Raw genomic sequence first — 113262 nt, forward strand, 5'->3', positions numbered from 1 at the left:
CATGCCTTGAATACCCGGGATCGTGGTTGTGTCGTGTGTGGCGCTCCACCGGTCATGTGCGATGCGCACCACCTCATCTCGTGGATCGACGGCGGCATCACAGCCGTCAGCAACCTCGTCCTGCTCTGCCGTGTCCACCATGTCGACCTGCACGCCGGCAAGTGGGTCGTCACCATCACCAACGGCCAGGTCCGCGTCGCTAAACCAACATGGGCTGAGCCGCCGTCGCGCCGACGTCGACTACCTGCAGGGTCCTCACCCGAGTCGTCATTCGCCGCCGCGCCTGCCGATGCTGCGGCCTGTGCATCTGGCGCCAATGAGTTCCGCACAGGCGGTTTCGGCACCGATCAGCTCAGCACCGATCAGCTCAGGACGGGTCAGTCCAGCATGCATCAGTCCAGCGTGAATCAGCCTGGCGTGGATGAGCGTGGAGTGAATGGATTGGCTGCGGCTGAGTTCGGCGGGAGCGGGTGGGTCCGGACTGGGAGCGGCGAGAGTCGTGAAGTCGAAGGCTCGTTGCTGGCGGCAACGGATCTTCGTGCGGCCACCCGCGCTGTCTGGGGAGAAGACTCGTCGCCCGAACCGTCCAGTCGCCCCACGCGGTTGAGCGAGGGGGGTGACTTCGATCCATGGGGTGAGGCGGATCAGGGGCCTGCATCGCCGCCGTGCGCGCCCCGGTGACCCGACGCTGGGGACGCCGCAGCCTGCCTGCCAAAGACCGGCCTGCGGGCGAACGCCCTAGGTAGGAAGCGAGCAGGCGGGTTGGGCGTGGTGCGCGCTGGCTGCCAATTGCGTCACCGTCAACGTGACAGTCGGCCTTCCGCTCCTCCCGCTGCTCGTCACCCCACTGCTCGACGGTGTGCGATGCCGCTCGGGCCTTGGTAATCGGGCTGCTGGGCGGGGTGGGGTCTGCCAGGATTGGGGGTGGGTAAGCGACGGTATGTGGCGCGTGGTGTGCCTGGCGGGTACCGGATTTGGGACAACAAGGTCAAGCGCTGGTGGGGGAATCAGTATGACTTCTGTCCGGACGCCCTCTTGGCCGAGCTCAACTCCACGAAGGATCCCGACCGACTCACCAGCCTTCAGAACGACCAGCGGTCCCAGAGGCGCTAGCGGTTGCGTGGGGTGGTGCAGGTCAACTCGCGAAGGTGACGGCAGTGGCCGGGTGGGTGATGTCGGGTTGGTCGCCGAGGGACCAGGCGGCGACGCGGGAGACCGTGTGGGCGGGGATCGAGTCGCTCACGCCGGGTACGGCGGGAACGCCATACGTGCCGTGGGCGTCGTGAGGGAGGACTACGCGGTAGCCGCGAGCGAGCGCCGTACGGGCGGTGGCGTGGACGCACATCTCGGACATGACGCCGGCGATGGCGAGTGAGCGGACGCCGGCGGCGATCAGGACCTCGCCGAGTGGGGTGGCGTCGAAGCCGTCGTCGCGGGGTTTGCGGATCACGTGTTCGCGCGGACCGGGCTTGACCGGGAGGTAGAGCTCCCAGCCAGGTCCGCCGACCTCGTCGTCAGCTCCAGGTGGGCCGTCGTTCTGCAGGTGTACGACGACAGCGCCGGCTGCCCGCGCGCGGTCGAGGAGGTCGGTTGCGCGGTCGAGTAGTCGCTCAGCACCCGGTACGGCGTCGCTCCCGGACACGAAGGCGGTCTGCAGATCCACGAGGATCAGCGCGTCGACAGGGCGCGGGTGGTCGGCGGGGGAGGTGCTGACAGGGCTGGGCGCCGGGAGGTCCGCGGTGGGCGCGGGGCCAGGGCGGTCTGTGGTGCGCGGGTCGGGCATGGGGCCATCTTTGCGGGTGGGGAGCGGGGGCTCCAGGGAGTTTCTGTCGTTGCGGCATGGGATGCTGGGGGTGTGGCTGCTCGTAGGGGTTCTGCGCCGAAGTTGGGCGATGTGCTGCTGGTGACCGGGTCCGAGGGATTTCTGGCGGATCGGGCGGTGCGGTCGGCGATCGCGGCGGTGCGGAAGGAGAGCGCCGAGGTTGAGACGACGGAGCTTGACGCGTCGCTGCTGGATGTCGGCGAGTTCGCTGAGCTGACCGGGCCTTCGCTGTTCGCGACCGAGCGGGTGCTGGTGTTGCGCGCCCTGGAGAACCTGTCGGCCGAGATGGCTCCGCGCGTGATCGAGTACGCCGGTGCGCCGGCTGAGGACGTGCTGGTCGTGCTCGTGCATTCGGGCGGGCAGAAGGGCAAGGGCGTTCTCGACAAGCTGCGGAAGGCGTCGGTCACCGAGGTGGTGGCGACGGCACCGAAGGCGTGGGAGCTGCCGCAGTTCGTGTCCGGGGAGATCCGGCTGCACGGCGGGAGCATCGACGAGCGGGCCGCGACGGCGTTGGTGGACGCGGTCGGGCATGATCTGCGGGCGCTGGCCGGGGCCTGTGCGCAGTTGGTGTCGGACTCCGAGGGGCAGGCCGTGACCGCCGAGTTGATCGGGCGGTACTTCGGTGGCCGGGCGGAGGTCACGAGTTTCGCCGTCGCGGACGCGGCGATCCAGGGGCGGACCGAGCCGGCGCTGGAGCAGTTGCGGTGGGCGCTGGACTGCGGAGTGGCCGCGGTGCTCGTGACGAGCGCGATGGCGGGCGGGCTGCGCGGGCTGGCGAAGTTCTCGAGCGCGCCGAGCGGGATGCGCGAAGCGGACCTGGCCCGGGAGGTCGGCGTACCGCCGTGGAAGTTGAAGTCGCTCCGGCAGCAGTCCCGGGGCTGGACACCGGGTGGGCTGGCGACCGCGATCAAGGCGGTGGCGCAGGCCGATGCCGACGTGAAGGGTGCCTCCGGCGATGCCGGCTACGCCCTGGAGCGGATGGTCATCACGGTCAGCCGCGCCCACGGCCGCCGCTGACGAGCCAGCGAGCGACTCACAACCAGCGAACGACCGGGCAGCGCTCAACCGAACGACCGGGCAGCGCTCAACCGGGCAGCGCTCAACCGAACGACCGGGCAGCGTCTAACCGGGCAGCGTCTAACCGTGAGAGGGCACGCAAAAACGATCGGCCGGTCCGGAAGACTGGCCGATCGTCAGGCGCGAATCAGAGCGAGGCGGCCTTCTTGAAGATGGCCGACTTGCGGTTGGCAGCCTGGTTGGCGTGGATGACGCCCTTGCTGGCAGCCTTGTCGAGCAGCCGACCGGCGACCTGAGCGGTCTCGGACGCCTTGGCGGTGTCGCCGGCCTCAGCGGCCTCCCGGAAGCGGCGCACGGCCGTCTTGAGGGTCGACTTCACCGACTTGTTGCGAAGTCGCGCAGCCTCGTTCTGACGGTTGCGCTTGATCTGGGACTTGATGTTCGCCACGTGAGCAGAGCCTCGATCAGGAGTATGCGGTCAATACAGGAAAGGTGTCGCGCGTACGGCTGTGTAGCACCCGTGAGTGCGCGAAGAGCCAGATTACCAACAAGCCCGCCCGGTCACCAAACCGGCCGCTGTCGCGACTACGTTGGGTGGTCAGTCATGCGCGACGATCGGAGCAGCTGTGCCCAGTGATTTCGCTTTGAAGGCCATGAACACGGTTCACCGTGCTGTTCTCAAGCTCAGTGCGGGCAAGGCTGGCTGGCGGGCGTCGGACATGCCGGTGCTGGAGCTCACGACGATCGGGCGCAGGTCCGGTGAACCGCGGTCCGTGATGCTGACTTCGCCGTACCAGGAAGGCTCGACGCTTGTCGTCGTGGCCTCCCGCGGCGGTGACGACAAGCACCCGGCGTGGTTCCTCAACCTCCGCGACAACCCGGCGGTGGAGGTCAGCTACCAGGGCGGGCCCGCGCAGTCCATGCACGCCAGGGCCGCCACTGCGTCGGAGCGGGAGCGGCTGTGGCCACTGGTCGTCGCCGACCACAAGAACTACGCCGGCTATCAGACCAAGACGACGCGCGAGATCCCGCTCGTGCTGCTGGAAGCCACGGACTAGCGCTCGGCGGCTGCCTTCAGGCGGTCGAGGGTGATCCGCATGTTGCGCCGGTTGATGTCGGCGCGGTCGCCGAAGACGGCCTTCATCGGTGTCGCGACGAGGACCGGGCGGCGGTCGGTCCAGGACTCGGCGACCGTGCAGCCGTCCGCGGTGGGCGTGAACTCGTAGGACCACAGCGCCACCTGGAGCGGGCCGAAGAAGATCTCGAAAGTGAACCGGCGGCCCGGATCGGCCTCGACGACCCGGCCCTGGGTCAGCCAGCGGGCCGTACCGACCCGGTTGCGGCCGATGAAACGAGCGCCGACGGCCGGTCCCGGCGTACCGGAATTCCACGTCACGCCGGTACATTCCGGGCTCCACTCGCCCATCCGGGGTAGATCGCTCACCAATGTATATAAGGCGTCAGCGGGCGCTGCGACCGTGATGGTCTCGGTCAGATCCGGCATCGGGTTTTCCCTTGCGGTGCGATGACATGGTCGTGGCGAGCGTGACACCGCTCCGGGTACGACGGCATACTCGGGGCCCCGTGACGCTGCTCACCACCAGCGCCGGATCAACAGCGAGCCCTCACCGTCCTGGAGGACCCCTTGTCCCGCCGTACCCCGATCATTCTGGTCAGCGCGCTCGCCGCGTCGCTGGCCGGGCTGCCGCTGGTTCATGCCCAGGCAGCCGAGACCCCGGCCCTGCCGGACCCGCTGGTCAAGGAGTCGGTCACCGGCTCGTACGTCGTCCAGCTCGACGACGCCCCTGTGGCCGAGTACGACGGTGACATCGCCGGTCTGCCCGCCACTCGCGTCGCGGCCGGCGGCAAGCTGGTCACGACCGCCGCACCCGTCACGAGCTACGTCCAGCACCTGACGCGTGAGCGCGACCAGGTCCTCAACGCCGTACCGGACGCCAAGAAGCTGTACGACTACAACTACACGTACTCCGGCTTCTCCGCGGAGATGTCGTACAACGACGCCGTGAAGCTGGCGAAGTCGTCCGGCGTGAAGAGCGTCGAGCCGAGCGAGCTGCAGCACCAGGACACCGTCGACACCCCGCGCTACCTCGGTCTGTCCGGTAAGGGTGGCGCGTGGGACCAGGTCGGTGGCGTCGACAAGGCCGGCGACGGCGTGATCATCGGCGTCATCGACGGTGGTTTCGTCCCGGAGCGGCCGAGCTTCGCGCCGATCAAGACCACGAAGGCGTCGGACGCGCTGATCGCGAAGAAGTGGAAGGGCACCTGCCAGGCCGGGGAGGAGGCCCCGCTCGTCACCTGCAACAACAAGGTGATCGGTGCGCGGTACTTCAACAAGGGCATCGGTACCCGCCCGATCCCGGAGGAGTTCACGTCGCCGCGCGACTACGGCGGCCACGGCACGCACACGGCCAGCACCGCCGGCGGTAACTACGGCGTCGAGATGTCCGTGATGGGCCGCGACTACGGCAAGGGTTCCGGGATGGCGCCGCACGCCCGGCTCGCGATCTACAAGGCGCTCTGGGCGGTCGACGCGACCGGTGGCGGTTCCGGCACCGACGCGGACATCATCGCGGCGATCGACACCGCGGTCGCCGATGGCGTGGACGTGATCAACTACTCGATCTCCGGCTCCGGTTCGACGTACGTGAACGCGACCGGTCTGGCCTTCCTGCGCGCCGCGAAGGCGGGCGTGTTCGTCTCCGTCAGCGCCGGTAACACCGGCCCGGGTGCGGCCACGGTCGGCAAGACCTATCCGTGGGTGACGACCGTTGCCAACGGCACCCATGACCGCGACATCCAGACCACTGTCACGCTTGGCGACGGCAGCAAGTACACCGGCGCCGGTATCGGCGCGGGCGTGGCGAGCTCCCCGGTGATCCTGGCCAAGGACGCCGGCCTCGCCGGTGCGAACCCGACCAACCTGGTGCTCTGCCAGGCCGGCACGCTCGACCCGGCCAAGGTGACCGGCAAGATCGTGGTCTGTGACCGTGGCGTCAACGCGCGCGTCGACAAGAGCGCCCAGGTGAAGGCGGCCGGCGGTGTCGGCATGATCCTGCTGAACATCGCTCCCGGCACGCTGGACTCCGACCTGCACACGGTCCCGACCGTCCACCTGGACGACAAGGCCACCCCGGCGGTCAAGGCCTACGTCAGCGGTACGGCGAACCCGACCGCGACGATCAGCGCTGGTACGCCGGTCAAGGTCAACGCACCGAAGGTCGCAGCCTCCTCCAGCCGTGGTCCGTCCCCGGCCGGTAACGGCGACCTGCTCAAGCCGGACATGATGGCGCCGGGCACCAACGTGCTGGCCGCGACAACCGCGTTCAGCGCGAACGGTGGCGAGTACGCCTTTATGAGCGGTACGTCGATGTCGACCCCGCACGTCTCCGGTATCGCGGCCGTCCTGAAGAGCAAGCACCCGGACTGGTCGCCGATGGCGATCAAGTCCGCGCTCGCGACCACGGCCACCGACAAGGACACCGTTGGCGAGCCGATCAAGAACGACTCCGGTACGCCGGCCACCCCGTTCGGGTACGGCGCCGGCATGGTCCAGCCGAAGAAGGCGATGGACCCGGGCCTGGTCTACGACTCGACCTACACCGACTGGGCCAAGTTCGTCTGTGGCTCCGGTGAGGTGGCCGCCACGCACGAGCTGTGCGCGGGCGGCAAGATCGACCCGAGCGACCTGAACTACCCGACCATCGCGGTCGGCGACCTGGCCGGTAAGCAGACCATCACGCGCACCGTGAAGAGCGTCAGCAAGCTGCCCGAGGTCTACTTCCCGAAGGTCGAGGGCGCGACCGGGCTCAAGGTGACGGTGTCGCCGAAGCTCCTGATCATGCTCCCGGGCAAGAGTGCGACGTACAAGGTCACTATCGAGAACGCGGGCGCGCCGCTGGAGCAGTACTCGTTCGGCACGCTGACGTGGAAGTCTGGCCAAACAAATAGATACGGCCATAGCGTCTCGAGCACGTTGGCGGTCAAGCCGCTGACGGTGAAGGCGCCGGTGCAGGTCAAGGGCACTGGCGTGAGCGGTTCGGTGCAGGTGCCGATCACGGCCGGCTACACCGGCACGCTGCAGTCGACCTCGGTCGGCCTGACCGCGGCCACGGTCTCCGAGGCGGTCATCAAGAAGGCCGGCGGCGTCTCGTTCCCGACCACCAACCCGCAGCCGAACGACCACGTCGCCAAGATCACGGTGAACATCCCGGCCGGCACGAAGTACGCCCGGTTCTCGACGTTCGACGCGGACTATCCGGCAGCCACGGACGTCGACCTCTACGTCTACAAGTCCGGTACGACGGCTGTGCTCGCGAACTCCGGTGGTGGTTCCGCTGAGGAGGAGGCGAACCTGGTTGCTCCGGCGGCCGGCTCGTACGACGTGTACATCGACTTCTTCGCCGGAGCCGACAACCAGACCGTGAAGCTCAACCAGTGGGCGCTCACCACGGCCGAGACCAACCTGACGGTCACCCCGGCCTCCCAGGCGGTCACCACCGCGGCCCAGGCCACGGTCACGGCCACCTGGACCGGCCTGACAGCTGGAACCCGCTACCTGGGCCAGCTCAACTTCACCGATGGCGGAGCAGGCTCCGGCTCCACGGTGCTGCGTGTAGACAGCTAGAACAAACAAACGAAGGGCGGTCCCACCATCACGGTGGGACCGCCCTTTTCGTAGATTCAGCCGCGCACGATGCTCAGCTGGTTGGGGTACTTCTCCGTCCGAAGCAGCGTGCACTTACCGGTGGTGACATCGCACCGATACATCCGCACGGGTCCGAACCCCCGGGCCTGTTTCCCCATCGTGGTGACCAGTGCGTGCGTCGCGTCCTCGAACGCGCCGGGCGGCAAGGTCTCCATCGGGTCCGGTAGGTCGAGCTTGGTGGTCCTGCCGCTCGCGATGTCGACGGCCAGGTTGCCGGAGAGGTAGATCATGGTGCGGCCATCGGTCGAGAGCATCGGCTGGGAGCCCATCTTGCCGCGCTCGCAGTACTTCCGCAGGACGTCGAAGTTGGTGCCGCGGAACACCCCGGCTTCCAGGCAGCCGTTGCCGCCTGCTCCGGCCGCGACCACGTCGCCTGTCGTGGCGATGGTTCCGCCAACGAAGCCGGGCATGGACACCAGCTGGAACTGCTTGTCCCCGGGTTGAGCCGCGAACAACTCGTACTTGCCGGAGATGTCCGAGAAGGTGAAGATCCCACGGCTGCTCCAGCCGCCCAGGACGGAGACCTTCCGTGGCAGCGGGATACTGCCGACCTCGGATCCGGAGGCGAGGTCGATGATCGCGACCCGTCCCTGCTCGTCACCCCGGAACTTGTCGACGACCATCGCCACCTGCCGGCGGTCCGGCGACAGGGTCGGCGCGGAGCTCAGATCCGGGCCCAGGAAACGAGTGGTTCCGTCCGGCCGCAGGATCACGACCCGGAGGCCTTTGTCGGTGAAGCTCTCGCCGAGCCAGCCGCCGTCGACCCGGGCGCGGATCGTGACGTTCTTCGGGATCCGGACCTTCTGGGCTCCGTCGTACAGGGTGGACGTCTCGTCGCCGAGGACGTCGCCGTAGCGGCTGTCCTTGACGACCTCCACCTCGGTGAAGATGTACGGGAGCTTCGGCGCGGCGTGAGCGGCTGGGGTCGCGGCGGGGGTGGGTTTGTCGTCGGCGTTCGTGAGGAGGGTGGCGGTGACAGCCAGTACGGCGACCACTGCGGCGGCGGCTCCGAGGGCCGGCCAGAGGGGGCGGCGGCGGGTGGTTTCGGCGAGGAGGCCGGGGCCCTGCTCGTTGGCGGGGATGGAGCCGGCTTTGGTGTCGAGGTAGTCGCGGAGGCGCTCTTCGGTGTTGTTCATCGGAGTTCCTTCAAGCGGTCGGTCAGCGTCGCGAGGCCGCGGGTGGCGCTCGAGCGGGCGCTGGACTCGCCGATGCCCAGAAGTTGGGCGATCTCGGCGAACGGGAGATCGAGGTAGAAGCGGAGCACCAGAACCTCGCGAGTCCGGGTGGGCAGGGCCTGCAGTGCCCGTTGCACCTGGAGACGCTCTTCGCCGAGTACGACGTCACTCTCGGCGGAGGCGTTGGGGGCCTGGTGGGGTGGGATGTAGAGGCGCGCGACCCGGCGGCGGCGCAGGACCGAGCGACTACGGTTCAGTACCGCGGTGCGCAGGTAGCCGAGCGCTGCCCCCGGCTCTTTGAGCGGCCAGTGCCGATACAGGTTGGTGAAAGCCTCCTGTACGACGTCCTCTGCCGCCTGCCGGTCGTCCATCACCAGCACGGCCAGGCGCAGAAGCCCCGCCCAGTGCTGCTGATAGAGCGCCGACACGGCGCTCTGCGCCTCGTCACGCATCAGCGCCCTCCGGGGGCCGCTGAGACTCACCATTTGATTCGTCACACCCCCACAGACGCCCGTCGCCCGAAAACGCTGCTACCCGAGCCGCTCCCGCACCCAATCCAGGTGGACGAGCGCCTGCTCCCGCTGCCACGCCCGGATGGTCGGCAGACCCGGCGGGGCCTCCTGGGCCGCTCCCCACCACTGGCCGCCGGCGATGGCGGCCAGGAACCCGGTGATCGCGGGGTCGTCCGGTAGCGCGGGCAACCGGACCGGACTGTCCCGCATGTCGGCCTGCAGGATCACAGTGTCGGTCCAGCGAGGGCCAAGGCCCGGGTGCGCCCAGTCGATGAAGACCACTCGGTCGTCGGTCAGGATGATGTTGTCGGCACGCAGGTCGTAGTGGGCCAGCGCCTTGCCGTCGGCCATTACCCGCAGGGTGTCGTGGGCCATCGCCGCGAGCTCCTCGACCCGTCCCTCCAGCCAGTCGGGTACGGCGAGTCCGTCCGTCAGCACCTGGTCCCAGCGGCTCAGGAACTCACGGCTCCGGACGGCGACCACAGGTGCCTCCGGCCACGGCGACGGGTCCAATGCCTCAGTCAGCTCGGCCAGAGCGTCCAGGACGCGGTCCACCTCGGGCTGCACCCAGGGATGGGACGGGAGCCAGCCGGAGATGTCCTCGAAGAGCAGTCCGACCCAGTCGCCGTCGTCGTACACGTCGAGCAGGCGTGGCGCCGACGCGAGCGGGCCGATGGCCTCAACGGCCACGATCTCCTGCCGGAACAACGACGGCGTCTTGGGATTGAGCGCCGTACCGACGGTCTTGACGAAGGCGCGGCGGCCGGAGGCGGTGACGAGGCGGGCGGCGACGCCGGGGGAGAAGCCGCCCTGCTGGGTGGTGGCAGAGACCACGGTGGATCCGAGCGCACGGGAGACCCAGGCCCGCACCGCGGCGGGCACCTTTTCGAACGGTAAGCGGACTCCCGCAGCGTGTGCCATGGGTCACCACGGTAGGGGCCACGGGTCCCGGCTGCGGCCATTTTTCAAATCCGCTGGCTCCGCATGGGATGATTGACCAGTTGTGCAGGTAGCACCACCCGAGACGAACTGGATCCCCTCCGTGCCCGCTGGCTCCACGAATGTGCCGCAGCCGGGTCGTACCGACCCGACGCTGATCCGGAACTTCTGCATCATCGCCCACATCGACCACGGCAAGTCCACGCTGGCCGACCGGATGCTGCAGATCACCGGCGTGGTCGACGGCCGCGCGATGCGGGCCCAGTACCTGGACCGGATGGACATCGAGCGTGAGCGTGGCATCACGATCAAGTCGCAGGCGGTCCGGCTCCCGTTCGCCCCGAAACCGGACACTCCGGGTGGCCTGCTGGCTCCGGACGGTACGACGTACATCCTGAACATGATCGACACCCCCGGTCACGTCGACTTCACCTATGAGGTGTCGCGGTCGCTGGAGGCGTGTGAGGGTGCCGTGCTGCTGGTCGACGCGGCGCAGGGCATCGAGGCGCAGACGCTGGCCAACCTGTACCTCGCGCTGAACGCCGACCTGAACATCATCCCGGTGCTGAACAAGATCGACCTGCCGGGCGCGATGCCGGAGAAGTACGCGGCCGAGCTGGCGCACATCATCGGCTGCCGGCCCGACGAGGTCCTGCGAGTCTCGGCGAAGACCGGCGTCGGTGTCGAGGAGCTGCTGAGCGAGATCGTCGCGCAGGTCGAGCCGCCGAAGGGCGTCAAGGACGCGCCGCCGCGGGCCTTGATCTTCGACTCGGTCTACGACACCTACCGCGGCGTGGTCACCTACGTCCGGGTGGTCGACGGCGAGCTGACCCACCGCGACAAGATCAAGATGATGTCGTCCGGTGCGGTGCACGAGATGCTCGAGGTCGGTGTCATCTCACCCGAGCCGGTCAAGTCGGGCAGCATCAGCGTCGGCGAGGTCGGCTACCTGATCACCGGGGTGAAGGACGTTCGCCAGTCCCGCGTCGGTGACACCGTCACGGCCGCCATCCGCGGCGCGACCGAGGCGCTCGGCGGCTACAAGCACCCGCAGCCGATGGTGTACTCCGGGCTGTTCCCGATCGACGGTGACGACTACCCGACGCTGCGTGACGCCCTCGAGCGGCTGCAGCTCAACGATGCGGCGTTGAGCTACGAGCCGGAGAGTTCGGGCGCGCTCGGCTTCGGGTTCCGCTGCGGCTTCCTCGGCCTGCTGCACATGGAGATCGTCCGGGAGCGGCTCGAGCGCGAGTTCGACCTGGACCTGATCTCGACCGCGCCGAACGTCGTCTACCGGGTCGACATGGAGGACGGCAAAGAGCACATCGTCACCAACCCGAGCGAGTTCCCCGAAGGCAAGATCGGCGACATCTTCGAGCCGATGGTGCGGGCGACGATCCTGAGCCCGAAGGACTTCATCGGCACGATCATGGACCTGTGCCAGACCAAGCGGGGCAGCCTGCTCGGGATGGAGTACCTGTCGGAGGACCGCGTCGAGCTGCGCTACACGCTGCCGCTGGCCGAGATCATCTTCGACTTCTTCGACCAGCTGAAGTCGAAGACCAAGGGCTATGCGTCGCTGGACTACGAGCCGACCGGCGAGCAGGCGGCCAACCTGGTCAAGGTCGACATCCTGCTGCAGGGCGAGACGGTGGACGCGTTCTCGGCGATCGTGCACCGCGACAACGCCTACGCGTACGGCGTCTCGCTGGCCGGCAAGCTCAAGGAGCTGATCCCGCGGCAGCAGTTCGAGGTGCCGATCCAGGCCGCGATCGGGTCCCGGATCATCGCCCGCGAGTCGATCCGAGCGATCCGCAAGGACGTCCTCGCGAAGTGCTACGGCGGCGACATCACCCGGAAGCGCAAGCTGCTCGAGAAGCAGAAGGAGGGCAAGAAGCGGATGAAGATGGTGGGCCGGGTCGAGGTCCCGCAGGAAGCCTTCATCGCAGCCCTCAAGACGAACGAGCCGGCGGAGAAGGCCAAGAAGTAGGTGCCCGCTATCGACATTCCGGCCGGTCTGCAGGTCGTTGCCTCGCGTGGGCAGGACTGGGCGGACTGGCTGGATCGGTTGCCGCGGTTGACCCGCGACCTGCTCGACGAGTGGGGACTGCGGGTCGACGGCGCGTCGGCGCACGGCGAGTGCGCGCTGGTTGTTCCGGTCCGCACCGGCGACGGACAGAGCGCCGTACTGAAGGTTCAGTTCCCGCATTGGGAAGCTGAGACCGAGCATCTCGCGCTGCGCGACTGGGCTGGGAACGGTGCGGTCCAGCTGCTGCGGGCGGATCCGCGGCGGTTCGCCTTGCTGCTGGAGCGGTTGGAGCCGCGCGACCTCACCTCGCTGCCGGTTCTCGATGCGTGCGAGCTCGTCGGTACGACGTACCAGCGGCTGCACGTGGTCGCCGGACCGCAGTACCGGACGTTGTCGGGGGAGCTGAAGCGCTGGCTGGAGCGGTTCCGCCAACTGCCCGCGTCGGCTCCGGTCCCCCACCGGTACGTCGAGCAGGCGATCTCACTGTCCGAGGATTTCGTCTCGGACCCGGCCACCGACGGTCGCTTGATCCACACCGACCTGCACTACGAGAACGTGCTGGCCGCCACCCGGGAGCCTTGGCTGGTGATCGACCCCAAGCCGCTGTCCGGTGACCCGCACTTCGAGGTCGCACCGCTGGTCTGGAACCGCTGGGAAGAGATCACCGGCGACCTCCGCTTCGCCGTACAGCAGCGCTTCTACACCGCGGTCGACGCGGCCGGCTTCGACGAGGAGCGCGCCCGCAACTGGGTGATCGTCCGCCAGATGCTCAACGTCCTCTGGGCCCTGGAGAGCGCAACCTCCGACGAGACCCTCCCGCAGGACTGGGTGACCCGCAACATCGCCATCGTGAAAGCCATCCAGGACTGAGTCCTGTGAGGTGGCGCACGGTTCCTTCAAGTTAGTAGTAACCACCTACTAGCTTGAAAGCATGTCGCCGATGAGGGCCTCGCGGGCTCTGGCCCCGGTGGTGGTGTGCATCAGCCTTGTGGTTGCGGTCGGGGGAAGCCTCGGCTCGCCGCTGATCACTGCGGTCGCCACCCAGTACGGCGTATCGCTGGCGGCCGCGCAGTGGACATTGACGATCTCCTTGCTGGCTGGTGCGGTGGCAACGCCGGTGCTGGGGCGACTCGGCTCCGGGCCGCGGCGGCGCGGCGTCGTACTGGTGACTCTTGGCGTCGTGCTGACGGGCAGTGTGCTGACGGTGCTTCCGCTGCCGTTCGCGTTCCTGCTGGCCGGTCGCGCCGCTCAGGGGGCCGGGCTGGGGCTGACTGCGCTGATGATGGCGACCGCTCGTGATCATCTCGATGAGCAGCACGCCGCGCGCACGATCGCCACGCTCTCGATCGCGTCGACCGTCGGTGTCGGAGTCGGCTATCCATTGTCCGGCCTCCTCGCCGATCTGGGTGGTATCCGGGCCGCCTTCGCTCTCGGCCTTGTTCTCACCGCGGCCGCCCTCGTTGCAGCCGTGATCGTCCTTCCGCCAGCACCGCCACGAACTGCCAGCCGCGTCGATATCCCCGGCGTACTCCTGCTCACGGTGGCGCTGATCGCGCTGCTCCTCGTCATCAGCCAGACTGCGCTCTGGCACGATCACACCGCGCTCGCCGTGGCGATCCTGGTGTTCTCGCTGGTCATGTTCGCCGTGTGGACGATCGTCGAACTGCGCACCGACAAACCACTGGTCGACGTACGGCTCCTGCGGCATCCCGCCATCGCCGTCGCCAACCTGGTGATGCTGACCGGTGGCGTCGGCATGTATCTCCTGCTCAGCCTGATCAACCGCTATGTCCAGACGCCGGCCGCCGCCGGTTACGGCTTCGGGCTGAACACCTTCCAGGCCGGACTCGTGCTGGTCCCGTTCTCGGTCCTTGGGTTCGCCGCCGGGCGGGTGATGCCCCACCTGCGGAGCCGCTTCGGCGCGCGATCGTTGCTCGCGGCAAGCACCGCGGTCGTCCTCGCGGCCTTCGTACTCTTCGCGCTCGCCCGCGGTCACCTCGTCGAGCCGGTACTCGCGATGAGCATCCTCGGTATCGGCGTCGGCTCGTTCTCCGCCGCGATGCCGGCCGTCATCCTGGCCGCGACCCCGGCGGCCGAGACCGCGAGCGCGATGGGCGTCAACCAGGTCGTCCGCAGCGTCGGCTTCTCGATGGGCAGTGCGCTCGGCGGGCTCATCCTCGCTGCCCACACCACCGCCGTCTTCCCCAGCGAAGGCGGGTACGGCGCTGCCGCCTGGACCGGGGCGGTCACCACGACGATAACCCTGATCATCGTCGCCGTGCTGTACCCGAAGCGCACCTAAAGCACTGGTCCCAGCCCGGCGATCGGAGGAGGATGCGGGTATGCGCGTGCTGACGGTGAATGTGGTCGAGGAACTGATCCCGGGTCCGAAAGAGATGGGGCTGACCGCGATCGACAAGCGTCCACAGGCCGGTCGGGTGCCGGTCGGCGTACTCGGGCTTGCGGGCGACCAGGTGTGCGACACGAAGAACCACGGCGGCCCGGATCAGGCGCTCTACGCGTACGCCGAGGAGGACGCGGCGTGGTGGGCCGGAGAGCTGGATCGCGACATTCCCACCGGTCTGTTCGGGGAGAACCTGCGGACCGAGGGTCTCGACGTGAACGGCGCTCTGCTCGGTGAGGTCTGGCGGATCGGTGCTGAGGTCGAGGTCATGGTGCGCTCACCACGAGTCCCGTGCATCACCTTCCAGCACCGGATGGAGATCCCGCGCTGGGTCAAGCGCTTCCACGCCGAAGGCCGCCCGGGCGCCTACCTGAAGGTCCTGAAGACCGGCACCATCGCCGCCGGCGACCGGATCGAGATCCTCAGCCGTCCGGACCACGAGGTGACCGTGGCCGACATGTTCGCCGGCCAGGACTCCGCCAAGATGCAGCGCATGCTCGCCACCGACGTCGACCTGGTGGACGAGATCCGCAGCATCGCCCACCGCATCGCCGCCCGCCCCTAACGTCCGAAGGTCCGGAGACGGGCTCTCCGGTTCTTCGGACGTTAGGGGGATGGTGTGGTTAACGTCCGAAAGGCCGGAGACGGGCCCTCCGGTCCTTCGGACGTTAGCGCGACGGCCGGGGTCAGGAGGTGGTGAGGTTGTCTACGTTGGGGCCGCCGTTGGCGGTGGTGGCGACGGCTTTGATCTTGTTGCTTCCGGCAACCAGGTTGACGGTGAGGGTTTTGGTTTGCCAGGTGGTCCAGTCGCCGGTTCCGGCGAACGCGAGTCCGGGGGAGACCGTCGTACCGTTGACTGACACGTCCATCGGCCGGTTCGCCGTCGTACCGTTGGCGTAGCGCAGTTCGATCGTGGCCGGGCCGGCTGTAGCCGCGTTGACTGTCCACTCGACTGCACTGCCGACCGCGTTGTCGTAGTTCACGAAACCGCGTCCGGTGAAGCCCTCGTGGTTCGACTCGACCACACCGGCGGTGATAGTCGCGTCCTCGGCCTCATAGGTGACAGGCTGCGGGTCCGTGGGACCGCCGCCGTTGCCCGGGATGGTCTGCGTGGCCGTGTTCCACCCGGTGATCCGCACCGATGGCGAGGCACCCTTCAGGTCCGCAGTCCGGTACGTCGCCCGCAGTACCGTCGTCTCGCCCGGCCACAGCGATACCGCGTTGTCGTTCCACTGAACCGGCAGCACCGGCTTGCCACCAGCCACCACATGCGCGTCGAGGTAGAACGCTGGAGTCTTCGCGGAGGAGGTGTTCTTCAGCGTGACCGTGGTGATGGTGTTCTCGCCAGAGGTCGTCGTCGAGGCGTTGGCCGAGACCGGCGCCTGGGTCAGAGTCGACAGACCCTTCAAATCGGCGTAGCTGGTCGTCGGCGTGTAGTACCAGTCGGTGCTGTTCCAGTCGAGGGTGTCCGCCTTGGTGGACAGCCAGTAGACGTTCCGGCTCACCTCGGTACCCGACGAGTTCGTCAGCACGAGCTTCGCCAGGTACGTCGTCGACAGGCCGCTCACCGCCGGGATCGTCAACGCCGTCGCCTTGCCACCGTCACCGGGAACTGTCACGGCCGCCGACTGGGAGAACTTCTCGGTCCCGTCGATGTTGTAGAGCTTGACCGATGCCGTCAGCCCCGACGCGGCCGCATGGTTTTGGTTGATGACGGCAACGGACTTCGTGTCGTAGGAGTACTGGATGTGCAGCGGCTCGTTCGCCTTCTTGGCGCCGTAGTACGCGCCGTTCTGATCGAGATAGGCGTCGAAGAGCTGCCAGTGCAGGGATGTCCAGCCACTGTTGAGCATCCAGTAGATCAACCCGGTCGACGGATTCGACGAGTCGGTGAAGTTGCGGTTGTGCGACTCGAACTCGGCGCGCACATTCTCGTACGCCGCGAGCTGCGCCTTCTTCACGTAGTCGTTCAGGTCCACCGGAGCGCCGTACCGGCCGGTGATCGCATTGCCGAACAGCTTCAGGTTGCCGAACGTCGACGACTCGGAGCGGTGGTACTGGTTGGCCGCAGGGTTCTTCCAGAGCACGTCGAGCTCGGCCGGGGTCAGCATCCGGTTCAGGGTGTCGAGAGTCGGGATGTCAGGTCCGGCCGACGTCTCGGAGTTGAAGCTCCACGCGCCGCCGGAGTCGCTGTGCGCCTTGTCGTACCAGTAGTTCGGCGGGATCCAGTCGTACGGCCCGTTCATCTTCATGCCGGACGTGCCGAGCTGCGGGGACGACTTCGCCGAGGCCGCCGAAATGATGGGAGTCTGCCAGTCGGCCGCGGTCAACGCGTCGAGGTAGCCCTTCTCCTTGTCCGCGGTCGGCGCGAAGTCACTGCCGATCAGGAAGGTGAAGACACTCGGATGGTTGCGCAGCCGCTCCGCCTCGCCGGTCATCGACCGCTTGGCGACCTCCTTGTCCTCCGCGCTCCACGAAGTGCTTTCCCACTTGTCGCAGCATTCCCAACCGGGCATGGTCAGGACGCCGAGCTGGTCGGCCAGATCGAAGAACTCGTCGTTCTCGATGTGCCCTTCCAGGCGAACCGTGTTGAGGCCCAGATCCTTGACATACTTGAGCTTGTCGGCCGCAGCGGTCGCATCCCATCGCAGGAACAGGTCCGGCGAATAGCCGCCACCCTTGACCAGGAACGGCCGCCCGTTGATCGAGTACGCTCGGCCGCCGCTGCTGTTCAGTGGCGCCTTCACATCCCGTACGCCGAACTTGGCCGTCGTACTGTCGGACGCCGTACCGCCGATCGACGCGGTCAGATCGATCGCATAGAGCGGTTGCCCGCCCATCCCGGCCGGCCACCAGACGTTCGGGTTGTCCAACCCGATGGTGGCGAACGTGACGGTCTTCTTCTCCTTGGCAGCCAGCGAAACAGACTGACTGACCGGTACGCCGGCCACCGTGCCGCTGACCGTGGTCGTGACAGCGGCCGCGGAGTCGTTGCGGACGTCAACCTTCGGCGTCAGGTCCACGTGGTTGAGGGACGGAACCGTCAGCTTGGTGACGACGTGCGCGCCGCGTAAGGCGACGGCACCACTTCGTCGTACCAGGACGTCCCGGACGATGCCCATGTTCTGGTCCGGCGGGGTCTGCGCCCAGTCGATCCAGCCCATCGTGAGGTCGCGCTTCGGGTCGTTCGGGTAGACCTTGAGCGCGATCGTGTTGCTGCCGGCATGCACCTGCGAGGTGATGTCGAGATCGTTGCGGGTGTAGGCGCCGACGACCTGGTTCTTGTCGGCGACGCGGACACCGTTCACCCAGACGTCGGCGCGGGACAGCACGCCGCTGAAGTCGAGGTAGGTGCGCTGACCGGTGTCGGCGAGCTGCAGCTCCGAGCGGTACCACCACGGGACGGTGAACTGGGCCTTGTCGACGTTCTTCATGTTCGTCGAGAAGAACGGATCCGGGTACTTGTTGTTCTGCAGGAGGCCGGCGTACACGGTCGACCGGGACGAGACCGGCAGCCAGCCCGAGGTCGGGAAGCCGGGTTTGGTGACGGCGGAGTCGTCGGAGACCTGCGCGGAGGTCTGTAACAGGAAGCCAGGGATGGGACTGACCGAGGCAGCAGCCGCAGCGACACTGGTGGTCGGTGGAACAAGGCATCCGACGACCAGTGCACCTGCGAGCAACCAGCGGAGAGGAGATTTCATGGGCGATCCTCTGCACGAATGGTTAGGAAGGTTTCCTAACTATAGGCGCACCGCTACGGCTCCCGATAGCCCAGCGCAGCGGAGATCTTGCGGGCCGCCTCGGTCGCCGCGGGGGCCATCAGCGCCACCTGAGCGATCGATTGTTCCAGGGACAACGTGGAAATGCTGACCGCGGCGATCGCCAGCGCGGTGTGGTCGTGGATGACGGCGGCCACGCAGCGAATGCCCGGCTCGTTCTCTTCGTCGTCCAGCGCGTAGCCGCGAGCGCGGACCTGAGCCAGATCGGCCTTCAGGCCGGCGGCAGTGGTGTGAGTCAGGGGAGTGCGCGCGGGCAGGCCGGTCCGGGTGATGTGCGCGTCGAGCGCGTCGTCGTCCTTCTCGGCCAGCAGCGCCTTGCCGATCCCCGTGCAGTGCAGCCAGAACGCTTTGCCGACCCGGGACGGCATCCGGTACGGCTTGGGGCCGTCCAGGCGGGCGACGTAGATCGCCTCGTCGCCGTTGAGCAGGCCGACGTGCACAGTGCAGCGCGTCTGAGCGACCAGGTCCGCGAGCACTGGGCGGGCGACGGTGGCCAGGTCGACATTCGTCAGGGCATGTCCGGCGAGCCGAAGTGCCTTCGGGCCTGGGTGGTACGAACCGTCGTCGGCCTGCGCGACGAACTCGTGCTCCACCAGCGACGCCATGATCCGGTGCACGGTCGACTTGGCCAGACCGGTCGCGTTCACCACGTCGGTGAACCGCGAGTGTTCCAGCACGGCGTCCAACACCATCAGCGTCTTGTCGATGGCCGAGGGCGAACTCATGTCGGACATCCTGCCACTCCTTATCTCGCCAGCCAGCCACCGTCGACCGCGAGGATATGGCCGTTGATGTAGTCCGCCGCCGCGGAGGCCAGGAAGACCGCCGCACCGACGAGGTCATCCGGCCGCCCCCAGCGACCGGCCGGGATGCGGGACCGGATCGCGGTCTCGCGTTCCGGATCGGCCCGCAGGTCGGTGGTGTTGTCGGTACTGATGTACCCCGGGGCGATCGCGTTCACCTGAACGCCGGCCGCCCCCCACTCGTTGGCCAGCGCCCGGGTCAGTCCCGCGACCGCGTGCTTGCTGGCAGTGTAGGCCGGAACCGTGATCCCGCCCTGGAAGCTCAGCAGGGACGCGATCGTGACGATCTTCCCGGCCCCCCGCTCGATCATCGCGGCCCCGATCGGCCGGGTCACCGCCCAGGTCGAGTTGAGGTTCACATCGAGCACGTGCCGCCAGTCCGCCGTACTGGTCCGTGCTGCCGGGCTGCGGCGGATCGTGCCGGCGTTGTTGACCAGGATGTCGATCCGCCGGGTCTTGGCCAGCTCGATCGCGGCGGCCTCGACGGCGTCCGGATCGGCGAAGTCGGCGGTCACGATGGTCGCCTCGCCACCGCCGTTCTGCTTGATCGCCTCCAGCGTGTCCTCGAGTGCGGCGTCGCGGGCGAACAGGATCAGCTCAGCGCCGGCCGCGGCGTACCCGGCCGCGATGGCTGCGCCGATACCGCGCCGGGCGCCCGTGACGAGCGCCGTACGGCCTTTGAGGCTGAACGCCCCTGCTGTCACCGGAGGTCCCGGACGTCGACACCGTCCATGTCACCGAAGGCCTGGTTCTCGCCCGCCATCGCCCAGACGAAGCTGTACGACGACGTGCCGACGCCGGAGTGGATCGACCAGCTCGGGGAGATGATCGCCTGGCGGTCGGCCACGAGCAGGTGCCGGGTCTCCTCGGGCTCACCCAGCAGATGCACGATCCGCTCGGTCTCCGGAAGGCCGAAGTACAAATAGCACTCGGTACGACGGTCATGGGTGTGCGCGGGCATGGTGTTCCAGGTGCTGCCGGCGTGCAGCGTGGTCACGCCGAGCACGACCTGGCAGCTGCGGACGCCGTCGGCGTGGATGTACTGGTCGATGGTCCGGCGGTTCGCGGTCTGCTGGTCGCCGAGCTCGAGCCGGTTGCCCTCGCCGGGGTTGACCAGCGTCGTCGGGAACTCGGTGTGCGCGGCGGCGGAGAAGATGTAGAACGCCGACTCGGGGCCCTCGAAGACCACCTCGCGGGTGCCGCGGCCGACGTACAGGCAGGCACCGGTGGCGAGCTCGTACTTGGTGCCGTCGGCGGTGATCGTGCCCGGGCCGCCGACGTTGACGATGCCGGCCTCGCGGCGCTCGAGGAAGTACTCGCTGCGCAGCTCGGGCCACGTGCCGAGCGTCAGCGGGCCGCTCGCGGGCACGGCGCCGGCCAGCACGATCCGGTCGTGGTGGGTGAGCACCGCGGTGACCGTGTCCGGCGTGAAGAGGTCGTCGACCAGGTACTGCGCGCGCAGGCCGGCGGTGTCGAGTCCGGGCACCTGGGCGGGGTGGGTGGCGTGGCGGATCTGGAGTGGCGACTGTGCATTCACGGAACTAGGTTCTATCTCACAGAACCTCCTGTCAAACCCCTGCTGGGCTCTGTTGCGGCGTGGAACTCGGGCCGATTTTGTTCCGGGTTCCGTCTCTTGACACGGTGTTCTGTTCGATGGAACCTTCCAGTCACTCGCCCGTTGTCCCCTGGGAGGACCCATGACCGCTCTGGACTGGACAGTCCTGGTCGGCTATTTCGTGTTGATGGTGGTGATCGGTCTCTGGTCCCGCTCCAAGATCAAAACGGTCGTCGACTACTTCACGACCGGAGGCCGGATTCCCTGGTGGCTGTCCGGCATCTCGCATCACATGTCGGGCTACAGCGCGGTCATGTTCGTCGCGTTCGCCGCCGTCGCCTACAACTACGGCATCACCGTCTACGTCTGGTGGGCCGTGTCGATCGGTGTCGGTGTCGGCATCGGTGCCTTCATCTTCGCCGCCCGCTGGAACCGGCTGCGGGCCAAGCACGGGGTCGTCTCGCCGCTGGAGTACCTGGCCCGGCGCTACAACCTGCCGACCCAGCAGGCGCTCGCCTACTCCGGTGCCGCGCTGAAGGTCGTCGACATCGCGTCCAAGTGGGTCGCGATCTCCATCCTGCTGAACGGATTCACCGGCGTACCGATGCGGTGGGGCATCCTGCTCACCGGCGTGGTCACGATGGCGTACGCGACGCTGGGCGGTCTGTGGGCCGACGTGCTCACCGACTTCGGCCAGTTCATCATCCAGGCCGCCGCCGGGATCGCGATGTTCGTCGGCGTGCTCGCCCATCTGGACGGCATCCCGACGCTGTGGAAGATGTGGGACCAGCTGCCCGCGGGACATGGTTCCGCGCTGAACGGGCCCTACACGCCGATCTTCCTGATCGCGTTCCTGTTCATCAAAACCTTCGAGTACAACGGCGGCATGTGGAACCTGGCCCAGCGCTACATGGCTGCGCCGTCCGGCTCCGCGGCGAAGAAGTCGGCGCTGCTGTCGTCCGCCCTCTGGCTGGTCTGGCCGCTCGTCCTGTTCATCCCGATGTGCGCCGCGCCGCTGCTGGTGCACCCGGGCAAGGCCGAGCAGTCGTACGTCGCGCTGTCGCAGCTGCTGCTGCCGAGCGGACTGATCGGGCTCGTGCTGGCCGGCTTCTTCTCGCACACGATGGCGATGGTCGCCTCCGACGCGAACGCGATCTCCTCCGTCATCACCCGCGACCTCGCCCCGGTCCTGGTGAAGAAGGTCCGCGAGATGACCGACGAGGCCGCGCTGAAGATGGCCCGGATCACCACGTTCGGCTTCGTCACGGTGAGCATGATCATCGCGATCGCCACCAACGGGCAGGGCGTCGTACTGAAGATCGTGGTCGACCTGGTGGCCGCCACCATGGGCCCGATCGCCATCCCGCTGATGCTCGGCCTGCTGCCGTGGTTCCGGCGCAGCGGTCCGCGGGCCGCACTCGTCTCCTGGGCGGTCGGTCTGATCACCTGGGCGATCGTGAAATACGGTATCGGCTCCACCGACACCACCCTGGTCGTCGCGTTGCCGTTGGCAACGTCTCTGGTCATCTACGTGGGCCTCGGCCTGCTGCTGCCGGAGCGCAAGGACGACGTCGACAACCTGCTCGACTCCCTCAACTCCGACGACGATCCCGCGGAGGTCGCCGCCCGGCGCACCCCCGCTCTCAGCTGACAACCTTTGGAGAACCTCCTATGCCCAACATCACCGTCGAGCTCCTGTCCGGCCGCACCCTCGACCAGCGCCGCGAGTTCGTCGCCGCCGTCACTGACTCCGCGATCTCGATCCTCGGCGCCAAGCGCGAAGCCGTCCGGATCGTCTTCCAGGAGATCGAGAAGTCCGACGTCGCCAACGGCGGAGTCCTCGTCTCCGACAGCTGACCCCTTCCCTACGCCGCCCCGGCCACCAGTGGTGGCCTGAGACACCAAACAATGGCCGGAGACCTGTTGCCATAGGTCTCCGGCCATTAGTTCCTGCCTCAAGCCACCACTGATGGCGCGGGCCGGGCTAGTGGTGAGTGAAGGCTGCCGCGAGTGACTGGTGGGCGACAGTGGCGAGTTGGTCGGGTGTGAGGCCGACCTCGGTCAGCGCGGTGCGGTGCTCCTGGGAGAGCCGCACGTTGCTGACCCGCGGGTTGTCGGTGTTCAGCGAGACCGGAACACCGGCATTCAGGAGCTGGTGGATCTGGTGGTCGGCAAAGCTGGGCGCCGCGCCGGTCTGGGTGTTGCTGGTGAGCGAGACCTCCAGCGTGACGCCGTGCTCGGCCAGCCAGTCCATCAGGCGTGGATCCTCGGCCGCCCGCACGCCGTGGCCGATGCGTTCGGCGCCGAGCTGGCGTACGGCGTCCCAGACGCTCTCCGGCCCGGCGGCCTCACCCGCGTGGATCGTGACATGCAAACCGGCATCGCGCGCCTTCTGGAAGGCATCGGTGAACAACTGCGCCGGGAAGTTGGCCTCGTCACCGGCCAGATCGACAGCGCAGAAGGTGTCCCGCCGCGACAGCAAGGTGCTCATCTGCCGCTCGGCCGAGTCGGCCCCGAGATGGCGTACGACGATCCCGATCAACCCGACCGGCAATCCACGCCGCTGCGAACGCTCGTGCACGGCGTCGGAGACCGCATCGATCACAGCCTCGGCGGCGAGACCGGTCTCGTGCGCGATGATGCCCGGGCAGTACCGCAGTTCGAGGTAGTCGAGCCCGTCGTCGTACGCATCGTCGACGGCCTCACCGGCCGCCCGGCTCCAGTCGTCCAGCCCGGTCAGTACGCCGATCGCCAGATCGACCTTGTCGAGATACTGCAGGAGGCCGGACTGCGAGCGATCCGCGACCAACGCCGTACGGGGAGTTGTCCGGCCGGCAAGCTCGTGTCCCGTCCGGGCGGCGATGCCGAGAACCGTGCTGGTCCGGATGGAGCCTTCCAGGTGGCGGTGCAGGTCGACGAGTGGCAGCTCAGTAGTCATGACAGCTCCAGTGTTGCAGCGAAGGTTGCGGCGATCTCACGGTCCAGCACTTCCGGCACAGCTTGTACGCCGGCCGTCGCGCGTCCCGCCGCGACCAGGGCGAGCGACCGTGCTTGCAGCGTCAGACCGAGATCCATCGCCTCGATCGGGTTGCCACCGGCGCTGACGAGATTGATCATCCGCGTCTTCGCCAGCACGATGAGGCGCCGGCCATCCGGTTGGACGTAGGTGTCGTGATGAGCGGTCTGCCGAGCCGACCCCGGTACGTCGACCTGCCGGGCGGGCGCGCCGAGACGCTGGAGGTCGAGCTCCCACGGATAGTGGCCGACCCCGGAGATCACCGCATTGTCGGGGAGCGCGGCGATGCCTTCGTCGCTGACGACATCGGGGTGCCCGGTCGCCAGGAACAGCAGATCCGTGTCCGCGAGCAGGTCGTCAAGCTGTCCGATCTGGTGCCCGTCCAGTGCGGCCTCGAGCCGACGGTACGGATCGAGGTCGGCGACTCGCACTCGCGCGCCCAGTTGCCGCAGCGTCTGGGCCACGCCGCGGCCGCAAGGCCCGTACCCGGCCACCGTCGCGCGGGAGCCGGGCACCATCCGGTTGGTCGCGTTCATGAAGCCCTGTACGACGGACTGACCGACGCCCCAGCGGTTCTCGACGAGCAGCTTGAGGTAGCTGTCGTTGATGACGATCACGGGGAACGGCGGCTGGTCCTCGCGTTGCCGCAGGAGACGGGCGCCGGTCGTCGTCTCCTCGGTGCCGCCCAGGAAGTTCGGTGGCACGCCGTGGTCGAGCAGCTTGCGGATGAGGTCCGCGCCGTTGTCCAGTACGACGTGGGGGTTGCCGGCCAGGACGTCATCGACCCGAGGAGCCTCGTCGTCGGCAGCCGCATGGACCTGGACACCAAGGCCGGTGAGCCAGTCGGCGACGTCCTGGCGCGTCGTACCGGGTGATCCGGTCAGCCACACTTCGGCCCCCGCCTCGATCAGGAGGGCACACAGTACGGCGGTCTTGGGCTCGATGTGCAGGCAGATCGCGACGCGCAATCCCTTGAGCGGTGTCAGATCGGTGTTGAGTAGCAGGGGCATGTTCTGAGCAGCCCACCGGATATCGGCATGGGTGAACCGGGAGAGGTCGTGCATGAATGATCCTTCGCAGCGAAAGGCGTGGGTGACGGTCGGCTCGGCTGGAAACAGCCTGGAGGCCTACTGGTACAGGTCGCTGCGGTACGAGTGGTCGCCGAAGATCACCGCGGCACGCGCGGGTCGGCTGTTCACACTCGTCACCCACAAAGCCTAACCCAGCCGCACCGAAGGGTGGATATCCGGCCGGGCCAGGCACGCGGCGCATTAGGCTGTTTTCATGCGAGTAGGAGTGTTTGGAGCGACAGGGCAGGTCGGCGGGGTCATGCGGCAGTTGCTGATCGAGCGCAACTTCCCGGTCGACGAGATTCGGTACTTCGCGTCGGCGCGGTCGGCCGGCAATCAGCTGCCGTTCGGTGATCGCGAGGTGACGGTCGAGGACTCGGCGACTGCCGACTTCGCGGGGCTGGAGCTGGCGCTGTTCTCGAACGGGAAGACGGCGTCCAAGGAGTTCGCGCCGCGGGTGGCCGCGGCCGGGGCTGTCGTGGTGGACAACTCGTCCGCCTGGCGGATGGACCCGGAGGTGCCGCTGGTCGTCTCCGAGGTGAACCCGGAGGACCTCGATCACCTGCCGAAGGGGATCGTCGCCAACCCGAACTGCACCACGATGGCCGCGATGCCGGTGCTGAAGCCGCTGCACGCGGCGGCCGGGCTTTCGCGCCTGGTGGTGTCGACGTACCAAGCTGTGTCCGGTTCTGGTGGAGTCGGCGTGAGCGAGCTCGAGGACCAGACGCGAGCGCTCGCTGAGGTCGGTGGACGGCTGGCGCTGGGGACCGAGGGCATCACGCTGCCCGAGCCGAAGGTGTACGCCGGTCCGATCGCGTTCAACGTGCTCCCGCTGGCCGGGTCGATTGTTGCCGATGGCACCGGTGAGACCGACGAGGAGCAGAAGCTCCGCAACGAGAGCCGGAAGATCCTGCACCTGCCGAACCTCCCGGTCGCCGGGACGTGTGTCCGGGTGCCCGTCTTCACCGGTCACTCGCTGAGCATCCACGCCGAGTTCGAGCGGCCGATCACACCGGCCGAGGCAGTCGAGCTGCTCGGGGCCGCGCCTGGCGTCGTACTGGCTGATCTGCCGACGCCGTTGCTCGCCGCCGGTCAGGATCCTTCGTACGTCGGCCGCATCCGTCAGGATCAGTCGGTTCCGGACGGACGCGGCCTCGTGCTCTTCGTGTCGAACGACAACCTCCGCAAGGGCGCGGCACTCAACGCCGTACAGATCGCGGAGCTCCTGGCCACCCGCTGATCCCACCCGGTACGGCGGGGTGGTTGCTCGCCGATCCGACTGCGGCCGGAGAGGTGGGCCTTGGGTTGCTCGCCGATCCGTCTGCGGCCGGGGATGTGGGTTTGTGGTTGCTCGCCGCTGCGGCCGATTTACAGTGGCGGGTGGCTGGCGTGGGCGCGTGGCTGAGGGGGATGGCTCGGTCGGCGACCACGGTGGCCGTTGTTTGGGCTTCCGGGTTGTGGTTGGGGTCCAAGATCTGCGCCGAGTAGACGGTTCGGTCGCCATTTGGACAGAACGTTCCACCGAACGGACGGGGCGGCCGGCCGCGGGCGGGTTCCGCGTTGCGGGTGAGTTTTTCGGGTCCAGGTGCCGAAAAAGTCACCGATAACGAGCAAGCCGGACCCCAGAGCGGGGTCGGTCGCGTTAGTTGGTGAGTTTTAGGGACTGGGTGACGAAAATCCACCAATTAGCGAGGGTTGTCAGGCGCGGCCGTACCCCAAGCACCCCGGGCCCCCGCCATCTGATGGGTTAACCCATGAGCTTGTGGGTTCTGCACCCGCATGAGAGTGCAGAACCCACAACCTGCCTGGGTAACCCATCAGATGGGCCGCGTACTTAGGCCCAAAGCGTGGCACAGTCGATGCCCGGTCTTCGCGCTCGCTGAACCGTCCGATTTGGCTGGCTAGGTAGTCGCGTTGGGGGTTAAGCACTCTGAACCACGGTGCTTAACCCCTAAATTCGGTGCCTAGCCAGCGAGATTGGGTTAGCAGCGGCGGTAGTCCTTGGTGTAGATGCCGTTGGTGGCTTGCAGGGTGTGGTCGTAGCAGCCGGTGGGGCCTAGGGATTGGTAGCGGACGGTTTGGGTGCCGGTGGCGTGGCGCTGGTCGCGGGGGACGTTGTAGATCCAGGACGCGCGGCCGTCGTAGGTCTCGTTCGTGAGGCCGTGCGTGGTGCGGATGGTGTCGTGGATCTTCAGGTCCGTGACGACGTCGTACGCGCCCGGGATGGTTGCGTTGGGCAAGAAGGTGAGTACGCCGGTCTTGCCGTAGTCGAGATCGGTGAGCTCGACCTTGCCGCCGCTGGTGACGATGGAGGTGTCGCGCCAGTTGGCGTCGAGGCTGTCGTTGGTCTCGCCTTCGGTCCAGGTGTGCTTGCCGTCGTTGCGCAGCGTGCGCTGGACTGTCGTGCGGACGCGGCCTGCCGATGTGTCGACATAGCCACTGATCTTCAACGTACGTGACGCTTTGGTCGAGACCGAGCCGGTGGACACCTGGTCGGACTTGGTCAGCGGGGCGACGGCGTACGAGGTGAGGGCGCCGTGGGTCTGCGCGCGGTGCGGGTCCGTCCAGACGTGCAGGTTCGGGACGGTGAACCAACCGCTTTGACCAGCCGGTACGCCGTTGACGTGGACGCGGAACTCGTGTGGCTTGCCGTCAGTGAGCAGCCCGGCGAACGGCGTCAGGTCGTAGGTCAACGGCTTGATGTCGAAGGCGCGCGGCGCGGGGGAGGGGCGCCAGGAGTATGGGTTCGACCAACCGCCGGTGTAGATGTACGGGTAGGGCAGCGCGATCCCGGCCGGCTTGCCGTCGATCGAGACATCCACCTCCCGGTACGGCGATCCGTCCGGGCAGGAGTATCCCGTCTCGGCCGGGGCGGAGGTGTCCCAGAACTCCTCGCAACCACCACCTGAGCCGGTCACGTAGACCTCGCCGAGGAGACGGGTCGTGTTCCGCGGGAGCGTCGCCGTACCGATGAGGTCGGATTCCTCGCGGCGCTGATCCTGCAGAGGCAGTACGACGTTCGCCGTCTTGGCCGCGGGGACGCGGCGACTCGTCGTATAGAAGTCCAGGGTGACCGTGATGTCCAGGACGCCGGTATAGGTGTCGTTGACCACGTTGCCGAGCTCCATCACGACCGGCTGCGGCTTGGCGAGCAGCGGGGCGTAGGAGGTGACGTCCTTCTCGACGTCCCAGGCGATGCCGTCGGCGCTCGGCTCCGGGGTCGAGGTCCGGAAGACGCCGACGCCGCCGAGTGTGATGTGGCCGAGGCGGTCGTACTGGACGCCCTTCACCTCGCCGTGCATCCGCAGCACGACCTTCGACCACGGACCCTGGCAGGCGGCCGGGGGCGTGTAGGTCGAGGTGTACGGGTCGAAGTTGCGGAAGCCGTTCCGGACGATCTGCACCTCACAGTGCTGGGTGTCCGGTACGGCGACCGCCGGGGCGGGCGTCCGGGGATCGTCGTAGTCGGAGCCGAACTCCGACGGGGGCGGGGCCGCCGCGGCCGGCAGCAGTTGGCCGAGCAGCAGGGCGGAGAGTGAGAGAAGGGCCACAGGCCGTATGCGCATGTTGCGGAAACGTAATCGAGAAGGTCGAGGTGGGCAAGCGAGTGCCATGGTCTCCGGCCGAACCTTGCATTACTGTCCAGTTCACTTGACCCCCGTTGGAGGCCATCGGATGAACGCCGTGCTCAGCAACCGCAAGTCCACCATGGCCCAGATGTTCCTGGACCGGGTCGCGGCGACGCCGCAGCGGGAGGCCTTCCGATACCCGGCCGGGGACGGCTGGACCTCCGTCACCTGGGCGGAGACCGACGCCCTGGTACGCCGTCGTGCCGCGAGCCTGATCGCGCTCGGTGTCGAGCCCGAGCAGCGGATCGCCATCGCCGCCAGCACCCGGATCGAGTGGGTCGACTGCTTCCTCGCGGCCGTCCTGGCCGCGGCCGCGACGACCACGATCTACCCGACCACGATGGCCGCCGATGTCGCGTACATCGTCGCGGACGCCGACGTACAGGTGATTTTTGCCGAGGACGCCGGTCAGGTCGACAAGCTGCGGGCGCACAAGTCCGAGCTGCCGTCGCTGCGCAAGATCGTCCTGATGGACGGTACGCCGGCTGCTGAGGACGGCGACTGGGTGATCTCGCTGGCCGACTTCGACGCGCTCGGCTCTGCTGAGCTGGACGCGGTCGACGATCGGATCGCGCAGGTGAAGCCGGAGCACCTCTGCACGCTGATCTACACGTCCGGTACGACGGGCCGCCCGAAGGGGGTGCGCCTGCCGCACTCCGTGTGGACGTACGAGGGCGCCGCGGTCGAGGAGACCGGCGTACTGAGTGCTGATGATCTGCAGTTCTTGTGGCTGCCGCTCTCGCACGTGTTCGGGCAGGTCCTGGTGGCCGTCCAGCTGCAGATCGGGTTCGCGACCGCGATCGACGGGCGGATCGACAAGATCGTGGAGAACGCCGCGATCGTCCAGCCGACGTTCATGGCCGCCGCGCCGCGCATCTTCGAGAAGGCGCACTCCCGGATCAAGACGATGATCGCCGACGAGGGCGGTGTGAAGGCCAAGCTCTTCGACTGGGCCTTCGGCGTCGGTTCGCGCGCCTCCCGGCTGCGCCAGCAGGGGACCGAGCCGACCGGTGTGCTCGCGGCTCAGCTCGCCGTCGCCGACAAGCTCGTGCTCTCGAAGATCCGCGCCCGCTTCGGCGGCCGTATCCGCTTCTTCGTCTCCGGCTCGGCAGCCCTCGACAAGCAGCTCGCGGAGTGGTTCCACGCCGCCGGTCTGCTGATCCTTGAGGGCTACGGCCTGTCCGAGACCGCGGCGGGTTCGTCGTTGAACCGGCCCACCGCCTACCGCCTCGGCAGCGTCGGCCCCGCCTTCACCGGGACCGAGATCAAGATCGCCGAGGACGGCGAGATCCTGATCAAGGGCGACGGCGTGATGAGCGGCTACCACAACCTGCCCGAACAGACCGCCGAGGTGATGACCGCCGACGGCTGGTTCCACACCGGCGACATCGGTCACTTCGAGGACGGCTTCCTCTACATCACCGACCGCAAGAAGGACCTCTTCAAAACGTCCGGCGGCAAGTACGTCGCCCCGCAGGTGATCGAAGGCCGCTTCAAGACCCTCTGCCCGTACGCGAGCCAGTTCGTTGTCCACGGCAACAAGCGCAACTTCGTCTCGGCGCTGATCACCCTGGACCCCGATGCGATCCAGAGCTGGGCCGCCGCCAACGGCCTGGCCGGCAAGCCCTACGCCGAGATCGTCACCTCCGACGCCGCCCAGGCGATGGTGCAGGGCTACGTCGACGAACTCAACGCGGGCCTGAACCGCTGGGAAACCATCAAGAAGTTCACCATCCTCGACCGTGACCTCACCGTCGAGTCCGGCGAGATGACCCCCAGCCTCAAGCTCAAGCGCAAGTACGTCGAAACCCAGTACGCCGACGTCCTGGACGACATGTACAAGTAGTCCTCACGGCTCGTCGATGTAGCGGCGTTCTTCGGTGACCGCAGTGGTGCGCGCCGCGCGCGGACGGCGGCTGAGCAGGAACATGGTGAGGACCAGGCCGAGCGCGCCGGCGCCCATCAGGATGTAGCCGACCATCGTGAGATCGACACCGCTGATGTGGTCGGCGACGGCGAACGAGAAGATCGCGCCGACCGCGAGCAAGAACACTGATACGCCGATACCCATGATGGCCTCCTGCCATGAACCCCGAGGTTATGGACAGGACTGCAGTACCCCACAGGCGCTCGGCGTTAAACGGCGATCAGTCGTCCAAGGGCGGGAGGGCTACGCGGATCACGATCAGGCCGAAGAGGATCAGCGTGAGGGCGTGGACGACTGTGCACCAGAGGCAGATGGCGTTGATGCGGAAGAGCTCAGCCCAGATCAGGTAGCAGACCATCACGACGCCCACGGCGACGCCGGCCAGTCGCAGGCGGCCCGGCCAGGGGGAGGCAGTGCGCCACAGAGGTGGCAACGACAGCGCGAGCATGCCGAGGAAGAAGAGTAGACCGAGCAGTGCCACCGGTACGCCGAACAGTTTCGAGTACTGCGATGAGGTCACCTTGAAGCAGTTGACCACGCCGGTTTCGGGGCAGGCGAGCGTCGTACCGGCCGTGAAGTGTTCGTAGGTCAGGTAAGCCGAGACGAGGACGCCGGCGGCTGAGACGGCCAGAGTGAGCCAGGGGATCACGCCCAGGGACGATCCCCGGGCGGTCGTCGTGCTCAACTCAGGCCTTTCCGAGCTTGCCGGCGGCGGTCTTCACTGCGTCGGTCGAGCAGACGGCGGCCGGCTGGTTGTTGGTGATGCCGCAGATGGCCGCGGTGTAGACGTTCGCGGAGGCGTCGACCGCCTTGGCGATCGGGCTCGAGGGGTCCTTGAGGGCTTCGGCGATCTCGGCCTGGGTCTTGCCGGCCAGGATCTCCGGGCTGTACGTCGCACCGGAGCCGACGAACTTGCCGCCCAGATCGATGAACGGGATCGAGCCACCGCTCTTCACGTACGGCGGGGCGTTGTAGGTCTGGAACGTCTTCTGGTCGTCGGCGCTCGGGGTGTCGAGCGGCTTGTACTGCCCGTCGGCGCCCTTCTCGTTGGTCGTCGTCTCGAGACCGGTGAAGGACAGCCACTGGCTCGTGTACTTCGCGCCGTGGAACGACAGCGTCGGGGTGTTCGGAAACACGTCCTCGGACGCGGAGTGCGTCGTACCGAGGTTGCTGAAGGTTCCGAACCTCGACAGCGCGACCGACACCGGCCAGCGCTCGGCGGCGCAGTACGGGCAGAACTCGGCGCCGATGTAGAGCACCTTCGGCTTGCCGTCGGCGGTCAGCGCGGGCGCGGTGATGGCGGAGGGAGCAGCCTGTACGTCGTTGCTGCCGACCTTCGCGAACGTCTCCGCCGGGATCGAGCTGAGCGCGGTGACGATCTGCGCGTCCGCGGTGCCGGACGGCCCGGTCGCTGTCTTGTCACCGCCGCCGCCGGTGACCTTGATGAGCACCAGCCCGCCGACGACCACCACGACGGCCACGACCGCGCCCACCGCGATCAGCAGCCGCTTGCGCCGCTCTGCCCGCTGCTGCTGCGCCCGCAACGCCGCCACTCGCTCACGCGCCTGAGCCTTCTGCTCGACCCGCCTGCTCATCCCGTATCTCCCTGCCTGGTCACCAAGTACAGAATCCCCCAAGAGCACAACTGCCGATGGTGGCCCGAAGTTCCACGTTGAGGGCAGAAATCGCGTCCTTGATCTCTCAGCAATTTGCGGACAGCAACGATGTGCCGTCTTCGGCCTGGTCCGAAGGGACGTTTCCACGACGCTCGAATACTGCCGGCGAGGCCCCCGCGGCGACCTACGGTCAGGCGTATGGCGGGCGCTGTGAGCTATCGAGACGTGTTCCGGGTACCGGAATTCCGCGCAATGTGGCTGGCCGAGCTGCAGTCGGTCGCGGGTGATCAGCTGGCGCGGGTCGCGCTGTCGGTGCTGGTCTTCGCCGACACCGGCTCGGCCGCGCTGACCGGACTGACCTACGCGCTGACGTTCGTGCCGTCCCTGCTCGGCGGCCTGTTCCTCACCAGCCTGGCGGACCGCTTCCCGCGCCGCGACCTGATCATGTGGATCGACGGCCTGCGCGGTTGCCTGATCCTGCTGGTCGCCATCCCGGCGATGCCGTTCTGGTCGTTGTGCGTGCTGGTCGGCATCGTCTCCCTGCTCCAACCGGTCTTCAAGTCGGCTCAGGTCGCGCTGCTCCCCGACGTACTCGGCGAGGAACGCTTCAGCACCGGGATGGCGATCCGCAGCATCACCATCCAGTCCGCCCAGATGGCCGGCTTCGCCGGTGGCGGTCTGCTGATCGCGATCTTCAACCCGTACGTCGTGCTCGTCCTCGACGCCCTCACGTTCTTCGGCTCCGCGATCCTGATTCGCGCCCGCCTCGCTCCTCGCCCGGCCGCTGACCGGGCTGCCGCTGGTGCGCCCGGCGTACGTCGTACCGGGCAGAGTGCTTGGGGGTTGTTGTTCGCCGACCCGGGTATGCGCGCTCTCACGCTGATGCTCTGGCTGATGGCGCTCGTCGCCGTCTACGAAGGCATGGCCGCCCCGTACGCCGCTCTGTTCGGCGGAGGGTCGGTCGCAGTGGGCCTCATCCTCGCCGCCGATCCGTTGGGCAGCGTGATCGGTGCGTTCCTGTTCAGCAAGTTTGTGCCCGAGGATCGTCGGCCCGGGCTTCTCGGCCCGCTCTCGATCGCGGCCGCAGCACCCGTCGCTGTCTGCCTCCTCCGTCCCAACCTCGTCATCTCCATCCTGCTCTTCGTCATCGCCGGCGCCTTCGGAACCATCGTCGTCATGCAAACCACCACCTCCATGACGCTTCGCCTCCCCGACGCCCGTCGCGGCCAAGCCATCGGCGTGTCCAACTCCGGCCTCACCACCGCCACCGGCGTCAGCCCCCTCTTCGCCGGCCTCCTCGCCGACAGAACCAACGCCGCCACTGCCATCGGCTGGTTCGGCGTCGCAGGCACTGCCGCCGCTCTCTTGCTGGCCCTCGTCTGGTTCCGCGCCAACCGCTCGGCCCCCGTTCACACGCCGTGATGTTCCGCGGGTGTTCAAGCGTTGGTCCCCAGGCCACAGCAGACTGAGCCGGTTGCCGTTGCCGTCTTCGTGAGGAGCACTGGGATGAACCGGTTGGGTCGGATCGCGGTTGTCGCTGTGAGCGTGTTGGGGCTGACGGCGGGGAGTGCTTGGGGCGCTCCGGTGGCTTGGCCCGGTGGGTCGAGCGTGGCCACCGCTGACGGCAGCAACGTGTTCGGGGAGAACCTCAGCGGGCTGTCGTTTCAGAGCGCGAGTGTGGTCTGGGCGGTCAAGAACGGCCCGGGCAAGGCCTACCGCTTGGTTCCGGACGGAGCTGGTTGGAAGCCGGATCCTTCTGCTGGGAAGACGTTGCGGTACGCGGACGGCAAGGGCGATCCGGACGCCGAAGGCGTGGTCGCGTCGCCGGACGGGATCGTGGTGGCGACCGAGCGGGACAACAGCGACAACGACAACAGCCTGCTGAAGGTGCTGCGGTACGACGGGACCTCGTCCGCGTCGACGCTCACCGCGACCAGGGAGTGGAACCTCACCAGCGACCTGCCCGACGTCGATTCCAACAGCGGGCTCGAGGGCATCTCGTGGGTGCCGGACAGCTTCCTCACCGCGCACGGATTCCGCGACGAACACACCGGTACGACGTACAACCCGGCCACGTATGCGGGTCACGGCACCGGCCTGTACTTCGTCGGCCTCGAGGACAACGGCGCGATCTACGCCTACGCCCTGAACCAGTCGTCGAGCAGTTACACCCGCGTCGCGACCATCACGAGCGGCTTCTCCGAGGTGATGGACCTCGAGTTCGACGCCGCCACCGGCCGCCTCTGGGCTGCCTGTGACGACGGCTGCTCAGGCCGTACGACAACCCTTGAGATCAACACCGCCGGCAAGTTCGCCCCCACCGCGACCTACAACCGCCCCTCCGGCATGGCCAACCTCAACAACGAAGGCTTCGCCATCTCACCCACCTGCACCTCCGGCACCAAAACGGTCCTCTGGTCCGACGACAGCAACACCAGCAACCACGCCCTCCGCCGTGGCACCCTGCCATGTAGTAGCTAGTCGGAACGCGGGCGCCGGGCAGGGCGTCGTACGGGAATGCGGAGATGGCTGTGAGCGTCGGCGTGGTGGCCGCGGTTGATGTGGTCTGGGTATTGGGACTCTTCGCGGTACGGCGGAGAGTTCGGCCGCGGCTGTTGCTGACCTCGGGGCTCGGGTGGCTGGTTGGGCTGGTGATCTCCACTACTGGCATGCCGGCGGGGCGGGCGGTGCCCGTCGGGCTGCTGGTGGGGACGATGGTGGCGTTGTTGTGGTCGTTGGCTACTCGATCGGGCGTGACGTTCACCTGGGAACCGGACAAGGTCTACAACCAGGACGACGGCCCCAAGCCGCGGCTGGAGACCGTCGTACTGGTGGCGACTGCTTTGTTCGGGGTGGTGGCGATTGTGCTGCTCGCCACTACCCACTAGGCCGGGGTGAGGGCGGCGGCGTGTTTGCCGGTGGTGAGGGACTGGCCTTGGTCGATCATCTGGGCGGCCAGGCGGTCTACGGCGTCGGAGAAGGCTTCGGAGTTGTCGGGGTCCCATTCGGCCAGGCGGGTGAGCATCCAGGTGCGGAAGGCGCCGACGAAGCGCTGGAACATCTCCAGGCCGGCCGGGGTGAAGCGGTACTGGCCGAGGGTCTCGGAGAGGTAGCCGGCGGCAACTAGCTGGGTGGCCAGGGGCTCGATGACGCCGGGCGGCATCTTGAGGTCGGCGGTCATGGCGGCGAGGGTGGCGGAGCCGGTTTCGCGGCCGCCGCGGAAGACGCGCATGATCAGCCAGGCCTGGGCGGCGTTGAGCGGCAGGCCGGACTCGGCGAGGACCTCGGGGGCGGGGTTGCGCTTGTGGTGCTGGACGACGAGGGCGGCGAGCTTCTGGAGTTCGTGCTCGGAGTCGAAGGACGAAGGGGCGGCGAAGTTCTCGCCGACGTCGCGGGCTGCCATCCGGGCGGTGTCGCGGAGCGGGACCTGCTTGAGCAGGAGCGCGGTGATGAAGCCGAGGACGGCGACCGGGACCGCCCAGAGGAACACGACGTGCAGCGAGTCGGCGTAGGCCGCGGTGATGAAGGACCGGGCGGTCTGAGGCAGGTTGCGCACACCCTCGACCGTTGCGGCCAGGCGCGGGTCGATCTGAGCGCTCTGTACGGCGGGAGCGAGCTTCTCCGGGAGCTGGTGTGCGTAGATCGAGCCGAAGACGGCGACCCCGAAGGAACTGCCCATCGTGCGGAGGAAGCTGACGCCGGAGGTGGCGACGCCGAGGTCGGAGTAGTCGACCGTGCTCTGGACGACCACCGTCGGCACCGGCATGCAGAGGCCGACGCCGACCCCGAGAACCACCATGAAGCCGGCGATCTCGACGTACGAGGTGCTGTTGGTGAGCAGCGACAGCAGGAAGAGTCCGGCGCCGATCAGGACGGTGCCGATGATCGGGAAGATCCGGTAGCGGCCGGTCTTGCTGATGATCTGGCCGACGAAGATCGACGCGACCAGCAGACCACCGACCAACGGCAGCATCTGTAGCCCGGACTCGGTGGCTGAGGCGCCGCGCACGAACTGCAGGTACGTCGGCAGATACGTCACCCCACCGAGCATCGCGAACCCGATGATGAAGCTCATGATCGAGCAGACCGTGAACACGCCGGACCGGAACAATCGCAACGGCAGCAGTGGTTCGGCGGCTCGGCGTTCGGCCAGGATGAACAACCCGAGCGCGAGCACGGAGCCCACGATCATCGCGATGATGACGGTCGAACCCCACGCGTACTCGTTGCCGCCCCACGTGGTCACGAGCGTCAGACCGGTCGCGGCGGCACCGATGAACAGGATGCCCAGATAGTCGATCTTCGGACTCGTTGGTGCTTTCACCGACGGAAGGGTGATCGAGGCAACGATCAGTACGACGATGCCGAGCGGGATGTTCACGTAGAACGCCCAGCGCCAGCTCAGGTGGTCGACGAACAGCCCGCCGAGCAGCGGCCCGGCGACGGTGGAGACGCCGAAGACCGAGCCCATCACGCCCTGATACTTACCGCGCTCGCTCAGCGGTACGACGTCCGCGATCACCGCCATCGCGGTCACCATCAGGCCGCCGGCACCGAGGCCCTGGATCGCGCGGGAGCCGACCAGCCACAGCATCGAGTCGGCCATCCCGCACAGCGCCGAACCGCCGAGGAACAGCACGACGCTGAGCAGGAACATCGGTTTGCGTCCGTACAGGTCGCCGAACTTGCCGATCAGCGCGGTCATGATCGTCTCGGCCAGCAGGTACGACGTGACCACCCAGGACAGGTGGTTCGCGCCACCCAGGTCGCTGACGATGGTCGGCAGCGCGGTCGCCACGATCGTCTGATCGAGGGCCGCGAGCAACATTCCGAGCATGATCGCGACCACTACCGCGTTCCGGGTGCCACGTCCTACCGGCTGAGCCTCGGTCTCCATGAGCCGAATGTAACGGGTTCCGCACTCTCCGCAACCACAGAATCGCGGCGATCACATGAAGAAAGGTTTCGCGGACCTGCGCCACTCACCAAGTGCCCCGGACTGTGGATTCCGGGTGCCGGCTGAGCGTGGCGGGGTGGGCGCGGCGGAGGTTGGTGAGTGGGGGCGGTCCGCTCTCCGGCGGTCCGTAGACTGGGCGGGTGCCGTCAACGTTGCCTGAGGGGGAGGTTGCGCCCCAGGATGGGTCGCTGCCGGATGCCGCCGTCCGCGAAGCGGCCGGTCGTCCGTTGGGGTTCTACCTGCATGTGCCGTTCTGTGCATCCCGCTGCGGGTATTGCGACTTCAACACCTACACCGCCAAGGAGCTCGGCGGCGGTGGCTCGCAGGCGTCGTACGCGGAGACTGCTGTTGGTGAGGTCCGGCTCGCGCGGACTGTACTGAAGGACCTCGACCGGCCGGTCGAGACGGTGTTCTTCGGAGGCGGTACGCCGACGTTGCTGCCGGCCGCTGATCTCGGGGCGATGCTGAAGGCGGTTCGCGACGAGTTCGGTCTCGCGGTCGGTGCGGAGGTCAGTACCGAGGCGAATCCCGAGTCGGTCGATCCGGCGTACCTGGAGGCGTTGCTCAAGGCTGGGTTCACGCGAGTGAGCTTCGGAATGCAGAGCGCGTCGTCGCACGTGCTGAAGATTCTCGATCGCCAGCACACACCTGGTCGCGCGCTGCAGGCCGTGAAGGAAGCGACCGCGGCCGGCTTCGAGCATGTGAACCTGGATCTGATTTACGGTACGCCGGGGGAGTCGCTCGAGGATTGGCGTACGTCGCTCGAGTCGGCGCTGTCGGCGGATCCGGACCACGTCAGTGCCTACGCGCTGATCGTCGAGGACGGTACGCAGCTGGCCCGTCGGGTTCGTCGCGGCGAACTGCCGATGCCGGACGACGACGACCTGGCCGACAAGTACGTGCTCGCCGATGACCTGCTCAGCCAAGCCGGCCTGAACTGGTACGAGGTCTCCAACTGGGCCCGCACCGAAGACGCCCACTGCCGCCACAACGAGCTCTACTGGCGCGGCGACACCTGGTGGGGCATCGGCCCCGGCGCCCACAGCCACGTCGGCGGCGTCCGCTGGTGGAACGTCAAGCACCCCACCGCGTACGCCGAACGCCTGACCGCCGGCCACAGCCCAGCCCACGCCCGCGAACTCCTCGACCCCGAAACCCGCCGCATCGAACGAGTCCTCCTGGAAGTCCGCCTTCGCGCGGGCCTCCCACTGGACGTCCTCGACACCCCCGGCCGAGCCGCCGTCGACCAAGTCGTCGCCAACGGGTTGGTGACCCTGGCCGACAACCGCCTCACCCTCACCAACCGCGGCCGCCTCCTAGCCGACGCCGTAGTCCGCGACCTCCTCCCCTAACCACCTGTCGCGGGTGCGCTGATCCGGTAGTGCGTAATAACCTGTTCGAGGACCCGGCAGCTTGTTCAAGCCCCCGCTTTGTGGTCATGTCCTCTCTCCTCCGTCTCGCTCGTCTGCGGCCGGCCCCGTACGGCGTTTGGTTGCTCGCCGCTGCGGCCGATTTACAGTGACGGGTGGCTGGCGCCCGGCGCGTGGCTGAGGGGGATGGATCCGTCGGCGACCGAGGTTGAGGTTGCCTGAGCTTCCGGGCTTCGGTTGCGGTCGGTAACAACGAGGCCTGAAAAGTGACCCACCGTGGCAGACGCTCTCGCACAGGCCCCCGGCCCCCTCCGCATCTCGTGGGTTCACCCATCAGGTTGTGGGTTTTGTACCCGCATGAGAGTGCAGAACCCACAACCTCATGGGGTAACCCACCAGATGGCGAGGGACCGGGGGTGCTGGGGGTGCTGCCGGGTCTGTTGACCCGCGTTGATTGGTGGATTTTCGTCACCGGGTCCCCAAAACTCACCAACTAGCGCGATCAATCCCGCGGTTCGGGTCTGCCTGCTCGTTATCCGTCACTTTTTCGGCGCCTGGCGCCGAAAAGTTACCGACTAGCGCACCTCCCGCCCCCCGAACTCACTGAGTGGAACATTCTTCGCAACTAGCGACCTGAAGTTTCCACTCAGCGCAGATCTTGGACCTCAGCCACAACCCGGAAGCCCAAACAACGCTCACTGTGGTCACCGACCGAACCATCCCCCTCAGCCACGCGCCCACGCCAGCCACCCGTCTCTGTAAATCGGCCGCAGCGGCGAGCAACCACAAGCCCACGCCCCCGGCCGCAGTCGGAATGGCGAGCAACCACCCCGCTCCGCACCCCGTTACTCGGCGCGGATCTTGGGCCTCGGCCACAGCCCGGAAGCTCAGGCAACGGGAACGCGGTCGCCGGCCGAACCATCCCCCTCAGCCCGCGCCCACGCCAGTCACCCGCCACTGTAAATCGGCCGCAGCGGCGAGCAACCACAAACCCACATTCCCGGCCGCAGACGGAATGGCGAGCAACCACCCCGTCGTACCGGCCGGCCGCGCCCGAGCACACCTTTGTGGATAGCCAGGGCCACGGAGCGGCCCTAGGTATCCACAAAGGGGGCGGGTGGTTAACCGGCGTGTGCGGAAGTGATTGGTTGTTGGGTGTTGACGACTGTTGTGTGCAGCTGATGGAGTGGGAAGCGCTTGCCCACGCCTGAGGAGTTGCCGATGCCGCCCATTAGTCGACGACTGGTACTGCAGACGAGTTTGGCCGCCGGAGCGCTGGTCGCCGCCTCCGGTTCAGCCCCCTCCCGAGCTGTCGCGGTTGATGAGTTTGCGGCGCTCCGCAGTCGGTGGGTGGAGCTTGCGACTGGGGGTGCGATCAATGCGGCGGATCCCGCGTACGCCGATGCGCTCGCCAATCTGACGCGCCTAGCTCAAGGCTTCCTCGACACCCTCAGCGCGGATCCGAACCGGACCGCGTTGTGGGCCGACCTGCCGCTCAGCCCGGATTCCGGCAACTTCTCGATCAGCTACACGCGTCTCAAGGCGATCGCCCTCGCCCGCGCGACTCGCGGCACTACGCTCACCAGTGACCCGGGTGCGGCGCTCGCGAGTGCGCTCGACTTCCTCAATCAGCGTTCGTTCAACGAGACCTTGCCCGAGACCGGCAACTGGTGGTTCTGGGAGATCGGGGCGCCGCGCGCGCTGCTCGACACCTGCATCCTCGCGTACGACGCTCTGTCCGCCGACCAGCGTTTGTCGTACCTGAAGGCCGTCGACCACTTCGTCCCCGACCCGAATCGCCGGACCCTCTATCCGACGGTCCGCGAGACCGGCGCGAATCGGGTCGATAAGGCCCTCATTGTTGCCCTCCGCGGCATTGCCGGCGACAACGCTGCCAGCATCGCAAAAGCCCGGGATGCGCTGAGTGATGTCGCCGAGAATGGCAAGAACAGCGTGTTCACCTACGTCACCAGCGGTGACGGTTTCTATCGCGACGGCTCGTTCGTCCAGCACGGCAATCTCGCGTACGTCGGTACCTACGGCAACGTCGCGCTCGCTGGTGTCGCCAATCTGTTCTCGCTGCTCGGCGGCTCGACGTGGGAGATCACCGACCCGAAGCGCACGGTGATTCTCGATGCGGTCGAGGCGAGTTACGCGCCGTTCATGGTGAAGGGCCTGATGATGGACGCCGTCTCCGGCCGCGCGATCTCCCGCGAGAAGGGTGGCGACCACCGCAACGGTCACGCGACCACGTCGGCCGTGCTGCTCCTCGCCAGCGGCGTCGCGGAGCCGTACGCGTCGACGTACAAGGCCTTCGCCAAGGGCTGGATCAACAACGATTACTTGCCGGAAGCATCGATTCCGGAGATCTCCCGTGCGAAGGCGATCGCTGACGTCAAGCCGGCACCGACCAAGCCCCAGCACTTCCAGTTCCCCAACCAGGATCGGGTCGTACATCGCCGCCCTGGCTGGACTTTCTCCCTCGCGCTGTCATCGAAGCGGATGGCCCGCTACGAGTCCGGCAACGGCGAGAACCTCCGCGGCTGGTACGTCGGCGACGGCATGACCTACCTCTACAACGACGACCAAGCGCAGTTCTTCGACGCCTTCTGGCCGACCGTCGACGCGCAACGCCTGCCCGGTACGACGGTCAGCACCAAACCGCGTGAGCCGCTCGGCAGTGGACCCGGCACCGGCACGGTCGCCGCGTACGCCGATTGGGTCGGCGGAGCGTCGTACCAGGACACGCTAGGTGCCGTCGGCATGCATTTGATCAACCACGACAAATCCTTGCAGGCAAGGAAGTCCTGGTTCTGCCTGTCCGACGCGGTAGTTGCCCTGGGCGCCGGAATCACCGGCACCGACGGCTACCCGGTCGAGACCGTCGTCGAGAACCGCATGAGCACCGCCCAGCTGCTCATCAACGGCCGAACGATCAACGGCCGGACAGTAACCAACCACCTGTACGACGCCCCGCGCTGGGCGCACCTGAACGGAGTCGGCGGCTACCTGTTCCCGGAGGGCGGTCAACTCCGGGTGTATCAAGAGGACCGCACCGGCTCGTGGTCCGAGATCAATGTCGGGAACGACACCGGCGGATCAACAACGCCGCACACGCGCCACTACCAATCCCTCGTCGTCGAGCACGGTCTCGAGACCGGTGACTACGCCTACATCCTGCTGCCGGGGGCCAATGCCTGGCAGACCGCCCTGCGCGCGCTTCACCCCGGAATCACCGTCCTCGCGAACACCGCCACCGTCCAAGCCATCCGATCGGTCCGGGACCGCGTGACGATGGCGAACTTCTGGGGCCCTGGATCGGTCGACGGCATCACGGTGGACGGCCCGGCTTCGGTGGTCGTGGGACCGACCACGATCGCGGTCTCCGATCCCAGCCGTACGGCGACCACGGTCCGGCTGACGATCGAGCGCCGTACCGGGGTGCCGTTGGTGCTCGATGTCGCGGTCGGCGGAACCCGCGGCGCGACCCAGACCTTCGAGCGAACCTGGTAACTGGCTGTGAATGATGTAAAGATTCAGCACACGGTAATCGGCGTGGTTCGCAGCGTGACAACGATGCCTCATATGTACTGACCTGAACTCGCCGGTATCTCAGCGTAACTATCAAAGCCTTGACAGCACTGGTGAAAACGCTCGAAACTCAGCTCACTTTCGCGATCCGAGAGCGCTCTCAACTCCGTCCAGTTCCAGGGAGCCATTCCATGCGGCGCAGATACCGTGCCGGCCACCGCCCCAAACAAGCACTGCGCCCTACCGCACTACTTCTGGCCTGCGCCCTGACGCTGCTGACTGCCGCGTGCGGCGGGCCGAGCAACGCCGGCGACGCGCCGAAGATCGAGCTGACCATCGCGACCTTCAACGAGTTCGGCTACTCCGACCTGTACGACGAGTACATGGCCGAGCACCCGAACATCCGGATCGTCGAGCGGCATGCCGAAACGGTCGACGCGCACATCAAGAACCTCGACGCGAACCTGGCCAGCGGGTCCGGGATGGCCGATATCGAGGCGATGGAGATCGGCTGGATCTACAAGTACCTGGCGCGCGGGGACCAGTTCGTGGACCTGCGGGACTTCGGCGCGAACGACCTGAAGGACCGCTGGCTGGACTGGAAGGTGGCCGGTGCGACCACGCAGGACGGCCGGATCATCGGCTACGGCACGGATATCGGCCCGGAGGCGATCTGCTACCGCCGCGATCTGTTCGCCAAGGCGGGGCTGCCGACCGACCGCACCGAGGTCGCCAAGCTCTTCACGGACTGGAAGTCGTACTTCGAGACCGGCCGCAGGTTCAAGGCGAAGGTGCCGGGCTCGGCCTGGTACGACTCCGCGGTGCTGACCTGGGAGGCGATGCGGAACCAGCTGATCCAGGCCTACTACTCCAACCAGGACCGCTTCCTCGCCAGTGAGAACAAGGAACTGAAGACCACCTGGGACCAGGTGGTGCAAGGCAGTGCGGACGGACTCTCCGCGCGGCTGCCGGCCTGGAGTGAGCAGTGGAACAAGGCGTTCCGCGGCGACGCGTTCGCGACGATGGCGTGCCCGGGCTGGCTGCTCGGCGTCATCCAGAGCAACGCGGGTACCTACGGCAAGGGCAAGTGGGATGTCGCGGACGTGTTCCCCGACGGCGGCGGCAACTGGGGCGGGTCGTACCTGACCGTGCCCAAGCAGTCGCAGCAGCAGGCGGAGGCGGCCCGGCTGGCCGCTTGGCTCACCGCGCCGGAGCAGCAGGTCAAGGTGTTCAAGAAGGTCGGCTCGTTCCCGTCGACCCTGGACGCGTACGACGACCCGCAGGTGAAGTCGGAGGTTAATGCCTACTTCAACAACGCGCCGGTCGGGCAGATCTTCGTCAACCGGGCGCGGGCGGTGATCCTCAAGCAGCACAAGGGTCCGCGCGAGGGCGAGATCAACCAGGTCTTCAGCGCCGAGCTGGCCAAGGTCGACGAGGGCAAGCAATCCTCGCTCAAGGGCTGGAACAAAGCGCTGAACGATGCCGAAAAGGCCGCGAACACCAGATCGAGTGGTTAATGCGGCTCCCACACGCGCTCTAACGCCAGAAAATAACCCCGGAAAGTAATACGGTGTGAACACACACCAACCAAGCCGGGGAGGACCGATGGACGACTCGGGTTCTCCCACGCTCGAGCAGGTCGCAGCGCTGGCGGGAGTATCGCGGGCGACCGTGTCGCGCGTGGTGAACGGATCGCCCAAGGTGCTGCCGGAGACGGTGGCCCTGGTCGAGCGCGCGATCGGCCAGCTCGGCTACGTGCCGAACCGGGCCGCCCGCGCGCTGGTGACCCGGCGCACGGACTCGGTGGCGATCGTCGTACCGGAGCCGGACAGCCGGGTGTTCTCCGATCCCTTCTTCGCCGGGATGCTGCGGGGCGTGAGCCGGACGCTGGCGCCGACGTCGTCGCAGCTCGTGTTGCTGCTCGAACCGGCCGAGGGCGATGACCAGCGGCTGCTGCGGTACCTGCGCGGCGGTCACGTCGACGGCGCGATGGTGATCAGCCACCACGGACGTGACAACGTCCTGCAGGAGCTGGCGCAACTGCCGCTGCCGATCGTGTTCAGCGCGCGGCCGCTCGGCGTCGACGTACCGGTGGCGAGTGTGGACGTGGACAACGTGGCGGGCGCACGGGCCGCGGTCGAGCACCTGCTGAGCATCGGCCGTCGCAACGTCGGCACGGTCGCCGGACCGATCGACATGACGGCCGGCCTGGACCGGCTCACCGGCTACCAGAGCGTGATGGCCGAAGCGGGCCTTCCGGAGGCCGTTGCCTTCGGCGACTTCACCGCCGACGGTGGTGAGCTGGCCGCGATCGAGCTGCTCGACAAGCACCCCGATCTCGACGGGATCTTCGTCGCGAACGACCTGATGGCGACCGCTGTACTGCGGGTGCTGTCCGAGCGCGGCCGTCGAGTGCCGGCCGATGTCGCGATCGTCGGTTTCGACGACTCGGTGATGGCGACCACGACGACCCCGAAGCTCACCACGGTCCGTCAGCCCGTCGAGCTCCTCGGGGCCCGGCTCGCCGAGATGCTGCTGGCCAAGATCGGTGGCGCCGATCTGCACAGCCCCGAGGTCTACGGCACCGAGCTGATCATCCGCGAATCCACCTGACGCCTACGGCGGATCGTTCTGGAACTGGAACTGCACCCGGACCGAGTCGTTCAGCGGTACGACGACGGTCGTGTTGGAGGCGGTCCAGTTCTGCGGGACCAGGAAGAGCCGGTTCTCGCCGACCACGAGCAGCCGCAGTCCGCGATAGCGGTAGTTGAACGTCTGCCCGGTACCGGGCCGGAGCGCGGTCTCCTCCAGGCCGGGAGACCGCAGGGCGAGCTTCTCTTTGGTGTCCAGGATGACGACCGGGAAGCGATCCAGGTGCCGCGCGTCGGACTTGGCCAGCCCGCGACCGGAGTACTGCGCTGTGGTCGCGGTCGCCCAGAACGCACTGGTCACCGTGACGACCGCGAGCAGGACGATCAGCACGCGCGGTGGACTGGGCGCTCCGTCGGTCCGACTCCGGAGATAGGTGACGTAGGCAAGCGCTGCGGCCGACAGCCCGATCACGATCGGTACGACGAGGGCGTAGTACGGCATCTGGCCGAGGAATGGATAGGCGATCAGTCCAAGGACTCCGATCAGCAGTACGACGACGGTCACCCGACTGGATCGCCGTACGGCGGCTGCTGTCGGGTGGATCGCGTTGTGGACGAGCAGCCCTGCGACCGCGAGAAGCGTCATCACCAGCAACGGGACGAGCAGGGGCTGCGGACTGCGCATCACGTAGTCCTGCGTACTCAGGCCGATCGTGTCGACGTCGATGCCGAAGTACTCGTACTGCGAGCGCGCGGAGACGTACCCGAAGTAGAACAGCAGCGTGCTGATCAGCGTCACCGGCGTGACGATGCCGGCGGCGAAGCTCAGCCAGCGCTCGGCCTGCGACCGCTCGTCCGCCACCGGTCAACCACCGGTCGGCGTTTCGCTTGTGCTGGTGAGTTCGCCGGGCACGAAGGCGACCGAGCTGCCCACCTTCTCCGCAGCACCCTTGAGGGTTTGGCAGTCGTCCTCGGACGCACAGGTCACCACGGCTGCGACGACCACCTTGACGGGGTCGCTGCCCGCGGCGACCTGGCGCGCGCCGACGTAACACGAGTCGCGCGAGTCCTTGGTCCACTGCACCTCGGGACAGGACCGGCCCTCGCAGATCCCCTGGTCGAGCTGGAAGATGCCGTCTGGTTCGAGGTGTACGGCGCCGAGCGTGACCGTTGTCCCTTCAGCGAGGTCGACGCCGGTCAACGAGACGGACGCGCATTGCTCAACACCGGCGTCATCGGCATTGCCGCCGGCGGGCGCGGTGGCCAGCTCGAAACCGGGTTTGCGCTGCTCCGGCTGGCTGCTCTCCGCGTCGGTCGGCTCCGGCGCCGGCTCATCGGTCGACGTGGTTGTCACGCTGCCGTCGGGCGGCGTCGTACCGGCGTCTCCGGGCGAACTGCCGCCCGACGACTGACCGCCGCACCCCACGGCCACCATCACGATCGCTGCTACTAGTGTTGCCATCGCTGTGCGCATAACGGCCACCCCCAGAACTCAGGATGCGCCCCTGGCCAAGGGCGGACAAGCCTTCGCCGATGCACCTAGGGGCAAGCTTTCGTTCACTCTCCGCTGTTGCATAAGTCTGTTTCTGTGACCATGGTGGTAGTTGTGAGGCAAGTGAGGCTAGGGGAGACCTGTGAGTGAACATGAGATCCGGATCGCGCTGGTTCTCAATGGTGGGGTGAGTCTGGCCGTCTGGATGGGCGGTGTGACGCACGAGCTGGATCTGATCCGGCGTTCGTCGGGGTCGGCGTCGGCGCCCGGTCCGCAGCCGTACGACGCGGTGCTGGCCGACCGCTGGCGGGAGTTGTGCCAGCGGGGCGGTGAACGGCGCCGGGTGGTCGTCGACGTGATCGCCGGGACGAGCGCCGGTGGGCTGAACGGGTCCTTGCTGGCGACCGCGATCTCGAATGGGTCGACGCTGGATCCCGGCGGTTCGGACGGGCCGTGGTTGCGGCAGAAGTGGGTCGGGCTGGGATCGCTCGAGGTGGGCAAGCTGGTGCCGTCGGCCGGGGAGAAGTCGACCTCCGTGCTGGACGGCAACTACTTCCTGGAGGAGCTGGAGAACCTGATCAAGGGCGTCGCGGATGCCGGCGAGACGGCGGCCGAGGAGCCGGTCACGCTGTTCGTCACCGCGTCCGGGCTCGGCGTCCAGCAGTTCGAGGCGCGGGATGCGGCCGGCCAGCGCTTCGTCGTACCGGATCATCGGTATCTGTTCGCGTTCACGAGTGAGAACGCGGCCAAGTACGACGGCATTGATCGATCGTTCGCGGTCAAGGACACCAACGGGTTGAAGGACACCAAGCTGCTGGCGCGGGCCGCGCGGGCGAGTGCGTCGTTCCCGGCCGCGTTCGGGCCGGTGCTGGAGACGCCGAAGCTCGCTTCGTCACCGCCACGGCTGCAGCCGACGCACGCCGACTCCGGTGCCTGGCTGGTCGATGGTGGCGTGCTCGACAACGCGCCGTTCGGGCCGGTGCTCGACGTGGTCGCGCGGCGCCCGGTCGCCGGACGAGCGAGCAGATACGTCCTGTACGTCGTACCGTCGGCCGGGATCGGGAGTGCGTCGACGGCGTTGCCCGAGGCGAAGGAGCCGAGCTGGCGGGTGGCGGCGTTGTCGGCCGTGCAGTTCCCGCGCGAGGTGGACTTCCGCTCCGACGTCGAGCAGCTCGAGCGGTTGCTGCTGGAGGCCGACGCGTCCTGGTCGGACACCCAGCGGCTCTTCGATCGTTGCATGGAGCAACCAGATGAGCGGGGGCGGCTGAAGGCCGCGGCGAAGGCTTTGCAACCGACGTACTCGCGAGGTCGCGCGGCCGGGGGAGTCTGGGAGGCCGTGACGATCGCGAGCCACGACCAGTCGACCGTGCTGGATGCGGCGACCGCGTTGTCCGAGGCGGAGATCGACGAGATCCTCGCGACCAAGCACCCGTGGGTGCCGGACCCGGACGGTTCGACCGCGCCGCTGCTGAACGACGCCGACGGTCATCCGCGCTGGCAGTGGGGGACCGGCTCGGCCGAGCGGGTGATCCGGTTGATCCTGCGTTCGCTGCGGAGCCGGATCGACGTGGCGCCGAAGAAGGCACGACCCGAGCTCGAGCGGCGGTTGAAGGCAACCAGCGACTGTCTGCTCAAGGCGCAGGCCATCCGGGACGCGTTGAACGAGCAGCTCACTCTGGCGGATCTCGACCTTCGCCCGGCCGGTGGCGCCGAGGCGGTCGCGGTCGGCCTGACCGACATCTTCGAGGACCTGCAGATTCAGCTGGCACTGGGTTCGGCCTTCGCCGACGTGATCTCGGTGATCGGCTGGGAGCTCGTCGAGACCGCGCTCGAGGTGGAGATCGTCTCGCGCTGTACGTCGTCCCGGACGCCGCAGCAGCGGAGTGCGCCGTTCCAGTTCCTGCGACTCGGGCCGGACATTGCCTTGACGCTGCTGGATGATCTGCCGGCCGGGTCGATCGCTGATGATCTGAAGGACCGGATCCTCTACGGGAGTCAGGTCGGGCACTTCGGCGCGTTCGGTGCGGCGGACTGGCGGCGGTGGGACTGGCTGATGGGGCGCCTGCACTGCGTGGCGCACCTGGGCGCGATGCTCGGCGCGGATGCGGACTGGATCCGCGAGACGCAGCGGCAGATCCTGCAGGCCGAGGGCTGGACGCCGCAGGCGGTCGCGGACCGGATTCAGCGGCTGGCCGAGGACTTTCCGGCCGACGCCGGGCTCGGCGCGCTCACGACGATGCGCGACGAACTGAACCAGTCGACCGAGGGACGCGCGACGACCAAGGGTCTCGCCGACCGGATGGTCGACGTCTCCAGTGGCCTCGGACCTCAGGTGGGCAACGCGGTCAAGGCGATGGCCGGGCGCAAGCAGCAACCGGCTTCGTGGCTGTTGCGGACCGCGCGCTGGTTCACCGAGCCCGCTCGGCAGACGGTGTGGGGTCGCGTCGTGCGTGGGGTCAACCTGACCCCGGCGCACCGGCCGCTGCTCTTCGAACCATGGATGCCTGTGGTCACGATCGGTGTCGGTGTTGCCCTGCTAATCGTGGCTGCGCAGATCAGCGCAGGCGCGGTTGTGCTCGCCGTACTGTCCGGGGTGCTGCTGGCTTCGGGCGTGCTGCTCGGCGCCCTGACCTTCTATGTACGGCGAGCGCGCCGGCTGATGCGTGCCTGGATCGAGAAGCGAATGCCCGAACTCAGTCCAGCGTCACGAAATCGATGAGCTCCTCGACCCGGCCGAGCAGGCTCGGGTCGAGGTCGGCGAAGCTGTTCACCTTGGACAGGATGTGCTTCCAGGCCGCGGCGACGTCGGCCTGGTCGGTGGCCGGCCAGCCGAAGGTCTGCAGCACGCCCTTCTTCCAGTCCTGGCCGTGCGGGATCCGCGGCCAGGCCTTGATCCCGACCGAGGACGGCTTGATCGCTTCCCACACGTCGATGAACGGGTGCCCGACGACCTTCACGTACCGGTTGTCGATCTGCGCGGCGATCTTGGACTCCTTGGAGCCCTCGACCAGGTGGTCGACCAGGACGCCGAGCCGTCGGCCGGCACCGGGCTGGAACCGGTTCACGATCCCCGGCAGATCGTCGATCCCGCCGAGGTACTCGACGACGACACCCTCGATCCGCAGGTCGTCGCCCCAGACCTTCTCGACCAGTTCGGCGTCGTGCCGGCCCTCGACGTAGATCCGGCTCGCCCGGGCCACCTTCGCCCGGACATTGTCGACGGCGACCGACCCGGACGCCGTACGGGTCCTCTTGGCTGGAGCGGCCTTCTTCGGTGCGACCAGGCTGACCGGCTTGCCGTCCACCCAGAAGCCAGGACCCATCGGGTACGTGCGGATCTTGCCGTGCCGGTCCTCGAGATCGACCACGCCGTGCTCCCAGCGCACGATCGCCCCGACGAACCCGGACGAGGGTTCCTCGACGACCATGCCCTTCGCGATCTCGACCTCGACGGTCCGCCCGTTCTTGGGCTTGCGCCAGTCCCCACTCAGTACGTCGTTCCCATACCGATCAGCCACCCGCCAACCGTACCCGGCAGTGATTTAGCGTCCGAAAGACACGCGGGCCAGGTACGACGTTCCTTCGGACGCTAGCGACGAGTCAGCCGGTACTGCGATGAGCGTCCGAAAACTCGCCGACCACGTACTGCGTTCCTTCGGACGCTAGCGGCGAGTCAGGCGGTGATGGGTTCGCGGGAGGGGGTCAGGCGGGTGAGGAGGAGGAAGGCGATGAAGCCGGCGATCAGGCCGACGAGCCAGGAGTAGTCGTACAAGGGCTTGAGGAAGGGGATGAGGCCGTCGGCGGGGAAGGGGCCGGCGCCGGGGTTCGAGTAGGCGCCGCCGACCGCGAGGATCGCGCCGAACAGGGTTGCGACCACGGCGCGCCAGTTCCAGCCGGATGCGTACCAGTAGCGGCCGGACGACTTGTAGAGGTCGGGCAGGGTGAGCGCCGTCCGGTCGATGAACCAGTAGCCCGCGATCAGCACGCCCGCGACCGAGGCGAGCACGCCGCCGTAGAAGGACAGCCAGACGAAGATGTAGATCGACGGGTCGGAGATCAGCCGCCAGGGCTGGATCACGATGCCGATCACGCCGGTGAGCAGACCGGCGGTGCGGAAGTTCAGCCAGCGCGGAAGGGCGTTCGCGAAGTCGTACGACGGACTGACCACGTTGGCCGCCACGTTGCACGACATCGTCGCGAGGATCGCCATGATCAGGCCGACCGTGACGACCACCGGGTTCTCGAAGCGGCGGGTGAGCTCGACCGGGTCCCAGATCGCCGAACCGTAGACGATGACTGTGCCCGAAGTGGTGATGATCGAGACCAGCGCGATGAACGACATCGTCGTCGGCAGGCCGATGATCTGGCCGATCACCTGCTGGCGCTGGCCTTTGCCGAACCGGGTGAAGTCCGGCATGTTCAGGCTGAGCGTCGCCCAGAACGCGATCATGCCCATCAGCGACGGCGCGAAGATCTTCCAGAAGTCCGCGTCCCAGCCGAGCTTCGAGGGCTGCGACAGGATCGGGCCGAACCCGCCGGCCTTGACCAGGATCGCGATCATCAACGCCAGGAAGGCGACCGTGACCAGCGGCGCCGCCCAGTTCTCGAACCGCCGCAGCCCCTCGATCCCGCGCCAGATCAGCACCATCTGCAGCGCCCAGAAGAACGCGAAGCTGAGCCACATCGTCCACGGATGACCGGCGACCGCGGACGCGTCGGTCCAGCCCTTGCCGAACAGCTCACCGACGATCACGTAGATCGCCTGACCGCCGATCCAGGTCTGGATGCCGAACCAGCCACAGGCGATGAACGCCCGCAGCAGGGCCGGGAAGTTCGCCCCGCGAACGCCGTAGAAGGCGCGCGCGAAGACCGGGAACGGGATGCCGTACTTGGTGCCGGCATGACTGTTCAGCAACAGCGGGACGAGCACGATCAGGTTCCCCAGCGTGATCGTGAGAAAGGCTTGCAGCCAGTTCATCCCGAGCGCCACCAGCCCCGCGGCCAGCAGGTAGCTCGGGATGTTGTGCGCCATCCCCATCCACAGGGCGGCGTAGTTGTACGTCGTCCAGTTCCGCTCCGGCAGCCTGGTCGGGGCGAGCTCCGCGTTCCCGTACCGGCTGTTCGCGATCGCGTCCGGATCGGTCAGTTCGACCCGGCCGTCCGGGTGCGTCGTCTGCTCAGTCGTGATGGCCATGGATCAAGTTGCGCCCTTCACCGAACCGCTGTCAACGAGTAACTACTACTACTTCACCAAGCGAAGCGCGAACGGGTACTTGTAGGGCAGGCCCTTGCTGGCGGCAATGGTCGCGAGGATGGCGAAGACGAGCGCGGCGGCCCAGATCACGAAGAACGTGACGAAGCCGATCAGCACGACCATCAGGATCGACGAGACGACGTACCCGATCGTGACGGTGATCTGGAAGTTCAGCGACTCGACGGAGTGCGCGCGCACCATCGGCGACTTCTCGCCCTGGACAAGCAGCACGATCAGCGGGGCGATGAAGCCCAGCACGATGGTGCCGATGTGGGCCAGCAGCGACCAGGTGCGCTCGTCCCGCGGGCTCAACGCCTGCGGCTGGCCCGGCTGGAAGGCCGGCTGCTGCTGGTACGGCGGGACGTTGCCGTCCTGCGGCGGGCCGGCATTGTCAGGTTCGGTGTTCTGCGGTTCGGTCATCCCAGCACGGTAGGGGAATCAGGTGGAGCGATGGTCACGTTGTGGCCCCGATCGTGCACCTGTGCACGTTGGGGCAGTCAGCTCGGCCCGAGCAGCGGGATGGTCGGCCGCCGCGGCGGACCGAGGACGGCGTACGCGCGCTTGATCGCGTCCTGCAGCCCGGCCGGATCCCACGGCCAGCCGTCGGTGTGCTCGAGTGCCTTCTCCAGCGACGTCCCCGCGTGGTGCAGGTCGGAGATCGTGTTGGCGACCTGCCCGATCTCGTCCCGCTGCGCGGTGGCGAACGCCGCGTCGACGACCGCACCATGACCCGGTACGACGATCGCGCCCTTCGGCATCGTCCCGATGATCCGTTCCAGCGTGTCCGGCCATTCGAGTGGGAACGAGTCGTCGCCGTACTGCGGAGGCTGTGACTCCTCGACCAGATCACCCAGGAAGAACACGTTCACATCCGGTACGACGACCACCGCGTCGCCGTCGGTGTGCGCGTTCCCCAGGTACAGCAACTCGACCCGACGGTCCCCGAGGTCGATCACCTTCGCCACCGAGAACGTCTCGGCAGTCAGTTCAGCCGACGCCACCGTGTTCTCATGCGCGTACGCCGTCGCCTCCGTGAACACGCTGTTCCCGTTGACGTGGTCGAAGTGCGCGTGCGTGTTGACCACCCACCGCACCGGCAGGTCGGTCACCTCACGAATGTGCCCGAGCAGTTCCTGGGCTTCTTCGGTCGTCGCCCGGGTGTCGATCACCAACGCACCCTCGGACCCGACGACCAGTCCGACGTTCAGGTCCCACTCGTCGTACCGCCGTACCCAGCACCTGTCGCCAACCTCGGTCCACCCAGTCACGGCCACGACCCTACTAGGGGTTGATGGGCGGTTCGGTGACGCCTAAGGTCGTTGCGAATCTTCCGGTGACAATCGCGAAACTTTCGAAGGCGGTTTCTTGTGACGACACGACGCGCGCTGGTGGTGCGGGGTGGCTGGGACGGGCATGTGCCGGTCGAGGCGACCGAGTTGTTCATCCCGTACCTGAAGGAGAACGGGTACGACGTGACCACGTCGGAGAGCACCGAGAGCTACCTGGAGCTGGACGGGGTGGACCTGGTGCTGCAGTGCGTGTCGATGGGGGAGACGAAGCCGGAGCACATCAAGAGCCTGGCCGACGCGATCCGCGGCGGGACCGGGTTCGCGGGCTGGCACGGCGGGATCGTCGACTCGTTCCGGGACAACACCGACTACAGCTTCATCACCGGTGGTCAGTTCATCTCGCATCCGCACAACTTCACCGACTACCGCGTCGAGGTGGTCGCGGAGCACCCGATCGTCGAGGGCATCACGCACTTCGACGTGCACACCGAGCAGTACTACCTGCACGTGGACCCGACCAACAACGTGCTCGCGACCACCACCCTGGCCTCGCACCCGGACTTCCCCTGGATCGAGGGCGCCGTGATGCCGGCGGTCTGGACGCGCACGTGGGGTGAGGGGCGCGTGTTCGTCTGCACGGTCGGCCACAAGCTCGACGACTTCGACGTACCTGAGGTGCGCACGATCATCGAGCGGGGGCTGCTGTGGGCGAGCAAGTGACCCGCGTCGGCATTGTCGGTACCGGCGTCATCTCCGGCACCTACCTGGATCACCTGGCCAAGCTCCCCGGGGTAGAGGTGGTCGCAGTCGCCGACCTGGACCTCAGCCGCGCCCAAGCCGTCGCTACCGACAGCATCCGCGCCCTCTCGCCAGACGAGCTGTACGCGGCCGACGACGTCGACATCGTCCTCAACCTCACCATCCCCGCAGCCCACGCCGCCGTACACCAGGCTGCCCTGGCAGCAGGCAAGCACGTGTACGGCGAGAAGCCGCTGGCCATGGATCGTGCCGAAGCCGAGCCGCTCCTCAAGTACGCCGCTGCGAACGACCTCCGCATCGGCTGCGCACCGGACACCGTTCTCGGCACCGGAACCCAGACCGCACGCGCGGTGATCGACCGGGGCGACATCGGCACGCCGCATGCTGCGACTGCCTTCATGGTGACGCCCGGCCACGAGCTATGGCACCCAGCGCCCGAGTTCTACTACCAGCCCGGTGGCGGCCCGGTTCTCGACATGGGCCCGTACTACGTGACCAGCCTGGTGACCCTGCTAGGTCCGGTACGACGGGTTACCGCGCGCGCCGGCAAGTCCAAGCAGGAGCGGATGATCCACACCGGTCCCCGGGCCGGGACGGTCTTCCCGGTCGAGGTGCCGACGCACCTCACCGGCGTACTGGAGCACGAGTCCGGTGCGCTGACCACCGTGCTGATGTCCTTCGACGTGTGGGCCGGGCGGCTGCCGCGGATCGAGGTGCATGGCACTGACGGCAGCCTGTCCGTCCCAGACCCGAACGGGTTCGATGGGCCGGTTGAGCTCGTCACTGCGGCGCAGCGCGAGTGGACCGAAGTGCCAACAGCTGGCGGGTACGCCGGAGCGGGCCGGGGTGTCGGTGTGGCCGACATGGCAAGGGCTTTGCGCAACGGCGAACCACACCGGGCGAACGGCGAGCTGGCGTACCACGTGCTCGACGTACTGGAGTCTTTTATCGACTCTGCCGTGCAGGATCAGCCCCTCGATGTGACGAGTACAGTGACGCGCCCCGCAGCCGTTCCATTGGGAGCGACGCCTGACACCGCCTAGACTGGCACTCTGACTATTTGAGTGCCAAGAGTCTTGAGAGGGTGGTGCGCGTGCTGGACGAGCGCAAGCTGGATGTGCTCCGCGCCATCGTCGAGGACTACGTGGCGACCCATGAGCCGGTCGGCTCGAAGACACTGGTCGACCGGCACAACCTCGGGGTCTCCCCCGCCACCGTGCGCAACGACATGGCGGCGCTGGAGGAGGAGGGGTACATCACCCAGCCCCACACCAGCGCCGGCCGGATCCCGACCGACGCCGGGTACCGGCTCTTCGTCGACAAGCTGAGCACGGTCAAGACGCTGTCCGCGGCCGAGAAGAAGGCGATCACTTCCTTCCTCGGCGGTGCGGTCGACTTGGACGATGTCGTACGGCGAACTGTCCGTTTGCTCGCGCAGATCACCCGCCAGGTCGCGATCGTGCAGTACCCGTCCCTGAACCGGTCGAGCGTCCGGCACATCGAGGTCGTCACGATGACCCCGCGCCGGCTGCTGCTCGTGCTGATCACCAGCAACGGCCGGGTCGAGCAGCGGATCGTCGAGCTGCCGCGCGATGTCGAGGACCAGTTGGTCGCCGACCTGCGCTCGCGGCTGAACACGGCGCTGGTCGGCCAGCGGCTGACCGACGCGACCACCACGCTGGCCACGGTCGCCGACGCCTTCGCGCCGGCCGACCGACCGCTCGTGGCCGCGATCGTCACCACCCTGCTCGAGGCCTTCACCGACGAGATGGGTGAGCAGCGGATCGCGGTTGGCGGTGCTGCCAACCTGACCCGGTACGGCGACGACTTCGAGCGGAACGTGAAGCCGGTGCTGGAGGCGCTGGAGGAGCACGTCATCCTGCTCAAGCTGCTCGGTGAGGCGACCCACCCGCAGACCCTGACCGTCCGCATCGGTCACGAGAACCCGTACGAGGAGCTGGCCACCACCTCGGTGGTCGCGACCGGCTACGGGTCGAAGTCGGAGGCGCTGGCCACCCTCGGCATCGTCGGCCCGACCCACATGGACTACCCCAGCACGATGGGCGCCGTACGGGCCGTCGCGCGCTACGTCAGCCAGATCCTGGCCGACTCCTGATGATCAACTCGACAAACCCCTGGTCTGGAGTATGAGCACCGATTACTACGCCGTCCTGGGCGTCAGCCGTGACGCTTCAGCGGACGAGATCAAGAAGGCGTACCGCAAACTGGCGCGCCAGTACCACCCGGACGTGAACGACTCCGAGGACGCGCACCACAAGTTCCAGGAGATCGGCCGCGCCTTCCAGGTGCTCAGCGACCCGCAGAAGCGGCAGATGCACGATCTCGGCGGCGATCCGTTCGCGTCCGCCGGGGGCGGTGGCGCCGGTGGGTTCGGCGGCCAGGCGTTCACGTTCACCGACATCATGGACGCGTTCTTCGGCCAGACCGGCGGGGCCACCCGCGGGCCACGGCCGCGGACGCGCCGTGGTCAGGACGCGTTGATCCCGCTGCGGATCGACCTCGCCGAGGCGGCCTTCGGGACGACCCGCGAGCTGAAGGTCGACACCGCCGTACTGTGCCCGACCTGTTCGGGTTCCGGCGCGGCCGCCGGCTCCGAGCCGGTCACCTGCGAGATCTGCCACGGCCGTGGTGAGGTCACCCACACGCAGCGTTCGTTCCTCGGCGAGGTGCGCACGATGCGCCCCTGCCCGAACTGTCGCGGCTTCGGGACGACCATCCCGAACCCGTGTGTCGAGTGCGCCGGTGACGGCCGCGTCCGCTCCCGTCGTACCGTCACCGTCAAGATCCCCGGCGGCGTCGACTCCGGCACCCGGGTGCAGCTGTCCGGTCAGGGCGAGGTCGGCCCCGGCGGCGGCCCGGCCGGTGACCTGTACGTCGAGATCGAGGTCGAGCAGCACGAGGTCTTCACCCGCAACGGCGACGACCTGCACTGCACGGTCACGCTGCCGATGACGGCGGCCGCACTCGGTACGACGATCGACCTACCGACGCTGGAGGGCGAGACCACCCCGCTGGAGATCCGCCCCGGCACGCAGTCCGGTACGGCGATGACGCTGACCGCGCGTGGTGTGCCGCGACTGCGGCACGCGGGTCGTGGTGACCTGATCGTCCAGATCATCGTCGAGACGCCGACCAAACTCGACGAGAGCCAGATCGACCTGCTTCGGCAGCTCGCGGTGGCGCGTGACGAGGAACGTCCGCAGGGTCAGATCCAGGCCGCCCACAAGGGCGTCTTCGGCCGGCTCCGCGACGCCTTCGGCCAGCACTAACGATGGGTGTCGCGGTCTTCTTCGCCGCCGAGCTCGACGGCGAAGAACTGACGCTGGACGGCGCGGAAGGGCGGCACGCCGCCGTCGTACGGCGGATCGGTCCGGGCGAGCGCATCCGGCTGACCGACGGACGGGGTTCGTGGGCCGAAGGGCCAGTGGTCACCGCCTCGAAGTCCGGGCTGACCGTGACTGTCGATCAGCGGGGGAGCGACCCGGCCAGTACGGCGCGACTGATCGTCGTACAGGCGTTGCCAAAGGGCGAGCGGGCTGAGCTGGCCGTCGAGATGCTGACCGAGGTCGGCGCCGACGTGATCGTGCCGTGGAACGCGGAGCGGAGCCAGTTCCGCAGCAACCCGGAGCGGTCCGCGAAGACGCTCGCCAAGTGGCAGGCCTGGGCATTCGAGGCCAGCAAGCAGTCGCGTCGCTCGTGGTTCGCCGAGGTGGCTCCGATCGCCACCACAACGGAGATCGCGAAGCTCCTCCAGGACGCGGCTCTCCCGGTAGTCCTTCATGAAGAAGCCACCGTGCCACTCGCCGGTCTGGAGGTTCCGGCCACCGGCGACATCGTGATCGTCATCGGCCCGGAAGGCGGGATGGCGCCCGCCGAGCTCGCCGCCTTCGCCGTCGAACCGGTCCGCCTCGGCAACACCGTCCTCCGCACCTCAACCGCCGGCGTAGCCGCCGCCTCGGCTCTGCTCGCCCGCTCCCGCTGGAGTTAGCGAACGACCTCAACGGTCTTGGTGTCCATGTCGCTGATGCTGCCGTCGGCGGCCGAGGTCAGGTATGCCTCGATCTGCCAGAGGCCGGGTGCGAGCTTGAGCTGGAAGGTGAACTCCGAGAACTTCTGGCCCTCGGTGGTGTTCACGACGCTCTTGCGCATGTCGCCGGTCTTCACGTTGGTGGCGAGGTAGTTCACGGTCGCCTCGGACGCTGCGGCCATTCCCTGGACGGTCACCGGGCTGGTGGCCACGGATCGATCGGTTGGCGACTCGATCGAGACCAGGGCCTCGACATCAACCGCCTGGGCGCGGCCGAGCGGCGTACTGGTGTCGATCGAGCCGAACAGCTTGGCACCGACCTTGCCCCGCTGGGTGACCTGGACCGGCTGGGTGCTGTCCTCGAGCGCGCCCTGCACGGTGTAGACCAGCTGCTGCGCCGCGATCTCGGCGATCGAGGCGTCGACCTCCCCCTCCGGGAACTGCTTGAAGTCGACCGTCACCACTCCGTCTGCCCGGGTCACCGAGCTCACGACGGCGCCCTTCCAGACCGAGTAGTAGTCGGGATCATCCGGCTGCCTCCGCGTCATGATCTGGACCGCCTGAAAGGCCGGCCGGCCGGACACCTTCGTCCAGGTCCGGTAGAGCCGCGTGGTGGACCTGGCCTGCGGAGTGGGTTTCTTGGCGCTGGTCTTGAGCGGTACCGCGTCCCCGAGCCAGTAGATGGGCACGGCCTTGCTGGCGACCATCGGCTCGGGCTCGCCGGGCTGGACCGTCGGCGCCTGCTTCGGCGGCAGGGTCGATGCCTTCGTCGGGTCGTTGCGGGGGGTCTCCGGCGAGCTGGTCGGCGCACCGCTGGCGGAGGCTGTGGTGCCCTGTCCGGCGACGGCGTCACCGTCGTTCGCGGTGTTCAGGTTGCCGTTGAAGACGGTGAACGCGCCGACCGCGGCCGCCGTACCGATGGCGGCCAGCCCGGCGCCGACGACCCAGGGCCGGCGGGTAACAGGACGTCGTACGGCGTGGGCGCGGGTGAGGATCTCCGGCAGGGCATCGGTCGGCTCGATCCGGTTCGCCTCGTTGGCCAGCGACCGGCGCATCAGCTCGTCGAACGGGTCATCGTTGTTCATAGGTTCTGCTCCAGCACCTGGCGCAGCGACTTGGTCGCTCGCGCGGCATGGCTCTTGACCGATCCCCGGCTGATGCCCATCGTGTCGGCGATCTCGGCCTCCGACAGGTCACCGTAGTACCGAAGCACCATCACAGTGCGTTGTTTCTCCGGGAGCGTCCGCATCGCCTCGATGACCCGGTCGGTCTCGGCCGTCCGCAGCGCGGCCTGCTCCGCACTGGGCTCGTCCGGCAGGCTGCGCGGCATGTGCTTGTCGACGACCACCAGGTGGCGCTGGCGGGAGCGGGTGCGGTTCACCACGGCGGTGCGCAGGTACGCGAGTGCCTTGTGGGGGTCGCGCAGCCGGTGCCAGCGGCCGTGCATCGCGACGAACGCGTCCTGCACGATCTCCTCCGCCGATCCGGTGTCACGCAGCAGCAAGGCGGCGAGGCGCACCAACGACGTGTAATGCGCCGTGTAGACAGCCGTCAGCGCCTCGTCGGCATTCCACGAGGACTCATGTGTCACGCACTCTTCGTACACCACCGCAGGTTGTGCCACACAACAGAGACGCGAAGGCCTCGTCCCAGGTTGACAACAGGGCTCGATGAACTGCACCGATGGCACTCTCTGTGCATGAAGCAGCACGGAGACGGTCACTGGTGCGGTCACCGGGACATCACGTACGCCGCTGTCGCCCGCCTCTACGACCGGACGGGCCGGGACGGTCTGAGTCGCCAGGAGTACTCCGAGCAGCTCGACAAGGCGCAGGCCTATCAGGACCGCCCACTGGGTGCGGGCGTGATCAAGAACTTCGGCGGTACCGGAAAACCCTTCGTGTACGCCGGAATCGGGCCGACCGGGCACTCGGCGTACGCGAATCCTGACGCTCAGCGAGCACACTTCATGGCCGACCCGTACCGACGTGGTGCCGACAACCTGCAGTCGAACACCGAGTACCTGTTCGATGAGCTGAGCGCAGCCCACGTGGCCGAGTCGCCGCGTGAGGAGATGCATCACCTCGGTGCAGCCGTGCACGCGCTGCAGGACAGCTACTCGGGCGCCCACGCCTGGCGAGAGCTCTCCGTGTACGACGGGGATCCCACCGCGCGGGTGCAGTCGTTGCACGTGTTCACACCGGGTCATGTGGTCGGGCTGGACAAGGAGCGCAACACGCACGCCGACGAGTTCGACTCACCGCCGGCCAGATCCGGGTCCACATTGGCCGCGATCGAGGCGACGTACCGGATGTTGCAGGCCTATGAGGTGAACCGCGACAAGCCGCCACAGGAGGCCGAGTTGGCACGGCGGGAGGCCCTCGGTGACCTGGTCCGGCCGGGGGAGAACGTCACCGTGAACCTGCATCCCACGCCGGAGTGGACCGCCGAGCGAGGCCAGCGGCTGGCGCTCGAGCAGGCGGGTCCGGGTGTCCAGCAGTCGGGTGAACTGGGCCAGTTACGGGGTGTGCTCGCGGCTCAGACCGCCCCCGGCGTGGGGGCTCTGCGGACGACCGAGCGAGCCGCGCGGGGCGTGTCCCGGGAAATTGGCAGTGAGGGTGTCCGCCGGGACGGCTAGCATGGACAGGTCAGCTTCCCTTTTCTCGAGTTACACAGTTCAGGAGGAAGAGCCTGTCCAGGCCACGCAGTATCGAACCGGGGGCCCGCGCAGACGGCGCAGCCGCCACCACTCCGCAGACGTCGCACAAGATCGTCGTGCCGAACAGCATCGACATGGTGGCCCTGCTCGGAGCCCGGGACGAGTTCCTCCGCATCATCGAGAAGGAGTTCGCCGCCGACATCCTGGTCCGCGGCAACGAGATCACGCTGACCGGTGAACCCGCCGAGCTGGCACTGGCCGAGCGGCTGCTGGACGAGCTGGTCGTGGTGATCCGGACCGGGCACGGCCTGACCGCCGACTCGGTCGAGCGGAGCATCGCGATGGTCAAGCAGGCCACCGGCGAGAGCCCGGCCGACGTCCTGACCCAGAACATCCTGTCCAGCCGCGGCCGCACCATCCGGCCGAAGACGCTGAACCAGAAGCGCTACGTCGACGCCATCGACAAGAACACGATCGTGTTCGGGATCGGCCCGGCCGGTACCGGCAAGACCTACCTGGCGGTGGCCAAGGCGGTCCAGGCGCTGCAGGCCAAGGAGGTCAGCCGGATCATCCTGACCCGGCCGGCCGTCGAGGCCGGTGAGCGGCTCGGCTTCCTGCCCGGCACGCTGTCGGAGAAGATCGACCCGTACCTGCGCCCGCTGTACGACGCCCTGCACGACATGCTCGACCCGGAGTCCATCCCGCGGCTGCTGACCGCCGGCACGATCGAGATCGCGCCGCTGGCCTACATGCGCGGAAGGACCCTTAACGACGCGTACATCATCCTGGACGAGGCGCAGAACACCTCGCCGGAGCAGATGAAGATGTTCCTCACCCGGCTCGGTTTCGGCTCCAAGATGGTCGTCACCGGTGACGTCACCCAGGTCGACCTGCCGACCGGGACGAACTCGGGACTGCGGGTCGTCCAGGACATCCTCGAGGGTGTCCAGGACCTGGAGTTCTGCCGGCTCACCGCGCACGACGTGGTCCGGCACAAGCTGGTCGGCCGGATCGTGTCGGCGTACGAGAACTACGAAGGACAACGGGGCGCTGAGCACCAAAGATGAACGTTGAAGTGAACAACGAGTCCGGCGTCGAGATCGACGGTGGCGGACTGATGCGGCTGAGCCGGTTCGTGATGTCGTCGCTACGGCTGCACCCCGAGTGCGAGCTGTCGATCAAGCTGGTCGACGAGGACACGATGGCCAGGTACCACGTCGAGTTCCTGGACCTTCCGGGGCCGACCGACGTGATGTCCTGGCCGATGGACGAGCTGCGGCCCGGTTCGGACGGCGGTGACGACGCCGAGCTGCCCCTGGGGCATCTCGGCGACATCGCGCTGTGCCCGACCGTGGCCGCCGCCCAGGGCGCCAAGGCCGGGCACGGCACGTGGGCCGAGCTGGAGCTGCTGACGGTGCACGGCATCCTGCACCTGCTCGGGTACGACCACGCCGAACCGGCCGAGAAGGCCGAGATGTGGGACATCCAGGGCCGGCTGCTGGAAGCCTGGCGCGCACCGGGAAACAGGTTAGAAGGCGTCTGACGTGAACTCTGACGGCCTAGTCCTCCTGGTCGTTGCTGCGGTGCTCGTGCTGCTCGCCGGTCTGTTCGCCGGCGTCGAGGCTGCGCTGTCGGCGTACTCGAAGGTGCGGGCGAACGAACAGGTCGAGCTGGGCAACCTGCGGGCGGTCCGGCTGCGCGACCTGCTGTCGGACGCGCCGCGCTACCTGAACTCGCTGCTGCTGCTCCGGCTCAGCTGCGAGATCACCGCGATCGTGCTCGTCACCCAGGCGCTGTCGGAGGTCTTCCAGGTCACCTGGGAGCACATCCTGATCACCGCCGTGGTGATGGTGCTGATCTCGTACGTGATCATCGGCGTCGCGCCGCGGACGCTCGGCCGGCAGCACTCGGACCGGTTCGCGATCGCCGCGGCCGGGCCGGTGATGGCGTTGACGCGCATCCTCGGACCGCTGCCGAAGCTGCTGATCCTGATCGGCAACGCGCTCACCCCGGGCAAGGGATTCGCGGCCGGCCCGTTCGCGACCGAGGCCGAGCTGCGCGCGCTGGTCGACTACGCGGAGAAGTCCGCCGTGATCGAGTCCGGCGAGCGGCAGATGATCCACTCGGTCTTCGAGCTCGGCGACACCATCGTCCGCGAGGTGATGGTGCCGCGGACCGACATGGTCTACATCGAGAAGCACAAGAAGCTCCGCCAGCTCATCTCGCTGGCGCTGCGCTCGGGCTACTCGCGGATCCCGGTGATCGGCGAGTCCCTGGACGACATCCTCGGGGTGGTTTACCTCAAGGACGTGATGCGCCGCGTCTACGACAACGCCTCGGCCGAGTCGACCGAGCGGGTCGAGTCGGTGATGCGTCCGTGTATGTACGTCCCGGACTCCAAGCCGGTCGACGAGCTGCTGCGCGAGATGCAGGCCGCCCGGATCCATCTGGCGATCGTCGTCGACGAGTACGGCGGAACCGCGGGCCTGGCCGCGATCGAGGACATCCTCGAGGAGATCGTCGGCGAGATCACCGACGAGTACGACGAGGATCCGGACTCGGTGCAGGAGCTGTCCGACGGCGCCTTCCGGGTCTCCAGCCGGTACCCGATCGACGAGCTCGGCGAACTGTTCGGTGTCCCGCTGGACGACGACGACGTCGACACCGTCGGCGGTCTGATGGCCAAGCTGCTCGGCAAGGTGCCGATCCCCGGCGCCGAGGTCGAGATCGCCGGGCTGTCTCTCACTGCGGAGCGGCCGTCCGGCCGCCGCAACCAGGTCGGTACTGTGCTCGTGCGCCGCGAGGAACCCGTCGCCGGCCGCACCGACCAGAACCACCAGCACGCCTAGGAGCACCCACTTGTCAGATCTCTCGGCGGAGGACGCCAAACTCGTCACGCTCGCACGCGCGGCCCGGGCCCGGACCCGCGCAGCCGAGGGTGCCGCCGTGCGTGATTCCGACGGCCGCACCTACTCGGCGTGCACGGTCGCGCTCGACACCGTCGAGTTGACGGCGTTGCAGCTCGCCGTCGCGATGGCGCTGGCCTCCGGCGTGAAGGGCCTCGAAGCGGCCGCTGTCGTCACCGAGGCGGATACTGCTGACATCAACGTCGTCCGTCACTTCGCCGGCGCCGCCATCCCGGTCGTTCTGGCCGACGCCTCCGGAGAGGTCCGCAATGTCATCAACACCTGAGCCCCCCACGAAGGGCCGGGGCAAGCCGGCACCGGCTCCCGCTCCTACCCCTTCGCCCACTGGGTTCAAGTCGGGCTTCGCGTGTTTCGTCGGGCGGCCCAACGCGGGCAAGTCCACGCTGACCAACGCGCTCGTCGGCCAGAAGATCGTGATCACCTCGTCGAAGCCGCAGACCACGCGGCACGCCGTACGGGGAATCGTGCACCGGCCGGACGCGCAGCTGATCCTGGTCGACACCCCGGGGCTGCACAAGCCGCGCACGCTGCTCGGCCAGCGGCTGAACGACCTGGTGAAGAGCACCTGGGCCGAGGTCGACGTGATCGGCATCTGCCTGCCGGCCAGCGACAAGATCGGCCCTGGTGACCGCTTCCTGGTCGCCGAGGCGGCGAAGGTCGCGAAGACGCCGAAGGTCGCGCTCGCCACCAAGGCCGACCTGGTCGAGCCCGAGCGGATGCTCGAGCACCTGACCGAGATCCAGGAGCTGGGCGAGGCGTCCGGGATCGAGTGGGCCGCGATCATCCCGGTCTCGGCGACCTCCGGCTTCCAGGTCGACCTGGTCACCAGCGAGCTGATCCAGTTGCTGCCCGACGGGTTCCCGCTCTACCCGGACGGCGACATCACCGATGAGCCCGAGGAGACCCTGGTCGCGGAGCTGATCCGCGAGGCCGCGCTGGAGGGTGTCCGCGACGAGTTGCCGCACTCGATCGCCGTCACCATCGACGAGATGGGCCTGCGCGAGGACCGTCCCGAGGACAAGCCGCTGCTCGACATCTACGCGAACATCTTCCTCGAGCGCGACAGCCAGAAGGGCATCGTGATCGGCCACAAGGGCGCCCGCCTGCGTGAGGTCGGCGCCGAGGCCCGCCGCCAGATCGAGGCCCTGCTCGGTACGCCGGTCTACCTCGACCTGCACGTGAAGATCGCCAAGAACTGGCAGACCGACGCCAAGCACCTGCGCAAACTGGGGTTCTAGATCATGAGCACGCCCGAGCTGCGGAATCCGACGTACGACGCCCTCACCGGCCCGCACGCGGTCTTCGCGGAGTCCCGCGGGAACGCCCGCCGGTATCAGCCGGAGGTCGCACCCTTCCTCGGCCTGCCGGCAGACCCGACCGATCAGGACTGGGCGGATCTCGCCGCCCTGCTCGGCCCGGGCTCCGGCGGCGCGATCATGGCTCCGGACCAGCCGTTGCCGGAGCCGTTCAAGCTGGACAAGCAGTTCGACCTGGTCCAGTTCGTGGCTCCGGACGACCTGGCCGCTCCTGACGACGAAGCGGTCGCGCTGACCGCGGACGACGTACCGGAGATGATCGCCCTGGTCGCGCTGACCGACCCCGGCCCGTTCCGGTCCCGCACGATCGAGCTCGGCCCGTACCTCGGCATTCGCCGCGACGACGAGCTGATCGCGATGGCCGGCGTCCGGCAGACACTCCCGGCGTACGCCGAGATCAGTGCGGTCTGCACGCACCCCGACCACCGCGGTCAGGGCCTCGCGCGCCGCTTGATCCGTGCGGTCGCGGCAGAGATCACCGCGACCGGCCGGACTCCGTTCCTGCACACGGGCGGCACGAACGTCACCGCCCAGCGCCTCTACACCGCGATGGGCTTCACCATCAGCAACCGCATGAAGGTCACCGTCGTCGAGGTCGTCTGACCGCCAAAACTCACAGCGTCCGAAAACACGCCGACCACGCACTGCGTCTCTTCGGACGTTAGCTCCTCGAGACCCCCGCCCGACCCGTCTGCTCGGCTGGATGACTGGCCGCGTGTCGGGGTGTGCACCCCTTGTGGTGGGCGTGAACAAGCTATGAGGTGTCCGCACTCACCATTTCTTGTTCAAGCCCTCGGTGGTTGGCGTGGCTCGGCCGCCTGGCGGCGGTCGACTGGAACCTTCGGGCGCGCCAAGTAGATGGCTGAGGGGGATGGTGCGGTCGGTGACCAGGCTGGGCGTTGCCTGGGCTTCCGGGCTGTGGCTGAGGTGCGTGATGCTCGGGAGTCTTGCGTTAGTCGGTAACTTTTCGGGTCCAGGTGACGAAAAAGTACCGGCTAACGTCATGGACAGTGTGGGCAAGTTGAACGGGCAATCAGCCCACAGCAACAGCCCACACATCCGTTGTAAATAAGGGCTTTTCGGCTCGAAAACTGTCGGTGGGCGTGGCTATGCTTTCGGGTATGGAGATCTTGGCGATGGCGCCGGTGTGGTCGCAGAGTGGCAGCGAACTGCTGACCAACCTCGACAACCTGTACGCCGCCAAATCCCTCATCGACACCTACATCCTGCAAACCACCCGACGACTGGACGAGATGAGCACCGCCCAAGAACTCGGCGCCCGCGACACCGTCGAGTTGGTGGCGCAGCGATACCGGCTCAACCCCGCCGACGTCCGCAAAGACCTCAAGGTTTCTGGCGCCCTCGGCAAGTACCCGGCCGTCAAACCGCCCAGCCACCCTGCCTTCAATCGGCCGCAGACAAGCTCAACCACAGCGAACGTCTCCGGCCGAGGCCGGGTCGGTGGGGGTGAAGTGGGTGGTGGTTGGAGCTCCAGTGGTTAGAGCTTTTTCTGGAAGTCCAGGAAGCGGGCGACGACCGTGTAGTTGAGCTGTTCGTTGATGCCGATCATGTGGTTGTTGGACTCGGCGTTCCAGGTGTCGACGCGGGTGAGCTGCGGCTCCTCCTCGCGCAGCCACAGCAGCATGCCGGCCTTGAGCAGCGCGCCGAGGCGGTGACCACGGTGGTCCCGGGAGACCGCGGTGTCGTGCTGCCAACCCTGCTCCGGACGCTCACGCTCGACCGCGATCACGGTGTGACCGGCCAGTGCGCCGGTCTCCTTCTGTCGCGCGACCAGACGGTAGGTCGTGTTTTCGCATTTCGCCTGCGCTTCCTCGTACGCGCGCAGCCGCTCGGGGCTGAAGACGTCGTCCTCGATCTCGAGGTCATCGGTCGGCGCATCGTTGATCGACGCGACGACGGCGATCATGCCGTCGACCATCTCGTCGGGCAGCGGGCCCTTGATCCGGAGGAGTTCGTACTCGGCCGACTTGGCGACAGCGCCGTCGTACAGGCTCTGCACGAGCGACCAGTCGAGGCCCGCGATGTCCTGCTTGCGGTTCACCTCGATGGCCTTCTGCTGGTAGCCGTGCTCGATGGCGTGGGCGAGATCCTGCGGGGTGTCGAAGGTGTTCAGGCCCATCATCGTCCGGCCGGCGCCGACAGCCTCGGCCTCGGCGAACGCGGCGAGCTCGGCCCAGACGTTCCCGTCGCGATGGTCGGGATGGACCCAGATGTCGAACCACACCTGATCGGTGTTCTCGTACTTCGGGAAGTGCAGGCCGACGCTACCCACCAGCGTGCCGTCGGCATCGTGCGCCAGGTACTCCAGGCCGGGGTTCAGATCCCAGCCGTAGCGCAGCGCGTTCGCCAGCCCCTTGGGCGTCCCCACCACCAGGTCAGGGCAGTCCAGTTTCGCGGCCGCGGTCTTCAGCGCGACGGCGGCGGCTACGCCGGCCTCGTCGTCGGGCGACAGTCTCGTGATGTCCACACCCACAGACTGACTCCCTGGACCACTTCCCGCGAATCATTTATTGACCCGGGGTGTTGGGGCGGGGAAGGAATCAGTACCGAAGTAGTTCTTCGGAGAATTTCCAGAGCCGGCGGGCATTGTCGGGGTCGATCGCGTACGGCAGGACGCCGAAGGTGCCCGGGGTCAGTGCCAGTACGTCGGTGTCCGGCTCCGCGCCGCTGTGCACAGTAGCGATCTCGACGTCCTCGCAGTAAAGGCCGCCCAAGCCGTCGAGCTGGGGACTGGTCGCACACCAGACTTGTGTCGCGGCGCCCTGCTCGGGTGTCTTCAGGCCACGACTGGGGTCGATGATCGGCTGGAAGTCGTCGTCCAGGAAGCCGCCCCGCCGCAGCACCTCGCGGTCGGCGTTCTGCGCCAGGTTGGTGATGATGCTGCCCGGATGGACGGCGAAGGCCCGGATGCCGTTGTCCTGCTCGCGATTGTCGAGCTCGACCGCGAACAGCACGTTCGCGGTCTTCGACTGCCCGTACGCCGAATAGGGCGCGTACTCGCGATTCTCGAAGTTCGGGTCGTCGAACACGACCGGACTGTAGCGATGGCCGCGCGACGACACCGCGACGACCCGCGCTCCCTGTGCCGCCCGCAGCGCGGGCAACAGCCGGGTGGTGAGCTGGAAGTGGCCCAGGTGATTGGTGGCGAACTGCGACTCGAAGCCGCGCCCGTCGCGCGCCAGCGGCGTGCCCATGATCCCGGCACTGTTCACCAGGAGATGGAGTGCGCGTCCGGTGGCGAGGAAACGATCCGCGAAGCCGTCGATGCTGACGGGATCGAGGAGGTCCAGTTCCGCCACGACGACGCCGTCGATGCCCGCGAGCTGCTTGCTCGCCCGAGCCGTGTCGCGAGCCGGGACGATCACCTCCGCACCGGCCGCGCGGAAGACCCGAACCGTCTCCAGGCCGAGTCCCGAGTAGCCGCCGGTGACGATCGCGGTCTTGCCGGTGAGGTCGATCCCGGCCATCACCTCGGCGGCGGTCGAGTACGCGGTGAAGCCGGATCCGATGGGTTGCTGTGTGCTCATACGTCGACCGTAGATCCGCTCCGGCGTACGCTGAATAACTGTGAGTCCCGAAAGCATGCTCGATCGTACGGATGTGCTCGCCGAGGTGCTGACCCTGACCGAGGCGACGTGTCACGTCTCCCGGAGCTTCGTAGCGGACGGGGAGTGGGCCCTGCGGTACCCGGCGACCGAGCGGCTCAAGTTCTCCGCGGTGGTCGAGGGGACCTGCTGGATCGACTTCGACCACCTCGATCAGCGGATCGAGCTACAGCCCGGCGACGTGGTGATGTTCGACGGGCGGCATCCGTTCGTGAAGGGCAACTCGGACGACGTGCCGATCGGAGACGCGGTCGCCGCGTTCGGTGCCACGGACGGGTCGATCGCCCGATTCGGTACCGGAGTTGGCCCGCGAGTGCGCGGAGTCGGCGGCCACGTCTCGGTCAACCGGATCGGCGAGGAGTTGCTGTTCCGCGCGTTGCCGCCGATGATCCACCTCCGCGGTGACGACGACAGGTCCGCCGTACTGCGATGGTTGCTGGAACGGCTCGACCGCGAATCGGCCGGCGGTGAGCCGGGTGCGGGGTTGGCCGCCGACAAGCTCGCCCATCTGTTGTTCGTCGAGGCGCTGCGAGCCTGTCTGGACGAGGCGACCACGCTTCCGGTTGGTTGGCTGCGAGCGACCGCCGACGAGCACATCGCGCCGGTGCTGCGGTTGATGCATGACGAGCCGGGGCGGGCCTGGCAGCTCGAGGAGTTGGCGAAGGCTGCCGCGATGTCGCGGACGACGTTCGCCGAGCGGTTCCGCGCCGTGGCCGGCGTACCGCCATTGACCTATCTGCTCAACTGGCGAATGCGGCTGGCCGAGCGAGCGTTGCGCGACGAGGACGTTTCGCTCTCCGCCCTCGCGCACTCGCTCGGCTACACCTCTGACAGTGCCTTCAGTACGGCGTTCAAACGCGTGAACGGCCTCGCGCCGAAGCGCTACCGGGAGGCGTCACGCCGGTGAGGGCATGCCGTAGGCGTGCTCGACGGTCATCGAGAAGAGCAGCCGCTTGTCCCGGACCATCACGGTGCGGTACTCGTCCCAGTCCGGGTGCTCGCCCGAACCCTTGCGGTAGTAGTCGACCAGCGCATCCACCGTCGCGTCGTTCGGGTCGGCGGCGACCGGGGTCAACTCTGCCTTGCCTTCCAGGACGATGTAGGCGCGACCGCCGTTCTCGTTGATGTAGACGCTGGCGCGCGGGTCGCGGCGCAGGTTCTTCGTCTTGGCGCGGTCGTCGGTCAGCGAGATGCGGACGTGCTCGCCGTCGTACACATAGGTGATGTTCGACAGTTGCGGCCGCCCGTCGCGCTTGAGCGTGACGAGAACGCCGAGGCCGGTACTGCCGATCCGTTCGAGGAGGGAGGTCATGCCGAGAAGCCTAGTTATTCAAGTGCCCTTGAAGGCAACAGACACTGTGGGTTGGCTGAAGATCGGTCCCGCAGCCTGGTCCTGAGCCGCCCCGGTCGAAACCATCGGGGACATGACCGAGATCAGCGAGCAGGCCGTCGTACGACGGCTGAACGAGCGCCTGGGGTTCGGGCCGCCGCCGGGGGAGCCGGCCGTGGGTTTCGACGAGACGGTACGGCGGTTGCTCGGGCCGGCCACGGATGCCGCGGCCGCCGCGATCGTGCCGCCGACGGGGCTGACCCCACCACCGCCGACCGGGACCAAAGCAGACAAAGCAGACAAGGCGGCGAAGAAGGCCGAGCGGCGGGCTCGGACGGCGCAGGAGCGGAAACTGACCGTCTGGTGGCTGGACCGGATGGTGGCGAGCCGGACGGCCTCCGAGCGGCTGACGTGGTTCTGGCACGGGCACTTCGCGACGAGCAACCAGAAGGTCCGCAACGCGGCCTGGATGCTCGCCCAGAACCAGACCCAACGCCGGTACGCCGCGACCGGGTTCGGTGATCTGGCCGCCGCGATGATCGTGGACAGCGCGACGATCCGCTGGCTCGACGGGCAGAAGAACCGCCAGGGTTCGCCGAACGAGAACCTGGCGCGCGAGTTCCTGGAGCTGTTCACGCTCGGCATCGGCCACTACGAGGAGAAGGACGTGGCCGAGGGCGCTCGCTGCCTGACCGGCTGGGTGCTCGGCAAGGACGGCAAAGCCGCAACGTTCAAACGGCAACGGTTCGACTCGGGCAGCAAGACCGTGCTCGGCAGGACGGGCAACTTCGACGCCAAGATGTACGCCGGACTCGCGGTGGCCCGGCCGGAGTCGGCACCGTTCGTGATCGGGCGGCTGTGGTTCCGGCTGGTGTCGACCACGCCGCCGGATGCGGCGACGATGGCCCGGCTGGAAACGGCGTACGGGCCTGGACGGAACGTGAAGTCGTTGCTGACGGCAATGGTTGCGGAAGCGGCGTTCCGGGACCCGGCAGCGGCTCTGGTGAAGCAGCCGGTGGAGTGGGCGGTCGGCTTGATGCGCGCGTTGCGGATCACGCCGGGCAAGCTCGCCGAGAAGGAGCAGACCAAACTGCTGGCCGGTCTGCGCGGAATGGGGCAGCTGCCGTTCCGGCCGCCGAGTGTCGGCGGTTGGCCGTCCGGTGCGAGCTGGCTGACTACATCGGCCGGTCTCACCCGGCTGCAGCTTGCGCAGCACCTGGCCGCGTACGCCGAGCTGAACGCGATCGGATCCGCGGACGACGTCGCCGAGCTGCTCGGCGTCGACGGCTGGTCGGCGCGGACCAAGGCCGCGCTCGCCGCGGTGAAGCAGCCGGCGCAACTGGTGGCGATCGCTGCCTGTGCCCCCGAGTACGTCGTGAGCGGATGAGTGGAGGACCGATGGACAACGTGACCAGAAGGCGCTTCCTGACGCTGAGCGGTGTGACCGCCGCGGGTGCCTTGGCGGCCGGTGCGACTCAGGTGCACTGGTCCGACCTGCTCGCCGCCGCCGTCAACGACCCGCTGCCGAGCGATGAGTCCGTGCTCGTGGTGATCACCTTGTACGGCGGCAACGACGGCCTGAACACCGTGGTCCCAGCCGCGGACCCGGCGTACCAGAACGCCCGGCCGGACCTGGCCTACCAGCCGAACGAAGTGCTCGACCTCGGCGAAGGGCTCGGGCTGAACCCCGGGCTGAAGGGTCTGAAGGGGTTGTGGGACGACAAGCAACTCGCGATCGTCCGCGGGGTCGGCTATCCGCAGCCGGACCGCAGTCACTTCCGGTCGATGGCGATCTGGCAGACGGCCTCCCCGAAGTCGCCGATCCCGACCGGCTGGCTCGGTCGCTGGCTGGACGCGACCGGCGCCGACCCGCTGCGCGCGGTCTCCGTCGAGCCGACCTTGCCACCACTGCTCGCCGGTGCGAGCACCGCCGCGGCCTCGTTGCCGTTGCGCGGGCTGGCGCTGCCGAAGGGTGCGATCGGTACGGCGTACGCCGCGCTCGGGAAGCCGAGTCCGGGGGAGGGGCTGTGGCAGGCGAAGGCGGCCAAGGCTGTGCTGGATCTCCAGGAGGCAACTCGCGTGCTGGGAACTGCCGTGAAGATGGGGCATGACGAGACAGCTGGCGACGAGGACGAGCAGCGCACTCAGGGCGCGTCGGCTGGTGGGGCTTCGCAGCTTGGGGCGCAGCTGGAACTGATCGCCGGGCTGATCGAGGCCGGCGTACCGACTCGGGCTTACTCGGCGTCGCTCGGTGGGTTCGACACGCATGCGGACGAGCGCGGTACTCAGCAGCGGTTGCTGAGCGAGTTGGACACGGCGTTGACGCCGTTCGCGCAGCGGCTGGCCAAGACCGATCGGGGCAAGAACGTGGTGGTGCTCGTCTACTCGGAGTTCGGCCGGCGGGTGCAGGCGAACGGCAGCGACGGGACCGACCACGGTACGGCGGGTCCGGTGCTTGTCCTGGGCAACAAAGTGGCGGGTGGGTTCCATGGTGAACAGCCGAGTCTGACCGATCTGTCCAACGGTGACTTGAAGGCGACCACCGACTTCCGGGATGTCTACGCGAGTGTCCTGCAGCATGTGCTCGGCACCGACCCCGGGAAGATCCTCGACGGGCACACGACCACGATCGACGGACTGCTGCGTGCGTGAGTGCGAGGATGGCTGAATGGCGGCGCGGGTGCTGGTGGTCGAGGACGCGGAACCGATCCGGACCGCGGTCGGCATCGCGCTGACCGAGGCCGGGCACGAGGTCCGGACGCGCGCCGACGGGGATGGGCTGGAGCGAGAGCTGGCCGGGTTCCGGCCCGACCTCGTTCTGCTGGACGTGATGCTGCCCGGGCGGGACGGTTTTGCGCTGCTGAGCGTGACACGCGAGACGTCGAACGCCGGCGTGATCCTGCTGACCGCCCGCGACGGCGTGGAGGATCGGCTGCACGGCCTGCGTACGGGCGCCGACGACTATGTGGTCAAGCCCTTCGTGCTGGCCGAGTTGATCGCCCGCGTCGAGGCGGTACTGCGCCGGATGGGGCGACTGCGGACGGTGCTCGAGGTCGGTGACCTGGTGATCGATGTCGAGGCCGGGGTCGCGACGCGCGCTGGCGAAGTGGTCGAGCTGACCGCGACGGAGTACAAGCTGTTGCTGTTCCTGGCCGGTCGCAGTGGCAAGGTGGTGGGGAAGACGCAACTGCTGACTGCAGTCTGGGGGTACGACGACTATGCGCCGAACCTGGTCGAGGTCAACATCAGCGCGCTCCGCCGCAAGCTCGGTGCGGGGTTGCTGCACACCGTGCGCGGATCGGGATACGTGCTGAAACCGGAGGAGTCGTGAGGCGGTTCCGCGGGGCGTCACTGCGGATGCGCGTGACGCTGACGGCGATCGCCGTACTGCTCGTGGTGTTGCCGGTGACCGGGCTGGTGGTGAAGGCGGTCTTCGACGCGCAGGCGGAGCGCAGCCTGGACTCGCTGCTCTCGGGCCGGGCGCAGTTGGCTCAGCAGCTCGCCCGCCAGAACGTTGCTCCAGGCAACCTTGTACGGCGGATCGACGCGGATGGGGTCCGGGTCACGCTGATCCTGCGGAACGGTCAGCAGTTCGGCGCGCCACCGATCGAGGCAAGCGGCACCGTCCGCCAGGTGAAAGCCACCTTGCAAGCCGGTCAACGCACTCGCGACGCAACCCTGCTGCTCACCGCCGACACCGCTCTGCTCGCCGACGCGGGTGCCCGCCTCCGCACTGTTCTACTGCTCTCCGGCGCAGCCGCGGTCCTGATCACCGCGCTGGCCCTGATCGCCCTGATGCGCTTGGCGTTGAAGCCACTGGACAACATGACCACGCTCGCCCGGTCCATCGTCGCCGGCCGCCGTGGTGACCGCCTCCATCTTGAACGCGCCAACACCGAACTCGGCCGCACCGCCGCGGCGTTCGACGAGATGCTCGATGCCCTCGAAGGCGCCGAACACACCGCCCACCGCTCCGAAGACCGGATGCGCGAGTTCGTCGCCGACGCGGCCCACGAACTCCGCACCCCGATCACCGGCATCCAGACCGCGGCCGAAACCCTGATCCACCTAGGCCCCGAAGCAGCGCCTGACCGCCGCGAGGAATTAGAACTCCTCCTCGTCCGCGAATCCCACCGAGCCGGTCGCCTGGTGGCCGACCTCCTCGAGCTGAGCCGCCTCGACGCCGGCCTCCAACTCCACTTGGCTCCGATTGATCTCCACGAACTCGCGAAGACCGAAGCAGCCAACTCGCGGCTGCGTGCGCCTGGGCTCGCGATCACCTTGACTGCCGCCCAGACAGGGCGAGTGATGGGGGACGCCGAGCGGTTGGCGCAGGTGCTGGCCGGGTTGCTGGACAACGCCCGGCAGGCCGGAGCGCGGCGGGCGAACATCGTCGTACGGGCTGACGGGTTCGTGGTCGAGGACGACGGGCCAGGGGTGCCGCCGGAGCAGCGGGAGCGGATCTTCCAGCGGCTCGTGCACGGGCCGCACAGCAAGGGCGCCGGACTCGGGCTGGCGATCGCCCGTGGGGTGGCGCGGGCGCACAGAGGTGATCTCATCGTTGGCGACCGGCCGGGCGGGCAGCGGGGAGCGTCGTTCCAGCTGCGGCTACCGACCTGAGTCGTCACGCTGCGTGTCTCGCCGAGTGAGACCCCCGGTTCGACGGGTCAAGCGGGTTGTGCATAGACTCGTCGTCACTATGCGGCACCAGCTTCTCCTCCTTCGCTGCCGCGGCGAGGCCTGATCAGGCCGGTTCCCTCGCCGCGGGGTTTCGTCGTACGCCGGTCGGCCCGCGTACCCGCACATCTCTTCGAGGAGAACCTCTCGTGGCACCGCAGAATCAGCCTCAGCCTGTACAGCAGCCTTCCGGCATGCCGATCCACCGCTACTCCGCGTTTCCGCCGATCGACCTGCCGGACCGCACCTGGCCGGGCAAGTCCGTCGCGAAGACCCCGCGCTGGCTGTCCACCGACCTCCGCGACGGCAACCAGGCGCTGGTCGAGCCGATGTCGCCGGCCCGCAAGCGGCGGATGTTCGACCTGCTGGTGAAGATGGGCTACAAGGAGATCGAGGTCGGTTTCCCGAGCGCCAGCCAGTACGACTTCGACTTCGTCCGCAGCCTGATCGAGGGCGACGCCATCCCCGGGGACGTGACGATCTCCGTCCTGACCCAGGCCCGCGAGGAGCTCATCGAGCGGACCGTGCAGTCGCTGCAGGGCTCGCCGAAGGCGACCATCCACCTCTACAACGCGACCGCGCCGCTGTTCCGCCGGGTCGTGTTCAACGTGGACAAGGCCGAGTGCCTGAACATCGCCGTCCGCGGTACCGAGATCGTGATGAAGTACGCCGACGACATCCTCGGCGACTGCCAGTTCGGCTACCAGTACAGCCCGGAGATCTTCACCGGCACCGAGCTCGAGTTCGCGCTCGAGGTCTGCGAGGCGGTCAGCGATGTCTGGCAGCCCGCCGAGGGCCGCGAGATCATCCTGAACCTGCCGGCCACCGTCGAGATGTCCACGCCGAACGTCTACGCCGACCAGATCGAGTGGTTCGGCCGGAACCTGACCCGGCGTGAGCACTCCGCGATCAGCCTGCACCCGCACAACGACCGCGGTACGGCGGTCGCCGCGACCGAACTGGCTCTGATGGCCGGTGCGGACCGGGTCGAGGGCTGCCTGTTCGGCCACGGTGAGCGGACCGGCAACGTCGACCTGGTGACGCTGGGGATGAACCTGTTCAGCCAGGGCATCGACCCGCAGATCGACTTCGCCGACATCGACGAGATCCGCCGTACGGTCGAGTACTGCACCCAGATGCGCGTCCCCGAGCGGCAGCCGTACGCCGGTGACCTCGTCTACACCGCCTTCTCCGGATCGCACCAGGACGCGATCAAGAAGGGCCTGGAGGCGCTGGAGAAGCAGGCCGCCGCCGAAGGTGTTCCGGTCAGCAACGTGCACTGGGAAGCGCCTTACCTGCCGATCGACCCGAAGGATGTCGGCCGCTCGTACGAGGCCGTCATCCGGGTGAACTCGCAGTCCGGCAAGGGCGGCATCGCCTACATGATGAAGGCCGAGCACCGGCTCGACCTGCCGCGCCGGCTGCAGATCGAGTTCAGCCGCGTGGTCCAGCAGCACACCGACGCCGAGGGCGGCGAGGTCGGCCCGCAGCAGCTGTGGGACATCTTCGCGGCCGAGTACCTGGCGCCGGGCAAGCTGTCGCTGCTGACGGTCAACTCGTCGTCCGGCGAGGCCGTGAACGACCAGCTCCGTGTTCAGGTCTATTCCAATGGTGTCCCGCACGAGCTGACCGGTGAGGGCAACGGCCCGGTCTCCGCGTTCGTCGATGCGATCAAGCCGCTGAAGTACGACGTACGGGTGCTGGACTACCACGAGCACGCGCTCTCGGCCGGTGGCGACGCCCTGGCCGCGGCGTACGTCGAGTGCGAGGTCGGCGACGACGTCTTCTGGGGCGTCGGTCGCGACGCCAACATTCTCACTGCCTCGCTCAAGGCGGTCGTCTCCGCGATCAACCGCGCGACCCGCTGAACTACCAAACGGCGCCCGCTCTCCGAAAGGGGTTGCGGGCGTCGTTTGCGTTGCGGTGCCCAGTGATCCAGCACACACCGTGGCAGGATCAGTGCGCAGGGCAATCGTCTGCTCACGATTCGGTGTCTCTGATTTCCGAACCTCTGAAACCGTTGACTTGATGCCTGCGGCTGCGCAAACTAGCGCCACTGTGCGCAGATCAATGCAAGAGATCGTGCATTAGAGCCGTTCAACTTTCAGGCAAGCTCGTCGGCGGTCCTCGATGGAGGTGAGCAGTGAGCGGTGCGGTCGAGACACCTGCCCCCCAGCTGATCGAAGGGCCGGTGGACGAACCGAAGCCCTCGGCGGCGCGGCGCTTCTTCAGCGCCTGGCTGGTCCGCAGGCTGGCCAAGGCGATCCTGACGATCTTCCTGGTCTCCACCCTGACGTTCTTCCTGGTTCGGCTGCTGCCGGGCAACCCGGTCGACACGTACATCCAGACGCAGATCGCGCAGACCGGCATCTCGTACGCCGACGCGGCCGCGCAGGCGCAGAACCTGTTCTCGCTGGACCCGAACGAGCCGCTGATCCTGCAGTACCTGACCTACATGGGCAATCTGCTCCAGGGTGACTTCGGTACGTCGCTGCTCTCGCCCGGTACGACGGTCGCCCAGGTGATCAAGACCTACCTGCCGTGGACGCTGTTCTCGGTCGGTATCGCACAGATCCTCAGCTTCGTGCTCGGCATCATCGCCGGCATGATCATGGCCTACCGCCGGGAGAGCTGGATCGACCATCTGCTCACCTCGATCGGCTCGCTGCTGCACGCGATCCCGAACTACATCGTGGCGATCCTGATCGTGGTCTTCCTCGGTGTGAAACTGCAGGTCTTCAACCTGACCGAGGCGCGCGGCTCCTATACCCCTGGCGTCACACCGTCGTTCAGTTTCAGCTTCCTGAACGACATCCTGTACCACGCGACGCTGCCGATCCTGGCCTATCTCCTCACCACGGTTGGCTCCTGGGCGCTGGTGATGAAGTCGTCCACGGTCGAGACCTTGGGCGAGGACTACGTCACCGTCGCCCGCGCCCGCGGCCTGACCGACAACCGGATCCGCGCCGGGTACGTCGGCCGCAACGCGGTCCTGCCGCTGTTCAGCCAGCTCGCGGTATCACTCGGCTTCGTGGTCGGCGGCTCGATCTTCGTGGAGAAGATCTTCGGCTACCAGGGCATCGGCTTCAGCCTCTACAACGCCGTCTCGGGTCGCGACTACCCGGTCCTGCAAGGCATCTTCCTGGTCGTCACGATCTCCGTGGTGGTGGCCAACCTGCTCGCCGATGTCCTCTACAGCCGGCTGGATCCGCGGATCCGGGTCGGCGGGAAGGCCAAGGGGTAAGCGCGTGGCCACCGAGACTGTGACCAGCGGCGCCGTCGCCGCGATCGGTACGACGGGGGTCTCCCGGTTCGCCGGGATCCTGCGGTCGTTGCGCCGCAGCCCGGCCGGGTTCATCGGCTTCATCATCGTGGCGCTGCTGGTGCTGATCACCGCGATCGGGCCGATCTTCACCCCGACGCTCGAGCCGAACATCAAGGAGATCCTGCTGCCCTTCGGGTCGCCCGGGCATCTGCTCGGTACCGACAACGAAGGCAAGGACGTCCTGATCCAGATGATCGACGGCGGCCGGTCCGTCATCTTCATCGGGTTCGTCGCCGCCGCGATCTCGACCGCGCTGGCGATCGCGCTCGGGTCCCTGGCCGCCTACCTCGGCGGCTGGGTCGACTCCGCGGTCGTCACGGCAGCTGACGTCGTACTGACTGTGCCGCAGATCGTGCTGCTCGCTGTCCTGGGTGCGCTCTTCAAGCTCGACTCGCCGTTGCTGCTGGCGCTGCTGGTCGGTGGGTTGTCCTGGCCGGTGCTGACCCGGGCGGTGCGTTCGCAGGTGCTGTCGCTCAAGGAACGCGAGTTCGTCGAAGCAGCTCGGTTGCTCGACCTCGGCACCGCCCGCGTCGTGTTCGTCGAGATCCTGCCGAACATGGCCAGCTTCATCTTGATGAACTTCATGATCGGTGTCACGAACGCGATCTACTCGCTCGTCGGCCTCTACCTGCTCGGCCTCGCGCCGCTGACCGGCTCGAACTGGGGGATCATGCTGAACCGGGCCTGGATCGCCGGCGCGATCTTCAACGACGCCAGTCTCGGGTTCATCCTCAGTCCGGTGGTCGCGATCACGCTGCTCCTGCTCGGTCTGGTGATGATGACCAGGTCGCTCGAGGAGATCCTCAACCCACGGCTCCGGGACCGGTGATCGCATGACTGTTCCTGTGACAAGTGCTCGCGCGGTCCGTGGCGGCAGTGGCAAGCCGCTGCTCTCGATCCGCGACTTCAAGGTCGAGTACCGGACCGGCTCCGGTACGACGGTGCAGGCGGTCCGTGGTGTCGACCTCGACCTGTTCCCGGGCGAGAGCCTGGCGCTGGTGGGGGAGAGCGGTTGCGGCAAGACGACGTTCGGGCTGGGCCTGTTGCGGCTGCTGCCGCGCCTTGGGCACGCGTCCGGCCAGGTCACCTTCAACCGCAGTGACGGCACGGAGATCGACGTACTGGGTCTTGATGGCCGGGACCTGCGCAAGTTCCGCTGGCGGGACGCCGCGATGGTGTTCCAGGGCGCGATGAACGCCTTCAACCCGGTGCTGAAGATCCGCGGGCACATGCACGACACGATGCGGGCGCACACCAAGGCGACCAAGCAGGAGATCGAGGAGCGGGCCGGCGAACTGCTCCGGCTGGTCCGGCTCGAACCCGAGCGGGTGATGGATTCGTATCCGCACGAGCTGTCCGGCGGGATGCGGCAGCGCGTGCTGATCGCGATGAGCCTGCTGCTCGAGCCCGAGGTGCTGATCCTCGACGAGCCGACTACCGCTCTCGACATCCTCACCCAGCGATCGGTGGTCGACGTCCTGCACGAGGTGCGGGAGCGGCTCGGCTTCTCGATGATCTTCATCTCGCACGACCTGTCGCTGGCCGCCGAGCTCGCGGACCGGGTCGCCACCATGTACGCCGGCCGGATCATCGAGACCGGTGGCGTCCGGGACATGTTCTACCAGCCGCGGCACCCGTACACGCTCGGCCTGATCAAGGCCGTGCCGCCGATCGTCGGCGACCTGCCGGACCTCGAGTCGATCCCGGGCGGACCGCCGAGCCTGGCCAACCTGCCGAAGGGCTGTTCGTTCCACCCGCGCTGCAAGTTCGCCACCGACGAATGCCAGGAGGTGGATCCGCCGTTGATCCCGATCACCGACGAGCCCGGCGACGCCCATGACGTTGCCTGCATCCACTCCGACCAGGTGCACCTGGAGCGGAAGGTGGTGTCATGACAGCAGTGGACGAGACTCCCGCCGTACAGGCTTCCAGTGGCAAGCCGTTGATGACGCTGGACGGGGTCAGCCAGGTGTTCGACACCAAGGCGGGACCGATCCGCGCGGTCGACCACGCCAACCTGTCGATCAACCCCGGTGAGGTGCTCTGCCTGGTGGGGGAGAGCGGTTCGGGGAAGACGACGGCGGCCCGGATGGCGGCCGGCCTGACTCGCCCGAGTAGTGGGCAGGTGATGTTCGACGGCGCCGACATCTGGTCGCTGAAGAAGAACGACTTCAAAGACTTCCGGCGCAGCGTGCAGTACGTGCACCAGGACCCGTACGCCTCGCTGAACCCGACGCGCACGATCCAGCAGACGCTCACCGCGCCGCTGCTCAAGCACGGCGTGGTGAAGGGCGCCAAGGCCGCCGCCGAACGCGCGACCGAGTTGCTGGCCAAGGTCGATCTGACGCCGCCGGAGAACTATCTCTCGAAGTACCCGCACCAGCTGTCTGGTGGCCAACGGCAACGAGTTGCCGTCGCCCGGGCGCTGACGCTGGACCCGAAGATCATCATCGCCGACGAGTCGACCTCGATGCTCGACGTGTCGATCCGGATCAGCGTGCTGGCGATGCTCGGCCGGCTGCGCGACGAGCTCGGCGTCGGCTTCCTGTTCATCACCCACGACCTCGCGATCGCGAAGTACTTCGGCTGGCGCGGCCGGACCGCGGTGATGTATCTCGGCCGGATCGTCGAGTTCGGCCCGACCCCGCGGATCATCAACGCGCCGACGCACCCGTACACGCGGGCGCTGATCGACGCGATCCCGGAGCCGGATCCCGACCTGACCCGGACCAAGAACGCGGAATCCCTGCGCAGCCTGGAGATTCCGAGCCTGGCGCACCTGCCGTCGGGCTGTGCGTTCCACCCGCGCTGCGGCCGGTTCGAGGACGGGCTGTGCGACGGCGAGGTACCGCAGCTGCTCCAGGTCCGGCCGGGACAGTCGGCCGCGTGTCACGTCGTCCAGCGCGACGGCGCCGATGAGCCGGCGGCCTGATGCCGCCGGAGCTGGGCCGGATGGCACTCGGCTGGGCGGCCTTCCTCGTCCTGGCCGCCGGTGTCCTGCTGCTCACGCTCACCCCCGGTACGCCGGAGTTCGTCGTCACGTTGTTCACCTTGTTCTTGGGCCTGTTCCTGGGCCTGATCGTGGTCGCCGGAGTCGTCTGGACCCGCCGACGTACGAAACGCGAGGACGGTCAGTAAGAACCCAGAACAACTGGTCACGCGACGGCGTGTGGCCAGGATCAGGAAAGGACCGAGGATGAGTCCCACCGGCAACAACGAGTCCGGGGCACGGGCCCGGACGAACGAGGTCTCCCGCCGCAACGTGCTCCAGCTGTTCGGCATCGCCGGTCTCGGCGCCGCCGGTCTCGGCTCGGCCGTGGCGTGCTCGCCCAGCAAGCCCAACGCCCAGGGCGGCAGCGGCGGCGACAAGGAGTTCCACGGCGCCTACCCGTACCAGCTGCCCCCGAAGGGCCACTTCAACCTGGGCGCCGGCGTCACCGACGGCGTGCAGCAGTCCAGCCCGTACCTCGACCTGATCTATCCCAGCTCCGGCCTGTACTACTGGGCCGACAAGAAGTGGGAATACATGATGGCCGAGTCCGGGACCCTGGACGAGAAGGCCAAGACGTACACACTCAAGCTCCGCTCCGGCCTGACCTGGAGCGACGGCTCGCCCGTCACCAGCAAGGACGTCGTCGCGACGTTCAACCTGCGCTGGCTGATGCGTCAGCAGGACTGGACCTTCCTGGCCGACGTCAAGGCGACCGACGACACCACCGCCGTCTTCACGATCGGTACGCCGTCCACCGTGCTCGAGCGGTACATCCTGCGCGCCCCGATCCTGCCCTCGGCCGTGTACGGCGAGTGGGCGACCAAGGCCGAGACGCTCCGCAAGGCCAAGGGCAGCCTGGACGACGGCGAGGGCAAGACGCTCAACGGCGACTTCCAGAAGTTCCGGCCCGAGAACCCGATCGTCTCCGGCCCGTTCAACTACGACGTCAAGAGCATGACGAACGCCCAGATGACGCTGGTCAAGAACGCCAAGGGCCTGTTCGCCGACAAGATCGGCTTCACCAAGGTCGTGCTGTACAACGGTGAGACCTCCGACATCACCCCGACGGTGATGAACAAGGACGTCGACTACGCGACCCACGGCTTCGCGGTGGCCAGCGAGAAGAGCTTCCAGCAGAACGGCTTCCGGATCCTGCGGCCGCCGGTGTACTCCGGTCCCGCGCTGGTCTTCAACTACACCACGCACCCCGAGTTCGCCGACGTCAAGGTCCGGCAGGCGATCGCCTACATCCTGGACCGCAACGAGAACGGCACGATCGCGCTCGGCGACTCCGGCAAGGCCTGCAAGTTCATGGCCGGGTTCTCCGACATCGCCGTACCGGACTGGGTCTCCGACGCCGACCAGAAGAAGCTGAACGCCTACGAGAAGGACTTCGACAAGGCCACCCAGCTGCTCACCGCGGCCGGCTGGAAGAAGTCCGGCGACAAGTGGCAGACGCCGGCCGGCAAGCCCGCGGCGTACGACATCAAGTTCCCGACCGAGTTCGCCGACTGGAACCCGGCCGCCACCAACGCGGCCGACCAGCTGACCAAGTTCGGGTTCAACATCACCAAGCGCGGCATCACGTTCACGCAGCTGAGCCCCGACGTACTGGCCGGCAAGTTCGACCTGGCGATCCAGAGCTGGGGCGCGTCGTCGCACCCGCACCCGTACTTCTCGTTCGTCCAGGACCTCTACGCGTTCAACTACGTGACGGCCGCGAACTCCGGCGGCAAGGGGATGAACTTCCCGCTCAAGCAGAAGGTCACCAGCGGTGACATCGACCTGAAGGCGGTCGTCGACAAGTCCGCCCAGGGCCTCGACGTCGACGAGCAGAAGAAGAACGTGACCGCGGCCGCGCTCGCGTTTAACGAACTCCTGCCGATCATCCCGCTGTGGGAGCGCTACGGGAACAACCCGGCGCTGGAGGGCAAGCGGGTCGCCAAGTTCCCGGCCGACGACGACCCGATCCTGAAGAACGCCCCGTACGCCGACAACTTCGTCATCATGGGCATGTACTCCGGCAAGGTCGCGCCGGTTTAATCGTTCGCATCTGACCCGTTTGTTTGGTTGGGTCGGCCGGGTGATCACCGTTCGCGAGATCGACCCGGCCGACCCTGTCCTGTTCGACGCCTGGTACGACGCGCTGCGCGCCGGCGTACTGGCTGATCGTGAGGCCGCGCTGCTGGGGACCCGGGACGCGTTCGCCGTCTCGATGCGCAACCCTTCACCGCTGAAGGCGCGGCTCGCCGTTGTGGCGCTCGAGGACGAGCGCGTGGTCGGCGCGATGCTCTTCGAGTACCGGTTGCAGGACAACCTGGACACGGTCGACGTCGAGATCGACATACCGCCGGAGAACCGGCGCCGCGGTGTCGGTACGGCGTTGTGGCAGTGGGCGGAGACGCGGGCCGCGCAGCTCGGGCGGACGATCTTCCAGACCGAGCTCGGGGTTCCTTCCGAACCGTGGGCCGGGTCCGCGTTTGCTGCGAAGCTCGGGTTCGAGGTCGAGCACGTCGAGGACCACCTCGTCGTACCGCTGCCGTATGACGAGGCGCGGCTGGTCTCGCTGCGCGAGTCGGCGGGGGAGCTGGAGGGGTACACGCTGACGTCATGGGTGGGCGCGTGTCCGCCGGAACACCAGCAGGCGTACGCCGATCTCCACACGGCGATGGACAACGACGTACCGACCGGTGGGATGACTCGCGAGACGGTGCCGTGGACGGTCGAGCGGCTCGCGGCCAGCGAGGAGCGCGTTGCCCGCAGCTACCTCGCCCTGGTGACGATGGCGCACACCTTGGATGGTGAGCCCGCCGGATACACGTTGCTCTATCTGTCGAAGGACGATCCGGAGTATGCGCAGCAGGATGACACGCTCGTGCTGCGTGATCACCGCGGTCACAACCTCGGTACCCATCTGAAGCTGGCGAACCTCGACCAACTCGCGAAGCACCGCGTCGCCCAGCCCTACCTGCATACCTGGACGGCCCTCTCCAACACGGCGATGCAGAAGGTCAACGCCCGCTTCGGGTTCTACACCGTCGAGCAGAACCAGGAGCTGGAGCTCACCCGTCCCAACCTCCGCCCGGCGGCTCGTGCGGTGATCCTCGATCCTTCGGACCGGATCCTGCTGGTCCGCTTCGAATTCGCTGATGGTCCGCTCTGGGCAACGCCGGGTGGTGGCCTGGAGGCTGACGAGTCCCTACTCGAGGGACTGCGCCGCGAGCTGGCCGAAGAGGTCGGCCTGGCACTGGAGGCCGACCCGCCGCATGTCTGGCACCAGGAAGTAGTTGCCGAAGGCCACGCCACCGGGTACGACGGCGTCATCAACGACTACTTCCTGATCCGCACCTCGGCCTTCGAGCCTGCCGGCACCATGAGTGTGACCGAGCTGGCCGCCGAGAACGTCCATGGCAACCGCTGGTGGACCCTCGACGAACTCCAAGCCCACGAAGGCCGTTTCGCCCCCAGCAACCTGCCAGCCTTACTCGCAGACCTGCTGCACAGCGGCCCGCCCACGATCCCGTTGTCGTTGGGCTTGTGAGAACGCCGTGCGAGCCGTGTGAGAAAACCTCCGGCGGGGCCCGGACCGGCCTAACGTCGTTGGTGTGAAGCCTCGACATTGTGATGACTGGTACGTCCCCGTCCACCCCGCCGGCGGCGTCGGCTGCACTCTGCAGACCGGCCACCTCCCGGACGGCCGCCGCGTGGGCATCGCCTTCACCACCCTCACCCACCTCCACACCGCCTGCGGCCCGCACCCCGAGTACCTCCGCATGACCGAGGCCGCCCTCCGTGAGTCCCTCCACCCCTTCGGCATCACCCGCATCCAGCTAGACCCCCTCCGCGTAACCCCCGCCCCCCACCTAGCCCCCACCGGCTGACGTCGCACGCGCCCGGGCCGACCGCCCCCATTTGGTGGGCTGACCCATCTGAGTGTGGGCTGGCCAACCGCATGCCGTGGGCTCACCCGCAACGGCATGGGCCCGCCTAGCAAATGGGGACAGCTGGTACGACGGTCCCCCTACAACCGGCGGAGCCAGGTGAGATGGCCTTCGTCCATGAGGGCGTGGCCGTCGGCGGCGGCGGCGACGGTGGGGTCGTGGGTGGCGATGACGACCGCGGCGCCTTGGTTCGCTTGGCTGCGGAGGAGGTCGAGGACGCGCTCGCGGTTGGTGCTGTCGAGTTCGCTGGTGGACTCGTCGGCGAGGATGACGCGACCGTGTTGAGCGATGCCGCGGGCAACGGCTACGCGCTGCTGCTCACCACCGGAGAGCTCCTCGACCAGGTGATCACCGCTCTCCTCGAGCCCGACCGCCTTCAACGCGCTCTCCACAACGACGTGGGCCTCGTCCGGGTCCTTGCCATTGGCAAGCAGCGGGATCGTCAGGTTCTCCCGGGCCGTCAGTACGCGCGCCAAGCCGTTCCCCTGCGGAATCAGTACGACGCCATGCGCGGCGGCAGCGGGACGACCGCCGATCACCAGCCCGTCCACCTCGACCTTCCCGGTCAGCACCTCGACCGCACCAGCGATTGCCCACAGCAACGAACTCTTCCCGGCACCCGACGGTCCGCTCACCGCGAGCACGAACCCCGGCGGTACGTCGAACGACACCTCGTCCACCGCGATCAGATCGCCGTACGCGACCGTGATGTTCTTGACCTGGATCACCGAGCCCCCTCCTGATCCACCGGGCTGAGCCGAACCTGACCGTCCTCGATCGTGACCTGCACCAACGTTCCCGCCGGCAACAGCTCGGCGACATGCGGTGGCAACGGCAACGACCCGTCGGTAGCAACCACGGCGTACTCCTCACCAGACCGTCCCTCGGCCGCGATCCGCCCATCCCGAATAGTGATGGTCCGGGGGAGCGCCGCCGCGACCTCAGGATCATGCGTGATCAGCAGAACCGTCATACCGGTCCGGTGGTTGATCGTCCGGATCGCCGCCAGTACCTCGTCGCGCGCATGGTGATCCAGCTGACTGGTCGGCTCGTCGGCCAGCAACAGCCCCGGCATCGTCGCGATCCCCACCGCGACCGCACACAACTGCACCTGGCCCGGCGTCAACGTCGCGAGCGGGCTGGAGGCCTGCTCCCGCAGCCCCACCAACTCCAGTACGTCGATCGCCGGCGGCAGCTCGCGATCCCGCGGAGCCGCCTGCTGCGCATACCGCACGTTGTCGAGCGGCGACAGATAAGGAATGAGATTCCGCCCAGCCCCCTGCAGCACGATCCCGACATCCCCGGACCGCATCCGATCCAGCTCGGCCTCGGTCATCGTCGCGAGGTTGTGCTCACCGATCTGCAACCGTCCGGCGCTCGGCGTCAGCAACCCACCGCACAGCTGCAGCAACGTCGATTTCCCAGCCCCAGAAGGCCCGAGCAACCCAACCAGCTCACCCGGCCGAACCGTGATCCCGATCCCGGAGAGCGCGGCGACGTCATGGCCGTGCGCACGATAGATGTGCACGAGCCCCGTCGTACTGATTGCCAGTCCGCTCATGTCAGCTCCTCCCGGATCCGGCTGTACGACGCCCGCCGGTTCACGCCGGTACCGAGCAGCAACGTCACCACCGCGAGCACGATCGTCCCGCCCGCCCACAACCCGAGCGCGACCGGCCAGTTCGTTGCCAACTCCAACGGATACGGCCCGCCGGAGTCGGCGAACAACGGGATCAGCGGCAACGCGATCTGCGCCCCGATCACTCCACACACCGATCCCAGCAACACAGCCAAAGCGACCGGACCGGTCTGCTCCCACCGCGCAGCCCGCCCAGTGAGCGGAGCCGGTACGCCGGTGATCCGCAGGCTCGCGTAGTCCTGCGCGCGCGACCGCCACGACGTCACGACGGTCAGCAGCAGTACGACGATCGCCAGCGCCCACGACGCGATCCCGACCACCGGCGTCAGTTGCAGCGTCAGCGCACTCGCAGACCGCCCGTACGACGCGATCCGCTCGGACCGCACATCGGCCAGCTCCGCGTTGTATCCAGCCTTGCTCAGAGCAGCCGTCAGTACGTCGACCCGAGCGAGCCCCGCGTCGTTCAGCCACAGCTCGAAGTCCGTGCCGAACTCGTCGAGTCCGCCGCCCAGCCGCCGTACCGTCTCCAGATCGACGACCGCGGTCCGATCGGGGTAGCGGTTCACTGGGCCGGTCATGGTGCCGAGCTTGCTGATGAACATCGGCGTACCGTCACTCGCCGGGCTGGTCGTGGTTCCGTCGGCGTACCGGAACTCGGGCGTCACCACCGCCGGAACCGTGGTCGGCACGGTGGCGAACTGCAGCAGTTGGTCGTCACTGAAGCTCTTCACCGACAATGTGAGCAGGCCGCCGGCCTTGGTCGCGATCGTGCCTTGGTCGCCGCTGAGATGCTCGACGCCCTTCCAATCCGGCGCCGTTCCGAGGGTGATCGACGGCTGGTCGTCGGTGGAGACCTTGCTGATGGCAACGTCCGCCTGGACGCCGCCCTGGTCCAGCACCTCGCGCCCGAAGCCGAGCTGCAGCAGCTGACAGCCGCCCAGACAATCGACCGCCGTGCTCAGTGCGACCGGCTGTTTTGTTGTCAACGGCAACGGTGGGAACGAGACCAGGGAGCGGCCGCCGTTGCGCAGGCTGACGAGATACGCCCGCAGGACCAGAGAGCGACCCGGCGCGTACTGCGGACCACCCGGGATCGGATTCGCCAGCTGCTTGACCCCACCGACAGCCGCGGTCATGGTCAGCTTCGAACTGCGGAACTCGATCGGCTTGACCTTCGGTGCGGTCAGCGCCTGCCAGCCGGCGGCGTCGGTCAGTCGGTCGCCGCGGAAAGCGATCCGCCGGAAGCTCTCCGGCTCGATCATCATCGTCTTCAGCGAATCCGGGGCCGGGGTCCGCGACAGCACGACCGGGGTGAACCAGTTCCGCTGTGGGTCGATCTCGTTGATCGTCTTGGTGAAGTCGCCGAGCGAGAGCGCGTTCATCTTCAGCACCGCCTGCGCGCCGACCTCGTACCCGGCGCGGGTCTCGCGGTTGTGGTCGCCCACCGACGCGGCCTGGCCGGCGAACGCGAGCAGACCACCCGCCACCGCGACGGCGGCGACGATCCGGGTGACGGCCGGCCGGCGGGAGATCTGCAGCGCACCGAGCGCCAGCCCCAGCCGCCCACGGCGGGCGGCCCGCCGGCTGATCAGCCCGGCGGCCGGGAGCAGCAGGTGAGCGAACGTGAGGCCGACCGCGAGGGAGAGCAACGCTGGAGTGAGCACAGGCAGCGGTCCGCGACCGTCACCGGTCACCGCGGCGGCGAGCCCGGCGACCGCGAATACTATGACGCAGAGGTCGACGATGCCGAGCCGCCAGCCGCGACCACGCGCGGCGACCCGGCGCAGCAGGCTGGAGATCGTCTGCCGGACCCCGCCGCGGACCTGGAGGACCACGACCAGCAGCGCGACCACGACGGCCAGGGCCAGCGCCGCCGGGACGGTCCACGGCAGTTCGAGCGGAGCGCCGTACCGGAGCCAGGTCGCGCGGGCGATCAGCAGCAGGCCGAACCCGGTCGCGAGGCCGGCCAGCGTCCCGATCAGCACCGGGATTCCCAGCTCGACGATCAGACTGCGCGCCGTACGGCGGGTGGACGCGCCGCGGAGGCGTGCGAGAGCGATCTCCGGGCGGCGCTGGTCGACGACGGCGCCGAGGGCGAGGGCCAGGACGACGACGCCGAACAGGGCGACCTGGACCATCACCAGCGGGATGATCGTGCGGCCCTGTGAGCGCTGGTTCTGGATCTGGTCGACGACCGTGGCCAAGGACGAGGTGTTCTCGGCGTTGATGCCGAGCTCGACGGCGTTCCCGTTCACCTTGTTCGAGGCGTCCTGGAGCCGGAGCAGGTCGTTGATCCGGGCGACGCCGGGAAGGACGCGGGTGTCGGAGCTGAGCCGCGGTGCCCAGGCTGTGCCGGTGAAGGTCGCGCGGTCGGCGTAGAAGTCGTCCGTCGAGCCGGGATCCAGGTCGGACGGTGCCCGGGAGTGACCGGTCGGGTACTGCCCGAACCAGTACTCGCCGCGCGCCTGGAGCGGCCGGTAGAAGCCCACGACCGTCAGCTGACCGCCGCCGTCGAACTTCTCCGACGGCCGCGCGCTGACCGTCGTACCGACCTTGAAGTCCCAGGTCGTCTTGTCCACGATCGAGGCGATCACCTCGTTCGGGCGTTGCGGGCAGCGGCCTTCGAGGACGGTGAGTTGCGCGCAGTAACCGTCGCGCCAGGCCAGGCGGCCGACTATTGATTTGTCGTCCCTGATCATGGTCGGCACCCGCCAGCTCAGATTGCTGCGCATGCCGTGCACCGGGGGACTGAAGAGCGGCTTGAGAGCGGCCGGGACCAGCGCGTCGAGGCTCGCCGGATCACCGTCGGGACTGTTGCCGACGTCCTCGACCCCGGTCCGCGACGACAGCTTCCAGGCGGCCGGCAAGGCCTGGCTGGTCAGCGTTTCGGTCATCACCGTTTGCTCGACGGCGCGCGAGAACCACGGTGCGAACACCGCACACGTCCCGATCAGCAGACTGATCCCGGCCAGCACCAAGGCCTGGGCCCAGCGATACCGCAGCGCTTTGCGCAGGAACATTCCCTACCCCACCCCTCTTACTCGCTGTGAAGATACGGAAAGCGACGGCCGGTACGGCGGATCGCGGCAAAATGTCACAGAGTCGTTGCCTGCGCAGGAATCGGGTCACCAGGTGGATCGGGCGCTCCGGCTGCGGGGTAGGTTCGGAGCATGAGTGAATCCCACCTCGGTGACCTGACCGTCTCCCGCCTCGGCCTCGGCTGCATGGGGATGTCCCAGTCGTACGGCGTGACGTCGGACGAGACCGAATCGATCGCGACCGTGCACGCGGCGATCGACGCCGGCTGCACCTTCCTCGACACCGCCGACATCTACGGCAACGGCGCGAACGAGGAGCTCCTCGGCCGCGCGCTGGCCGGTCGGCGCGACGAGGTGGTGCTGGCGACGAAGTTCGGCTTCCGCCCGCAGACCGGCTCGTCGATGCCGAACAATGTCGACGGGAGTCCGGCGTACGCGGTCGAGGCCCTGGATGCGTCGCTGCGGCGGCTCGGGGTCGATCACGTCGACCTCTGGTACCTGCATCGGCGTGACCCGCAGGTACCCATCGAGGAGACCGTAGGGGCGATGGCTTCCCAGGTTTCCGCTGGCAAGGTGCGTTACCTGGGGCTGTCCGAGGTGAATGGGGACACGGTGCGGGCGGCGCATGCGGTACACCCGATCACCGCCGTACAGAGTGAGTGGTCGTTGTGGACGCGGGACCCGGAGACCGTCGTACTGCCGACGCTGCGGGAGCTCGGGATCGGGTTCGTGCCGTTCAGCCCGCTGGGGCGTGGGTTCCTCACGGGGCAGTTGAAGTCGCCGGAGGACTTCGAGCCGGACGACGCGCGGCGTGGTCTGCCGCGGTTCAGCGGCGAGAACTTCCAGCGCAACCTGGACCTGGTGGCGAAGGTCGAGGAGCTGGCCGCTGAGCGTGGTATCACGGCCGGGCAGCTCGCGCTGGCCTGGTTGCTGGCCCAGGGCAACGACATCGTCCCGATCCCGGGGACCAAGCGGCGCAAGTACCTGGCCGAGAACCTTGGTGCGCTTGACGTTTCACTGACCGCATCTGAATTGGCGGCGTTAGATGCGGCCTTCCCACCGGACCTCGAGGTGGCGGGGGAGCGCTACGCGGCCGGCGGTATGGACCTGGTGGGCAAGTGATCGCGCTGACCGGATCCACCGGCCAGCTCGGTTCGCGGATCGCACGGTTGCTCGCGGACGCCGACGTACCGCAGCGGTTGCTTGTCCGTGACGCCTCCCGAGCGCCTTCGTTGCCGGGGGCATCGGTCGCGGTGGCGGCGTACGGCGAGCACGCCGCGCTGCTGAACGCGCTTGACGGTGTGGACACCCTGATGTTGCTCAGTGCAACTGAATCCGCAGACCGGGTTTCTTTGCACAAGGCAACGATCGATGCCGCGGTCGCTGCCGGTGTGAAGCGGATCGTGTACACCTCCTTCGCTGGTGCCGCTCCTGACGCGACGTTCACGTTTGCTCGCGACCACTGGCACACCGAACAGCACCTCCGTGCCGCGGGCATCGACTTCACCTTCCTGCGCGACAACCTGTACCTCGACTTCATCCCCGGCTTCGTCGGTGAGGACGGTGCCATCCGCGGCCCCGCCGGTGACGGCCGTGTCGCCGCAGTCGCTCGTGACGACGTGGCCGCTGCGGCTTTCGCCGTACTGACGTCTGGTGGGCACGCGGGGGCGACGTACGACCTCACAGGCCCCGCCGCGTTCACCTTGGCCGAGGCCGCCGCCGTCCTGTCCGCCGCCTGGGACCGCCCGGTTCGCTACGAGCCCGAGACCCTCGACGAGGCCTACCGCTCTCGCGAGTCCTACGGCGCGCCCTCTTGGGAGGTGGCCGGCTGGGTGACGTCTTACGCGGCCATCGCCTCCGGCGAACTCAGCCACGTCTCCACCGCTGTCCCCGATCTCACCGGCCGCCCGGCCCGCAGCCTCGAACAGCTTGTCGGCGGCGAGTGAGACACTGATCAGGTGCCGCTGTACCGGGAAGAGGCGATCGTTCTGCGCACCCACAAACTGGGTGAAGCAGACCGCATCGCTACGCTCCTGACGCGCTCCCGCGGCAAGGTCCGCGCCGTCGTCAAAGGCGTCCGCCGTACGTCGTCCCGGTTCGGCGCCCGCCTCGAACCCTTCAGCCACGTAGACCTCCAGTTGGCCACCGGCCGCACCCTCGACGTCGTCACCCAAGCCGTCTCCATCGCCGCCTACGGCGAAGGCATCGTCAACGACTACGCCCGCTACACCACCGGCACCGTGCTCCTGGAAACCACCGACCGCCTGGTCGTCGAAGAAAAAGAACCCGCCACCCAGCACCACCTCCTGCTGGCCGGCGCCCTCCGAGTCCTCTCCACCGGTGAACGCGAACCAGCCCTAGTCCTGGACTCCTTCCTCCTGCGAGCCCTCGCCATCTCCGGCTACGCCCCCTCCTTCGGCGACTGCGCCCGCTGCGGCGAACCAGGCCCCCACCGAGCCTTCAACCCCGCCGCCGGCGGCGTAGTCTGCCCCACCTGCCGCCCCCCAGCCTCAGCCATGCCCGCCCCCACCACAGTCACCCACCTAGCCGCCCTCCTCACCGGCGACTGGCCCACCGCCCTCCGCGCCGACCCCCGAACCCGCCGCGAAGCCACCGGCCTCATCTCGGCCTTCTTCACCTACCACCAAGACCACCAACTCCGCTCCCTACCCCACCTCGACTTCACCCAGTAGTGCAGTTGCCGGTGACCGTGGACAGGAAATGGGGGCCGTGAACAAGGCATGACGTGTTCAAGCCCCCCACACGGGGTGCGCACCCTCGGGATGTGTCCAATGGACGGACCGCGCGCCGCTGTCCACCACTCGCGGCAGTTGCGCGGCGACTGCGCCCAGCGCTAACCCCGCTCGGGCCACCCGGTTGGCCCTACTCGGGCGCTGCGCGGCCGCTCCCGCGCGACCGTGGCCGACCGGTCGCTTGGCGCTCGCGGTATGCCGGCCGCGAGCGGCCGCGACGACTGCAACGGCCGCTGCCCAGCCCACGCATGAGCAATCGCCCGCCGCGCATCCATCTCCGCCTGCCGCTCGGCTCCGTTTCCGCCCGACGCGGTCTCCCGTCCGAACCGGTCAAGCCCCGGTTGCCGATCGGTCACCTGCCGCCCGAGCCGTGCACAAACATGCGCGTAGACATTGTTGGACCCATGCCGAGCCCGAATGGCCAACAGTTCCCGCCGCGGCAGCCGACCAGGCACCTCGGCCCCCATCTCCCGGAAGACCAGTCGATAGTCGGGTTTGGCCTGCGGGTCCGAACGCACGTACGCCGTCACACAGTCCCGCAGATCGCCCTTCCCAGACTCGTACCCCAGGGCGTGATGACCGTCGGTCACACCCGTCCGGAGCCGCTCGATTTCCCGCAGCACCTCGCGATACAGCGACAGGTAGACCGCAGGCTGCGCTTTCGCCTGCTGGCGCAGGAAATGCAGATCCTGATGGAACTTCTCGACGCCGACGACTTCGTATCTACTGTCATCGATCATCACCCGGCGCCCTCTCCTCGGCGCGGATTTCTGCCAGCAGCTCCTGCGTGAACGGATCCCCGGCCGCCCACTCGTCCAGATCCAGCGGCCGGCTGCCCGGCAACGGCTCCGTCGCATAAACCCGCACCGTCGGGTCATCCACCACCCCAGCCGGCGGCTGATCATCCCCGCGCAACTCCCGGTACTGCGCCGTAGACATCACCACCGCCTCCGGCTCCCCGTCCTCCCCCCACACCACCGGTACGCCGTCCCCCCGCCGTACCGCCGCGACAATCGCCCCCAACCCCCCAGCCAACTCCCCAGGCGCCACCACCTCGTCCCCGACGGTGAACTTGTGCTCGCCCCCAAGATCCTCGAACTCGTCGTACGTGAGCATCACCGCCTCGGGCACCCCATCCCCAAAGCTGAACGCGCGCGTCCGCCCCGCCCGGAAACGCCCCAACACATCCGCCAACCCAGCCCCCACCTGCTGAACCGAAGCCATTCCACTCATCCGTCGAACCTCTTCCCGCCGCACCCGGCGTTTGTCGATGGATCCCCTCAGGACCCGCAGCCGGCCTTCTCGGGAACCTTCACGTTGCTGCCCTCGGGATCAACGAGAACGGGAACCGCCTCACCGATCCGTAGTTGAGTTGCGGCGTTCTGCGTCAGGTTGATCTGTCCGGTATCGCCGAGCGTGCTCTGCCAGTTGATCGCCCACTGAGCGGTGGCGGTCACCGGGTACTCGCAGTCCTTGAGCTTGCTGGAGGTCTTCGTGTAGCGGTGCCCACAGTCGGGCGAGTCCTTGATCCCCATCGACTTTGAGTACGGCGTACCGGCGGTCTTGCAACGGATGGTCTTTCCGTCACCCATCTTCCAGTCGATCGCCGTGACCTCAGCCGTAGCCGTAACAGTCAGCCCCGGAACACTGGCCTCCCGCTCAATCGGACCCCACGTGTTCTCCGTCTTCGTAACCCACAACCAAACAGGCATGTTCACCAACCCCACCTGCCCAACCCCAGGCGCCGACTTCACCACCGGCGGCGCCAGGTGCATCTCCGCAACAGCCCGATAAGCCAACGTCACCGGATCAACCACCACCGTGTCCGGCTCCCCCGGAAGCCAGACCCACTCAGTCACCAGATGCTGACCCTCGTCATAACCCTGTTGTCGAACACACGCCCAGATACTCCCGTCCGTGTGCCCTTTCCAGCGGGGGTCGCTAAAGGGCGGCGGAGGCGCCTCACGATGCATGTAGCACTGATGGCTGTTGGACCAGTTCCCGAGCGTCTTGTCGGAGCAGGCCTGAGGCGCACCCTTGTACTGGCACACGGGCTTGTGCGTGGAGGTTTGCTTCGGATCGCTCCCGTCCGATCCGGGGTCACCACCGACGGGAACGTCGGCATTGAGTACGAGAGTGAAGTTGTTGAGGTAGGGGTTCCACTTCCAGTGGTAGCCAGGAGGAGGGGGACCAGGAGGGGCGGGCGAGTCTGCCCACGCGATGGTGGCGGTCAGCAACATGAGAAGCGCCAGACCCCCGAGCCGAACTGCCCTCAGCATGAGCCGACGGTCTTTTCTTCGACGAGGAACCACATCTTGGGTCCCGCGGCCGACGGTGCGTACACAAGACGCGCGTTGATCGTATGGCGCGTGCCCCCCGCTGTGGTCGCCACTGGAACGGGCTTATCAGTCTTTCGGTAGCGCATCTGCCCGCCTGATCCATCGACGCAGGTCTTGAGTACGACTACCGGCTGCTCTGCGGTCAGGTCGACTGAGGTTGGCTCTGCGGACTCGATCTTCGCCTCCCCGCCTTGGTACAGCTGGCGATCCCGGAGGTAGACGATGTATTCGAGGATCGACGTCAGCCAAGCCCCACCGTTACCTGCCGCTTCCAGTCGCTTGCGGTCAGCGTCCTCAGGCCGTTGAAGCTCGACTCCCACGGCTGCACGCGCTGCCTTGTACCGCGCAGTTGCAGCCGTGATCGCGGTCTGTTCCTCAGCGGTCCAGGTCGGCGCTGACGGGGTCGGCGTCGAGGACGTGGTGGACGAGGGCGGGGCGGTGTTGGGGCGACCGGCTTCGGGGGAGCCTTGGCAGGCGGTTAGCGCTAGGAGGGCGCAGAGGGCTGCGGTGGCGGGTCCGAGGGCTGGTCGGCGGGGCATGGGGGCTCCGTTTCTGGGGGTGCGGGTGGGTTAAGGGTGTCATACGGAGGGTGACCGAGGGGGTGAGTTATCCACAGGTTGCAGCTTTTGGCGGGGCTGGCGGAGCGGGTGGTGTGAGGGTACGGGGCGGGATGGGAGAGGATCTGGGTATGTCGCCATTGGGTCGTCGTCGGGGTCGTGGGGTGGAGCGGGTCGGGGGGAAGGTCGTGGTGGCTCCGGAGAGGCATCCGAGTGGGGCGGTGCCGCCGGTGGTGCCGCGGGAGTTGGTGCCGGAGCATGTGGCGATCGTGATGGACGGGAACGGGCGGTGGGCCAAGCAGCGGGGGCTGGCGCGGACCGAGGGGCACAAGGCGGGCGAGGCGAGTCTGCTGGATGTGATCAAGGGTGGGATCGAGATCGGGGTGAAGCACATCTCGGCGTACGCGTTCTCGACGGAGAACTGGGCGCGGTCGCCGGAGGAGGTGCGGTTCCTGATGGGGTTCAACCGGGACGTGATCCATCGGCGGCGCGACGAGCTGGACGCGATGGGGGTGCGGGTGGTGTGGTCGGGGCGCCGGCCGCGGTTGTGGAAGAGCGTGATCGACGAGCTGGAGTACGCGCAGGAGCGGACGAAGGACAACGACACGATCACGCTGCAGTTCTGTGTGAACTACGGCGGCCAGGCGGAGATCGCGGACGCGGCGCGGGAGATCGCCAAAGAGGTTGCCGCGGGCAAGCTCAATCCGGACCGGATCAGCGAGAAGACGATCGCGAAGCATCTGTACCACCCGGAGGTACCGCCGGTGGATCTGTTCGTGCGGTCGTCGGGGGAGCAGCGGACGTCGAACTTCCTGGTCTGGCAGCTCGCGTACGCCGAGATGGTGTTCCTGGACACGCTCTGGCCGGACTTCGACAGGCGGGACCTGTGGCGCGCGATCGAGATCTACGCGCAGCGCGACCGCCGGTACGGCGGCGCCGTACCGAACGAGGTCGAGGTCAAGACCGAGGGTTAGGCAGCAGCCCGAGCTCCATCGCGACCGTGACCGCGCGGGTCCGGTCGTCGACGTCGAGTTTCGTGAACAGGCGCTGGAGATGCGTCTTCACGGTGGCCTCGCCGATGTACAGCTCGCGCCCGATCTCGGCGTTGCTCAACCCGCGCGCTACCGCGGCGAGGACCTGAAGCTCGCGCGGCGAAGGTTGCGCGGCCAGTGACGTGGCGGGCGTCCGCAGCCGCGACATCAGCCGGGCCGCGACGGGCGGCGCGAGGACGGTCTCGCCGCGCGCAGCAGCCCGGATTCCGTCCAGGAGCTCAGCATGCGGAGTGTCCTTCAGCAGGTACCCGGTCGCACCCGCCTCGACGGCATGCAGGATGTCGGTGTCCGTGTCGTACGTCGTCAGCACGAGCACCTTCGTCTCCGGATACCCGGACGCGATCGCGCCCGTCGCGGTGACCCCGTCGGTCCGCGGCATCCGCAGATCCATCAGTACGACGTCCGGCCGCGTCGACTCGACCAGCGCCAGCGCCTCGGACCCGTCGCCGGCCTCGCCGACTACAGAGATGTCGTCGGTCACCGACAACATGCCGATCAGCCCGGACCGCACCACCGGGTGATCATCGACGACCAGTACGCGAATCACGGAGTCTCCTGAGTTGGGATCAGAACCTGTACGACGGTGCCGCCGCCGGGCGTGCTCTCGACCTGCACCGAGCCGCCGGACTCCTCGACCCGCCCACGCATCGCGGCGAGCCCGAACCCGGTAGACGGCTCGGTCACTGAGAACCCGGAGCCGTCGTCGCGGATCTCGATGGAGACCCGCCCCGCGGACAGACCGAGCGTGATCAGCACCGACTTGGCACGTGCGTGCTTGCGAACATTCGCCAGCGCCTCCTGCGCCGCCCGGAGCAGAACCACCTGCTGGGACTGGGGAAGCGCGACGACCTCCGACTCGTCCAGGTCCAGCAACACCCGGACATCCAGGCCGGTCTCGGCGGCGAACCGTTCGCCCTGCCGCCGCAGCACTTCGGTCAATGTTGCCTCTGACAACGCCACTGGGGTGAACGCGGCAACCAATGCCCGCGCCTCGGCGAGATTCTCCCGTGCCGTCGCCTCGATCTGCGCGAACCGCGCTGCCACGCCATCACCACCGCGCGCCAACTCGGCCGCACCGGTCTGCGACAGCATCACGATGCTCGTCATCCCCTGCGCGAGGGTGTCGTGGATCTCGCGTGCCATCCGTTCGCGCTCAGCCATCACACCGGCGCTGTGGTGCGCGTCGGCAAGCTCATCGCGGGCGGCATGCAGTTCCTCGATCAGGTGGGCCCGCTGCTGGCTCTGCGCGATCACCTTCTCGATCCAGATCCCGAACAGCAGGCTGACGACCAGGCTGACGACCATCCACGGCAGGATCGACCAGAACGCTTCCCAGCCCCAGCCGGCGCCCCACAGTTGCGCCGTACCGCACCCGATCACCAGCGCCAGGCTGAACCCGATGCCGTCCCGAAGGTCCCGCGCCAGCAACCAGACCTGCGCCGAGGCGATGAACATCAGGAAGACCGAGGCCGGACTCAGCCCGACGAGAACCATCAGGCAGAGGACCAGTACCACCCGGAACACAACCGACGGAATCCAGCGGCGGGACTGGATGGCCGGCATCCCGACGAACAGGTACGTCGCCCCGAGCAGCAGCGCCGCGCCGGTGGCGAGCCCCCGCTGCGGGATGGTCAACGGTGTCGTGAACGAGACCAGCAGGCTCATCGCGAGGATGACCCAGAAGACGATGTTCCAGCCGAGCAGGGTTCCGTCGCCGATCACCCGGTCCGCTCGCGTACCCGTCGCCTCCATGGCGACTATCTTCCTCCACACCAGGACCCAGGTACGAGAAGCGGGTCCGGTACGGCGCTCAGCGGTGGCCGGTGCCGTACCGGGGAGCCCCCTATCGGTGGGCACAGGATCAGCCCGCGTCCCGGCGGGTCCAGCGGAACACTCGCTGGGCGATGACCAGGCCGACGACCAGCCAGACGCTGAGCACGATCGCCCCGGTCCCGAGCTGCCAGGAGCCGCCTGGCTCGGTGGTCACGAAGTTGTCCGGCAGGAACACCGACCGCATGCCCTGGGCCAGCCACTTCAGCGGGAAGACCGACGCGATCGTCCGCATCCAGCTCGGCAGGTCGCTGTAGACGAAGTAGACCCCGGACATGAACTGCAGCAGCAGGACGACCGGCGTGACGACCGCCGATGCGGCCTTCCCCGACTTCGGTACGACGGAGAACGCGATTCCGAGGACGGAGCCGGACGCCGTACCGAGGACGAAGATCCAGAGGAACCGCAGCCACTTCTCCGGCTCGGTCGGGATGGCGACGTCGAGCACGAGACCGGCGATCAGCAGGAGCAGCGCGAACTGGAGGATCGAGGTGGTCAGGACCAGCCCGATCTTCCCGGCGAAGTACGACTGCGGGGACATCGGCGTACCGCGGAGCCGCTTCAGCAGGTCCTGGTCGCGCTCGATCGCGATCGAGATCGCCAGCGACTGGAAGCTGGACAAGAAGATGCCGGAGGCAATCATTCCGGGGGTGAAGTAGGTGGCCGCGGTGACCCCGCCGCCGAAGTTCGAGCCGCCGAAGACGGCGGAGAAGATGCCGAGGAAGATGATCGGGAAGAAGAACGTGAAGATCAGTGCCTCGCGCTCGCGGAAGAATTCCTTCACCTCGAGCTTGGTCCGGGACAGCCCGACCTTGATCGTCGACGGCAGCGTCACCGTGGGGGTGCTCATCGAACGGCTCCTTCCAGTTCGGCGGCCGCGTCGGCCTTGCCGATCAGTTCCAGGTAGATGTCTTCCAGGCTGGGCCGACGGACCTGCAGCTCCGGGACCTCACCGCCGTACTGCGCAAGGAGCCGGGCGACCTCGGCGGTCGGGGTGTCGGTGCGGATCTCGCGCGGGCCGTCCGAGGCCAGCCAGGAGACGCGGGCCGTCCGGGCGCCGCGGCCGCCGAGCGTGTCCGGCGTCGCGACCTCGAGCATCTTGCCGTCGGTGATGACGCCGACCCGGTCGGCCAGCTCCTCGGCCTCGTCCAGGTAGTGGGTGGTGAGCAGGATCGTGGTGCCCTCGGTGCGCAGGTTCCGGATCAGCGTCCAGAACTGCCGCCGCGCCTCGGGGTCGAACCCGGTGGTCGGCTCGTCCAGGAACAGCAGTTCCGGGTTCCCGATCACGCCGAGCGCGACGTCGAGCCGGCGGCGCTGACCGCCGGACAGCTTCCGGGTCCGCGTCTTGCGCTTCTCCTCCAGCCCGACCGAGGCGATCACCTCGTCGGGGTCACGCGGCGACGGGTAGTACCCGGCGAAGTGGTGGATCAGCTCGGCGACCGTCAGTTCGGCCTCGTCCCGTGAGGACTGCGCCACGATCCCGATCCGCGCCCGCCAGTGCCGGTCGGCCCTGGCCGGGTCGCTCCCCAATACGTCGATCTCACCTTCGTCGGCGTGGCGATACCCCTCCAGAATCTCCACGCTCGTCGTCTTGCCCGCCCCGTTGGGCCCCAGCAGTGCGAACACCTCACCGCGGAAGATGTCCAGATCGACACCCGCCACCGCCACCTTGTCCGGGTACCGCTTCACCAGCCCCCGCACCCTCACAGCCTTCTCTGTCTCCATGCCTCAACTCTCGCGGCCGGACCCGGGTCCCAGGGAGCGTCACCCGGCGGACCCTCTGTCCCCCGACCGGTGGACACGATGCGGAAAAGTCGCCACGCCCGGAGGTGCTGACGGGGACGGGGTCCGGCGGTTAGCGTCGGGGCATGGGACAGACGGTGCGTGGTGTGGTGGCGGCGGCCAAGGGTGCGCCGGTGACGATCGAAGAGATCACCATCCCGGATCCCGGTCCAGGGGAGGCGGTGGTGCAGATCCAGGCGTGCGGGGTCTGCCATACCGACCTGCACTATCGCGAAGGCGGCATCAACGACGACTTTCCCTTCCTGCTCGGGCATGAGGCGGCCGGGATCGTCGAGAGTGTCGGCGACGGCGTCACTGACGTGCAGCCCGGCGACTTCGTCGTACTGAACTGGCGGGCGGTCTGCGGCAGCTGCCGCGCCTGCCTGCGCGGTCGCCCCTGGTACTGCTTCAACACCCACAACGCCAAGCAGAAGATGGCGCTCAAGGACGGCACCGAGCTGAGTCCCGCGCTCGGCATCGGCGCCTTCGCCGAGAAGACCCTGGTCGCCGCCGGTCAATGCACCAAGGTGGACCCGGCCGCCAAGGCCGAGGTCGCGGGGTTGCTCGGCTGCGGCGTGATGGCCGGCCTCGGCGCCGCCATCAACACCGGGAATGTCGGCCGCGGTGACACCGTCGCCGTGATCGGTTCCGGCGGAGTCGGTACGGCGGCCGTCGTCGGCGCGCGGTTGGCCGGGGCCGCGAGGGTGATCGCGATCGACCTCGACGAGCGCAAGCTCGCGACGGCCCGGGAGCTCGGCGCGACCCACGCGATCAACTCCAAGGGCCTGGACCACGACGGTGTGGTCGAGGCGATCCAGGAGCTGACCGGTGGGTTCGGCGCCGACGTGGTGATCGATGCCGTCGGCCGCCCCGAGACCTGGAAGCAGGCGTTCTACGGCCGCGACCTGGCCGGCACGGTCGTCCTCGTCGGCGTACCGACGCCGGACATGCGCCTCGACATGCCGCTGCTCGACTTCTTCGGCCGCGGCGGTTCGCTCAAGTCCAGCTGGTACGGCGACTGCCTGCCGAGCCGCGATTTCCCGCTGCTGATCGACCTGCACCTGCAAGGCCGGCTACCGCTCGACCGCTTCGTCTCCGAAACTATCGCCCTCGAAGACGTCGAAGCCGCCTTCACCAAGATGCACCACGGCGATGTGCTCCGGTCGGTCGTTCTCTTCTAAACCGTAAAGCTGATCCAGGTGTCCGGCGGTGCGTCGGGCCGGCCCTTGATCGGTCGGTGTTCCTCGGTCCACGCATCGCCTGACATCGCCTCGGCGACTCGACGCCAGAAGCTCACCGCGGTCTCGTTGTTGTCCTGAAACGCGACCTCGCACGGACCCGGGTGGTGCGCAAGCACGTCTTGGACCGCGCGCAGCCCGTGTCCGCCGCGGCGCATCGGACGCACGATAAAGAAGCTGTTCAGCACCCGCACCGGCTGCTGCAGTGCGCGCATCAGGCAGTACCCCACTGGGTGTTCACCACTGTGGAAGATGTACCCCGCCCACTCCGGGTCCCCGGTCAGCGCCGACTCCAACCAGTCGCTCCGGTAGCTCCCGTCGGCAGCCGGCAACTGCCCTTGGAACTCCGACAGGTCGTGCCGGAACATCAGATACAGCCGCTCCATCACCACTCGGTCGTCGGCATCAAAGCGCCGTACCACCAGGTCACTCATAGCTCTCCTCAGCAGGCTCGGAACGCAGAAAAGCCTCCCGCCGGAATCGTCCGGTACGGAAGGCTTACTGCGGACAGCTTATCAACCCAGTGGGTCAGGTCACCTTCTGGCAGTCGGAGCAGGTGCCGAAGATCTCCAGGGTGTGGCTGATGTCGGCGTAGCCGTGCTCGGCCGCGACCTTGTCCGCCCAGCGCTCGACGGCCGGTCCTTCGACCTCGACGGTCCGCCCGCAGCTGCGGCAGACCAGGTGGTGATGGTGACCCTTCGAGCAACGCCGGTACGCCGTCTCTCCGTCGGCCGTCCGCAGGACGTCGACCTCGCGGGAATCGGCCAGCGCCTGCAGTGTCCGGTACACGGTGGTGAGCCCGACGGCCTCCCCGTCCGTGCGGAGCTGCGCGTGGATCTCCTGGGCAGTCCGGAAGTCGTCCAGCGTGTCGAGCGCCAAAGCGACCGCAGCGCGCTGACGGGTCGAGCGTGTTCCGATAGCCACCGTTCCTCCTGTCCTCACCGGCTTTTCCGCGGCAACGCCAGCAATTGTCTCAGAACTCAGCAAATCAGTGCTCATCCCAGTGATCGCAGCGTGCCACTAGTGCTCATCCCAGTGGTCTCCGTGCGCGGCGTGCAGGTGTCCGTCGTGGACGTAGTCGACGTGGTCACCGTGTTCGACCTTCTTGTGACTGCACTCCTCGCCGTGCGCGTGCGGGTGCCCAGCGCTGACGACGTGCGGCAACGGACCCGGTACGCCGACCTCCGGCTCTTCGTCGTCGAGGGGTGCAATGCGGCCGGAGCGGCGCCGCAGCAGGGTCCCGATGGTCGCGGCCACCACGAACCCGGCCAGCGCCAGTACGACGATGGTCGCTCCCGGAGCGACGTTCGCGTTGTACGACGTGATGATGCCCGCCAGACACGCGGTCACACCGATCGCGCACGCGGTCACGAACGTACTGCGGAAGGACCGCGTGATCTGTTGTGCGGTCGCCACCGGTACCACCATCAGCGCGCTGACCAGCAGTAGACCGACAGTCCGCATCGCCACGGTCACCGTTACCGCAGCCATCACGGCGATCAGCAGGTTCAGCAGCTGGACCCGCAGCCCGGTGACTCGGGCGAACTCCTCGTCCTGACACACCGCGAACAGCTGCGGCCCCAGCCCGATCGCGATCACCAGGACAGTCACGGCCAGCCCGACAACGACGTACAGGTCGCTGGTGGAGACGGTGGTGAGTGAGCCGAACAGATAGGTGTTCAGGGTGGCGGCGCCTTGACCAGCTAGGCCGATCAGCAACACACCGCCCGCGATACCGCCGTAGAAGAGCAGCGCGAGCGCCACATCGCCGGACGCCTTCCCGCGGGCGCGGACGAACTCGATCGCGGTCGCACCGACGATCGAAACGATGATCGCGGTCAGCACCGGCGCCGTACCGGTCAGCAGCCCCAGAGCGACACCGGTGATCGCGATGTGGCCGATCCCGTCACCCATCAGCGACAGCCGTCGCTGCACCAGGTACGTGCCGATGGCCGGCGCGGACAGCCCGGTCAGCAGGCCCGCGATCAACGCGCGCTGCATGAACTCCAGCTGGAACATAGTCATGAGGTCAGCCAGCCTGGTTCGTCGTCACTGTGCGAATGATGGACGTGGGCGCTGGTCTGCGAGGCGTGCGGGGGACCGTCGTACACGATCCGGCCGCGGCGCAGGATGACCGAGCGGTCGATCAACGCGTCCATCGGGCCGAGGTCGTGGCTGACCATCACCACGGTCGTGCCGCGCTTGACCCGTTCGCGGATCGCGTCGGCGAAGATCGCCTGACTGGCCAGGTCGACCCCGGCCGTCGGCTCGTCGAGGATGAGCAGCTCGGGATCGGAGACCAGAGCGCGCGCGATCAGCACGCGCTGCTGCTGACCACCGGACAGCTCGGCGACCGCGTCCTTGCGCCGGTCGGCCATGTCCACGACCCGCAGCGCGTCCTCGATCGCATCCTTCCCGGCTGCGCTCAGCGGCGCGAACAACCGCCGCCGCGACAACAGCCCGGACGACACCACTTCATACACCGTCGCCGGTACGCCGCCCGCTGCGGTGATCCGCTGCGGTACGTATCCGATCCGCTTCCACGCGCGGAACCGGGGGACCGGCGTACCGAACAACCGGACCTCTCCACGCGCAGCCGGCAGCAGACCGACGACGGTCTTGATCAGGGTGGACTTGCCGGAGCCGTTGGTCCCCAGTACGGCGACCACCTCGCCCTGGCGGATCTGGAGATCGACGCCCCGCAACACCAGGCGGCCGCCCAGGTCGACCGAGAGATCGGTGACCTGGACGGCTTTCGCGGCGGTGTCTGGTTCCGCGTTCTTGGGTGCTGTCACGCGCAGGAGTTCGCCTTCCGGAGCTCTTGGAGGTTCTCCCGCATCAGGCTCAGGTAGGTCTCGGAGGAGTTGGCGTCCGACAGGCCCTCGATCGGGCTCAGTACGGCGGTCTTGACGCCGACGTCGCGCGCGATCGTCTCGGCCACCTTCGGGCTGACCAGCTCCTCGTAGAAGATCGTGGTGACGTGCTGCGACTTCACGATCTTCTGCACCTCCTCGATGCGGGTCGGGGTCGGCTCGGCATCCGGGGTGAATCCGGCGATCCCGACCATCGTCAGACCGTACCGCTTCGCGAGGTAGGCGAACGCCTCGTGACTCGTCACGAACGTCTTCAGTTTGCAGTTCGCCAGCCCGGTCTTGTACTCGGTGTCGAGCTTGCCGAGCTCACCCAGCAGCGTCTTGGCGCGGGCCTTGTAGCCGTCCGCGTTGGCGCTGTCGGCCGCGGCCAGCTTGTCGGTGACCGCGTTCACGACCGCGGTGTAGCGGATCGGGTCGAGCCAGAAGTGCGGGTCGAGCGCGCCGTCGGTGTGCGAGGCCGGCTTGATCGCGCCCTCCTCGTGCTCCTCGAAGTCCGCGCCGGTGGCCTCCAGCTGAGCAGCCGGAGCGACGTCGAACCCGGCGTCCTTCGCGTTCTGCTCGACGGCCTCGTCGACGGCCGGCTGCAGGCTCTTCTCGTAGACGACCAGCTTCGCGGTCGCGATCTGGCCGACCTGCTTCGGCGTCAGCTCGAGATCGTGCGGTTCCACACCCGGTGCGGTCAGTGTGGTGACATTGACCGCGTCACCCCCCACTGTGCGGGCGATGAACTCGAGCGGGTAGAACGAAGCCACGACGTCGAGCTTGCCACCGGAGCCACCGGCGGACGGCGACCCGCCGCATCCGGCCAGGGCGACGGCCGCCAGGACGGCGGCACCGGCAACGACAGCGCGAGCACTAGATCTCATGACAATCATTTTCATTTAAGTGGAGATGATTGTCAAAACAGGGAGTTCAACCGATGAGCAGCCGACCCGTGGGGCGCCGCCGCGCCGAACGCCGGGGGACCCGTCGACGTACCCTCGAAACCCCGTCAGGACACGGCCACGGGCATGGTCACGGCCATGGCGATCACGTCGTCGACACCTCGGTCGTGGACCAGGACGCGATCGTCGCCCGCCGGGTCCGGATCGTGGTCGCGGCAGTCCTCGCGCCGCTCATCACGGCCGCGGTGATCGCGATGATCGTGATGTGGCCGGGCGGCGGCGTGAAGGTCGCGTCGTACCAGACGGAAACGGCCCGCGGTGAGGTCATCAAGCTCGCGCCCTGTCCGGACAAGCGCGACCAGTGCGATCTCGCCACGATCAAGTTGTCGACCGGCCCGGACAAGGGCAAGGAAGCGCCGGTCCAGGTGCCGCAGGCGGGCAAGGTCCCGATCGCGGTCGAGGTCGGTCAGTCGCTCATGCTCGGCGTCCAGAGCGACGCGAAGGACATCGCCAGTCGCTATCAGTACGTCGATCATGACCGCACCAAGCCGTTGTTGATCCTGGCCCTGGTGTTCGCGGCCGCGGTGGTCGCGCTGTCCCGGTGGAGGGGTTTCGCGGCGCTGATCGCGCTGGCGGTGACCGCGGTGATGCTGACGCAGTTCATCCTGCCGGCGATCCTGAAGGGTTCGAATCCGCTGCTGGTGGCGGTGGTCGGCGGCACGGTGATCATGGCGATAGCGCTCTTCCTGACCCATGGGATCAACGCCGAGAGTTCGATCGCGTTGTCCGGGACGATCGCCGCGCTCGGGATGACCGTCGTCCTGGGGTGGTTCTTCACCAAGTTCTGTCAGCTGACCGGGCTCGCGTCGGATGGTGCGTCGGCGGCCAAGCAGTTCGCGCCGAACCTGAGCCTGACCGGGCTACTGGTCGCCGGCATGGTGATCGGTGCGCTGGGTGTGCTCGACGATGTCACGGTCACCCAGGCTGCCGCGGTCTGGGAGTTGTCGGCCGCCAATCCGTCCGCGTCCCGCGCTGAACTGATCAGCGCCGGGCTCCGGATCGGCCGGACTCACGTCGCCTCGGTCGTGAATACGCTGGTTCTCGCGTACGCCGGTGCTGCGATGCCGGTGCTGATCACCTTCGCGATCCAGGGGCTGCCCGGGCAGTACGTGCTGTCGACCGAGATGGTCGCGATGGAGGTCGTGCGCGGCCTGGTCGGCAGCCTCGGGATCATCGCCGCCGTACCGCTCACCACGACGCTGGCCGCCCTCGCGGTGGCCGACCGCAGCCGGGACCTGGTCAGCGCCCAGCAACCGTGACAGCAACAACTGACAACAACTGAAAATCAGCCCTTCCCCCAGGCGGCCCAGCCTCCTACAGTGCAATTAGGTCACGGAGAGTCCGCCAATGACTACCTTCTGTGGCCAATGTCCTGGGTTCGGCCTTAGCCGACCTCCTGACTCAGGACAGTCATACGGGGTGAGGAGCGCTGATGAGATTCCGCCATCGGGACGGATCGACCGTCCATCTGGGGTACTCCGCCACTGTTCTGCCTGCCACCGACCTGGATGAGCTGATCAAGTGGCTGGACGGCTGCGCGGGCGTCGCCCGGGCCGAGCTCGGCGTGCCGACGCTCGGCATCGGGCTGTGGCTGGTGAGTCCGCTCGCGGACCGGCTGGCCAACTCGCCGGTCGCGCTGCGCAAGCTGCAGCGGGCGCTGGCCAAGCAGCAGTTGGAGGTCGTTTCGCTGAACGGCGTCGCCCACTCGGCGTTCGTCGACAAGGTCGTCGGGTCCAAGGTCTACTGCCCGGACTGGACCGACATCGAGCGCCTTCGCTACACGGTCGACCTGGTCGACATCCTGGCGGAGCTGATGCCGCCGGACGCGTCGTACGGGTCGATCTCGACGCTGCCGTTGGCCTGGCGTGAGCCGTGGTCGAAGCAGCGCAACGAGGCGACGCGGGTGGCTTTCGATCGGCTGGAATTCCACCTCGACCGGACTGAACGCCGTACCGGCCGTCGGATCCGGATCGCGGTCGAACCCGAGCCTGGATGCGTGCTGGAGATGGTCGGGCAGGCGGCGGGCTGGCTGAGTAAGTACGTCAGTCCGGACGCCGGTAAGTCGCGGATCGGGCTCGGGCTGGACACGTGCCATCTCGCGGTCCAGTTCGAGGAGCCTGCGCCGGCGTTCGAAACGCTCTGGCGTGCTGGTGTGGATGTGGTGAAGGGTCAGTTGTCGGTGGCGCCGCAGTTGGTCGACCCATCTGATGGATTGGGTCGGCAGGTGCTGAGCGGCCTGAGCGATCCGAAGTTTCTGCGGCAGGTGCGCGAGTGGTGTGGGCCTGGCGTCGACGACGTCGATCTGGCCTACCAGTTGTCCGGTCACGCCTGCTGGCGGATGCATGCGCACATTGCTGCCCATGAGCCGCCGCCTCCGCCGCTGACCGCGACTACCGCCGTACTGGATGAGTGTCTGAATCGGTTGGTCGGCGGCGGGCATCCGATGACGCACCATCTGGAGTCGGAGACCTATACGTGGACGCGCCAGCCGCGGACCCGGGCGCAGCTCGCGAAGCGGATCGTGGGGGAGTTGCAGTGGCTCCGGGATCGCCTTACTGGACTGGGTTTGCGGGAGATCCTGAACTAGCTACCTCAAGGAATTGCTCAACTAGCGGATTGGGGTTGTCGCGGCGCCAGACCAGGTACATGCGTGTCGACGTGCCCTGGATCGTTCGCGGTACGACGCCGTACCGGCCGAGCGCGCGGAAGGAGTCGGCCAGGATCGCGGCGCCGAACCCCGCCGAGGCGAGGGCGAGCAGGGTCTGCACGGTGCGTGCCTCGGCGCCGAGCACCGGGGTCGCGTCGGCGGTCCGGAAGATCGTCATGATCTCGTCGTAGGACTGCGATGACTCCTCCCGCGGCCAGATCACCAGCGGTACCTGGCCGAGCTCGGCGGGCTGGAGTTCGCCGGTGGACTTGGCCAGCGCGTGGCCGGCCGGGAGGAAGGCGGTCATCGGCTCGTGCCACCACAAGCGAGTGACGAGCTGTACGTCGGCGGTGGGGAGCCGCTGGACGGCGATGTCGGCCTCCCCATCGAGTACGGCGGATGACATCGCGGCGTCGTTGAAACTCTCGTCCAGGCCGAGGGTGACGTCAGGGAGGGCCGCGCGGAAGGCGGCGAGCGCGCCTGCCAGCGGGCCGTTGATGCCGGAGCCGGCGAAGGTCAGCCTGAGTCGGCCGCGGCGACCGGCGGCGATGTCGCGGACCTGCTGCTCGGCGGCGGCTGCGTTGGCCAGTAGGACTCTGGATCGCTCGACGAGCGCTGCGCCCGCAGCCGTCGGTACGGTCCGGCGGTTCTCGCGGGTGAAGAGCTTGGCGCCGAGCCGACGCTCCAGGTCACGCAATTGCCGGCTCAACGTGGGCTGGGTGATGTGGAGCGCATCGGCGGCCTGGGCGACCGAACCGGCATCAGCCACGGCAACGACGTACGAGAGTAAACGCAGTTCCATCTATGCCTTCCGGGCATGTCGAGTGAGCCTAAGACTGCCTTGAAGGCTACTCGATCCGCGACCATGATCTTCGTATGACCAACAACGCCACCACTCGCCAGCAGCAGTTCGACCACGGCATGACCGTCCTGGACGCCGTTGATGGCAAGAGCGGCCAGCGCGTGATCGACGCCCTGGCCGACGTCTCACCGGAACTCGGCCACCAGGTCGTCGCCTGGGCCTTCGGCCAGATGTACACGCGCACCGAGCTCACCCCGCGCGACCGCCAGCTCGTCACGCTCGGCATCCTGACCGCCCTCGGCGGCTGCGAACCGCAGCTCGACGTCCACGTCAACGCCTCACTGAACGTCGGTCTCACTCGCTCAGAGATCGTCGAGGCTTTGCTGCACGCGTCCGTCTACTGCGGAATGCCGCGCGCGCTCAACGCCACGTTCGCCGCCAAGAAGGTCTTCATCGAGCGCGGCCTGATCCCTGAAGCTGCCTAGAGTAATCAGGCAGCGGAGTGGAGCCGAGCGCCTTGCCGACCGCGTTCTGCGACCAGATGAACCGCTGGATCGGAGTCGGCAATCTCGGTACGACGGCCGCGGCCAGCGGGATCAGCCGGAGTGCGGCCGGTCCTCCCGGGATGATCGAGCCCATCACCTTCGGGCCGATTGCCCGGCTCCGATCGACCATCTGCCGGACCTTCGTCTCGTAGCTGCGCAATCCAGCCGGACCGTTCGTGGCGAGCTCGCCGGCGAGGATGTACGCCGTAGCGATAGCGAGGCTGGTTCCGCCGCCAACGGCGGGAGCGGGGCAGTAGCCGGCGTCACCGACGAGGCCGATCCGGCCGCGCTGCCAGGTGTCGAGGGTGATCTGGGCGATGGCGTCGAAGTAGAAGTCGTCGGCGGCCTCGAGGTGCTCGAGCAGTTGCGGTACGCGCCAGCCGTAGTCATGAAACTCCCTTGCCAATAAGCGTTTCTGTTGTGTTTTGTCGCGGTAGTCGTACTCGAGCTCGGCCGCGGTCCGGAACATGAAGGCCGCGCGGGACTGCCCGGTCTGGCGGACGCCGTACGTGGCGACGAGCCGATTGACCGACTGATGCGTGACCATGCCGGTGCCGAGATCCGGCGTTGAATAGACGGCCAGATAACCCCCGAGGTGGCGTCGCATCGACTCCTCGGGTCCGAAGGTCAGCCGGCGCACATTCGAGTGCATGCCGTCGGCGCCGATCACCAGGTCGAACCGTTGCGGCTTCGCGTGCTCGAACGTCACGTCGACCCCGGCGCCGTCATCGGTGAGGCTGGTGATCGAGTCGTCGAAGAGGTAGTTCGTTGCTTTGGCGGTGGCGGCGGACAGGATCCGGGTCAGCTCGCCGCGGAGGATCTCCACGTGCTGATCCGACATCCCGGCGTACAGGCGTCTGAGGTCGACGTGCACCGGACGGCCGCCGGTGCGCTCGATCGTCAGCTCCTCGATCATCGTCCGGGCGGCGACGATCTCGTCCAACAAACCCATCTGCTGTACGACGTCCGCCGCGTGCCCGAACAGGTCGACGGCATGCCCGCCGAGCCCGTGCCGCAGCGCCGGCGTGCGCTCGACGACGGTCGTCGCGAACCTGTACCGGTCCAGCCAGTAGGCGAGCACCGGCCCGGCCACACTGGCGCCGGAGATCAGAACTCTCATGGTCTGCCCCCCTGTTTACTTAACGGAAGGTAAGCAGCTTACTGAACGGAAGGTCAGTTACGCTAGGGGTTATGCCGAGACTGCGCACGGACGACCCGAAGGCCCGGATCCAGCAGGTCGCGGTCGAGCTGTTCGCCGAGCGTGGCGTGCAGCAGACCAGCCTGCGCGACATCGCCGAGCGCCTCGGCGTCACCAAGCCCGCGCTCTACTACCACTTCGCCTCCCGCGAGGACCTCCTGCGCAGTCTCGTCCAGCCGCTCATCGACGACTTCGACGCCTACGTCGCCGCCCAGGAAGCCGCCGCCCCGGTCGCCCCGCACGATCTGCTGACGTCGTACTTCGACCTCGCCCACAAGCACCGCTGGCTGATCCAGATCGTCATCCGCGACCTCGCGGTCCTCACCGAACTAGAACTCGCCAGCCGCTTCCTGCAATGGCGAGCCCGCCTCACCGAACTCCTCATCGGCCCCGCCCCCACTCTCGACGCCAAAGTCCGCGCCATGGTCGCCCTAGGCGGCCTCTCCGACTCCGCCGTCATGTTCGACAACGAACCCCTGGACCAACTCCGAGCCGCCGCCATATCCGCCGCCTCCGACTGCCTCGGCCCAGCATGAGCCGTCTGTGTGGAACAAAATGTGCGTTCCGCGACAAGGAAGTTCCACATAAGGGTTAGCGCACCGGGCACGAAGGGCCGCAGGGCTTGGCGGTGGGGACGGGCTTGGTGCGGCGGAGGATCTGGAGAGCCTGTACGGCGGCCTCGCACGGCCGGTTGGTGATGTCGAACCAGCCGTAGCGAAGGGTTGCTTCGGCCCGGAGTGTCGCCCGGTTGTCCCTGTCGAGGTCTCGCCAGCGCTGACGCGGAACGAGGTGGAGACGACCGTCCAGCTCGACCGCCAGCGTGAACCCGTCGTCCACCGCGCGTTGCCGCCGCCCCGTCGGCAAGCCGTGCCGACGCTCGACGTCTTGCAGATACCGAAGTTCGAGTAACGAGTGCGAACCGGCGGCAACGTCGTTCAGGATCGGGAGCAGTGCATGCCGGTGCCGAAGACGGGAACGGTCGGTCAACGCCCGCAGGATCTGCGCAGGGCTCACCCGGCCGGTCTGGCAAGCTTGCGCGATCGTCGCAGCGGCCTCGTCCGTCGAGTGGGCAAGACCGACGATATCCAGTACGGCGTCCGCGGGCTTGCGGCGAGGCGGAACGACTGTGGCCCGGCGACTGGCCCAATGCTCGTCGCGATAGATGACGATTCCGGGCTGCGGCTTGACCCTGCGTCGCTTCGGGATGGCGATGTAGATGGGCCGGCTGGTGTCGGGTTTCAGCAGTCCGAGTTGCTCGGCGGCGGTGTAGTGACTCCACGCGGCTTCGGGGCCGGCGTACAGGAGTGCGGCGAGGCGACGTTCGTCGTACCCGACGGGACCGGTATGCGTCGCATAGACGCCGGGGTGAACAGCTTGCCAGCGGCGGTTGCGTAGCCCGCGGCTGATCCGCGGATCGGACCACCCGGCAGCCCGCAGTTGGGCCCGCGCAACGATCCGGCCCTGGTTGTGGATCAGCGCGTCGATCCCGTCGTCCTCAAGCTGACGCTGCCACCACCAATCCATCGCTCAAGCGTGACGGATTTCGCGCACTCCCGCCGGAGGCCCTGTGGACAACTGTCGATTCGCGAGGTCTGTGGAACAAAATGTGCGCTCCACGACAAGAAGTTTCCACAAAGGCGTCAGGCTGATTCGCGGATGACCAGTTGGGTGGGGAGGGTGACTGGATCGGCGGTGCCTTGGGTGAGGAGGTTGAGGAGGAGCTGGGTGGTGTGGACTGCTTGGTCGGTCATGGGGGAGCGGATGGTGGTGAGGGCGGGGGAGGTGTAGAGGGCGGCTTCGATGTCGTCGAAGCCGATGACGGCGACGTCGTCGGGGACGCGGCGGCCGGCTTGGCGCAGGGTGCGGAGGGCGCCGATCGCCATCAGGTCGTTGGCGGCGAAGACGGCGTCCAGGTCGGGGTCGTCGTCGAGGAGCTGGCGCATCGACTCGGCGCCGGAGATGCGGGTGAAGTCGCCGAGGGCAACGATCGAGCGTCGGCCGGTGTCCTTGAGGGCTTCCCGGTACGCCGCTAGTCGCTCCTGCGCGGCGGTCATGTCGAGCGGACCGGAGATGGTGGCGATCCGGCGCCGGCCTTGGGCGAGTAGGTGCTGGACGGCCTGGGTGGCGCCGCCGTGGTTGTCGTTGTCGACCCATGGCATCAGGCCGGGGGTGGCGAGGCGGCCGTGCGAGACGATCGGGAGGCCGGTCCGCGACAGTACGGCGGGGAGTGGGTCGGAACCGTCCATCGAGACCAGGATCGCGCCGTCGACGTGACCGGCCGCGAGCGACTTCTCGACTCGGAGGCGGCTCTCGTCGGAGCCGGCCAGCATCAGGGAGACCTGCTTGCCCGCGCGCTCCAGCTCGCGGCTCGCGGCGCGGACGACCATCGCGAACATCGGGTCGTCGGAGACGAGACCGGCCGGGGGATCGGAGACGATGATCGCGATCGTGTTGGTTCGCTGGGTGACCAGGTTGCGGGCGGCGCCGTTCGGGACGTAGCCGAGCTCGGCCACCGCGGCCATGACGATGTCCCGGATCGCGGGCGCGACCGTCGGCTCCCCGTTGATGACGCGGGACACGCTCGACTTCGACACCCCGGCCCGGGCCGCCACGGCATGCAAGGTCGGCCGTCTCATTGTCTGAGGATGGCACGGTTCCGGAACCTGTCAACCCTTGACACCGTTCCCTCACGGGCACAGTCTCCCTCTCAGGGAACGTTCCCTGAAGTGCCCCTGATGTGCATCATCCGACTGCCCCCGGAGACGCCCATGCCACATCTCACCCGCCCCAGAACCCGCTCCAGAATCCGACCCAGAATTGCGGCTGCCCTCGCCGCTCTCTCCCTCCTGATCGGCACTCTCGTCGCGCTCCCCGCGCGCGCCGCCGACGTACTGCTGTCCCAAGGCAAGACCGCCACCGCCTCCTCCTCCGAGAACGTCGTCTTCGGCGCCGCCTCGGCCGTCGACGGCGACCCCGGCACCCGCTGGTCGAGTGCGTTCGGCGACCCGCAGTGGCTGCAGGTCGACCTCGGTACCTCGGCCACCATCAGCCAGGTGCAGCTCTCCTGGGAGGCGGCGTACGCGACCGCTTTCCAGATCCAGATCTCCGCCGACGCGTCCAACTGGACGACCGTCAACACCACCACGAATGGTGCCGGAGGCAACCAAACTCTCAACGTCAGTGGTACCGGTCGCTACGTCCGCCTGGTGGGCACGCAGCGAGCGACGCAGTGGGGTTACTCGCTGTGGGAGTTCAAGGTCTTCGGCGCTGGTGGTACCGGCCCTGGCCTCAGCTCCGGTCTGCTGTCCTACAACAAGCCGGGCTTCGCATCCACGCAGCAGAGTGACGGCAACTGCTTCGAGTGCACGCCGGCCCGCGCGTTCGACCTCGACCCGGCCAGCCGCTGGGCGACCGCGACCGACTCCGGCTGGGTCGACCCGGGATGGATCTACGTCGACCTCGGTGCGACCGCGCAGATCGACAAGGTCGTCCTGCAATGGGATCCGGCCTCGGCGAAGTCCTACCAGCTGCAGGTTTCCAACGACGCGACCAACTGGACCACGATCTACTCGACCACCACCGGCCCCGGCTTCAAGCAGACGCTGACCGTGTCCGGCAGCGGCCGCTACGTCCGGATGTACGGTACGCAGCGCAACTCGCCGTACGGGTATTCGCTGTGGGAGTTCCAGGTCTACGGCACCGGGGGAGCGCCGAACACGCCGCCGACCCCGCCGGCCGATCCGGCGAACCCGCCGCAGCTGATCTGGCAGGACAACTTCGACACCCCGGCCGGCGCCAAGCCGGACGCGGCGAAGTGGCGCGCCGACCCCGGCATCGGCCAGAACAACGAGCTGCAGGTCTACACCAACAACGACAACATCCAGACCGACGGTCAAGGCCATCTGGTGATCGAGGCCCGTCG

Annotated in this window: 106 protein-coding genes (1 of these 106 only partly in view); 58 read left to right on the forward strand and 48 right to left on the reverse strand. The window is 67.7% G+C overall.

Annotation, left to right across the window (positions count from 1 at the left end; genetic code table 11):
* Positions 1 to 33: 33 nt before the first annotated feature.
* Positions 34 to 681 carry an HNH endonuclease signature motif containing protein gene (locus ACFVWG_RS22970; RefSeq protein ID WP_391545730.1) on the forward strand — a complete coding sequence of 216 codons (648 nt, stop codon included), beginning with the start codon at positions 34 to 36 and terminating at the stop codon, positions 679 to 681.
* A gap of 454 nt (positions 682 to 1135) precedes the next feature.
* On the opposite strand, the gene ACFVWG_RS22975 is transcribed toward ACFVWG_RS22970, so the two are convergent.
* Positions 1136 to 1783: an isochorismatase family protein gene (locus ACFVWG_RS22975; protein ID WP_391545409.1), complete on the reverse strand. Its 648-nt coding sequence runs from the start codon at positions 1781 to 1783 to the stop codon at positions 1136 to 1138.
* 72 nt (positions 1784 to 1855) lie between these two features.
* Between ACFVWG_RS22975 and holA the strand changes: the two genes are divergently transcribed.
* Entirely contained in the window at positions 1856 to 2839 is a 984-nt protein-coding gene (holA, locus tag ACFVWG_RS22980; RefSeq protein WP_391545410.1) for a DNA polymerase III subunit delta, read from the forward strand.
* Positions 2840 to 3026: 187 nt separating this feature from the next.
* Here holA and rpsT read toward each other — a convergent pair whose 3' ends face one another.
* The gene (gene rpsT / locus ACFVWG_RS22985; protein ID WP_391545411.1) at positions 3027 to 3287 is read right to left on the reverse strand and encodes a 30S ribosomal protein S20; all 261 of its coding nucleotides are present in this window, start codon (positions 3285 to 3287) and stop codon (positions 3027 to 3029) included.
* A 178-nt stretch (positions 3288 to 3465) separates the two neighbouring features.
* Between rpsT and ACFVWG_RS22990 the strand changes: the two genes are divergently transcribed.
* The gene (locus tag ACFVWG_RS22990; protein WP_391545412.1) at positions 3466 to 3897 is read left to right on the forward strand and encodes a nitroreductase/quinone reductase family protein; all 432 of its coding nucleotides are present in this window, start codon (positions 3466 to 3468) and stop codon (positions 3895 to 3897) included.
* Here ACFVWG_RS22990 and ACFVWG_RS22995 read toward each other — a convergent pair.
* The gene (locus ACFVWG_RS22995) at positions 3894 to 4343 is read right to left on the reverse strand and encodes an SRPBCC family protein (protein WP_391545413.1); all 450 of its coding nucleotides are present in this window, start codon (positions 4341 to 4343) and stop codon (positions 3894 to 3896) included. The two genes, ACFVWG_RS22990 and ACFVWG_RS22995, sit on opposite strands and share 4 nt — an antisense overlap.
* 141 nt (positions 4344 to 4484) lie before the next feature.
* Here ACFVWG_RS22995 and ACFVWG_RS23000 point away from each other — a divergent pair, with 141 nt between their 5' ends.
* Positions 4485 to 7484: a S8 family serine peptidase gene (locus tag ACFVWG_RS23000; protein ID WP_391545414.1), complete on the forward strand. Its 3000-nt coding sequence runs from the start codon at positions 4485 to 4487 to the stop codon at positions 7482 to 7484.
* Between the two features lie 56 nt (positions 7485 to 7540).
* Here ACFVWG_RS23000 and ACFVWG_RS23005 read toward each other — a convergent pair whose 3' ends face one another.
* The 3 genes from ACFVWG_RS23005 to ACFVWG_RS23015 all read right to left on the reverse strand — a co-directional run bounded on the left by ACFVWG_RS23005 (position 7541) and on the right by ACFVWG_RS23015 (position 10134).
* Positions 7541 to 8701, reverse strand: coding sequence for a hypothetical protein (locus ACFVWG_RS23005; RefSeq protein WP_391545415.1), 1161 nt, complete (start codon positions 8699 to 8701; stop codon positions 7541 to 7543).
* Positions 8698 to 9192: an RNA polymerase sigma factor gene (locus ACFVWG_RS23010; protein WP_391545416.1), complete on the reverse strand. Its 495-nt coding sequence runs from the start codon at positions 9190 to 9192 to the stop codon at positions 8698 to 8700. Before ACFVWG_RS23010 ends, ACFVWG_RS23005 begins: the two co-directional genes overlap by 4 nt.
* A gap of 78 nt (positions 9193 to 9270) precedes the next feature.
* Positions 9271 to 10134 carry a hypothetical protein gene (locus ACFVWG_RS23015; RefSeq protein ID WP_391545417.1) on the reverse strand — a complete coding sequence of 288 codons (864 nt, stop codon included), beginning with the start codon at positions 10132 to 10134 and terminating at the stop codon, positions 9271 to 9273.
* Positions 10135 to 10294: 160 nt separating this feature from the next.
* Here ACFVWG_RS23015 and lepA point away from each other — a divergent pair, with 160 nt between their 5' ends.
* The 4 genes from lepA to ACFVWG_RS23035 all read left to right on the forward strand — a co-directional run bounded on the left by lepA (position 10295) and on the right by ACFVWG_RS23035 (position 15189).
* Entirely contained in the window at positions 10295 to 12181 is a 1887-nt protein-coding gene (gene lepA / locus ACFVWG_RS23020; RefSeq protein WP_391545418.1) for a translation elongation factor 4, read from the forward strand.
* Entirely contained in the window at positions 12182 to 13090 is a 909-nt protein-coding gene (locus ACFVWG_RS23025) for an aminoglycoside phosphotransferase family protein (protein ID WP_391545419.1), read from the forward strand.
* Positions 13091 to 13151: 61 nt separating this feature from the next.
* Positions 13152 to 14522, forward strand: coding sequence for an MFS transporter (locus ACFVWG_RS23030; protein ID WP_391545420.1), 1371 nt, complete (start codon positions 13152 to 13154; stop codon positions 14520 to 14522).
* Between the two features lie 40 nt (positions 14523 to 14562).
* Positions 14563 to 15189, forward strand: a complete 627-nt coding sequence (locus tag ACFVWG_RS23035; RefSeq protein ID WP_391545421.1) for an MOSC domain-containing protein — start codon at positions 14563 to 14565, stop codon at positions 15187 to 15189.
* 121 nt (positions 15190 to 15310) lie between these two features.
* Here ACFVWG_RS23035 and ACFVWG_RS23040 read toward each other — a convergent pair whose 3' ends face one another.
* From ACFVWG_RS23040 to kduI, 4 genes are read right to left on the reverse strand one after another with little or no spacing between them, the layout of a single operon-like run.
* On the reverse strand, positions 15311 to 18325 hold the full coding sequence (locus ACFVWG_RS23040; RefSeq protein WP_391545422.1) for a carbohydrate-binding protein: 3015 nt from the start codon (positions 18323 to 18325) through the stop codon (positions 15311 to 15313).
* 53 nt (positions 18326 to 18378) lie between these two features.
* The gene (locus ACFVWG_RS23045) at positions 18379 to 19128 is read right to left on the reverse strand and encodes an IclR family transcriptional regulator (RefSeq protein WP_391545423.1); all 750 of its coding nucleotides are present in this window, start codon (positions 19126 to 19128) and stop codon (positions 18379 to 18381) included.
* A 20-nt stretch (positions 19129 to 19148) separates the two neighbouring features.
* A complete protein-coding gene (locus tag ACFVWG_RS23050; protein ID WP_391545424.1) occupies positions 19149 to 19910 on the reverse strand; it encodes an SDR family oxidoreductase in 762 nt (253 codons plus the stop codon).
* A complete protein-coding gene (kduI, locus tag ACFVWG_RS23055; protein WP_391545425.1) occupies positions 19907 to 20743 on the reverse strand; it encodes a 5-dehydro-4-deoxy-D-glucuronate isomerase in 837 nt (278 codons plus the stop codon). Before kduI ends, ACFVWG_RS23050 begins: the two co-directional genes overlap by 4 nt.
* A gap of 160 nt (positions 20744 to 20903) precedes the next feature.
* On the opposite strand from kduI, the gene ACFVWG_RS23060 reads away from it, so the two are divergent.
* Both ACFVWG_RS23060 and ACFVWG_RS23065 read left to right on the forward strand, forming a co-directional pair.
* Positions 20904 to 22412 (forward strand): sodium:solute symporter family protein, encoded by a 1509-nt coding sequence (locus ACFVWG_RS23060; RefSeq protein ID WP_391545426.1) that lies wholly within the window; start codon positions 20904 to 20906, stop codon positions 22410 to 22412.
* Between the two features lie 20 nt (positions 22413 to 22432).
* Complete coding sequence (locus ACFVWG_RS23065) at positions 22433 to 22618, forward strand: 4-oxalocrotonate tautomerase family protein (RefSeq protein WP_391545427.1); 186 nt, start codon at positions 22433 to 22435, stop codon at positions 22616 to 22618.
* A 127-nt stretch (positions 22619 to 22745) separates the two neighbouring features.
* On the opposite strand, the gene add is transcribed toward ACFVWG_RS23065, so the two are convergent.
* Positions 22746 to 23699 (reverse strand): adenosine deaminase, encoded by a 954-nt coding sequence (gene add / locus ACFVWG_RS23070; protein WP_391545428.1) that lies wholly within the window; start codon positions 23697 to 23699, stop codon positions 22746 to 22748.
* Complete coding sequence (locus ACFVWG_RS23075; protein WP_391545429.1) at positions 23696 to 24841, reverse strand: adenosylhomocysteinase; 1146 nt, start codon at positions 24839 to 24841, stop codon at positions 23696 to 23698. Before ACFVWG_RS23075 ends, add begins: the two co-directional genes overlap by 4 nt.
* On the opposite strand from ACFVWG_RS23075, the gene ACFVWG_RS23080 reads away from it, so the two are divergent.
* Positions 24840 to 24998 (forward strand): hypothetical protein, encoded by a 159-nt coding sequence (locus tag ACFVWG_RS23080; RefSeq protein ID WP_391545430.1) that lies wholly within the window; start codon positions 24840 to 24842, stop codon positions 24996 to 24998. The two genes, ACFVWG_RS23075 and ACFVWG_RS23080, sit on opposite strands and share 2 nt — an antisense overlap.
* Before the next feature lie 63 nt (positions 24999 to 25061).
* Positions 25062 to 26087 (forward strand): aspartate-semialdehyde dehydrogenase, encoded by a 1026-nt coding sequence (locus tag ACFVWG_RS23085; RefSeq protein ID WP_391545431.1) that lies wholly within the window; start codon positions 25062 to 25064, stop codon positions 26085 to 26087.
* 742 nt (positions 26088 to 26829) lie between these two features.
* On the opposite strand, the gene ACFVWG_RS23090 is transcribed toward ACFVWG_RS23085, so the two are convergent.
* Complete coding sequence (locus ACFVWG_RS23090; RefSeq protein WP_391545432.1) at positions 26830 to 28413, reverse strand: peptide-N4-asparagine amidase; 1584 nt, start codon at positions 28411 to 28413, stop codon at positions 26830 to 26832.
* Between the two features lie 109 nt (positions 28414 to 28522).
* On the opposite strand from ACFVWG_RS23090, the gene ACFVWG_RS23095 reads away from it, so the two are divergent.
* Positions 28523 to 30322, forward strand: a complete 1800-nt coding sequence (locus ACFVWG_RS23095) for an AMP-dependent synthetase/ligase (protein ID WP_391545433.1) — start codon at positions 28523 to 28525, stop codon at positions 30320 to 30322.
* A 3-nt stretch (positions 30323 to 30325) separates the two neighbouring features.
* Here ACFVWG_RS23095 and ACFVWG_RS23100 read toward each other — a convergent pair whose 3' ends face one another.
* From ACFVWG_RS23100 to ACFVWG_RS23110, 3 genes are all read right to left on the reverse strand, one after another.
* Complete coding sequence (locus ACFVWG_RS23100) at positions 30326 to 30547, reverse strand: DUF6458 family protein (protein ID WP_391545434.1); 222 nt, start codon at positions 30545 to 30547, stop codon at positions 30326 to 30328.
* A 76-nt stretch (positions 30548 to 30623) separates the two neighbouring features.
* On the reverse strand, positions 30624 to 31088 hold the full coding sequence (locus ACFVWG_RS23105) for a vitamin K epoxide reductase family protein (protein WP_391545435.1): 465 nt from the start codon (positions 31086 to 31088) through the stop codon (positions 30624 to 30626).
* A gap of 1 nt (position 31089) precedes the next feature.
* A complete protein-coding gene (locus ACFVWG_RS23110) occupies positions 31090 to 31998 on the reverse strand; it encodes a DUF929 family protein (RefSeq protein WP_391545436.1) in 909 nt (302 codons plus the stop codon).
* 219 nt (positions 31999 to 32217) lie between these two features.
* Between ACFVWG_RS23110 and ACFVWG_RS23115 the strand changes: the two genes are divergently transcribed.
* From ACFVWG_RS23115 to ACFVWG_RS23125, 3 genes are all read left to right on the forward strand, one after another.
* Entirely contained in the window at positions 32218 to 33441 is a 1224-nt protein-coding gene (locus ACFVWG_RS23115; RefSeq protein ID WP_391545437.1) for an MFS transporter, read from the forward strand.
* Between the two features lie 84 nt (positions 33442 to 33525).
* The gene (locus ACFVWG_RS23120) at positions 33526 to 34500 is read left to right on the forward strand and encodes a hypothetical protein (RefSeq protein ID WP_391545438.1); all 975 of its coding nucleotides are present in this window, start codon (positions 33526 to 33528) and stop codon (positions 34498 to 34500) included.
* 44 nt (positions 34501 to 34544) lie between these two features.
* Positions 34545 to 34907: a hypothetical protein gene (locus ACFVWG_RS23125; RefSeq protein ID WP_391545439.1), complete on the forward strand. Its 363-nt coding sequence runs from the start codon at positions 34545 to 34547 to the stop codon at positions 34905 to 34907.
* On the opposite strand, the gene ACFVWG_RS23130 is transcribed toward ACFVWG_RS23125, so the two are convergent.
* The gene (locus ACFVWG_RS23130) at positions 34904 to 36916 is read right to left on the reverse strand and encodes a DHA2 family efflux MFS transporter permease subunit (protein WP_391545441.1); all 2013 of its coding nucleotides are present in this window, start codon (positions 36914 to 36916) and stop codon (positions 34904 to 34906) included. The genes ACFVWG_RS23125 and ACFVWG_RS23130 overlap by 4 nt on opposite strands.
* 200 nt (positions 36917 to 37116) lie before the next feature.
* On the opposite strand from ACFVWG_RS23130, the gene hemW reads away from it, so the two are divergent.
* From hemW to ACFVWG_RS23150, 4 genes are all read left to right on the forward strand, one after another.
* On the forward strand, positions 37117 to 38328 hold the full coding sequence (gene hemW, locus ACFVWG_RS23135) for a radical SAM family heme chaperone HemW (RefSeq protein ID WP_391545442.1): 1212 nt from the start codon (positions 37117 to 37119) through the stop codon (positions 38326 to 38328).
* A 1239-nt stretch (positions 38329 to 39567) separates the two neighbouring features.
* Positions 39568 to 41859, forward strand: a complete 2292-nt coding sequence (locus ACFVWG_RS23140) for a polysaccharide lyase 8 family protein (RefSeq protein WP_391545443.1) — start codon at positions 39568 to 39570, stop codon at positions 41857 to 41859.
* A gap of 209 nt (positions 41860 to 42068) precedes the next feature.
* Positions 42069 to 43394 (forward strand): ABC transporter substrate-binding protein, encoded by a 1326-nt coding sequence (locus ACFVWG_RS23145; RefSeq protein ID WP_391545444.1) that lies wholly within the window; start codon positions 42069 to 42071, stop codon positions 43392 to 43394.
* A gap of 88 nt (positions 43395 to 43482) precedes the next feature.
* A complete protein-coding gene (locus tag ACFVWG_RS23150; RefSeq protein ID WP_391545445.1) occupies positions 43483 to 44490 on the forward strand; it encodes a LacI family DNA-binding transcriptional regulator in 1008 nt (335 codons plus the stop codon).
* A 3-nt stretch (positions 44491 to 44493) separates the two neighbouring features.
* Here the strand turns inward: ACFVWG_RS23150 and ACFVWG_RS23155 are convergent, their stop codons facing one another.
* On the reverse strand, positions 44494 to 45330 hold the full coding sequence (locus ACFVWG_RS23155) for a hypothetical protein (RefSeq protein WP_391545446.1): 837 nt from the start codon (positions 45328 to 45330) through the stop codon (positions 44494 to 44496).
* 3 nt (positions 45331 to 45333) lie between these two features.
* Positions 45334 to 45942 (reverse strand): hypothetical protein, encoded by a 609-nt coding sequence (locus tag ACFVWG_RS23160; protein ID WP_391545447.1) that lies wholly within the window; start codon positions 45940 to 45942, stop codon positions 45334 to 45336.
* A 160-nt stretch (positions 45943 to 46102) separates the two neighbouring features.
* On the opposite strand from ACFVWG_RS23160, the gene ACFVWG_RS23165 reads away from it, so the two are divergent.
* A complete protein-coding gene (locus ACFVWG_RS23165; RefSeq protein WP_391545448.1) occupies positions 46103 to 48679 on the forward strand; it encodes a DUF3376 domain-containing protein in 2577 nt (858 codons plus the stop codon).
* Here ACFVWG_RS23165 and ACFVWG_RS23170 read toward each other — a convergent pair.
* The 4 genes from ACFVWG_RS23170 to ACFVWG_RS23185 all read right to left on the reverse strand — a co-directional run bounded on the left by ACFVWG_RS23170 (position 48654) and on the right by ACFVWG_RS23185 (position 52482).
* Positions 48654 to 49478, reverse strand: coding sequence for a DUF3097 domain-containing protein (locus tag ACFVWG_RS23170; protein WP_391545449.1), 825 nt, complete (start codon positions 49476 to 49478; stop codon positions 48654 to 48656). The two genes, ACFVWG_RS23165 and ACFVWG_RS23170, sit on opposite strands and share 26 nt — an antisense overlap.
* 155 nt (positions 49479 to 49633) lie before the next feature.
* Complete coding sequence (locus tag ACFVWG_RS23175; RefSeq protein WP_391545450.1) at positions 49634 to 51154, reverse strand: NCS1 family nucleobase:cation symporter-1; 1521 nt, start codon at positions 51152 to 51154, stop codon at positions 49634 to 49636.
* A gap of 48 nt (positions 51155 to 51202) precedes the next feature.
* A complete protein-coding gene (locus tag ACFVWG_RS23180) occupies positions 51203 to 51634 on the reverse strand; it encodes a DUF4870 domain-containing protein (RefSeq protein ID WP_391545451.1) in 432 nt (143 codons plus the stop codon).
* Between the two features lie 77 nt (positions 51635 to 51711).
* On the reverse strand, positions 51712 to 52482 hold the full coding sequence (locus ACFVWG_RS23185) for an MBL fold metallo-hydrolase (RefSeq protein ID WP_391545452.1): 771 nt from the start codon (positions 52480 to 52482) through the stop codon (positions 51712 to 51714).
* Between the two features lie 99 nt (positions 52483 to 52581).
* Between ACFVWG_RS23185 and ACFVWG_RS23190 the strand changes: the two genes are divergently transcribed.
* The 5 genes from ACFVWG_RS23190 to ACFVWG_RS23210 are packed head-to-tail and all read left to right on the forward strand — an operon-like array spanning position 52582 to position 57271.
* Positions 52582 to 53223: a ThuA domain-containing protein gene (locus ACFVWG_RS23190; protein WP_391545453.1), complete on the forward strand. Its 642-nt coding sequence runs from the start codon at positions 52582 to 52584 to the stop codon at positions 53221 to 53223.
* Complete coding sequence (locus ACFVWG_RS23195; RefSeq protein WP_391545454.1) at positions 53208 to 54305, forward strand: Gfo/Idh/MocA family protein; 1098 nt, start codon at positions 53208 to 53210, stop codon at positions 54303 to 54305. The genes ACFVWG_RS23190 and ACFVWG_RS23195 overlap by 16 nt, the downstream gene beginning before the upstream one ends.
* 50 nt (positions 54306 to 54355) lie before the next feature.
* A complete protein-coding gene (gene hrcA / locus ACFVWG_RS23200) occupies positions 54356 to 55378 on the forward strand; it encodes a heat-inducible transcriptional repressor HrcA (RefSeq protein WP_391545455.1) in 1023 nt (340 codons plus the stop codon).
* A gap of 31 nt (positions 55379 to 55409) precedes the next feature.
* Positions 55410 to 56552: a molecular chaperone DnaJ gene (gene dnaJ, locus ACFVWG_RS23205; protein WP_391545456.1), complete on the forward strand. Its 1143-nt coding sequence runs from the start codon at positions 55410 to 55412 to the stop codon at positions 56550 to 56552.
* A 2-nt stretch (positions 56553 to 56554) separates the two neighbouring features.
* A complete protein-coding gene (locus ACFVWG_RS23210; RefSeq protein ID WP_391545457.1) occupies positions 56555 to 57271 on the forward strand; it encodes a 16S rRNA (uracil(1498)-N(3))-methyltransferase in 717 nt (238 codons plus the stop codon).
* On the opposite strand, the gene ACFVWG_RS23215 is transcribed toward ACFVWG_RS23210, so the two are convergent.
* Both ACFVWG_RS23215 and ACFVWG_RS23220 read right to left on the reverse strand, forming a co-directional pair.
* The gene (locus ACFVWG_RS23215; protein ID WP_391545458.1) at positions 57268 to 58395 is read right to left on the reverse strand and encodes a Gmad2 immunoglobulin-like domain-containing protein; all 1128 of its coding nucleotides are present in this window, start codon (positions 58393 to 58395) and stop codon (positions 57268 to 57270) included. The two genes, ACFVWG_RS23210 and ACFVWG_RS23215, sit on opposite strands and share 4 nt — an antisense overlap.
* Positions 58392 to 58901: a SigE family RNA polymerase sigma factor gene (locus ACFVWG_RS23220; RefSeq protein ID WP_391545459.1), complete on the reverse strand. Its 510-nt coding sequence runs from the start codon at positions 58899 to 58901 to the stop codon at positions 58392 to 58394. Before ACFVWG_RS23220 ends, ACFVWG_RS23215 begins: the two co-directional genes overlap by 4 nt.
* 108 nt (positions 58902 to 59009) lie before the next feature.
* Here ACFVWG_RS23220 and ACFVWG_RS23225 point away from each other — a divergent pair, with 108 nt between their 5' ends.
* The 8 genes from ACFVWG_RS23225 (at position 59010) to ACFVWG_RS23260 (ending at position 65714) form a co-directional block, all read left to right on the forward strand.
* A complete protein-coding gene (locus ACFVWG_RS23225) occupies positions 59010 to 59948 on the forward strand; it encodes a hypothetical protein (protein WP_391545460.1) in 939 nt (312 codons plus the stop codon).
* Between the two features lie 155 nt (positions 59949 to 60103).
* Positions 60104 to 61036 carry a PhoH family protein gene (locus ACFVWG_RS23230; RefSeq protein WP_391545731.1) on the forward strand — a complete coding sequence of 311 codons (933 nt, stop codon included), beginning with the start codon at positions 60104 to 60106 and terminating at the stop codon, positions 61034 to 61036.
* Positions 61033 to 61512, forward strand: coding sequence for an rRNA maturation RNase YbeY (gene ybeY, locus ACFVWG_RS23235; protein ID WP_391545461.1), 480 nt, complete (start codon positions 61033 to 61035; stop codon positions 61510 to 61512). The genes ACFVWG_RS23230 and ybeY overlap by 4 nt, the downstream gene beginning before the upstream one ends.
* A 1-nt stretch (position 61513) precedes the next feature.
* The gene (locus ACFVWG_RS23240; RefSeq protein ID WP_391545462.1) at positions 61514 to 62818 is read left to right on the forward strand and encodes a hemolysin family protein; all 1305 of its coding nucleotides are present in this window, start codon (positions 61514 to 61516) and stop codon (positions 62816 to 62818) included.
* 10 nt (positions 62819 to 62828) lie between these two features.
* Positions 62829 to 63161 carry a cytidine deaminase gene (locus ACFVWG_RS23245; protein ID WP_391545463.1) on the forward strand — a complete coding sequence of 111 codons (333 nt, stop codon included), beginning with the start codon at positions 62829 to 62831 and terminating at the stop codon, positions 63159 to 63161.
* On the forward strand, positions 63145 to 64134 hold the full coding sequence (gene era / locus ACFVWG_RS23250) for a GTPase Era (RefSeq protein WP_391545464.1): 990 nt from the start codon (positions 63145 to 63147) through the stop codon (positions 64132 to 64134). The genes ACFVWG_RS23245 and era overlap by 17 nt, the downstream gene beginning before the upstream one ends.
* A gap of 3 nt (positions 64135 to 64137) precedes the next feature.
* Positions 64138 to 64815, forward strand: a complete 678-nt coding sequence (locus tag ACFVWG_RS23255) for a GNAT family N-acetyltransferase (protein ID WP_391545465.1) — start codon at positions 64138 to 64140, stop codon at positions 64813 to 64815.
* A gap of 518 nt (positions 64816 to 65333) precedes the next feature.
* Positions 65334 to 65714, forward strand: a complete 381-nt coding sequence (locus ACFVWG_RS23260) for a hypothetical protein (RefSeq protein ID WP_391545466.1) — start codon at positions 65334 to 65336, stop codon at positions 65712 to 65714.
* On the opposite strand, the gene ACFVWG_RS23265 is transcribed toward ACFVWG_RS23260, so the two are convergent.
* Together ACFVWG_RS23265 and ACFVWG_RS23270 are read right to left on the reverse strand one after the other, a co-directional pair.
* Complete coding sequence (locus ACFVWG_RS23265; RefSeq protein ID WP_391545467.1) at positions 65711 to 66700, reverse strand: GNAT family N-acetyltransferase; 990 nt, start codon at positions 66698 to 66700, stop codon at positions 65711 to 65713. The two genes, ACFVWG_RS23260 and ACFVWG_RS23265, sit on opposite strands and share 4 nt — an antisense overlap.
* A gap of 73 nt (positions 66701 to 66773) precedes the next feature.
* Complete coding sequence (locus tag ACFVWG_RS23270; RefSeq protein ID WP_391545468.1) at positions 66774 to 67760, reverse strand: oxidoreductase; 987 nt, start codon at positions 67758 to 67760, stop codon at positions 66774 to 66776.
* A gap of 55 nt (positions 67761 to 67815) precedes the next feature.
* Between ACFVWG_RS23270 and ACFVWG_RS23275 the strand changes: the two genes are divergently transcribed.
* Entirely contained in the window at positions 67816 to 68745 is a 930-nt protein-coding gene (locus ACFVWG_RS23275; protein WP_391545469.1) for an AraC family transcriptional regulator, read from the forward strand.
* On the opposite strand, the gene ACFVWG_RS23280 is transcribed toward ACFVWG_RS23275, so the two are convergent.
* Entirely contained in the window at positions 68734 to 69150 is a 417-nt protein-coding gene (locus ACFVWG_RS23280) for a PPOX class F420-dependent oxidoreductase (protein ID WP_391545470.1), read from the reverse strand. The two genes, ACFVWG_RS23275 and ACFVWG_RS23280, sit on opposite strands and share 12 nt — an antisense overlap.
* 112 nt (positions 69151 to 69262) lie before the next feature.
* Here ACFVWG_RS23280 and ACFVWG_RS23285 point away from each other — a divergent pair, with 112 nt between their 5' ends.
* The 13 genes from ACFVWG_RS23285 to ACFVWG_RS23345 all read left to right on the forward strand — a co-directional run bounded on the left by ACFVWG_RS23285 (position 69263) and on the right by ACFVWG_RS23345 (position 84043).
* Positions 69263 to 70555, forward strand: a complete 1293-nt coding sequence (locus ACFVWG_RS23285; RefSeq protein ID WP_391545471.1) for a DUF1800 family protein — start codon at positions 69263 to 69265, stop codon at positions 70553 to 70555.
* An 11-nt stretch (positions 70556 to 70566) separates the two neighbouring features.
* Complete coding sequence (locus ACFVWG_RS23290; RefSeq protein ID WP_391545472.1) at positions 70567 to 71820, forward strand: DUF1501 domain-containing protein; 1254 nt, start codon at positions 70567 to 70569, stop codon at positions 71818 to 71820.
* A gap of 16 nt (positions 71821 to 71836) precedes the next feature.
* A complete protein-coding gene (locus ACFVWG_RS23295; RefSeq protein WP_391545473.1) occupies positions 71837 to 72499 on the forward strand; it encodes a response regulator transcription factor in 663 nt (220 codons plus the stop codon).
* Positions 72496 to 73788, forward strand: coding sequence for a sensor histidine kinase (locus tag ACFVWG_RS23300; RefSeq protein ID WP_391545474.1), 1293 nt, complete (start codon positions 72496 to 72498; stop codon positions 73786 to 73788). The genes ACFVWG_RS23295 and ACFVWG_RS23300 overlap by 4 nt, the downstream gene beginning before the upstream one ends.
* A 251-nt stretch (positions 73789 to 74039) precedes the next feature.
* On the forward strand, positions 74040 to 75713 hold the full coding sequence (gene leuA / locus ACFVWG_RS23305; RefSeq protein WP_391545475.1) for a 2-isopropylmalate synthase: 1674 nt from the start codon (positions 74040 to 74042) through the stop codon (positions 75711 to 75713).
* Positions 75714 to 75988: 275 nt separating this feature from the next.
* Entirely contained in the window at positions 75989 to 77089 is a 1101-nt protein-coding gene (locus ACFVWG_RS23310; RefSeq protein WP_391545476.1) for an ABC transporter permease, read from the forward strand.
* Between the two features lie 4 nt (positions 77090 to 77093).
* Positions 77094 to 77999 carry an ABC transporter permease gene (locus ACFVWG_RS23315; protein WP_391545477.1) on the forward strand — a complete coding sequence of 302 codons (906 nt, stop codon included), beginning with the start codon at positions 77094 to 77096 and terminating at the stop codon, positions 77997 to 77999.
* A 4-nt stretch (positions 78000 to 78003) separates the two neighbouring features.
* Positions 78004 to 79065 (forward strand): ABC transporter ATP-binding protein, encoded by a 1062-nt coding sequence (locus ACFVWG_RS23320; protein ID WP_391545478.1) that lies wholly within the window; start codon positions 78004 to 78006, stop codon positions 79063 to 79065.
* Positions 79062 to 80102: an ABC transporter ATP-binding protein gene (locus ACFVWG_RS23325; RefSeq protein ID WP_391545479.1), complete on the forward strand. Its 1041-nt coding sequence runs from the start codon at positions 79062 to 79064 to the stop codon at positions 80100 to 80102. The genes ACFVWG_RS23320 and ACFVWG_RS23325 overlap by 4 nt, the downstream gene beginning before the upstream one ends.
* Entirely contained in the window at positions 80102 to 80308 is a 207-nt protein-coding gene (locus tag ACFVWG_RS23330) for a hypothetical protein (RefSeq protein WP_391545480.1), read from the forward strand. The genes ACFVWG_RS23325 and ACFVWG_RS23330 overlap by 1 nt, the downstream gene beginning before the upstream one ends.
* 58 nt (positions 80309 to 80366) lie before the next feature.
* Positions 80367 to 82205, forward strand: a complete 1839-nt coding sequence (locus ACFVWG_RS23335) for an ABC transporter substrate-binding protein (RefSeq protein WP_391545481.1) — start codon at positions 80367 to 80369, stop codon at positions 82203 to 82205.
* A 40-nt stretch (positions 82206 to 82245) separates the two neighbouring features.
* Complete coding sequence (locus tag ACFVWG_RS23340) at positions 82246 to 83703, forward strand: GNAT family N-acetyltransferase (RefSeq protein WP_391545482.1); 1458 nt, start codon at positions 82246 to 82248, stop codon at positions 83701 to 83703.
* A 64-nt stretch (positions 83704 to 83767) separates the two neighbouring features.
* Positions 83768 to 84043, forward strand: coding sequence for an SAV_915 family protein (locus tag ACFVWG_RS23345; RefSeq protein ID WP_391545483.1), 276 nt, complete (start codon positions 83768 to 83770; stop codon positions 84041 to 84043).
* Positions 84044 to 84183: 140 nt separating this feature from the next.
* Here the strand turns inward: ACFVWG_RS23345 and ACFVWG_RS23350 are convergent, their stop codons facing one another.
* Genes ACFVWG_RS23350 through ACFVWG_RS23360 form a run of 3 tightly spaced genes read right to left on the reverse strand, consistent with a single transcriptional unit; the run spans position 84184 to position 88762 of the window.
* On the reverse strand, positions 84184 to 84831 hold the full coding sequence (locus tag ACFVWG_RS23350; protein ID WP_391545484.1) for an ATP-binding cassette domain-containing protein: 648 nt from the start codon (positions 84829 to 84831) through the stop codon (positions 84184 to 84186).
* The gene (locus ACFVWG_RS23355) at positions 84828 to 85664 is read right to left on the reverse strand and encodes an ABC transporter ATP-binding protein (protein ID WP_391545485.1); all 837 of its coding nucleotides are present in this window, start codon (positions 85662 to 85664) and stop codon (positions 84828 to 84830) included. Before ACFVWG_RS23355 ends, ACFVWG_RS23350 begins: the two co-directional genes overlap by 4 nt.
* Positions 85661 to 88762 carry an FtsX-like permease family protein gene (locus tag ACFVWG_RS23360; protein ID WP_391545486.1) on the reverse strand — a complete coding sequence of 1034 codons (3102 nt, stop codon included), beginning with the start codon at positions 88760 to 88762 and terminating at the stop codon, positions 85661 to 85663. The genes ACFVWG_RS23355 and ACFVWG_RS23360 overlap by 4 nt, the downstream gene beginning before the upstream one ends.
* 150 nt (positions 88763 to 88912) lie before the next feature.
* On the opposite strand from ACFVWG_RS23360, the gene ACFVWG_RS23365 reads away from it, so the two are divergent.
* The 3 genes from ACFVWG_RS23365 to recO are packed head-to-tail and all read left to right on the forward strand — an operon-like array spanning position 88913 to position 91473.
* Positions 88913 to 89902 (forward strand): aldo/keto reductase, encoded by a 990-nt coding sequence (locus tag ACFVWG_RS23365; RefSeq protein ID WP_391545487.1) that lies wholly within the window; start codon positions 88913 to 88915, stop codon positions 89900 to 89902.
* Positions 89899 to 90726 carry an SDR family oxidoreductase gene (locus ACFVWG_RS23370; RefSeq protein WP_391545488.1) on the forward strand — a complete coding sequence of 276 codons (828 nt, stop codon included), beginning with the start codon at positions 89899 to 89901 and terminating at the stop codon, positions 90724 to 90726. Before ACFVWG_RS23365 ends, ACFVWG_RS23370 begins: the two co-directional genes overlap by 4 nt.
* A gap of 12 nt (positions 90727 to 90738) precedes the next feature.
* Positions 90739 to 91473: a DNA repair protein RecO gene (gene recO / locus ACFVWG_RS23375; RefSeq protein ID WP_391545489.1), complete on the forward strand. Its 735-nt coding sequence runs from the start codon at positions 90739 to 90741 to the stop codon at positions 91471 to 91473.
* Between the two features lie 161 nt (positions 91474 to 91634).
* On the opposite strand, the gene ACFVWG_RS23380 is transcribed toward recO, so the two are convergent.
* The 4 genes from ACFVWG_RS23380 to ACFVWG_RS23395 all read right to left on the reverse strand — a co-directional run bounded on the left by ACFVWG_RS23380 (position 91635) and on the right by ACFVWG_RS23395 (position 94192).
* Entirely contained in the window at positions 91635 to 92276 is a 642-nt protein-coding gene (locus ACFVWG_RS23380; protein WP_391545490.1) for a hypothetical protein, read from the reverse strand.
* Entirely contained in the window at positions 92263 to 92766 is a 504-nt protein-coding gene (locus ACFVWG_RS23385; RefSeq protein WP_391545491.1) for a hypothetical protein, read from the reverse strand. The genes ACFVWG_RS23380 and ACFVWG_RS23385 overlap by 14 nt, the downstream gene beginning before the upstream one ends.
* Before the next feature lie 47 nt (positions 92767 to 92813).
* Complete coding sequence (locus ACFVWG_RS23390) at positions 92814 to 93392, reverse strand: hypothetical protein (RefSeq protein WP_391545492.1); 579 nt, start codon at positions 93390 to 93392, stop codon at positions 92814 to 92816.
* Positions 93393 to 93805: 413 nt separating this feature from the next.
* On the reverse strand, positions 93806 to 94192 hold the full coding sequence (locus ACFVWG_RS23395; protein WP_391545493.1) for a hypothetical protein: 387 nt from the start codon (positions 94190 to 94192) through the stop codon (positions 93806 to 93808).
* Positions 94193 to 94560: 368 nt separating this feature from the next.
* On the opposite strand from ACFVWG_RS23395, the gene ACFVWG_RS23400 reads away from it, so the two are divergent.
* Positions 94561 to 95403: an isoprenyl transferase gene (locus ACFVWG_RS23400; RefSeq protein ID WP_391545494.1), complete on the forward strand. Its 843-nt coding sequence runs from the start codon at positions 94561 to 94563 to the stop codon at positions 95401 to 95403.
* Here ACFVWG_RS23400 and ACFVWG_RS23405 read toward each other — a convergent pair.
* The 4 genes from ACFVWG_RS23405 to ACFVWG_RS23420 form a co-directional block, all read right to left on the reverse strand.
* Entirely contained in the window at positions 95387 to 96028 is a 642-nt protein-coding gene (locus ACFVWG_RS23405; RefSeq protein WP_391545495.1) for a response regulator, read from the reverse strand. The genes ACFVWG_RS23400 and ACFVWG_RS23405 overlap by 17 nt on opposite strands.
* The gene (locus ACFVWG_RS23410) at positions 96025 to 97233 is read right to left on the reverse strand and encodes a histidine kinase (protein WP_391545496.1); all 1209 of its coding nucleotides are present in this window, start codon (positions 97231 to 97233) and stop codon (positions 96025 to 96027) included. The genes ACFVWG_RS23405 and ACFVWG_RS23410 overlap by 4 nt, the downstream gene beginning before the upstream one ends.
* Positions 97234 to 97342: 109 nt before the next feature.
* Positions 97343 to 98161, reverse strand: coding sequence for an ABC transporter permease (locus ACFVWG_RS23415; RefSeq protein WP_391545497.1), 819 nt, complete (start codon positions 98159 to 98161; stop codon positions 97343 to 97345).
* Positions 98158 to 99036, reverse strand: coding sequence for an ABC transporter ATP-binding protein (locus ACFVWG_RS23420; protein WP_391545498.1), 879 nt, complete (start codon positions 99034 to 99036; stop codon positions 98158 to 98160). The genes ACFVWG_RS23415 and ACFVWG_RS23420 overlap by 4 nt, the downstream gene beginning before the upstream one ends.
* Positions 99037 to 99179: 143 nt before the next feature.
* Here ACFVWG_RS23420 and ACFVWG_RS23425 point away from each other — a divergent pair, with 143 nt between their 5' ends.
* A complete protein-coding gene (locus tag ACFVWG_RS23425) occupies positions 99180 to 100274 on the forward strand; it encodes an S-(hydroxymethyl)mycothiol dehydrogenase (RefSeq protein WP_391545499.1) in 1095 nt (364 codons plus the stop codon).
* On the opposite strand, the gene ACFVWG_RS23430 is transcribed toward ACFVWG_RS23425, so the two are convergent.
* The 5 genes from ACFVWG_RS23430 to ACFVWG_RS23450 form a co-directional block, all read right to left on the reverse strand.
* Complete coding sequence (locus tag ACFVWG_RS23430) at positions 100271 to 100765, reverse strand: GNAT family N-acetyltransferase (RefSeq protein WP_391545501.1); 495 nt, start codon at positions 100763 to 100765, stop codon at positions 100271 to 100273. The two genes, ACFVWG_RS23425 and ACFVWG_RS23430, sit on opposite strands and share 4 nt — an antisense overlap.
* Before the next feature lie 94 nt (positions 100766 to 100859).
* Positions 100860 to 101255 (reverse strand): Fur family transcriptional regulator, encoded by a 396-nt coding sequence (locus ACFVWG_RS23435; protein ID WP_391545502.1) that lies wholly within the window; start codon positions 101253 to 101255, stop codon positions 100860 to 100862.
* Positions 101256 to 101351: 96 nt separating this feature from the next.
* Complete coding sequence (locus tag ACFVWG_RS23440; protein ID WP_391545503.1) at positions 101352 to 102356, reverse strand: metal ABC transporter permease; 1005 nt, start codon at positions 102354 to 102356, stop codon at positions 101352 to 101354.
* Positions 102353 to 103126 carry a metal ABC transporter ATP-binding protein gene (locus ACFVWG_RS23445; RefSeq protein WP_391545504.1) on the reverse strand — a complete coding sequence of 258 codons (774 nt, stop codon included), beginning with the start codon at positions 103124 to 103126 and terminating at the stop codon, positions 102353 to 102355. Before ACFVWG_RS23445 ends, ACFVWG_RS23440 begins: the two co-directional genes overlap by 4 nt.
* Positions 103123 to 104070: a metal ABC transporter substrate-binding protein gene (locus ACFVWG_RS23450; protein WP_391545505.1), complete on the reverse strand. Its 948-nt coding sequence runs from the start codon at positions 104068 to 104070 to the stop codon at positions 103123 to 103125. The genes ACFVWG_RS23445 and ACFVWG_RS23450 overlap by 4 nt, the downstream gene beginning before the upstream one ends.
* Before the next feature lie 53 nt (positions 104071 to 104123).
* On the opposite strand from ACFVWG_RS23450, the gene ACFVWG_RS23455 reads away from it, so the two are divergent.
* The gene (locus ACFVWG_RS23455; RefSeq protein ID WP_391545506.1) at positions 104124 to 105407 is read left to right on the forward strand and encodes a YibE/F family protein; all 1284 of its coding nucleotides are present in this window, start codon (positions 104124 to 104126) and stop codon (positions 105405 to 105407) included.
* A 173-nt stretch (positions 105408 to 105580) separates the two neighbouring features.
* Positions 105581 to 106735 (forward strand): metabolite traffic protein EboE, encoded by a 1155-nt coding sequence (gene eboE / locus ACFVWG_RS23460; protein ID WP_391545507.1) that lies wholly within the window; start codon positions 105581 to 105583, stop codon positions 106733 to 106735.
* Here eboE and ACFVWG_RS23465 read toward each other — a convergent pair.
* Positions 106701 to 107597 (reverse strand): LysR family transcriptional regulator, encoded by an 897-nt coding sequence (locus ACFVWG_RS23465; RefSeq protein ID WP_391545508.1) that lies wholly within the window; start codon positions 107595 to 107597, stop codon positions 106701 to 106703. The two genes, eboE and ACFVWG_RS23465, sit on opposite strands and share 35 nt — an antisense overlap.
* 74 nt (positions 107598 to 107671) lie before the next feature.
* On the opposite strand from ACFVWG_RS23465, the gene ACFVWG_RS23470 reads away from it, so the two are divergent.
* Positions 107672 to 108082, forward strand: coding sequence for a carboxymuconolactone decarboxylase family protein (locus ACFVWG_RS23470; protein ID WP_391545509.1), 411 nt, complete (start codon positions 107672 to 107674; stop codon positions 108080 to 108082).
* Here the strand turns inward: ACFVWG_RS23470 and ACFVWG_RS23475 are convergent.
* A complete protein-coding gene (locus ACFVWG_RS23475) occupies positions 108048 to 109262 on the reverse strand; it encodes an FAD-dependent monooxygenase (protein WP_391545510.1) in 1215 nt (404 codons plus the stop codon). The genes ACFVWG_RS23470 and ACFVWG_RS23475 overlap by 35 nt on opposite strands.
* A 71-nt stretch (positions 109263 to 109333) precedes the next feature.
* Here ACFVWG_RS23475 and ACFVWG_RS23480 point away from each other — a divergent pair, with 71 nt between their 5' ends.
* Entirely contained in the window at positions 109334 to 109876 is a 543-nt protein-coding gene (locus ACFVWG_RS23480) for a TetR/AcrR family transcriptional regulator (protein ID WP_391545511.1), read from the forward strand.
* Between the two features lie 55 nt (positions 109877 to 109931).
* Here the strand turns inward: ACFVWG_RS23480 and ACFVWG_RS23485 are convergent, their stop codons facing one another.
* Both ACFVWG_RS23485 and ACFVWG_RS23490 read right to left on the reverse strand, forming a co-directional pair.
* A complete protein-coding gene (locus tag ACFVWG_RS23485; RefSeq protein ID WP_391545512.1) occupies positions 109932 to 110864 on the reverse strand; it encodes a hypothetical protein in 933 nt (310 codons plus the stop codon).
* A 116-nt stretch (positions 110865 to 110980) separates the two neighbouring features.
* Complete coding sequence (locus ACFVWG_RS23490) at positions 110981 to 111976, reverse strand: LacI family DNA-binding transcriptional regulator (RefSeq protein WP_391545513.1); 996 nt, start codon at positions 111974 to 111976, stop codon at positions 110981 to 110983.
* 132 nt (positions 111977 to 112108) lie between these two features.
* On the opposite strand from ACFVWG_RS23490, the gene ACFVWG_RS23495 reads away from it, so the two are divergent.
* Positions 112109 to 113262, forward strand: partial view of a discoidin domain-containing protein gene (locus ACFVWG_RS23495; RefSeq protein WP_391545514.1) — the 5' portion only. The gene runs 589 nt beyond the window's last position; only the first 1154 of its 1743 coding nucleotides appear in the window; it begins with the start codon at positions 112109 to 112111; its stop codon lies off the right edge, out of view.

Origin of the sequence: Kribbella sp. NPDC058245 (genome assembly GCF_042882005.1) — a bacterium.
Classification (GTDB): Bacteria; Actinomycetota; Actinomycetes; order Propionibacteriales; family Kribbellaceae; genus Kribbella.

What these genes read in the sequence shown, in the direction of transcription:
- ACFVWG_RS23320 (WP_391545478.1), top strand. Translation starts at nt 78,004, where the DNA reads ATGACTGTTCCTGTGACAAGTGCTCGCGCGGTCCGTGGCGGCAGTGGC.
- ACFVWG_RS23425 (WP_391545499.1), top strand. Translation starts at nt 99,180, where the DNA reads ATGGGACAGACGGTGCGTGGTGTGGTGGCGGCGGCCAAGGGTGCGCCG.
- ACFVWG_RS23210 (WP_391545457.1), top strand. Translation starts at nt 56,555, where the DNA reads ATGGGTGTCGCGGTCTTCTTCGCCGCCGAGCTCGACGGCGAAGAACTG.
- leuA (WP_391545475.1), top strand. Translation starts at nt 74,040, where the DNA reads ATGCCGATCCACCGCTACTCCGCGTTTCCGCCGATCGACCTGCCGGAC.
- ACFVWG_RS23285 (WP_391545471.1), top strand. Translation starts at nt 69,263, where the DNA reads ATGACCGAGATCAGCGAGCAGGCCGTCGTACGACGGCTGAACGAGCGC.
- ACFVWG_RS23360 (WP_391545486.1), bottom strand. Translation starts at nt 88,762, where the DNA reads ATGTTCCTGCGCAAAGCGCTGCGGTATCGCTGGGCCCAGGCCTTGGTG.
- ACFVWG_RS23465 (WP_391545508.1), bottom strand. Translation starts at nt 107,597, where the DNA reads ATGGAACTGCGTTTACTCTCGTACGTCGTTGCCGTGGCTGATGCCGGT.
- ACFVWG_RS23355 (WP_391545485.1), bottom strand. Translation starts at nt 85,664, where the DNA reads ATGAGCGGACTGGCAATCAGTACGACGGGGCTCGTGCACATCTATCGT.
- ACFVWG_RS23440 (WP_391545503.1), bottom strand. Translation starts at nt 102,356, where the DNA reads ATGACTATGTTCCAGCTGGAGTTCATGCAGCGCGCGTTGATCGCGGGC.
- ACFVWG_RS23280 (WP_391545470.1), bottom strand. Translation starts at nt 69,150, where the DNA reads ATGACCTCCCTCCTCGAACGGATCGGCAGTACCGGCCTCGGCGTTCTC.
- ACFVWG_RS23215 (WP_391545458.1), bottom strand. Translation starts at nt 58,395, where the DNA reads ATGAACAACGATGACCCGTTCGACGAGCTGATGCGCCGGTCGCTGGCC.
- ACFVWG_RS23005 (WP_391545415.1), bottom strand. Translation starts at nt 8,701, where the DNA reads ATGAACAACACCGAAGAGCGCCTCCGCGACTACCTCGACACCAAAGCC.
- ybeY (WP_391545461.1), top strand. Translation starts at nt 61,033, where the DNA reads ATGAACGTTGAAGTGAACAACGAGTCCGGCGTCGAGATCGACGGTGGC.
- ACFVWG_RS23410 (WP_391545496.1), bottom strand. Translation starts at nt 97,233, where the DNA reads ATGGAGGCGACGGGTACGCGAGCGGACCGGGTGATCGGCGACGGAACC.
- ACFVWG_RS23255 (WP_391545465.1), top strand. Translation starts at nt 64,138, where the DNA reads ATGAGCACGCCCGAGCTGCGGAATCCGACGTACGACGCCCTCACCGGC.
- ACFVWG_RS23085 (WP_391545431.1), top strand. Translation starts at nt 25,062, where the DNA reads ATGCGAGTAGGAGTGTTTGGAGCGACAGGGCAGGTCGGCGGGGTCATG.
- dnaJ (WP_391545456.1), top strand. Translation starts at nt 55,410, where the DNA reads ATGAGCACCGATTACTACGCCGTCCTGGGCGTCAGCCGTGACGCTTCA.
- ACFVWG_RS23035 (WP_391545421.1), top strand. Translation starts at nt 14,563, where the DNA reads ATGCGCGTGCTGACGGTGAATGTGGTCGAGGAACTGATCCCGGGTCCG.
- ACFVWG_RS23110 (WP_391545436.1), bottom strand. Translation starts at nt 31,998, where the DNA reads ATGAGCAGGCGGGTCGAGCAGAAGGCTCAGGCGCGTGAGCGAGTGGCG.
- ACFVWG_RS23290 (WP_391545472.1), top strand. Translation starts at nt 70,567, where the DNA reads ATGGACAACGTGACCAGAAGGCGCTTCCTGACGCTGAGCGGTGTGACC.
- ACFVWG_RS23065 (WP_391545427.1), top strand. Translation starts at nt 22,433, where the DNA reads ATGCCCAACATCACCGTCGAGCTCCTGTCCGGCCGCACCCTCGACCAG.
- ACFVWG_RS23400 (WP_391545494.1), top strand. Translation starts at nt 94,561, where the DNA reads ATGTCGCCATTGGGTCGTCGTCGGGGTCGTGGGGTGGAGCGGGTCGGG.
- ACFVWG_RS23175 (WP_391545450.1), bottom strand. Translation starts at nt 51,154, where the DNA reads ATGGCCATCACGACTGAGCAGACGACGCACCCGGACGGCCGGGTCGAA.
- ACFVWG_RS23180 (WP_391545451.1), bottom strand. Translation starts at nt 51,634, where the DNA reads ATGACCGAACCGCAGAACACCGAACCTGACAATGCCGGCCCGCCGCAG.
- ACFVWG_RS23225 (WP_391545460.1), top strand. Translation starts at nt 59,010, where the DNA reads ATGAAGCAGCACGGAGACGGTCACTGGTGCGGTCACCGGGACATCACG.
- ACFVWG_RS23115 (WP_391545437.1), top strand. Translation starts at nt 32,218, where the DNA reads ATGGCGGGCGCTGTGAGCTATCGAGACGTGTTCCGGGTACCGGAATTC.
- ACFVWG_RS23325 (WP_391545479.1), top strand. Translation starts at nt 79,062, where the DNA reads ATGACAGCAGTGGACGAGACTCCCGCCGTACAGGCTTCCAGTGGCAAG.
- ACFVWG_RS23470 (WP_391545509.1), top strand. Translation starts at nt 107,672, where the DNA reads ATGACCAACAACGCCACCACTCGCCAGCAGCAGTTCGACCACGGCATG.
- ACFVWG_RS23030 (WP_391545420.1), top strand. Translation starts at nt 13,152, where the DNA reads ATGTCGCCGATGAGGGCCTCGCGGGCTCTGGCCCCGGTGGTGGTGTGC.
- ACFVWG_RS23230 (WP_391545731.1), top strand. Translation starts at nt 60,104, where the DNA reads ATGGTGGCCCTGCTCGGAGCCCGGGACGAGTTCCTCCGCATCATCGAG.
- ACFVWG_RS23270 (WP_391545468.1), bottom strand. Translation starts at nt 67,760, where the DNA reads ATGAGCACACAGCAACCCATCGGATCCGGCTTCACCGCGTACTCGACC.
- ACFVWG_RS23010 (WP_391545416.1), bottom strand. Translation starts at nt 9,192, where the DNA reads ATGCGTGACGAGGCGCAGAGCGCCGTGTCGGCGCTCTATCAGCAGCAC.
- ACFVWG_RS23100 (WP_391545434.1), bottom strand. Translation starts at nt 30,547, where the DNA reads ATGGGTATCGGCGTATCAGTGTTCTTGCTCGCGGTCGGCGCGATCTTC.
- ACFVWG_RS23275 (WP_391545469.1), top strand. Translation starts at nt 67,816, where the DNA reads ATGCTCGATCGTACGGATGTGCTCGCCGAGGTGCTGACCCTGACCGAG.
- ACFVWG_RS22995 (WP_391545413.1), bottom strand. Translation starts at nt 4,343, where the DNA reads ATGCCGGATCTGACCGAGACCATCACGGTCGCAGCGCCCGCTGACGCC.
- ACFVWG_RS23295 (WP_391545473.1), top strand. Translation starts at nt 71,837, where the DNA reads ATGGCGGCGCGGGTGCTGGTGGTCGAGGACGCGGAACCGATCCGGACC.
- era (WP_391545464.1), top strand. Translation starts at nt 63,145, where the DNA reads ATGTCATCAACACCTGAGCCCCCCACGAAGGGCCGGGGCAAGCCGGCA.
- ACFVWG_RS23140 (WP_391545443.1), top strand. Translation starts at nt 39,568, where the DNA reads ATGCCGCCCATTAGTCGACGACTGGTACTGCAGACGAGTTTGGCCGCC.
- ACFVWG_RS23130 (WP_391545441.1), bottom strand. Translation starts at nt 36,916, where the DNA reads ATGGAGACCGAGGCTCAGCCGGTAGGACGTGGCACCCGGAACGCGGTA.
- ACFVWG_RS23330 (WP_391545480.1), top strand. Translation starts at nt 80,102, where the DNA reads ATGCCGCCGGAGCTGGGCCGGATGGCACTCGGCTGGGCGGCCTTCCTC.
- ACFVWG_RS23090 (WP_391545432.1), bottom strand. Translation starts at nt 28,413, where the DNA reads ATGCGCATACGGCCTGTGGCCCTTCTCTCACTCTCCGCCCTGCTGCTC.
- ACFVWG_RS23415 (WP_391545497.1), bottom strand. Translation starts at nt 98,161, where the DNA reads ATGAGCACCCCCACGGTGACGCTGCCGTCGACGATCAAGGTCGGGCTG.
- ACFVWG_RS23080 (WP_391545430.1), top strand. Translation starts at nt 24,840, where the DNA reads ATGAATGATCCTTCGCAGCGAAAGGCGTGGGTGACGGTCGGCTCGGCT.
- ACFVWG_RS23125 (WP_391545439.1), top strand. Translation starts at nt 34,545, where the DNA reads ATGGCTGTGAGCGTCGGCGTGGTGGCCGCGGTTGATGTGGTCTGGGTA.
- ACFVWG_RS23490 (WP_391545513.1), bottom strand. Translation starts at nt 111,976, where the DNA reads ATGAGACGGCCGACCTTGCATGCCGTGGCGGCCCGGGCCGGGGTGTCG.
- ACFVWG_RS22975 (WP_391545409.1), bottom strand. Translation starts at nt 1,783, where the DNA reads ATGCCCGACCCGCGCACCACAGACCGCCCTGGCCCCGCGCCCACCGCG.
- ACFVWG_RS23335 (WP_391545481.1), top strand. Translation starts at nt 80,367, where the DNA reads ATGAGTCCCACCGGCAACAACGAGTCCGGGGCACGGGCCCGGACGAAC.
- ACFVWG_RS23455 (WP_391545506.1), top strand. Translation starts at nt 104,124, where the DNA reads ATGAGCAGCCGACCCGTGGGGCGCCGCCGCGCCGAACGCCGGGGGACC.
- ACFVWG_RS23385 (WP_391545491.1), bottom strand. Translation starts at nt 92,766, where the DNA reads ATGAGTGGAATGGCTTCGGTTCAGCAGGTGGGGGCTGGGTTGGCGGAT.
- add (WP_391545428.1), bottom strand. Translation starts at nt 23,699, where the DNA reads ATGACTACTGAGCTGCCACTCGTCGACCTGCACCGCCACCTGGAAGGC.
- ACFVWG_RS23120 (WP_391545438.1), top strand. Translation starts at nt 33,526, where the DNA reads ATGAACCGGTTGGGTCGGATCGCGGTTGTCGCTGTGAGCGTGTTGGGG.
- ACFVWG_RS23060 (WP_391545426.1), top strand. Translation starts at nt 20,904, where the DNA reads ATGACCGCTCTGGACTGGACAGTCCTGGTCGGCTATTTCGTGTTGATG.
- ACFVWG_RS23450 (WP_391545505.1), bottom strand. Translation starts at nt 104,070, where the DNA reads ATGAGATCTAGTGCTCGCGCTGTCGTTGCCGGTGCCGCCGTCCTGGCG.
- ACFVWG_RS23160 (WP_391545447.1), bottom strand. Translation starts at nt 45,942, where the DNA reads ATGCGCACAGCGATGGCAACACTAGTAGCAGCGATCGTGATGGTGGCC.
- ACFVWG_RS23150 (WP_391545445.1), top strand. Translation starts at nt 43,483, where the DNA reads ATGGACGACTCGGGTTCTCCCACGCTCGAGCAGGTCGCAGCGCTGGCG.
- eboE (WP_391545507.1), top strand. Translation starts at nt 105,581, where the DNA reads ATGAGATTCCGCCATCGGGACGGATCGACCGTCCATCTGGGGTACTCC.
- ACFVWG_RS23260 (WP_391545466.1), top strand. Translation starts at nt 65,334, where the DNA reads ATGGAGATCTTGGCGATGGCGCCGGTGTGGTCGCAGAGTGGCAGCGAA.
- ACFVWG_RS23045 (WP_391545423.1), bottom strand. Translation starts at nt 19,128, where the DNA reads ATGAGTTCGCCCTCGGCCATCGACAAGACGCTGATGGTGTTGGACGCC.
- ACFVWG_RS23475 (WP_391545510.1), bottom strand. Translation starts at nt 109,262, where the DNA reads ATGAGAGTTCTGATCTCCGGCGCCAGTGTGGCCGGGCCGGTGCTCGCC.
- ACFVWG_RS23075 (WP_391545429.1), bottom strand. Translation starts at nt 24,841, where the DNA reads ATGCACGACCTCTCCCGGTTCACCCATGCCGATATCCGGTGGGCTGCT.
- ACFVWG_RS23480 (WP_391545511.1), top strand. Translation starts at nt 109,334, where the DNA reads ATGCCGAGACTGCGCACGGACGACCCGAAGGCCCGGATCCAGCAGGTC.
- ACFVWG_RS23365 (WP_391545487.1), top strand. Translation starts at nt 88,913, where the DNA reads ATGAGTGAATCCCACCTCGGTGACCTGACCGTCTCCCGCCTCGGCCTC.
- ACFVWG_RS23095 (WP_391545433.1), top strand. Translation starts at nt 28,523, where the DNA reads ATGAACGCCGTGCTCAGCAACCGCAAGTCCACCATGGCCCAGATGTTC.
- ACFVWG_RS23485 (WP_391545512.1), bottom strand. Translation starts at nt 110,864, where the DNA reads ATGGATTGGTGGTGGCAGCGTCAGCTTGAGGACGACGGGATCGACGCG.
- ACFVWG_RS23040 (WP_391545422.1), bottom strand. Translation starts at nt 18,325, where the DNA reads ATGAAATCTCCTCTCCGCTGGTTGCTCGCAGGTGCACTGGTCGTCGGA.
- ACFVWG_RS23145 (WP_391545444.1), top strand. Translation starts at nt 42,069, where the DNA reads ATGCGGCGCAGATACCGTGCCGGCCACCGCCCCAAACAAGCACTGCGC.
- ACFVWG_RS23430 (WP_391545501.1), bottom strand. Translation starts at nt 100,765, where the DNA reads ATGAGTGACCTGGTGGTACGGCGCTTTGATGCCGACGACCGAGTGGTG.
- ACFVWG_RS23420 (WP_391545498.1), bottom strand. Translation starts at nt 99,036, where the DNA reads ATGGAGACAGAGAAGGCTGTGAGGGTGCGGGGGCTGGTGAAGCGGTAC.